This is a genomic window from Streptomyces sp. NPDC012474, from assembly GCF_042955185.1.
Lineage (GTDB): Bacteria > Actinomycetota > Actinomycetes > Streptomycetales > Streptomycetaceae > Streptomyces > Streptomyces cahuitamycinicus.
This window is the reverse complement of record NZ_JBIBEP010000012.1, coordinates 169,332-280,047: the sequence shown is the minus strand read 5'-3', so window position 1 is coordinate 280,047 and position 110,716 is coordinate 169,332. Positions and strand designations below refer to the sequence as shown.

109 protein-coding genes, 3 pseudogenes and 2 riboswitches (1 of these 114 running past the window's edge) are annotated in these 110,716 nt (G+C 72.0%); of the genes and pseudogenes, 64 read left to right on the top strand and 48 right to left on the bottom strand.

What is annotated here, in order from left to right; translation table 11 throughout:
• The 10 genes from ACFY9S_RS25955 to ACFY9S_RS25910 all read left to right on the top strand — a co-directional run.
• Window positions 1-438, top strand: the 3' portion of a protein-coding gene (locus ACFY9S_RS25955; protein ID WP_031143178.1) for a CDP-alcohol phosphatidyltransferase family protein. It extends 171 nt beyond the left edge of the window; 438 of the gene's 609 nt are visible here — the last part of the coding sequence; its start codon lies off the left edge, out of view; it ends in the stop codon at window positions 436-438.
• Window positions 439-552: 114 nt separating this feature from the next.
• Window positions 553-3,048 carry a sugar phosphate nucleotidyltransferase gene (locus tag ACFY9S_RS25950; RefSeq protein ID WP_391132399.1) on the top strand — a complete coding sequence of 832 codons (2,496 nt, stop codon included), beginning with the start codon at window positions 553-555 and terminating at the stop codon, window positions 3,046-3,048.
• Between the two features lie 167 nt (window positions 3,049-3,215).
• Window positions 3,216-4,061, top strand: coding sequence for a DUF881 domain-containing protein (locus tag ACFY9S_RS25945; protein ID WP_391132397.1), 846 nt, complete (start codon window positions 3,216-3,218; stop codon window positions 4,059-4,061).
• The gene (locus tag ACFY9S_RS25940; protein WP_003988855.1) at window positions 4,058-4,390 is read left to right on the top strand and encodes a small basic family protein; all 333 of its coding nucleotides are present in this window, start codon (window positions 4,058-4,060) and stop codon (window positions 4,388-4,390) included. Before ACFY9S_RS25945 ends, ACFY9S_RS25940 begins: the two co-directional genes overlap by 4 nt.
• Before the next feature lie 5 nt (window positions 4,391-4,395).
• A complete protein-coding gene (locus ACFY9S_RS25935; protein WP_391132395.1) occupies window positions 4,396-5,313 on the top strand; it encodes a DUF881 domain-containing protein in 918 nt (305 codons plus the stop codon).
• A gap of 61 nt (window positions 5,314-5,374) precedes the next feature.
• A complete protein-coding gene (locus ACFY9S_RS25930; RefSeq protein WP_391132393.1) occupies window positions 5,375-6,328 on the top strand; it encodes an FHA domain-containing protein in 954 nt (317 codons plus the stop codon).
• A gap of 67 nt (window positions 6,329-6,395) precedes the next feature.
• Entirely contained in the window at window positions 6,396-7,133 is a 738-nt protein-coding gene (locus ACFY9S_RS25925; RefSeq protein ID WP_391132391.1) for a MerR family transcriptional regulator, read from the top strand.
• Window positions 7,134-7,215: 82 nt separating this feature from the next.
• Window positions 7,216-7,689 carry a bifunctional nuclease family protein gene (locus tag ACFY9S_RS25920; RefSeq protein ID WP_003988851.1) on the top strand — a complete coding sequence of 158 codons (474 nt, stop codon included), beginning with the start codon at window positions 7,216-7,218 and terminating at the stop codon, window positions 7,687-7,689.
• Window positions 7,690-7,983: 294 nt separating this feature from the next.
• Window positions 7,984-8,667, top strand: coding sequence for a MerR family transcriptional regulator (locus ACFY9S_RS25915; protein WP_107457211.1), 684 nt, complete (start codon window positions 7,984-7,986; stop codon window positions 8,665-8,667).
• 135 nt (window positions 8,668-8,802) lie between these two features.
• Window positions 8,803-10,257, top strand: a complete 1,455-nt coding sequence (locus ACFY9S_RS25910) for a DNA polymerase IV (RefSeq protein WP_391132389.1) — start codon at window positions 8,803-8,805, stop codon at window positions 10,255-10,257.
• On the opposite strand, the gene ACFY9S_RS25905 is transcribed toward ACFY9S_RS25910, so the two are convergent.
• Window positions 10,176-10,550, bottom strand: a complete 375-nt coding sequence (locus tag ACFY9S_RS25905) for a PRC-barrel domain-containing protein (protein ID WP_189593721.1) — start codon at window positions 10,548-10,550, stop codon at window positions 10,176-10,178. The genes ACFY9S_RS25910 and ACFY9S_RS25905 overlap by 82 nt on opposite strands.
• A 113-nt stretch (window positions 10,551-10,663) precedes the next feature.
• Window positions 10,664-10,759, top strand: a riboswitch (glycine riboswitch).
• Window positions 10,760-10,934: 175 nt separating this feature from the next.
• Here ACFY9S_RS25905 and gcvP point away from each other — a divergent pair.
• A complete protein-coding gene (gene gcvP / locus ACFY9S_RS25900) occupies window positions 10,935-13,820 on the top strand; it encodes an aminomethyl-transferring glycine dehydrogenase (RefSeq protein WP_391132387.1) in 2,886 nt (961 codons plus the stop codon).
• A gap of 64 nt (window positions 13,821-13,884) precedes the next feature.
• Here gcvP and ACFY9S_RS25895 read toward each other — a convergent pair whose 3' ends face one another.
• The 3 genes from ACFY9S_RS25895 to ACFY9S_RS25885 form a co-directional block, all read right to left on the bottom strand.
• A complete protein-coding gene (locus tag ACFY9S_RS25895) occupies window positions 13,885-14,304 on the bottom strand; it encodes a TOBE domain-containing protein (RefSeq protein ID WP_391132386.1) in 420 nt (139 codons plus the stop codon).
• A gap of 158 nt (window positions 14,305-14,462) precedes the next feature.
• Window positions 14,463-14,858 (bottom strand): TOBE domain-containing protein, encoded by a 396-nt coding sequence (locus ACFY9S_RS25890; RefSeq protein ID WP_391132384.1) that lies wholly within the window; start codon window positions 14,856-14,858, stop codon window positions 14,463-14,465.
• A 112-nt stretch (window positions 14,859-14,970) separates the two neighbouring features.
• Window positions 14,971-16,950: an amino acid transporter gene (locus ACFY9S_RS25885; RefSeq protein ID WP_391132382.1), complete on the bottom strand. Its 1,980-nt coding sequence runs from the start codon at window positions 16,948-16,950 to the stop codon at window positions 14,971-14,973.
• A gap of 422 nt (window positions 16,951-17,372) precedes the next feature.
• Here ACFY9S_RS25885 and ACFY9S_RS25880 point away from each other — a divergent pair, with 422 nt between their 5' ends.
• The 4 genes from ACFY9S_RS25880 (at window position 17,373) to ACFY9S_RS25865 (ending at window position 21,616) form a co-directional block, all read left to right on the top strand.
• On the top strand, window positions 17,373-18,665 hold the full coding sequence (locus ACFY9S_RS25880; RefSeq protein WP_391132380.1) for an extracellular solute-binding protein: 1,293 nt from the start codon (window positions 17,373-17,375) through the stop codon (window positions 18,663-18,665).
• A 6-nt stretch (window positions 18,666-18,671) separates the two neighbouring features.
• Window positions 18,672-19,673: a carbohydrate ABC transporter permease gene (locus ACFY9S_RS25875; protein WP_102909894.1), complete on the top strand. Its 1,002-nt coding sequence runs from the start codon at window positions 18,672-18,674 to the stop codon at window positions 19,671-19,673.
• A gap of 74 nt (window positions 19,674-19,747) precedes the next feature.
• Window positions 19,748-20,512 carry an ABC transporter permease subunit gene (locus ACFY9S_RS25870; protein WP_391132422.1) on the top strand — a complete coding sequence of 255 codons (765 nt, stop codon included), beginning with the start codon at window positions 19,748-19,750 and terminating at the stop codon, window positions 20,510-20,512.
• A gap of 54 nt (window positions 20,513-20,566) precedes the next feature.
• Complete coding sequence (locus ACFY9S_RS25865) at window positions 20,567-21,616, top strand: endo-1,4-beta-xylanase (RefSeq protein ID WP_391132378.1); 1,050 nt, start codon at window positions 20,567-20,569, stop codon at window positions 21,614-21,616.
• Between the two features lie 60 nt (window positions 21,617-21,676).
• On the opposite strand, the gene ACFY9S_RS25860 is transcribed toward ACFY9S_RS25865, so the two are convergent.
• The 3 genes from ACFY9S_RS25860 to ACFY9S_RS25850 all read right to left on the bottom strand — a co-directional run bounded on the left by ACFY9S_RS25860 (window position 21,677) and on the right by ACFY9S_RS25850 (window position 24,135).
• Window positions 21,677-22,702 carry a substrate-binding domain-containing protein gene (locus ACFY9S_RS25860; protein ID WP_391132376.1) on the bottom strand — a complete coding sequence of 342 codons (1,026 nt, stop codon included), beginning with the start codon at window positions 22,700-22,702 and terminating at the stop codon, window positions 21,677-21,679.
• Window positions 22,703-22,910: 208 nt separating this feature from the next.
• On the bottom strand, window positions 22,911-23,114 hold the full coding sequence (locus ACFY9S_RS25855; RefSeq protein ID WP_391132374.1) for a DUF5999 family protein: 204 nt from the start codon (window positions 23,112-23,114) through the stop codon (window positions 22,911-22,913).
• A gap of 436 nt (window positions 23,115-23,550) precedes the next feature.
• Window positions 23,551-24,135, bottom strand: a complete 585-nt coding sequence (locus ACFY9S_RS25850; RefSeq protein WP_391132373.1) for a hypothetical protein — start codon at window positions 24,133-24,135, stop codon at window positions 23,551-23,553.
• Between the two features lie 544 nt (window positions 24,136-24,679).
• On the opposite strand from ACFY9S_RS25850, the gene ACFY9S_RS25845 reads away from it, so the two are divergent.
• Window positions 24,680-26,197: a glutamate-cysteine ligase family protein gene (locus tag ACFY9S_RS25845; protein ID WP_391132371.1), complete on the top strand. Its 1,518-nt coding sequence runs from the start codon at window positions 24,680-24,682 to the stop codon at window positions 26,195-26,197.
• A 129-nt stretch (window positions 26,198-26,326) separates the two neighbouring features.
• Window positions 26,327-27,067, top strand: a complete 741-nt coding sequence (locus tag ACFY9S_RS25840; protein ID WP_391132420.1) for a type II CAAX prenyl endopeptidase Rce1 family protein — start codon at window positions 26,327-26,329, stop codon at window positions 27,065-27,067.
• Window positions 27,068-27,117: 50 nt separating this feature from the next.
• Here ACFY9S_RS25840 and ACFY9S_RS25835 read toward each other — a convergent pair whose 3' ends face one another.
• Both ACFY9S_RS25835 and ACFY9S_RS25830 read right to left on the bottom strand, forming a co-directional pair.
• Window positions 27,118-27,936 (bottom strand): PhzF family phenazine biosynthesis isomerase, encoded by an 819-nt coding sequence (locus ACFY9S_RS25835; protein ID WP_391132369.1) that lies wholly within the window; start codon window positions 27,934-27,936, stop codon window positions 27,118-27,120.
• A gap of 347 nt (window positions 27,937-28,283) precedes the next feature.
• The gene (locus ACFY9S_RS25830; protein ID WP_391132367.1) at window positions 28,284-28,649 is read right to left on the bottom strand and encodes a nuclear transport factor 2 family protein; all 366 of its coding nucleotides are present in this window, start codon (window positions 28,647-28,649) and stop codon (window positions 28,284-28,286) included.
• A 70-nt stretch (window positions 28,650-28,719) separates the two neighbouring features.
• Here ACFY9S_RS25830 and ACFY9S_RS25825 point away from each other — a divergent pair, with 70 nt between their 5' ends.
• The 3 genes from ACFY9S_RS25825 (at window position 28,720) to ACFY9S_RS25815 (ending at window position 31,468) form a co-directional block, all read left to right on the top strand.
• The gene (locus ACFY9S_RS25825) at window positions 28,720-29,595 is read left to right on the top strand and encodes a LysR substrate-binding domain-containing protein (protein ID WP_391132365.1); all 876 of its coding nucleotides are present in this window, start codon (window positions 28,720-28,722) and stop codon (window positions 29,593-29,595) included.
• Between the two features lie 62 nt (window positions 29,596-29,657).
• Complete coding sequence (locus ACFY9S_RS25820) at window positions 29,658-30,542, top strand: IS982 family transposase (protein ID WP_391132364.1); 885 nt, start codon at window positions 29,658-29,660, stop codon at window positions 30,540-30,542.
• A gap of 299 nt (window positions 30,543-30,841) precedes the next feature.
• Complete coding sequence (locus ACFY9S_RS25815; protein ID WP_391132362.1) at window positions 30,842-31,468, top strand: helix-turn-helix transcriptional regulator; 627 nt, start codon at window positions 30,842-30,844, stop codon at window positions 31,466-31,468.
• 60 nt (window positions 31,469-31,528) lie between these two features.
• On the opposite strand, the gene ACFY9S_RS25810 is transcribed toward ACFY9S_RS25815, so the two are convergent.
• Window positions 31,529-31,957, bottom strand: coding sequence for an SRPBCC family protein (locus tag ACFY9S_RS25810; RefSeq protein WP_391132360.1), 429 nt, complete (start codon window positions 31,955-31,957; stop codon window positions 31,529-31,531).
• Between the two features lie 224 nt (window positions 31,958-32,181).
• On the opposite strand from ACFY9S_RS25810, the gene ACFY9S_RS25805 reads away from it, so the two are divergent.
• The 3 genes from ACFY9S_RS25805 (at window position 32,182) to ACFY9S_RS25795 (ending at window position 35,002) form a co-directional block, all read left to right on the top strand.
• Window positions 32,182-32,730, top strand: coding sequence for a Clp protease N-terminal domain-containing protein (locus ACFY9S_RS25805; RefSeq protein WP_391132358.1), 549 nt, complete (start codon window positions 32,182-32,184; stop codon window positions 32,728-32,730).
• Window positions 32,731-32,820: 90 nt separating this feature from the next.
• Window positions 32,821-33,825: an EamA family transporter gene (locus ACFY9S_RS25800; RefSeq protein ID WP_391132356.1), complete on the top strand. Its 1,005-nt coding sequence runs from the start codon at window positions 32,821-32,823 to the stop codon at window positions 33,823-33,825.
• Between the two features lie 226 nt (window positions 33,826-34,051).
• Window positions 34,052-35,002 (top strand): EamA family transporter, encoded by a 951-nt coding sequence (locus tag ACFY9S_RS25795; RefSeq protein WP_391132354.1) that lies wholly within the window; start codon window positions 34,052-34,054, stop codon window positions 35,000-35,002.
• A 124-nt stretch (window positions 35,003-35,126) separates the two neighbouring features.
• Here the strand turns inward: ACFY9S_RS25795 and ACFY9S_RS25790 are convergent, their stop codons facing one another.
• On the bottom strand, window positions 35,127-35,759 hold the full coding sequence (locus ACFY9S_RS25790) for an FMN-binding negative transcriptional regulator (protein ID WP_391132352.1): 633 nt from the start codon (window positions 35,757-35,759) through the stop codon (window positions 35,127-35,129).
• Window positions 35,759-36,445 carry a pyridoxamine 5'-phosphate oxidase family protein gene (locus ACFY9S_RS25785; RefSeq protein WP_391132350.1) on the bottom strand — a complete coding sequence of 229 codons (687 nt, stop codon included), beginning with the start codon at window positions 36,443-36,445 and terminating at the stop codon, window positions 35,759-35,761. The genes ACFY9S_RS25790 and ACFY9S_RS25785 overlap by 1 nt, the downstream gene beginning before the upstream one ends.
• Window positions 36,446-36,480: 35 nt before the next feature.
• Here ACFY9S_RS25785 and ACFY9S_RS25780 point away from each other — a divergent pair, with 35 nt between their 5' ends.
• A complete protein-coding gene (locus tag ACFY9S_RS25780) occupies window positions 36,481-37,812 on the top strand; it encodes an aminotransferase class I/II-fold pyridoxal phosphate-dependent enzyme (RefSeq protein ID WP_391132348.1) in 1,332 nt (443 codons plus the stop codon).
• A 376-nt stretch (window positions 37,813-38,188) separates the two neighbouring features.
• On the opposite strand, the gene ACFY9S_RS25775 is transcribed toward ACFY9S_RS25780, so the two are convergent.
• Window positions 38,189-39,142, bottom strand: coding sequence for an EamA family transporter (locus tag ACFY9S_RS25775; protein WP_391132346.1), 954 nt, complete (start codon window positions 39,140-39,142; stop codon window positions 38,189-38,191).
• Window positions 39,143-39,217: 75 nt separating this feature from the next.
• Between ACFY9S_RS25775 and ACFY9S_RS25770 the strand changes: the two genes are divergently transcribed.
• Window positions 39,218-40,120 (top strand): LysR substrate-binding domain-containing protein, encoded by a 903-nt coding sequence (locus tag ACFY9S_RS25770; protein WP_391132344.1) that lies wholly within the window; start codon window positions 39,218-39,220, stop codon window positions 40,118-40,120.
• 15 nt (window positions 40,121-40,135) lie between these two features.
• On the opposite strand, the gene ACFY9S_RS25765 is transcribed toward ACFY9S_RS25770, so the two are convergent.
• Window positions 40,136-40,606 carry a pyridoxamine 5'-phosphate oxidase family protein gene (locus tag ACFY9S_RS25765; RefSeq protein WP_391132342.1) on the bottom strand — a complete coding sequence of 157 codons (471 nt, stop codon included), beginning with the start codon at window positions 40,604-40,606 and terminating at the stop codon, window positions 40,136-40,138.
• A gap of 134 nt (window positions 40,607-40,740) precedes the next feature.
• On the opposite strand from ACFY9S_RS25765, the gene ACFY9S_RS25760 reads away from it, so the two are divergent.
• Window positions 40,741-41,391: an isochorismatase family protein gene (locus tag ACFY9S_RS25760; protein WP_391132340.1), complete on the top strand. Its 651-nt coding sequence runs from the start codon at window positions 40,741-40,743 to the stop codon at window positions 41,389-41,391.
• Here the strand turns inward: ACFY9S_RS25760 and ACFY9S_RS25755 are convergent.
• The 3 genes from ACFY9S_RS25755 to ACFY9S_RS25745 form a co-directional block, all read right to left on the bottom strand.
• Complete coding sequence (locus ACFY9S_RS25755; protein ID WP_102908832.1) at window positions 41,378-41,866, bottom strand: Rieske (2Fe-2S) protein; 489 nt, start codon at window positions 41,864-41,866, stop codon at window positions 41,378-41,380. The genes ACFY9S_RS25760 and ACFY9S_RS25755 overlap by 14 nt on opposite strands.
• 398 nt (window positions 41,867-42,264) lie before the next feature.
• On the bottom strand, window positions 42,265-42,813 hold the full coding sequence (locus ACFY9S_RS25750; RefSeq protein WP_391132338.1) for an NUDIX domain-containing protein: 549 nt from the start codon (window positions 42,811-42,813) through the stop codon (window positions 42,265-42,267).
• Window positions 42,814-42,875: 62 nt separating this feature from the next.
• Window positions 42,876-44,816 (bottom strand): ATP-binding cassette domain-containing protein, encoded by a 1,941-nt coding sequence (locus tag ACFY9S_RS25745; protein ID WP_391132336.1) that lies wholly within the window; start codon window positions 44,814-44,816, stop codon window positions 42,876-42,878.
• Between the two features lie 498 nt (window positions 44,817-45,314).
• On the opposite strand from ACFY9S_RS25745, the gene ACFY9S_RS25740 reads away from it, so the two are divergent.
• Window positions 45,315-46,070, top strand: coding sequence for a HipA family kinase (locus ACFY9S_RS25740; RefSeq protein WP_391132334.1), 756 nt, complete (start codon window positions 45,315-45,317; stop codon window positions 46,068-46,070).
• Entirely contained in the window at window positions 46,067-46,480 is a 414-nt protein-coding gene (locus ACFY9S_RS25735; protein ID WP_391132332.1) for a DUF3037 domain-containing protein, read from the top strand. Before ACFY9S_RS25740 ends, ACFY9S_RS25735 begins: the two co-directional genes overlap by 4 nt.
• 19 nt (window positions 46,481-46,499) lie before the next feature.
• Here the strand turns inward: ACFY9S_RS25735 and ACFY9S_RS25730 are convergent, their stop codons facing one another.
• Window positions 46,500-46,991, bottom strand: a complete 492-nt coding sequence (locus ACFY9S_RS25730) for an excalibur calcium-binding protein (RefSeq protein ID WP_391132330.1) — start codon at window positions 46,989-46,991, stop codon at window positions 46,500-46,502.
• 230 nt (window positions 46,992-47,221) lie between these two features.
• On the opposite strand from ACFY9S_RS25730, the gene fabG reads away from it, so the two are divergent.
• The 5 genes from fabG (at window position 47,222) to ACFY9S_RS25705 (ending at window position 51,935) form a co-directional block, all read left to right on the top strand.
• The gene (gene fabG, locus ACFY9S_RS25725) at window positions 47,222-47,983 is read left to right on the top strand and encodes a 3-oxoacyl-ACP reductase FabG (RefSeq protein WP_031143260.1); all 762 of its coding nucleotides are present in this window, start codon (window positions 47,222-47,224) and stop codon (window positions 47,981-47,983) included.
• Window positions 47,984-47,995: 12 nt separating this feature from the next.
• The gene (locus ACFY9S_RS25720; RefSeq protein ID WP_391132328.1) at window positions 47,996-48,754 is read left to right on the top strand and encodes a glucose 1-dehydrogenase; all 759 of its coding nucleotides are present in this window, start codon (window positions 47,996-47,998) and stop codon (window positions 48,752-48,754) included.
• Between the two features lie 200 nt (window positions 48,755-48,954).
• The gene (locus ACFY9S_RS25715) at window positions 48,955-50,541 is read left to right on the top strand and encodes an ABC transporter substrate-binding protein (RefSeq protein WP_391132326.1); all 1,587 of its coding nucleotides are present in this window, start codon (window positions 48,955-48,957) and stop codon (window positions 50,539-50,541) included.
• 91 nt (window positions 50,542-50,632) lie between these two features.
• The gene (locus ACFY9S_RS25710) at window positions 50,633-51,316 is read left to right on the top strand and encodes a uracil-DNA glycosylase (RefSeq protein ID WP_391132324.1); all 684 of its coding nucleotides are present in this window, start codon (window positions 50,633-50,635) and stop codon (window positions 51,314-51,316) included.
• 118 nt (window positions 51,317-51,434) lie between these two features.
• A complete protein-coding gene (locus ACFY9S_RS25705) occupies window positions 51,435-51,935 on the top strand; it encodes a hypothetical protein (RefSeq protein WP_391132322.1) in 501 nt (166 codons plus the stop codon).
• Window positions 51,936-51,998: 63 nt separating this feature from the next.
• Here the strand turns inward: ACFY9S_RS25705 and ACFY9S_RS25700 are convergent, their stop codons facing one another.
• The 3 genes from ACFY9S_RS25700 to ACFY9S_RS25690 all read right to left on the bottom strand — a co-directional run bounded on the left by ACFY9S_RS25700 (window position 51,999) and on the right by ACFY9S_RS25690 (window position 53,780).
• Window positions 51,999-52,520: a hypothetical protein gene (locus ACFY9S_RS25700; protein ID WP_391132320.1), complete on the bottom strand. Its 522-nt coding sequence runs from the start codon at window positions 52,518-52,520 to the stop codon at window positions 51,999-52,001.
• 113 nt (window positions 52,521-52,633) lie between these two features.
• Complete coding sequence (locus tag ACFY9S_RS25695; RefSeq protein WP_391132318.1) at window positions 52,634-53,146, bottom strand: DUF664 domain-containing protein; 513 nt, start codon at window positions 53,144-53,146, stop codon at window positions 52,634-52,636.
• 43 nt (window positions 53,147-53,189) lie between these two features.
• Window positions 53,190-53,780, bottom strand: a complete 591-nt coding sequence (locus ACFY9S_RS25690) for a TetR/AcrR family transcriptional regulator (RefSeq protein ID WP_391132317.1) — start codon at window positions 53,778-53,780, stop codon at window positions 53,190-53,192.
• An 81-nt stretch (window positions 53,781-53,861) separates the two neighbouring features.
• Between ACFY9S_RS25690 and ACFY9S_RS25685 the strand changes: the two genes are divergently transcribed.
• Complete coding sequence (locus tag ACFY9S_RS25685; RefSeq protein WP_102908823.1) at window positions 53,862-55,046, top strand: FAD-dependent monooxygenase; 1,185 nt, start codon at window positions 53,862-53,864, stop codon at window positions 55,044-55,046.
• A 13-nt stretch (window positions 55,047-55,059) separates the two neighbouring features.
• Window positions 55,060-55,965, top strand: coding sequence for a Gfo/Idh/MocA family oxidoreductase (locus tag ACFY9S_RS25680; RefSeq protein WP_391132314.1), 906 nt, complete (start codon window positions 55,060-55,062; stop codon window positions 55,963-55,965).
• On the opposite strand, the gene lnt is transcribed toward ACFY9S_RS25680, so the two are convergent.
• Window positions 55,889-57,454 carry an apolipoprotein N-acyltransferase gene (gene lnt / locus ACFY9S_RS25675; protein ID WP_391132312.1) on the bottom strand — a complete coding sequence of 522 codons (1,566 nt, stop codon included), beginning with the start codon at window positions 57,452-57,454 and terminating at the stop codon, window positions 55,889-55,891. The two genes, ACFY9S_RS25680 and lnt, sit on opposite strands and share 77 nt — an antisense overlap.
• Window positions 57,455-57,502: 48 nt before the next feature.
• Window positions 57,503-57,748: a nuclear transport factor 2 family protein gene (locus tag ACFY9S_RS25670; protein WP_391132311.1), complete on the bottom strand. Its 246-nt coding sequence runs from the start codon at window positions 57,746-57,748 to the stop codon at window positions 57,503-57,505.
• Window positions 57,749-57,790: 42 nt separating this feature from the next.
• Here ACFY9S_RS25670 and ACFY9S_RS25665 point away from each other — a divergent pair, with 42 nt between their 5' ends.
• Window positions 57,791-58,393, top strand: coding sequence for a DUF4291 family protein (locus tag ACFY9S_RS25665; RefSeq protein ID WP_391132309.1), 603 nt, complete (start codon window positions 57,791-57,793; stop codon window positions 58,391-58,393).
• Between the two features lie 61 nt (window positions 58,394-58,454).
• Here ACFY9S_RS25665 and ACFY9S_RS25660 read toward each other — a convergent pair whose 3' ends face one another.
• The 4 genes and pseudogenes from ACFY9S_RS25660 to ACFY9S_RS25645 form a co-directional block, all read right to left on the bottom strand.
• On the bottom strand, window positions 58,455-58,634 hold the full coding sequence (locus ACFY9S_RS25660) for a hypothetical protein (RefSeq protein WP_391132307.1): 180 nt from the start codon (window positions 58,632-58,634) through the stop codon (window positions 58,455-58,457).
• A gap of 97 nt (window positions 58,635-58,731) precedes the next feature.
• A complete protein-coding gene (locus ACFY9S_RS25655) occupies window positions 58,732-59,607 on the bottom strand; it encodes an undecaprenyl-diphosphate phosphatase (protein WP_391132305.1) in 876 nt (291 codons plus the stop codon).
• 159 nt (window positions 59,608-59,766) lie between these two features.
• Window positions 59,767-60,140, bottom strand: a pseudogene (locus ACFY9S_RS25650) (winged helix-turn-helix transcriptional regulator); the annotation flags it as partial.
• A 15-nt stretch (window positions 60,141-60,155) separates the two neighbouring features.
• Entirely contained in the window at window positions 60,156-60,947 is a 792-nt protein-coding gene (locus tag ACFY9S_RS25645) for a VTT domain-containing protein (RefSeq protein WP_391132303.1), read from the bottom strand.
• Between the two features lie 353 nt (window positions 60,948-61,300).
• On the opposite strand from ACFY9S_RS25645, the gene tuf reads away from it, so the two are divergent.
• From tuf to ACFY9S_RS25630, 3 genes are all read left to right on the top strand, one after another.
• Window positions 61,301-62,470 (top strand): elongation factor Tu, encoded by a 1,170-nt coding sequence (gene tuf / locus ACFY9S_RS25640; protein ID WP_391132301.1) that lies wholly within the window; start codon window positions 61,301-61,303, stop codon window positions 62,468-62,470.
• 85 nt (window positions 62,471-62,555) lie between these two features.
• The gene (locus ACFY9S_RS25635) at window positions 62,556-63,401 is read left to right on the top strand and encodes a fused MFS/spermidine synthase (RefSeq protein WP_391132299.1); all 846 of its coding nucleotides are present in this window, start codon (window positions 62,556-62,558) and stop codon (window positions 63,399-63,401) included.
• Between the two features lie 366 nt (window positions 63,402-63,767).
• Window positions 63,768-64,097, top strand: a complete 330-nt coding sequence (locus ACFY9S_RS25630; protein WP_391132297.1) for a hypothetical protein — start codon at window positions 63,768-63,770, stop codon at window positions 64,095-64,097.
• 69 nt (window positions 64,098-64,166) lie between these two features.
• On the opposite strand, the gene ACFY9S_RS25625 is transcribed toward ACFY9S_RS25630, so the two are convergent.
• The gene (locus tag ACFY9S_RS25625) at window positions 64,167-65,180 is read right to left on the bottom strand and encodes a hypothetical protein (RefSeq protein ID WP_391132296.1); all 1,014 of its coding nucleotides are present in this window, start codon (window positions 65,178-65,180) and stop codon (window positions 64,167-64,169) included.
• 174 nt (window positions 65,181-65,354) lie between these two features.
• Here ACFY9S_RS25625 and ACFY9S_RS25620 point away from each other — a divergent pair, with 174 nt between their 5' ends.
• From ACFY9S_RS25620 to ACFY9S_RS25605, 4 genes are all read left to right on the top strand, one after another.
• A complete protein-coding gene (locus tag ACFY9S_RS25620; protein ID WP_391132418.1) occupies window positions 65,355-65,792 on the top strand; it encodes a DUF4442 domain-containing protein in 438 nt (145 codons plus the stop codon).
• Window positions 65,793-66,225: 433 nt separating this feature from the next.
• Window positions 66,226-68,097, top strand: coding sequence for a ricin-type beta-trefoil lectin domain protein (locus ACFY9S_RS25615; RefSeq protein WP_391132294.1), 1,872 nt, complete (start codon window positions 66,226-66,228; stop codon window positions 68,095-68,097).
• A gap of 412 nt (window positions 68,098-68,509) precedes the next feature.
• Window positions 68,510-70,906 (top strand): phosphoketolase, encoded by a 2,397-nt coding sequence (locus ACFY9S_RS25610; RefSeq protein ID WP_391132292.1) that lies wholly within the window; start codon window positions 68,510-68,512, stop codon window positions 70,904-70,906.
• 71 nt (window positions 70,907-70,977) lie between these two features.
• Window positions 70,978-71,601 carry a VTT domain-containing protein gene (locus ACFY9S_RS25605; RefSeq protein ID WP_391132290.1) on the top strand — a complete coding sequence of 208 codons (624 nt, stop codon included), beginning with the start codon at window positions 70,978-70,980 and terminating at the stop codon, window positions 71,599-71,601.
• A gap of 14 nt (window positions 71,602-71,615) precedes the next feature.
• Here the strand turns inward: ACFY9S_RS25605 and ACFY9S_RS25600 are convergent, their stop codons facing one another.
• Entirely contained in the window at window positions 71,616-72,143 is a 528-nt protein-coding gene (locus tag ACFY9S_RS25600) for a DapH/DapD/GlmU-related protein (protein WP_391132288.1), read from the bottom strand.
• Between the two features lie 110 nt (window positions 72,144-72,253).
• Here ACFY9S_RS25600 and ACFY9S_RS25595 point away from each other — a divergent pair, with 110 nt between their 5' ends.
• Entirely contained in the window at window positions 72,254-73,018 is a 765-nt protein-coding gene (locus ACFY9S_RS25595) for a DapH/DapD/GlmU-related protein (RefSeq protein ID WP_391132286.1), read from the top strand.
• Window positions 73,019-73,027: 9 nt separating this feature from the next.
• Here ACFY9S_RS25595 and ACFY9S_RS25590 read toward each other — a convergent pair whose 3' ends face one another.
• The gene (locus ACFY9S_RS25590) at window positions 73,028-73,885 is read right to left on the bottom strand and encodes an EamA family transporter (protein ID WP_391132284.1); all 858 of its coding nucleotides are present in this window, start codon (window positions 73,883-73,885) and stop codon (window positions 73,028-73,030) included.
• Between the two features lie 97 nt (window positions 73,886-73,982).
• On the opposite strand from ACFY9S_RS25590, the gene ACFY9S_RS25585 reads away from it, so the two are divergent.
• Both ACFY9S_RS25585 and ACFY9S_RS25580 read left to right on the top strand, forming a co-directional pair.
• Window positions 73,983-74,555 carry a cupin domain-containing protein gene (locus tag ACFY9S_RS25585; protein ID WP_391132282.1) on the top strand — a complete coding sequence of 191 codons (573 nt, stop codon included), beginning with the start codon at window positions 73,983-73,985 and terminating at the stop codon, window positions 74,553-74,555.
• A gap of 43 nt (window positions 74,556-74,598) precedes the next feature.
• Window positions 74,599-75,156: a YbaK/EbsC family protein gene (locus tag ACFY9S_RS25580; protein WP_391132280.1), complete on the top strand. Its 558-nt coding sequence runs from the start codon at window positions 74,599-74,601 to the stop codon at window positions 75,154-75,156.
• Between the two features lies 1 nt (window position 75,157).
• Here ACFY9S_RS25580 and ACFY9S_RS25575 read toward each other — a convergent pair whose 3' ends face one another.
• Window positions 75,158-76,222 carry a cation diffusion facilitator family transporter gene (locus ACFY9S_RS25575; protein WP_391132278.1) on the bottom strand — a complete coding sequence of 355 codons (1,065 nt, stop codon included), beginning with the start codon at window positions 76,220-76,222 and terminating at the stop codon, window positions 75,158-75,160.
• A 63-nt stretch (window positions 76,223-76,285) separates the two neighbouring features.
• On the opposite strand from ACFY9S_RS25575, the gene ACFY9S_RS25570 reads away from it, so the two are divergent.
• Window positions 76,286-76,645 (top strand): metalloregulator ArsR/SmtB family transcription factor, encoded by a 360-nt coding sequence (locus ACFY9S_RS25570; RefSeq protein ID WP_391132276.1) that lies wholly within the window; start codon window positions 76,286-76,288, stop codon window positions 76,643-76,645.
• 1 nt (window position 76,646) lies between these two features.
• Here ACFY9S_RS25570 and ACFY9S_RS25565 read toward each other — a convergent pair.
• The 3 genes and pseudogenes from ACFY9S_RS25565 to ACFY9S_RS25555 form a co-directional block, all read right to left on the bottom strand.
• Window positions 76,647-77,869, bottom strand: a pseudogene (locus tag ACFY9S_RS25565) (4-hydroxybenzoate 3-monooxygenase).
• 22 nt (window positions 77,870-77,891) lie between these two features.
• Entirely contained in the window at window positions 77,892-78,014 is a 123-nt protein-coding gene (locus ACFY9S_RS25560) for a hypothetical protein (RefSeq protein ID WP_391132274.1), read from the bottom strand.
• Window positions 78,015-78,277: 263 nt separating this feature from the next.
• Window positions 78,278-78,706, bottom strand: coding sequence for a CoA-binding protein (locus ACFY9S_RS25555; protein ID WP_391132272.1), 429 nt, complete (start codon window positions 78,704-78,706; stop codon window positions 78,278-78,280).
• 80 nt (window positions 78,707-78,786) lie between these two features.
• Window positions 78,787-78,977: riboswitch (cobalamin riboswitch) on the top strand.
• 69 nt (window positions 78,978-79,046) lie between these two features.
• Between ACFY9S_RS25555 and ACFY9S_RS25550 the strand changes: the two genes are divergently transcribed.
• The 9 genes from ACFY9S_RS25550 (at window position 79,047) to ACFY9S_RS25510 (ending at window position 88,869) form a co-directional block, all read left to right on the top strand.
• Entirely contained in the window at window positions 79,047-80,063 is a 1,017-nt protein-coding gene (locus ACFY9S_RS25550) for an ABC transporter substrate-binding protein (RefSeq protein ID WP_391132271.1), read from the top strand.
• Window positions 80,060-81,112 (top strand): iron chelate uptake ABC transporter family permease subunit, encoded by a 1,053-nt coding sequence (locus ACFY9S_RS25545; protein ID WP_391132270.1) that lies wholly within the window; start codon window positions 80,060-80,062, stop codon window positions 81,110-81,112. Before ACFY9S_RS25550 ends, ACFY9S_RS25545 begins: the two co-directional genes overlap by 4 nt.
• Entirely contained in the window at window positions 81,109-81,906 is a 798-nt protein-coding gene (locus ACFY9S_RS25540) for an ATP-binding cassette domain-containing protein (RefSeq protein ID WP_391132268.1), read from the top strand. The genes ACFY9S_RS25545 and ACFY9S_RS25540 overlap by 4 nt, the downstream gene beginning before the upstream one ends.
• A 60-nt stretch (window positions 81,907-81,966) precedes the next feature.
• Window positions 81,967-82,722, top strand: a complete 756-nt coding sequence (locus ACFY9S_RS25535; RefSeq protein WP_391132416.1) for a hypothetical protein — start codon at window positions 81,967-81,969, stop codon at window positions 82,720-82,722.
• Entirely contained in the window at window positions 82,719-83,261 is a 543-nt protein-coding gene (locus ACFY9S_RS25530) for a histidine phosphatase family protein (protein WP_391132266.1), read from the top strand. The genes ACFY9S_RS25535 and ACFY9S_RS25530 overlap by 4 nt, the downstream gene beginning before the upstream one ends.
• A gap of 123 nt (window positions 83,262-83,384) precedes the next feature.
• The gene (locus ACFY9S_RS25525) at window positions 83,385-83,669 is read left to right on the top strand and encodes a hypothetical protein (RefSeq protein ID WP_391132264.1); all 285 of its coding nucleotides are present in this window, start codon (window positions 83,385-83,387) and stop codon (window positions 83,667-83,669) included.
• A 69-nt stretch (window positions 83,670-83,738) separates the two neighbouring features.
• Window positions 83,739-84,365 carry a YigZ family protein gene (locus ACFY9S_RS25520; protein ID WP_391132262.1) on the top strand — a complete coding sequence of 209 codons (627 nt, stop codon included), beginning with the start codon at window positions 83,739-83,741 and terminating at the stop codon, window positions 84,363-84,365.
• A 350-nt stretch (window positions 84,366-84,715) separates the two neighbouring features.
• A complete protein-coding gene (locus ACFY9S_RS25515; protein ID WP_391132260.1) occupies window positions 84,716-85,879 on the top strand; it encodes an exonuclease SbcCD subunit D C-terminal domain-containing protein in 1,164 nt (387 codons plus the stop codon).
• On the top strand, window positions 85,876-88,869 hold the full coding sequence (locus tag ACFY9S_RS25510; protein ID WP_391132259.1) for an AAA family ATPase: 2,994 nt from the start codon (window positions 85,876-85,878) through the stop codon (window positions 88,867-88,869). Before ACFY9S_RS25515 ends, ACFY9S_RS25510 begins: the two co-directional genes overlap by 4 nt.
• A gap of 2 nt (window positions 88,870-88,871) precedes the next feature.
• Here ACFY9S_RS25510 and ACFY9S_RS25505 read toward each other — a convergent pair.
• Window positions 88,872-88,961, bottom strand: a pseudogene (locus ACFY9S_RS25505) (Lrp/AsnC family transcriptional regulator); the annotation flags it as partial.
• Between the two features lie 147 nt (window positions 88,962-89,108).
• Between ACFY9S_RS25505 and ACFY9S_RS25500 the strand changes: the two are divergent.
• Together ACFY9S_RS25500 and ACFY9S_RS25495 are read left to right on the top strand one after the other, a co-directional pair.
• Window positions 89,109-89,627 (top strand): Imm21 family immunity protein, encoded by a 519-nt coding sequence (locus tag ACFY9S_RS25500; protein WP_391132257.1) that lies wholly within the window; start codon window positions 89,109-89,111, stop codon window positions 89,625-89,627.
• Between the two features lie 61 nt (window positions 89,628-89,688).
• A complete protein-coding gene (locus ACFY9S_RS25495) occupies window positions 89,689-90,522 on the top strand; it encodes an SDR family oxidoreductase (protein WP_391132255.1) in 834 nt (277 codons plus the stop codon).
• A 263-nt stretch (window positions 90,523-90,785) separates the two neighbouring features.
• Here the strand turns inward: ACFY9S_RS25495 and ACFY9S_RS25490 are convergent, their stop codons facing one another.
• Window positions 90,786-92,483, bottom strand: coding sequence for a DUF885 family protein (locus ACFY9S_RS25490; RefSeq protein WP_391132253.1), 1,698 nt, complete (start codon window positions 92,481-92,483; stop codon window positions 90,786-90,788).
• A 31-nt stretch (window positions 92,484-92,514) separates the two neighbouring features.
• A complete protein-coding gene (locus ACFY9S_RS25485; RefSeq protein ID WP_031137002.1) occupies window positions 92,515-93,006 on the bottom strand; it encodes an Lrp/AsnC family transcriptional regulator in 492 nt (163 codons plus the stop codon).
• Window positions 93,007-93,072: 66 nt separating this feature from the next.
• Here ACFY9S_RS25485 and ACFY9S_RS25480 point away from each other — a divergent pair, with 66 nt between their 5' ends.
• Window positions 93,073-94,290: a PLP-dependent transferase gene (locus ACFY9S_RS25480; RefSeq protein ID WP_391132251.1), complete on the top strand. Its 1,218-nt coding sequence runs from the start codon at window positions 93,073-93,075 to the stop codon at window positions 94,288-94,290.
• 9 nt (window positions 94,291-94,299) lie between these two features.
• Here the strand turns inward: ACFY9S_RS25480 and ACFY9S_RS25475 are convergent, their stop codons facing one another.
• The 5 genes from ACFY9S_RS25475 to ACFY9S_RS25455 form a co-directional block, all read right to left on the bottom strand.
• Window positions 94,300-95,556 carry a GNAT family N-acetyltransferase gene (locus ACFY9S_RS25475; RefSeq protein ID WP_391132249.1) on the bottom strand — a complete coding sequence of 419 codons (1,257 nt, stop codon included), beginning with the start codon at window positions 95,554-95,556 and terminating at the stop codon, window positions 94,300-94,302.
• A gap of 109 nt (window positions 95,557-95,665) precedes the next feature.
• Window positions 95,666-97,228: an alkaline phosphatase D family protein gene (locus ACFY9S_RS25470; protein WP_391132247.1), complete on the bottom strand. Its 1,563-nt coding sequence runs from the start codon at window positions 97,226-97,228 to the stop codon at window positions 95,666-95,668.
• Window positions 97,229-97,356: 128 nt separating this feature from the next.
• Entirely contained in the window at window positions 97,357-98,799 is a 1,443-nt protein-coding gene (locus ACFY9S_RS25465; protein WP_391132245.1) for an aminotransferase class I/II-fold pyridoxal phosphate-dependent enzyme, read from the bottom strand.
• A 43-nt stretch (window positions 98,800-98,842) separates the two neighbouring features.
• Entirely contained in the window at window positions 98,843-99,673 is an 831-nt protein-coding gene (locus ACFY9S_RS25460; RefSeq protein WP_391132243.1) for an alpha/beta fold hydrolase, read from the bottom strand.
• A gap of 107 nt (window positions 99,674-99,780) precedes the next feature.
• Window positions 99,781-100,434 carry an NAD(P)-binding domain-containing protein gene (locus ACFY9S_RS25455; protein WP_391132241.1) on the bottom strand — a complete coding sequence of 218 codons (654 nt, stop codon included), beginning with the start codon at window positions 100,432-100,434 and terminating at the stop codon, window positions 99,781-99,783.
• A 110-nt stretch (window positions 100,435-100,544) separates the two neighbouring features.
• Here ACFY9S_RS25455 and ACFY9S_RS25450 point away from each other — a divergent pair, with 110 nt between their 5' ends.
• Together ACFY9S_RS25450 and ACFY9S_RS25445 are read left to right on the top strand one after the other, a co-directional pair.
• Entirely contained in the window at window positions 100,545-101,429 is an 885-nt protein-coding gene (locus tag ACFY9S_RS25450) for an RNA polymerase sigma-70 factor (protein ID WP_391132239.1), read from the top strand.
• A 168-nt stretch (window positions 101,430-101,597) separates the two neighbouring features.
• Window positions 101,598-102,359 (top strand): UTRA domain-containing protein, encoded by a 762-nt coding sequence (locus ACFY9S_RS25445; RefSeq protein ID WP_391132237.1) that lies wholly within the window; start codon window positions 101,598-101,600, stop codon window positions 102,357-102,359.
• 98 nt (window positions 102,360-102,457) lie between these two features.
• Here the strand turns inward: ACFY9S_RS25445 and ACFY9S_RS25440 are convergent, their stop codons facing one another.
• The 3 genes from ACFY9S_RS25440 to ACFY9S_RS25430 form a co-directional block, all read right to left on the bottom strand.
• Window positions 102,458-103,606, bottom strand: coding sequence for an ROK family protein (locus tag ACFY9S_RS25440; RefSeq protein WP_391132235.1), 1,149 nt, complete (start codon window positions 103,604-103,606; stop codon window positions 102,458-102,460).
• Between the two features lie 87 nt (window positions 103,607-103,693).
• A complete protein-coding gene (locus tag ACFY9S_RS25435; protein ID WP_102911078.1) occupies window positions 103,694-104,356 on the bottom strand; it encodes a response regulator transcription factor in 663 nt (220 codons plus the stop codon).
• A 14-nt stretch (window positions 104,357-104,370) separates the two neighbouring features.
• Complete coding sequence (locus tag ACFY9S_RS25430) at window positions 104,371-105,543, bottom strand: histidine kinase (RefSeq protein ID WP_391132414.1); 1,173 nt, start codon at window positions 105,541-105,543, stop codon at window positions 104,371-104,373.
• A gap of 108 nt (window positions 105,544-105,651) precedes the next feature.
• On the opposite strand from ACFY9S_RS25430, the gene ACFY9S_RS25425 reads away from it, so the two are divergent.
• The 3 genes from ACFY9S_RS25425 to ACFY9S_RS25415 are packed head-to-tail and all read left to right on the top strand — an operon-like array spanning window position 105,652 to window position 107,790.
• Window positions 105,652-106,572, top strand: coding sequence for an ATP-binding cassette domain-containing protein (locus tag ACFY9S_RS25425; RefSeq protein WP_391132233.1), 921 nt, complete (start codon window positions 105,652-105,654; stop codon window positions 106,570-106,572).
• A gap of 2 nt (window positions 106,573-106,574) precedes the next feature.
• Window positions 106,575-107,303: an ABC transporter permease gene (locus ACFY9S_RS25420; protein ID WP_391132231.1), complete on the top strand. Its 729-nt coding sequence runs from the start codon at window positions 106,575-106,577 to the stop codon at window positions 107,301-107,303.
• 55 nt (window positions 107,304-107,358) lie between these two features.
• Entirely contained in the window at window positions 107,359-107,790 is a 432-nt protein-coding gene (locus ACFY9S_RS25415; protein ID WP_391132230.1) for a hypothetical protein, read from the top strand.
• Between the two features lie 4 nt (window positions 107,791-107,794).
• Here the strand turns inward: ACFY9S_RS25415 and mug are convergent, their stop codons facing one another.
• The 3 genes from mug to ACFY9S_RS25400 all read right to left on the bottom strand — a co-directional run bounded on the left by mug (window position 107,795) and on the right by ACFY9S_RS25400 (window position 110,669).
• Window positions 107,795-108,340 carry a G/U mismatch-specific DNA glycosylase gene (mug, locus tag ACFY9S_RS25410; protein WP_391132228.1) on the bottom strand — a complete coding sequence of 182 codons (546 nt, stop codon included), beginning with the start codon at window positions 108,338-108,340 and terminating at the stop codon, window positions 107,795-107,797.
• 14 nt (window positions 108,341-108,354) lie between these two features.
• Window positions 108,355-109,797, bottom strand: coding sequence for an adenylosuccinate lyase (gene purB, locus ACFY9S_RS25405; RefSeq protein WP_391132226.1), 1,443 nt, complete (start codon window positions 109,795-109,797; stop codon window positions 108,355-108,357).
• Window positions 109,798-109,889: 92 nt separating this feature from the next.
• A complete protein-coding gene (locus ACFY9S_RS25400; RefSeq protein ID WP_391132224.1) occupies window positions 109,890-110,669 on the bottom strand; it encodes an SGNH/GDSL hydrolase family protein in 780 nt (259 codons plus the stop codon).
• Between the last annotated feature and the right edge of the window lie 47 nt (window positions 110,670-110,716).

Sequence of the window (110,716 nt, the reverse complement as noted above, 5' to 3'; positions counted from 1 at the left end):
GTCAGCGACTACCTGGACGGCAAGCTCGCGCGGCGCTGGAACCAGATCAGCAGCCTCGGCCGGCTCCTCGATCCCGCAGCCGATCGGCTCTACATTCTCTCCACCCTGGTCGGCCTCACCTGGCGCGAGATTCTGCCTCTCTGGTTGACGGCTGCACTTCTGGCGCGAGAGCTGGTTCTGCTGGTCATGGTGGGCATCCTCCGCCGGCACGGCTATCCCCCGCCCCAGGTGAACTTCCTGGGCAAGGCCGCGACCTTCAACCTGATGTACGCCTTCCCCCTGCTTCTGCTCAGCGACGGAAGCGGCTGGATCTCGTCACTGGCTGCCATTTTCGGATGGGCGTTCGCCGGATGGGGTACAACGCTGTACTGGTGGGCAGGAGTCCTCTACGTGGTACAAGTCCGCCGCCTGGTTCGTGCGGACGCCATGACCGATTGAACTCCCGGATGGTCCTGCCGCCGTAGCGGAGCGATGGCCCGTACTGGATATGTGCGGGACAATCCTGGCGGGGGAAGTCGGCCAGATCGTCTCTTCGAGGAGGACGCTTCCGACATGAAGGCCGTCGTGATGGCCGGAGGCGAAGGCACGCGCCTTCGCCCTATGACCTCAAGCATGCCCAAGCCGCTCCTGCCGGTGGCCAACCGGCCGATCATGGAGCATGTTCTGCGGCTGCTCAAAAGGCATGGGCTCAACGAAACAGTCGTGACCGTCCAGTTCTTGGCGTCGCTCGTCAAAAACTACTTCGGTGACGGCGAAGAGCTCGGTATGGAGCTCACGTATGCCAATGAGGAGAAGCCACTCGGTACCGCTGGAAGCGTCAAGAACGCAGAGGAAGCGCTGAAGGACGATGCCTTCCTCGTCATCTCCGGCGATGCTCTGACGGATTTCGACCTCACCGAGCTCATCAATTTCCACAAGGAGAAGGGCGCGCTGGTCACGGTCTGTCTGACGCGTGTGCCCAACCCGCTGGAATTCGGTATCACGATCGTCGACGAAGAAGGCAAGGTGGAGCGCTTCCTGGAGAAGCCCACCTGGGGTCAGGTCTTCTCCGACACCGTGAACACCGGCATCTACGTGATGGAGCCCGAGGTCTTCGACTATGTCGAGCCCGACGTGCCCGTCGACTGGTCCGGCGATGTCTTCCCGCAACTCATGAAGGAAGGCAAGCCCATCTACGGCTACATCGCCGAGGGCTACTGGGAGGACGTCGGCACTCACGAGAGCTATGTGAAGGCCCAGGCCGATGTCCTGGAGGGCAAGGTCGACGTGGACGTCGACGGATTCGAGATCTCCCCGGGCGTATGGGTCGCCGAGGGGGCGGAGGTCCATCCCGACGCCGTCCTCCGTGGGCCCATCTACATCGGTGACTACGCCAAGGTCGAGGCGGGCTCCGAGATTCGTGAGCACACCGTCGTGGGCTCCAACGTGGTCGTCAAAAGCGGTGCGTTCCTGCACAAGGCCGTCGTCCACGACAACGTCTACGTGGGGCCGCACAGCAACCTGCGTGGCTGCGTTGTCGGCAAGAACACCGACATCATGCGCGCGGCACGGATCGAGGACGGCGCCGTCATCGGTGATGAGTGCCTGATCGGTGAGGAATCGATCGTTCAGGGCAATGTGCGGGTCTATCCCTTCAAGACCATCGAGGCCGGCGCCTTCGTCAACACCTCGGTGATCTGGGAGTCCAGGGGCCAGGCGCATCTCTTCGGCGCCCGCGGTGTGTCCGGCATCCTGAACGTGGAGATCACGCCGGAACTGGCGGTCCGCCTCGCAGGCGCGTACGCGACGACGCTGAAGAAGGGCTCGACCGTCACCACGGCCCGGGACCACTCCCGTGGCGCCCGTGCGCTCAAGCGGGCGGTGATCTCCGCGCTGCAGGCCAGCGCGATCGACGTGCGGGACCTGGAGAACGTCCCGTTGCCGGTTGCCCGGCAGCAGACCGCGCGGGGCAGCGCCGGCGGCATCATGATCCGCACCACGCCAGGGGTGCCGGACTCGGTCGACATCATGTTCTTCGACGGGCAGGGCGCCGACCTGTCGCAGGGCAGCCAGCGGAAGCTGGACCGGGTGTTCGCGCGACAGGAATACCGCCGGGCCTTCCCGGGGGAGATCGGTGACCTGCACTTCCCGGCCAGTGTCTTCGACTCGTACACCGGGTCGCTGCTGCGGAACGTCGACACGACCGGGATCGCGGACTCCGGGCTGAAGGTCGTCGTGGACGCGTCCAACGGAAGCGCGGGACTCGTCCTGCCGAGCCTGCTCGGCAAGCTCGGGGTGGACTCGCTGACGATCAACCCCGGCCTCGACGAGTCCAGGCCCACGGAGACGGCCGACATGCGGCGGTCGGGGATGGTGCGTCTCGGGGAGATCGTGGCGTCCTCGGGGGCCGCGTTCGGCGTGCGATTCGACCCCGTGGGTGAGCGGCTGTCGCTCGTCGACGAGAAGGGGCGGATCATCGAGGACGACCGGGCGCTGCTCGTGATGCTGGACCTCGTCGCCGCCGAGCGGCGCAGCGGCCGGGTCGCGCTGCCGGTGACCACGACCCGGATCGCCGAGCAGGTGGCGGCGTACCACGGGACGCAGGTCGAGTGGACGACCACCTCTCCCGACGACCTCACGCGCGTGGGCGGTGAGGAAGGGACGATCTTCGGTGGTGACGGCAAGGGCGGATTCATCGTCCCCGAATTCAGCAGCGTGTACGACGCCACCGCGGCGTTCGTGCGACTCATCGGGCTTGTGGGGCGGACGCAGCTCACGCTCAGCCAGATCGACGCGCGGATCCCGCGGGCGCACGTCCTGAAGCGGGATCTGGCGACCCCGTGGGCCGTCAAGGGGCTCGTGATGCGGCGGGTCGTCGAAGCGGCCGGAGATCGCTTCGTGGACACCACCGACGGTGTGCGCGTGGTGGAGACCGACGGGCGCTGGGTGATGGTCCTGCCCGACCCTGCCGAGGCCGTGACCCACCTGTGGGCAGAGGGGCCGGACGACGCGTCCGCGCAGGCCCTGCTGGACGAATGGTCGGCTGTCGTGGACAGCGCCGGCCGGTAGGACGGGCTGTACGCGTGCGTGCCGGACAGGTGTCCCCAACGGGGCCTGTCCGGCACGCCGGTGGGGCCGTTCGGAGGTAGTGCTCGCGACGTGCGACGATGTGCGGCATGCCGCAGCAACCCCCCATTCGGAGCACACCCACGCGGCCCCGGCGCCCGGATGCGTCCATGTCGTTGCTGACCAACGTCATGGACCACAGCCTCGACGAAGGGTATGCCGAGGCCGCAGCGCGCAAGAAGGCCGCGGGAGACGGCGGCATGCCGAAGACGCTCCGGGCGAAGCTGGGGCTCGCCGCCGGACTGGTGCTCGCGGCCCTCGTCGTCACCCTCGGAGCGGCGCAGGCGCGGGTCGCGGCTCCGGTCGTAGCCAAGGAGCGGGAAGAGCTCGTCGACCGCATCGACCGGGAGACCGAGGCGGCGGACAAGCTGGAGGACTCCGTCGACGAGCTGCGCGCGGACGTGAGCGCACGGCAGCGCGAGGCGCTGAAGAACAGCGGCGGCAGCGCGGACTCCGACCTGACGGGCATCCTGTCGGGCGCGGTCGCGGTGCACGGCCCCGGCGTGAAGCTCGTGGTGAACGACGCCAAGCAAGCCGCCACGGGCGGCGACGCCGACCCGCGGGAGACCTCCGGGTTCTCCGACACCGGCCGGGTGCGGGACCGGGACATGCAGCGCGTGGTGAACGGGCTGTGGGAGTCGGGTGCCGAGGCCGTCTCGATCAACGGGCAGCGGCTGACGGCGCTGTCCGCGATCAGGGCCGCCGGGGACGCCATACTGGTCGACAACAAGCCGCTGGTCCCGCCGTACACGGTGCTGGCGGTCGGGGACGGGCAGCGGCTGAGCACGCGGTTCCAGAACAGCGCGGACGGGTTGTATCTGAACGCGCTGCAGGAGAGCTACGGCATCAGGACAGGCATCTCCGTGGAGGACGACCTCCGGCTGCCTGCCGCGCCGAGTGTGACCGTACGTACAGCACAGCCGAGCATTGAGAAGAGTGAGAAGGGCACATCGTGATCGCCGTACTGGGCCTCGTCGTGGGAGTCGTGGCCGGCCTGTTGGTCCGGCCTGAGGTTCCGGCGGTGGTCGAGCCTTATCTGCCGATCGCTGTCGTGGCGGCGCTCGATGCCGTCTTCGGCGGCCTGCGGGCCATGCTCGACGGCATCTTCGACGACAAGGTCTTCGTGGTGTCGTTCCTGTCGAACGTCGTCGTGGCCGCGTTGATCGTGTTTCTGGGCGACAAGCTCGGCGTGGGCGCCCAGCTGTCCACCGGTGTGGTGGTCGTCCTCGGCATCCGGATCTTCTCCAACGCCGCGGCGATCCGCCGGCACGTGTTCAGGGCGTGAGGCCGATGAGCGATCACGAAGAGAAGACGGCCGAGGACCGGGGCGACACGCGCGACGGTGACGGCGGGTCCGGGAACAGGCTGCGCGAGGAGCTGCCTCAGGAGGTGCCCGCGGCGCCGCCTGCCGCCGAGGCCGAGGAGGCGCCGAAGGAGCCGGAGCCCGAGCAGGTACCGGAACCGCAGCCGGACCCCGGGCCGCGGCTGACCGGTCGGCAGCGGCTGGTGCAGGGGCTGTGGCCGCCGCGTGTCACCCGGGCCCAACTCATCGTCGCGGTGCTTTTGTTCGGTCTGGGATTCGGGCTGGCCGTGCAGGTGGCCTCGAACAGTGACAGCGACAGCGCCCTGCGGGGCGCGCGGCAGGAAGATCTTGTCCGCATCCTGGATGAACTGGATGACCGTACTCAGCGTCTCGAGGACGAGAAGCGGGGGCTCGAGCAGCAGCGCGACGAGCTGGAGAACAGCTCCGACCAGGCCGAGGAGGCCAGGAAGCAGACGATCGAGAAGGAGAGGCAACTCGGCATCCTGGCGGGCACCGTGGCCGCACAGGGGCCCGGCATCACCATGACGGTCGTGGACACGAAGGGAACGGTCGAGGCGGACATGCTGCTCGACGCGATCCAGGAGCTGCGTGCCGCGGGCGCGGAGGCGATTCAGGTCAACGGTGTCCGCGTCGTCGCCGGCACCTATTTCGCGGACTCCGGCAAAGGCGTGAGCGTCGACGGGAACAAGATCAACGCGCCCTATCGTTTCAAGGTCATCGGCAAGCCGCAGGACCTGGAGCCGGCGCTCAACATCCCCGGAGGCGTGGTGCAGACTCTCGAGAAGGAACAGGCCACCGTCACGATCGAGCGGTCCACCGACATCGTGGTGGACGCCTTGCGAGCAGCGAAGCGGCCTGACTACGCTCGGTCGTCCTCCCAGTGAACCGGGGGTGCATGGGCGGCATCGGGCGAGGGCATGAGGTTGCGGGGGGTCGGCGCACCGAATGGGCGGTGCGTGGTGGAAACTGTCTGGTGCAGACGGACGTTGTCAGGATGTCCGGGTCGGCCAGAGTGTTCAGTCAGGGTTCGTCCTGCCCCACGGGCGGGTCTGTTTCGGTCAAGGGGAATCGCCCGTGAAGTTGTTTGCGAAGTTGTTCGGCAAGAGCGCGCGAGAGGGCAGCGACAATGCGACCGCCCGCCATCGCGCACAGCCTGACGCGGAAGGCCAGCGGCCGCTGTTCAGGGACCAGGTCGGCGGCCCTGGCGGCGATGTTTCCGGTGGTCAGGGCGCGCCGTCGGTTGACCCTGCGCAGCCCGGCGGCATAGGTTTCGGGCAACCGTCAACCTCAAGTGCGGGTGGAGGGTTCTCCGACCCGTATGCGTCCAACGCCCCCGGTGGGCAGCCGCGGCAGGAGGATCCGATGTCGGCCCTGGTGTGTACGAGGTGCGGTAACCGCAACGCGGAGAACAGCCGTTTCTGCTCCAACTGCGGCGCGCCGCTGCGGGCGGGGGCGACGCCGGAGCGTCCGTCCGAGACGACCTCCACGATCTCCATCTCCGGTCTCGAGGCCTACGACAGCGAGACCACCGGCCAGACGCCGATGCCGACCCTGTCCCCGGAGGCTCAGGCCGCCGTCGACGCGCTGCCGCTGGGTTCGGCGCTCCTGGTCGTGCGCCGCGGGCCGAATTCGGGCAGCCGCTTCCTGCTGGACGGCGATCTGACCACGGCCGGCCGGCATCCGCAGAGCGACATCTTCCTGGACGACGTGACGGTGTCCCGGCGTCACGTTGAGTTCCGCCGCGGTCAGGACGGTTCGTTCACGGTGGCCGACGTGGGCAGCCTGAACGGCACGTACGTGAACCGCGAGCGCATCGACCAGGTCGCTCTGAACAACGGCGACGAGGTACAGATCGGCAAGTACCGGCTGGTCTTCCACGCCAGCCAGCGGGGCTACTGACCGGGCTCCGTCCGGACAGACCCCAGCGAGGAGACCCCAGCGAGGGTCCATCCGTCAGGGAAGGTCCATGCTGCAAAAACCGAGCGGCGGTGCCGGGAACGGCGCCGCCGCCACGGACAGTGGGCTGATGAGCATCGGCGCGGTGCTGAACGCGCTGCGCGACGAGTTTCCCGAAGTGACCATCTCCAAGATCCGTTTCCTGGAGTCGGAAGGGCTCATCGAGCCGCAGCGAACCCCGTCGGGGTACCGCAAGTTCAGCGCCCATGACGTCGAGCGCCTCGGGCACGTCCTGAGGATGCAGCGGGATCACTACCTGCCCCTGAAGGTGATCCGGGAGCACCTGGAGGCCATGGAGCGCGGTGAGGCCTTGCCGCTGCCGGTCGTGGGCCGTCAGCGGGACGGAGAGGCCGCTCCGGAACCGCCCGAGGGTCCCGCAGCGGCCAGGATCGGGCGAGCGGAACTGCTCGCCGCCGCGGGCGTCGACGAGCAGGAGCTCAAGGAGTGGGAGTCCTACGGTCTGCTCACCCCACTGGAGGACGGGGCCTATGACGCCGAGGCGGTCACCGTCGCCCTGCTCGTCATCGAGCTCGGGCGGTTCGGGATCGAGCCCCGGCACCTGCGGGTGATGAAGGCCGCCGCCGACCGTGAGGCCGGGCTCGTGGACCAGGTGGTGGCCCCCTTGAGAAGGCACCGGAACCCGCAGACCAGGGCTCATGCCGAGGCCCGCGCCAAGGAGCTGGCCGGGCTCACGGTGAAGCTGCACGCCGCGCTGGTGCGCACGGCGCTCGGCCTGCGGCTGCCCTGAGGAGGGCGCGCACAGGGCCGGATCAGGCGCCCGATACCGGCCCGACTACCCAAACGTCCCGAGCACGGCCTAGGGTTGCTGTGTGAACGAGCTCGATGTCGTAGGTGTCCGGGTCGAAATGCCCTCCAACCAACCGATCGTGCTGCTGCGTGAAGTGGGAGGCGACCGTTACCTCCCCATCTGGATCGGGCCGGGGGAGGCGACAGCGATCGCCTTCGCCCAGCAGGGCATGGCTCCCGCGCGGCCGCTGACTCACGACCTGTTCAAGGACGTGCTGGAAGCCGTCGGCCAGGAGCTCACGGAAGTGCGCATCACGGACCTGCGTGAGGGCGTCTTCTACGCGGAGCTGGTCTTCGCCAGCGGCGTCGAGGTGAGCGCCCGCCCGTCCGACGCCATAGCGCTCGCGCTGCGCACCGGGACACCGATCTACGGAAGTGACACGGTGCTCGACGACGCCGGCATCGCGATCCCGGACGAGCAGGAGGACGAGGTGGAGAAGTTCCGCGAGTTCCTCGACCAGATCTCCCCGGAGGACTTCGGCAGCAGCAGCCAGTGAGCGCCTCGGGATCGGCAGCGGTCTGAGAAGGGGTGTGGGCGGCCCGGCTGACGATGCGGTCCGTGGTGGGGCCGCCCGCCGTATGTGTGACGGGTGAAATGCCCGCATGTGCCGGTGGCGAGTGAGAGCGTCATGCGGCTCGCGCCGAGCACATTCGGCTAGCCTTTCCCCGCGGTGGGGCACGGGAAACCACTCTCAGGGTGATTATCACTCGGCGTGGCGAGTGTGGCGATCGTTGACGCACCCCTGGTGACTGCCTACCGTCGAGAAGGCAGGTCAAGGACGGAGGTCGGCGTGAGAAGCAGCGGCGACGGTACGGCTGGGGGCGGCCCCGAGCGCAGTCTCAGGGCGAGCGGTCCGTACCCTCCCCCCGGCTCACGGCCCCTCCCGGGCGGTGGATGCCCTCAGCCCGGAGGCGCGGCCGAGCACGCTCCGCAGCGACCGACAGCGGTCCCGAGCAGCGGAGGGACGACGTCCATGGCGTCCGAGCAGATCGGCTATCGCGGCCCCACGGCCTGTGCGGCCGCCGGTATCACCTACCGGCAGTTGGACTACTGGGCCCGTACGGGGCTCGTCGAGCCGAGCGTGCGCCCCGCCCACGGATCCGGGACGCAGCGGCTGTACAGCTTCCGGGACGTGGTCGTCCTGAAGATCGTCAAGCGATTCCTCGACACCGGGGTGTCCTTGCAGAACATCCGGACGGCCGTCCACCACCTCAGGGAACGCGGTTTCAGCGACCTGGAGCGCATGACGCTGATGAGCGACGGCGCGACGGTCTACGAGTGCACCTCGCCCGACGAAGTCCATGCCCTGCTCCAAGGCGGCCAGGGTGTGTTCGGGATCGCCGTGGGCGTGGTGTGGCGGGACGTCGAGAGCGCGCTGTCCCAGCTGCACGGCGAGCGGATCGACACCGGCGAGACTCTGGTCGGACCGAATCCGGCGGACGAGCTGGCGCGTCGGCGGAACCGGGCCGTCTGAGCCGTCCGGCAGCGAAGGACCGCACGCGGCCGCAGTAGGCGGGACGTTTCCGCACCGGAGCGTAAGCGGTTTCCCTCGGGGCGTTCCGGGCGGTCGTGCGGGGCGTTGTCAGTGGCGTAGGGCAGCATCGGAGTTGTGAGAACCGCGCCCACGATCCTGCATCTCGACATGGATGCCTTCTTCGCCTCGGTGGAGCAGGCGTCCAAGCCGAGTCTGCGCGGGAAGGCCGTGGTGGTGGGAGGGCTCGGGCCGCGAGGCGTGGTGGCGACCGCGTCGTACGAGGCCCGGGTTTTCGGGGTTCATTCGGCGATGCCCATGGGGCAGGCCCGGCGGCTCGCGCCGAACGCCGCCTATCTCGTGCCGCGCTTCGACTTCTACCGGTCGATCAGCGAGCGGGTGATGGAGCTGCTGCGGGCGTTGTCGCCGCTGGTGGAGCCGCTGAGCCTGGACGAGGCGTTCGTGGACCTGGAGGCCGGGGACGTGGCCTGGGACGAGCCATCGGCGCGGCTGGCCGGGATGAAGCTGCGCGCGGACATACGGGCCGCCACGGGGCTCACGGGGTCGGTGGGGCTCGCAGCCTCCAAGATGCTCGCGAAGATCGCCTCGGAGGAGGCCAAGCCCGACGGGCTGGTGGTGATCGAGCCGGGGACGGAGCGGGCCATGCTCGGGCCGATGTCGGTGCGGACGCTGCCGGGGGTGGGCCCGGCCACGGGGGATCATCTGAGGCGGGCCGGGATCACCACGGTCGAGGAGATCGTCGAGGCGGGCGAGGACGAACTGGTCCGGCTGCTGGGGAAGGCGCACGGGCACGGTCTCCACGCCATGGCGCTGGCGCGGGACGACCGGCCCGTGGTGGCGGAGCGTGAGACGAAGTCGGTGTCGGTCGAGGACACCTACGACATCGACATCCACGACCGGACGCGAGTCGGGCTGGAGGTGCAGCGGCTCGCGGAGCGGTGCGTGCGCCGGTTGCGCGGGGCAGGGCTGTCCGGGCGGACGATCGTGCTGAAGGTGCGGCGCTACGACTTCTCGACGCTCACCCGCTCCGAGACGCTGCGCGGGCCCACGGACGACCCGGCGGTGATCCGTGAGGCGGCGGCCAGATTGCTGGACTCGGTCGACACGACCGGCGGGGTGCGGCTCCTCGGAGTGGGCGTCAGCGGGCTCGCCGACTACACACAGGAGGACCTGTTCGCCCAGGCGGCGGGGGAGCGGGCGGTCGCGGAGGGCCCGGTCGAGGAGCACGCCGTGGCGCCGGCCGAGGAGCAGCCGTCCCTCGCCGAGCGGCGTTGGCCCGCCGGGCACGACGTGCGGCACGCCGAGTTCGGTCACGGATGGGTGCAGGGCAGCGGCCTGGGGCGGGTCACCGTGCGGTTCGAGACGCCCTCCTCGGAGCCCGGGCGCGTGCGGACCTTCCGGGTCGACGACCCGGATCTGGTGGCGGCGGATCCGCTGCCGTTGGTGTTACGAGGGACCGACGGGGGAGTGGAAGCGCCCGGGGAGGAGTCTCATGCCGTCTCGTCGGTGCCCGCCAGCTTGCCGAAGTCGCGGTCCGGCAGCGGGGGCGGGGCGGCGACGTCGAGACCGTAGTGGTGGTAGAGCTGCAGTTCCTGCTCGGGGGAGAGGTGGCGGCCCACCCCGAAGTCGGGGGCGTCCTTGATCAGGGCGCGTTCGAAGGGGACGTGCAGGGCGCCCTCGATCAGTTCGCTGGGCTCCAGGGGGACGAATGCGTCCCTGCTGAACAGGCCGGTCCGTATGGCCGCCCACTCCGGCTCGCCGGTGGCGTCGTCGAGGTAGACCTCGTCGATGGTGCCGATCCTGGTCCCGTTGCGGTCGAACGCCTTGCGGCCGATCAGGTTGCGCGGATCGATATCGGTTCGCACGGGACCTCCACATGGTCGCACCTCATCCGTAAACACTACAAAACGGTACAAGCGGGGATGCGGCCACTCGAAGGTTCGTGCGTTGACCTCGCTGGTACGCTGGCAGCGGCTGTTGACCCCGTGCGGGAGAGTCCTCCAGACACCATCGGAGGCGCCGAAGGAGCAAATCCTCCCCGGAATCTCTCAGGCTCACGTACCGCACGGACGAGGTCACTCTGGAAAGCAGAGCGGGTGTCGACGGCTTCCGCTCTCACCGACGGTGAAAACCGGAGGCCTTCGGGCGATCCGGTGAAGCTCTCAGGTTGAGATGACAGAGGGGGAGGCCGTCCGGGTACCCGTGCCGTGGTGCCCCTCGAAGGTCGTGTCGACCAGGAGGCCTCCGTAATGACCGCCCACCGCATTCCGCTCTCCGAGCTCGAAGAGGCAGTCCCCTTCGAGCAGCGCCACATCGGCCCCGACCACGAGGCCTGCGCCAAGATGCTCGCCCAGGTCGGCTACGGCTCGCTGGACGAGCTCACCGCCGCCGCTGTCCCGGCCGTGATCAAGAGCGCCGAGGCACTGGACCTGCCGGGCGCCCGCAGCGAGGCCGAGGTGATCGCCGAGCTGCGCTCCCTCGCCGACCGCAACGAGGTCCTCGGTTCCATGATCGGCCTCGGCTACTACGGCACGTTCACGCCGCCGGTGATCATGCGCAACGTCATGGAGAACCCGTCCTGGTACACGGCCTACACGCCGTACCAGCCGGAGATCTCGCAGGGCCGGCTCGAGGCGCTGCTCAACTTCCAGACGATGGTCGCCGAGCTGACCGGACTGCCGACCTCCGGCGCCTCCCTGCTCGACGAGGGCACCGCGGCCGCCGAGGCCATGGCGCTGTCGCGGCGTCTGGGCAAGAACAAGAAGGGCCTGTTCCTGGTCGACGCGGACACGCTTCCGCAGACCATCGCCGTGATCCGGACCCGCGCCGAGCCCACGGGCGTCGAGGTCGTCGTCGCGGACCTCGGCCAGGGCATCCCCGCCGCCCTCGCCGAGCGTGACATCAACGGTGTGCTGATCCAGTACCCGGGCGCCTCCGGTGCCGTGCGGGACATCAAGCCGGTCATCGACCAGGCGCACGGGCTCGGGGCGCTCGTCACCGTCGCCGCCGACCTGCTGGCGCTGGCGCTGCTGAAGTCGCCCGGCGAGCTCGGGGCGGACATCGCCGTCGGGACGACGCAGCGCTTCGGCGTGCCCATGGGCTTCGGCGGGCCGCACGCCGGCTACATGGCGGTCCAGGGCAAGATGGCGCGCAGCCTGCCCGGGCGGCTCGTCGGCGTGTCCGTGGACGCCGACGGCAACAAGGCCTACCGGCTGGCCCTGCAGACGCGTGAACAGCACATCCGCCGTGAGAAGGCCACCAGCAACATCTGCACCGCCCAGGTGCTGCTCGCCGTCATGGCCGGCATGTACGCCGTCTACCACGGGCCCGAGGGCCTGAAGGGCATCGCCCGGCGCACCCACCGGTACGCCACGGTCCTCGCCGCCGGACTCGCGAACGGCGGGGTCGAGATCGTGCACGGCTCCTACTTCGACACCCTGACCGTGCGCGTCGAGGGCCGGGCCGCCGAGGTCGTGGCCGCCGCGCGGGGCAACGGGGTCAACCTGCGGCTCGTGGACGCCGACCACGTCTCGATCGCCTGCGACGAGACCACGACGCGGGCCCAGCTGCGTGCCGTATGGGCCGCTTTCGGGGTCGAGGGCGTCGTCGAGGCACTGGACGCGGCCACCGAGGACGGGCTTCCGGGCGCGCTCCTGCGCACCGACGACTACCTGACGCACCCCGTCTTCCACCAGCACCGCTCCGAGACCGCCATGCTGCGCTACCTGCGCCGGCTGGCCGACCGCGACTACGCGCTCGACCGGGGCATGATCCCGCTGGGCTCCTGCACCATGAAGCTCAACGCCACCACCGAGATGGAGCCGGTCACCTGGCCCGAGTTCGGGCAGCTGCACCCCTTCGCGCCCGCCGAGCAGGCCGGGGGCTACCTCACCCTCATCCACGAGCTGGAGGACCGGCTCGCCGAGGTCACCGGCTACGACAAGGTGTCCCTCCAGCCGAACGCCGGGTCGCAGGGCGAGCTGGCCGGACTGCTCGCCGTCCGCGGCTACCACCGGGCCAACGGGGACGAGCAGCGCACCGTGTGCCTGATCCCGTCGTCCGCCCACGGCACCAATGCCGCCAGCGCGGTGATGGCGGGCATGAAGGTCGTGGTCGTGAAGACCGCCGAGGACGGCGAGATCGACGTCGAGGATCTGCGGGCGAAGATCGAGCAGTACCGCGACGAGCTGGCCGTGCTGATGATCACCTACCCGTCCACCCACGGGGTGTTCGAGGAGCACGTGGCCGACATCTGCGCCCAGGTGCACGAGGCGGGCGGCCAGGTCTACGTCGACGGGGCCAACCTCAACGCTCTCGTCGGGCTCGCCAAGCCGGGGCACTTCGGCGGGGACGTCTCGCACCTGAACCTGCACAAGACCTTCTGCATCCCGCACGGCGGCGGCGGTCCCGGCGTCGGCCCGGTCGCGGTGCGCGAGCACCTCGCGCCCTACCTGCCGAACCACCCGCTGCAGCCCGAGGCGGGCCCCGAGACGGGCGTCGGGCCCATCTCGGCGGCGCCGTGGGGCTCGGCCGGCATCCTGCCGATCTCGTGGGCGTACGTCCGGCTCATGGGCGGCGAGGGGCTGAAGCGGGCCACGCAGGTGGCCGTGCTCAGCGCCAACTACATCGCCAAGCGGCTGGAGCCGCACTACCCGGTGCTCTACACCGGTCCCGGCGGGCTCGTCGCCCACGAGTGCATCATCGACCTGCGGCCGCTGACCAAGGCGACCGGCGTGAGCGTCGACGATGTCGCCAAGCGGCTGATCGACTACGGCTTCCACGCGCCGACCATGTCGTTCCCGGTGGCCGGGACGCTGATGATCGAGCCGACCGAGTCGGAGGACCTGGCCGAGCTGGACCGGTTCTGCGAGGCGATGATCGCCATTCGCGCGGAGATCGAGAAGGTCGGCTCCGGTGAGTGGCCCGCTGAGGACAACCCGCTGCGCGGCGCCCCGCACACCGCCGGTGCGCTCGCAGGTCGGTGGGAGCACGCCTACAGCCGTGAGGAGGCCGTCTTCCCCGCCGGGGTGTCGACCGCCGACAAGTACTGGCCGCCGGTGCGCCGCATCGACCAGGCCTTCGGTGACCGGAACCTGGTGTGCTCCTGCCCGCCGCTGGACGCGTACGAGGACTGATCGGCCGACCGGTCACGGGGAGGGGCTCCGCGGAGCGGGGCCCCTCTCGCCGTTCCCCGGCGCGTCACGCGGTGGCGAGTGACACCTCGGTCGCCTTGATCAGGGCGACGACGGGGATACCGGGTGACAGGGCCAGGTCGTGCGCCGCGTCCCCGGTGATCGCGGCGGTCAGTTCGCCGCCCTCGACCGTGACGCGGACCGACACCATCGCGGCGCCGGCCGCGATGTCCGTGACCGTCCCGGGGAGCTGGTTGCGGATCGACAGGCCCTCGATCGGCGCGGTGGCCAGGGAGACCTCCGTCGACTTCATCAGGGCGCGCACGGCGGCGCCCGGTGCGAGACGCAGTTCTTCCGCGGCCTCGCGGGTGATCGCCGCGGTGAGGTCCTGGCCGCCGGTGAGGCGGACCCTGACCGTCGCCATGGCCTCGCCAGGGGTGACGGCGGTGACGGTGCCGGGGAGCTGGTTGCGGATGCTCAGGCGCATGGGTGCACGGTAGACCGGCGGGAGCGTGCTGCCGGGTATGCGGAGGTCCGCGTCGCCCGCGCTGCCACCCGGAACCGGTGTCGGGGTGTCCGCGCCGGACCGGCGCGCGCCCGAGCCGGCAGGCGCGGGTCCGCGTCGCCCAGCGCTGTCACCCCGGCTCAGACACGGTCGATGTGGACGTTCGTCGACTTCACGCGGGCCGTCGCCTCCATGCCGATCTCCAGGCCCAGTTCCTCCACCGCCTCGCGGGTGAGCAGGGAGACGAGCCGGTGCGGGCCGGCCTGGATCTCGACCTGGGCGGCGACGTCGCCGAGTTTGATCGCCGTGACGATGCCCGGGAACGCGTTGCGGGCCGAGGTGTACGGCGTGTCCTCCTCCGGGGAGCCTGACCGGGCGAGTTCGACCGAGAACGCGGCCAGGTCCCGCCCGTCGATGAGCCGTCGCCCGGTCTCGTCGCGGTGGGTGGTGATGCGGCCCGCGTCCGCCCAGCGGCGGGCGGTGTCCGGGCTCACGCCGAGCAGCCGTGCTGCCTGGCCGATCGTGTAGGACTGCATGCCGGTCACGATAGGCGCGGGGGAAGGGAACGACGGATGCGGGGCCGGTCGTTGGGTGTAACGCGATACAGCGTTGGTCTGGGATTCGGCAGGAGGAGTGCGACGGCCCGACTCAGCCCACGTGCACCCTCGGCCGCCGCTTGCGGTCCGGCTCCGCCTCGCGCAGGACCTCGCGGGTCACCGGGGCGACCTCGCCCTGGCCGAACAGGAAGAAGCGCAGGAAGTTGGCGAAGGGCCCGCCCTCGGTCCACTCGAAGTAGATGTGCGGGGTGCGGCCCGTCGAGTCGCGGACGCACAGCAGCAGCGCGGCCAGGGCGTTGGGTACGGAGGACGACTCCAGGGTCAGCACCCGGTAGCGTCCGTGCAGCACCTCGCCGCGTACGGTCAGGCCCGCCTCGAACTCGGACGGGTCGGTGACCGTCACCTCGACGAAGACGAAGTCCTCCTGGCCCGGCACGTCGTTGTCCTGCCGGATCTGTTCGATCTTGTCCCGGTACTCGGCGCTGTCGCGCATGTCCGGCTCGTTGGCGATGAACCGCATCCGGCGGCTGGCCATGTCCCGGACGAAACGTTCCGCCATGCCGTCCAGCGTCACGCTGGTCACGCGGAGCTCGAACGCCCGGGCCAGCCGTGACAGCAGGGAGACCAGGATGATGCCGGCGATGAAGCAGGCGCCGATCTTCACGCCGTCCGGGCGCTCGATCACGTTGAGCACGGTCGTGTACAGGAACACCGCGGAGATCACCGCGAAGGTGATCGTCCAGTTCCGCTGCCGGGCCTTGCGGGCGGCGATGGTCACCGCGATCGCGGCGGAGCTGATGAGCACCAGCACGCCGGTGGCGTAGGCGCCGCCCTGGGCGTTGACGTCGGCGTCGAAGACCCAGGTGACCAGGAAGGCGATCAGCGTGAAGACGATGACCATGGGCCGCACGGCGCGGGCCCAGTGCGGGGCCATGCCGTAGCGGGGCAGATAGCGCGGCATCAGGTTGAGCAGGCCGGCCATCGCGGATGCGCCGGCGAACCACAGGATGGCGATCGTCGAGGCGTCGTAGACGGTGCCGAAGGTGTTGCCCAGGTAGTCGTGCGCCAGGTACGCGAGTGCACGGCCGTTGGCCCGGCCGCCCGCCTCGAACTCCTTCTCCGGGATGAGGAGGGTGGTGATGAAGCTGGTGGTGATCAGGAAGACGCTCATGATCAGCGCGGCGGCGGTGAGCAGCTTCTTCGTGTCGCGGATGCGGCCGGTCGGCCGGGCCTCGGTGTCGTCCGGTTCGCCCTTGACGTGCGGCATCACGGCGACGCCCGTCTCGAACCCGGAGAGGCCGAGCGCCAGTTTCGGGAAGACGAGCAGGGCGACGCCGATCATGGCGAAGACATTGCTGTGCTGGGTGGTGAGGGCGCTCGACCAGTCGGTGACCACATGGCCCGCGGTGGCGACGTGGTAGAGGCCGACGACCACCACGATCACGTTCAGCGCGAGGTAGGCGCCGACGAGGGCGACCGCGATGCCGATCGCCTCCAGGAAGCCCTTGAGGAACACCGCGCCGAGCAGAGCCACCAGGGCCAGGGTGATCAGCAGCTGCCTGTCGTGCAGGACGCCGGTCAGATGCGGGTTCTCCACGAGGTGGGTGGAGGCGTCGGCGGCCGACAGGGTGATGGTGATGAGGAAGTCGGTGGCGGCGAAACCCAGCAGGGCCAGCACGAACAGCTTGCCCTGCCAGAACGACAGCAGCGTCTCCAGCATCGCGATCGAGCCCTCGCCGTGAGGGCTCTCCTCGGCCACGCGGCGGTAGACGGGCAGGGCTCCGGCCAGCGTGACGACGACGAGGACGATGGTCGCGATCGGTGACAGCAGACCCGCGGCGAGGGCCGCGATGCCCGGCTGGTAGCCGAGGGTCGAGAAGTAGTCGACGCCGGTCAGGCACATCACCCGCCACCAGGGCCGGCCCCGGTGCGGGGGCTCCGGCTCGGCGTGGGGCCCGGTGTGGCCGCCGGCCCTGCCCATGTCGGACAGGCCCTCCAGTATCCAGGTGCGCAGACGGCTCGGTGAAGTGGGCTCCGGTCGGCTCGGTGCCGGGTGCTCGGTGGTGGCCATCGACATGCTCCCGATGTGGGCTCGGCGGGGTTCCGGCCATCACAGGACGGCGCGATCAGCGTAAGCGGAGGGTGATGCCGTGGCCCGTGAATGAGGGGGCTGTGTGCGTCAAGCTTCCGTTAAGACTGGCGGCCGGGGCGGGCGTGGATGCGAAAGCACGAGCTGGGAGCGGGTGGGACGGTCCCGGCGGCGGCGGGAGCGGGTTCTGTCGCCCGCCCTCGACCGGACACTCTGTGTGATCGCGGCCCGGTCGACTTCGTAACGTTCGTCTGTCAAGTCGAATGTTTCGCCATTCCATCAGGTCCAGCGCCTGACGTGAGATTCAGCGTGTACAAGGGGTTGCCACCGTTTACCCGCTGTCTCTAGGGTGCGGCAGCAGCGAACCTTTCTGGAACTACTTCGAAACTTTCGAGGAGCGCATGATGGGCGACCCCGCACTGTCCCGCCGCGGCTTCCTGGCGGCCTCCGCCGCGGCCGGTATGGGGATGACGGCACTGACCGCATGCGGCGGGGACTCGAACGGAGGGTCGTCCGGGACGACCACGATCGAATGGTGGAACATCTCCACCACCGAGCCGTCCAAAACCGTCTGGGCCGCCCTCGCCCGGAAGTTCGAGGCGCAGAACCCCAAGGTCAAGATCAAGATCGTTCAGATGGAGAACGACGCCTACAAGTCGAAGATGACGGCCCTGACCGCCTCCGGGAAGCTGCCCGACATCTTCCACACCTGGGGCGGCGGCGTGCTGAAGCAGCAGGTCGACGCCGGGCTCGTCGAGAACCTCACGGACCGGACCAAGCCGTGGGGCGACGCCCTGCTGCCGGTCGCCAGGGAGCCGTACCTGATCGACGAGCAGGCCTACGGCATACCGTTCGACATAGGCATGATCGGCTTCTGGTACAACAAGGCGCTCTTCGAGAAGGCCGGCATCGCCGAACCCCCCACCACCTGGGACGGCTTCCTCGACGCCGTACGCAAGCTCAAGACCGCCAAGGTCACCCCGCTGGCACTGGCCGGCAAGGAGAAGTGGCCCGGCATGTACTACTGGGCCTACCTGGCGATGCGCACCGCCGGCGCGGAAGCCCTTCAGAAGGCCTACGACGACAAGGACTTCACCGGCGCCCCGTTCGTCGAGGCGGGCGAACACCTGGAGGAACTGGTCGGCCTTCAGCCGTTCCAGAAGGGCCACCTCGGAGCCTCCTACTCCTCACCCACCGGCCAGGCCGCCACCGTCGGCAACGGCAAGGCGGCGATGGAGCTCATGGGCCAGTGGGCGCCCACCGTGCAGGCCGACGCCGGCAAGGGGCTCGGCAAGGACCTCGGCTTCTTCCCGTTCCCCGCGGTCGAGGGCGGCAAGGGCACCATCACCGAGGTGTTCGGCGGAGGCGGCGGCCACGCCCTGCGCCGGGGTGCCCCGCAGGAGGCCGTCGACTTCCTCAAGTTCTTCGCGTCCGAGGCGACCGACCTGGAACTGGTCAAGAAGACCGGCGTCCTGCCCGTGGTCCCCGCGGCCGAGAGCGCCATCGCCGACCCCAACATCAAGGCCGTACAGGCGCAGTTGAAGGCGGCCACCGGTTTCCAGCTCTACCTCGACCAGGCGTACGCGCCCGCCGTCGGCCAGGAGGTCAACGACAGTGTGGCCGCGCTCATCGCCGGCTCCAAGTCGCCCGGGCAGGTCGCCCAGTCGATCACGAAGACCGCGAAGGAAGAGCAGTAGCCGGCGATGACCTCAACGTTCCTGCCGGACAAACGGACCGGCCCCGGCGCCGGTTCCCCGCCCCCGGCCGCTGAACGGCGGCCCCCGGGGCGGGCCCGGCGACGCGCGCTGCACTGGCTCACGGCGGCCGGTTTCCAACTCCCCGCCCTGGTGCTGTTCATGGGGCTCGTGCTGCTGCCGATGCTGTTCGCCCTGTACGCCGCGTTCTTCCGCTGGGGCGGCTTCGGCATGCCCTCCGACTACATCGGCGGCGAGAACTTCACCCGGCTCTTCCAGGACGAGGTCTTCCTCGGCGACCTGTGGCGCTGCCTGGTGCTGGTGGTGCTGTCGCTCGCGATCCAGCTGCCGTTCGCGCTCGCCATGGCCGTGCTGCTCAACCAGCGGATGCGCGGCCGGGCCGTGTACCGGATGCTGTTCTTCGCCCCCTACGTCCTGTCCGAGGCCATCACCGGAATCCTCTTCGGCATGATCTTCGCCCCGGACGACGGCTTCGCCGACCAGGTCCTCGGCAAGGTCGGTCTCGAAGGCCTGGGTGGGGAATGGTTCGCGGATCCGTCCACCGTCATGGCGACCGTCTTCCTGGTCATGACCTGGAAGTACTTCGGCTTCCACATGATGCTCTACCTCGCCGGGCTCCAGGCGGTGCCCCGGGAACTGACAGAGGCGGCGCTCATCGACGGGGCGAGTGCCTGGCAGCGGTTCCGCAACGTGACGCTGCCGCTGCTCGCGCCCACCCTGCGTATCAGCGTCTTCCTGTCGGTCATCGGGGCCATCCAGCTCTTCGACCTGGTCTGGGTCACCACCGCGGGCGGACCGGACCACCACTCCGAGACCATGGCCGTGACCATGTTCCAGTACGGCTTCAAGCGCTACCAGGTCGGCTACGCCAGCGCGATCAGCGTGGTCATGTTCGGCATCAGCCTCGTCTTCGCCCTCGCCTACCAGCGGTTCGTGCTCCGCCGGGATCTCGAAGGGGCCACCACGACCATGCGGGGGGACGGAAAGTGACCGCCAGTCAGAAGACCCGTGGGGGCCGCAGGACCTGGGGCCTGCACCTCGTCCTGACCGTCGTGGGCGCGGTCATGGCCGTCCCCCTGCTCTACGCCGTGCTCTCCGGATTCAAGTCCACCGACGAGCTCTCCCGCAACCCGGTCGGTCTGCCCGAGTCGTGGGTGACCTCCAACTACACCCAGATTCTCGGCTCGGGGGACTTCTGGCGGCTGATCGGCAACAGCACGCTGATCGCGGTGGGCACGACCGTTCTGATCGTCGCGGTCTCCGCCCTGTCGGCGTTCTCCTTCGCGCGGTTCGCCTTCCGGGGCCGGGAGGCGCTGTTCACACTGTTCACCATGGGGCTGATGTTCCCCTTCGCGGTGGCGGCCCTGCCGCTGTTCCTGCTGCTGCGCTCCCTGGAACTGCTGGACAATCCCCTCGGCGTGATCCTCCCGCAGGCCGCCTTCGGACTCCCCATGACGATCATCATCCTGCGGGGCTTCTTCCGGCAGATCCCCGGCGAGCTGGAGGAGGCGGCCACACTCGACGGGTGCAGCTCGTTCGGCTTCTTCTGGCGGGTACTGCTGCCCATGGCCCGGCCCGCGCTCGGCACCGTCTCCGTGCTGGCCGTCGTCACCAGCTGGAACAACTTCTTCCTGCCGCTGCTGGTGTTCACCGACGCGCAGTGGTGGACGCTGCCGATCGGCGTCCAGCAGTTCCAGGGGCAGTACTCCGCCGAGTACGCCAAGGTCTTCGCCTATCTGGTGCTGGCCATGGTGCCCGCACTCGCCTTCTACTCGGTCGCCGAGCGTCAGCTCGTCGGCGGCCTCACCGCCGGCGCCACCAAGGGCTGACGCGTTCCGCCAACGTACGGCTCTACCCACCCGTCTGTCGTGAGGAGTCGCACCATGCGCACCACCCGTCTGAGACTCGCCGGCGCCGTCGCCGCGTTCCTGGTCGCCGCCGGCATCACAGCCGGCACCCCCGCCCAGGCGGGTCACCAGCAGCCCACCCTCGCCGACCTCGCCCAGCGACACGGCCGCTACTTCGGCAGTGCCACCGACAACCCCGAGCTCGTGGACGGGCCGTACAAGGCCCTGCTCGGCAGCGAGTTCGACCAGATCACACCCGGCAACGGCATGAAGTGGTACGCGACCGAGCCCCAGCAGGGTGTGTTCGACTTCTCCAAGGGCGACGAGATCGTGAACCTCGCCCGGGCCAACCGGCAGAAGGTGCGCGGCCACACCCTGGTCTGGCACAGCCAGCTGCCCGGGTGGCTCACGGGGAGGGAGTGGACGGCCCCGGAGCTGAGGGCCGTTCTGAAGAAGCACGTCCAAGCGGAGGTACGGCACTACCGGGGCAAGGTGTTCGCCTGGGACGTCGTCAACGAGGCGTTCAACGAGGACGGCACGTACCGGGAGTCGGTCTTCTACAAGACGCTCGGCCCCGGCTACATCGCCGACGCTCTGCGCTGGGCGCACCAGGCCGATCCGCGGGTCAAGCTGTACCTCAACGACTACAACATCGAGGGGATAGGCCCGAAGAGCGACGCCTACTACAAGCTGGCCAAGGAATTGAAGGCCAAGGGCGTCCCGCTGCACGGCATCGGCCTCCAGGCCCATCTCGCCCTGCAGTACGGCTATCCGACCACTCTGGAGGACAACCTCCGCCGCTTCTCCCGGCTCGGTCTCGACACCTCGCTGACCGAGGTCGACATCCGCATGCAGCTGCCCGCGACCGAGGAGAAGCTGGCCGAGCAGGCCGAGTGGTACGCCGACCTGACCGCGGCGTGCCTGGCGGTACGCCGGTGTGTCGGCATCACTCTGTGGGACTACACCGACAAGTACTCCTGGATCCCGGCGGTCTTCCCGGGCGAGGGCGCGGCCCTGCCGTGGGACGAGGAACTGCGGCGGAAGCCGGCGTACTTCGCGCTGCGTGAGGCGCTCGGGGGGAGGTAGCGGGGGCGGACGGCGCCCTGCCCGACAGGGGGTGGCGGGGCGCCGTTTCTCGTGCCGAGGTCAGGCCAAAGGTGCGGTGCTCGCCCTTACCACCAGGTCGGTGCCCAGTTCCACCCGCGGTGAGTCCGGCTGCTCGTCGCGGGTCAGCCGGAGCACCGTGCGCACGGCCAGTTTGCCCATGTCGGCAAGGGGCTGGCGGACCGTCGTCAGCGGCGGAGCCGACCAGCGGACTTCCGGAAGGTCGTCGAAGCCGACCACGCTCATGTCCTGCGGCACCCGCAGCCCGCGCCGGCGCAGCGCCTCGATCGCGCCGAGTGCCATCTGGTCGCTGGCCGCGAACAGGGCGGTCGGCGGCTCGGGGAGGTCGAGCAGGGCGGCGCAGGCGGTGAATCCGGACTCGGGGCGGAAGTCGCCGGGGACGACGAGGGACGCGTCCGGCGTGATGCCGGCGCCCTCCAGGGCCGCGCGGTAGCCGTCCAGACGGGCCCGGGAGCACAGCAGGCGGGGCGGGCCGGCGATCAGGCCGATCCGGCGGTGGCCGAGGGACAGCAGGTGTTCGGTGGCCGCCATGCCGCCCGACCAGTTCGCCGCGCCGATCGTGGGGGCGTCGAGGGCGGGGGAGCCCGCAGGGTCGACGACCACCAGGGGCACGCCGAGGATCCGCAGCTCCTCGTGCAGCGTGGAATCCAGGGCTGACGTCACGAGGATGACGCCGTCGGAGGCGCGGGCCCTCAGGTTGCGCATCCACTCGCGGGCGTCGCCCGAGCGCCCGTGGATGGCCGACACCACCGTGCCCACCCCGGCGGCGTGCGCGACCTCCTCGACCCCGCGGATGATCTCCACGGCCCAGGGGCTGTCGAGATCGTTGAAGACCAGGTCGAGCAGGGCGGCACGGGCGCCCGGGGCCGCGGGACGCCTGCGGTAACCGTGGCGGCGCAGGAGGTCCTCGACCCGGGCCCGGGTCTGCGGCGACACGTCGGACCGGCCGTTGACGACCCGGGACACGGTCGGTACGGACACGCCGGCCTGCCGGGCGATCTCCGTGATCGTGACCTTGCCCTCGGCGTCGGCCCCACGTGCTCCCACTTGCCCACCTCCATCGACGGGTGACGGCGAAACTTCCAGGAGTCTTCCGGAAAACGGGCGTCCGTGGGAAGGCGTACGAGGCGGGAACGGCACGTCGCGGGGGGTGACGGTGAGTGACGACCCCCGGACATGCATCGGGGCCGGTTCGCAGGGGTTCTGCGGCCGGCCCCTCATGTGTGCCGACGGGACGTCGCCCCGCCGAGCGGCCTCAGGCGGCCGTCACCACCTGGCCGGCCAGCGGACGGTGCGGGGCGATGGCCCGGCCGTCCGGCAGGAGCTCACCGGTGTCCTCGAAGAGCACCACGCCGTTGCACAGCAGGCTCCATCCCTGCTCCGGGTGGTGCGCCACGAGGCGGGCGGATTCCCGGTCGGCGGATTCTGCTGAAGGGCACTGGGTCTGGTGCTGGCACATGGGTGGGATCTTTCGCTGGGTCGAGATGGACGATGGGACTGAGTCGGCTGTCGTGTCTGTTCCGCGGCTAGAAGTGTCGTTCATGGCCGCCCCCCGTTGTGATAAGTCGTCGGAACCCAGTGTTGCCCCACGGGCGTCGATCCGCAGGGATTTCGCGGCACCGCTTCTCACAGGTTCATGACGCATCACCCGCGCGGACGGTTCATCCCAACTGCACTGTCCCTTCGGGTGGTTCGCAGTGGCCGAATGGGGCTAGTCCGCTCGGGTCGGCGACCATTCCGGCTCGTACGAGCCGTTGGGTGCTCGGACGAGCGATCGCGTGAGCGGAAAAGCGATCGGGTGGGCGGCCAGGCGGGGCGAATAGGCGGCGGGCGGGGAAATGAACGACCCCGCCGCCGGAATTCGGCGACGGGGTGCGAGGGGACCGCGCGGCGCTTCAGGCGGGTGAGCCGAGCAGTCTGGTGGGAGTGACCCGGTGGGTCAGCACCGGGAGGAGGTCGGCGACGCGGTGCGGGCGATGGGCCGCGATGCCGGGAGGTGCGGGCGCCAGCGGGACGAGCAGGTCGGTGGCGGCGGGGTGGCCGGCGGCACCGTCCGCGGTGCAGTCCTCGTGCAGCCAGAGCGTCAGCATGTACAGGCCGGGCACCGACAGCAGGCGGGGCTGGTAAGGCTGCGGCATCGTCTCCGCCTGGCGCAGGGCGCGCTCGGTGGAGGTGATGTACGGGCCCTCGAAGAAGTGGGAGAAGGCCCAGCCGTCGGGAGTCAGCATGGTCTCCGCCGCGGCCACGGCGCGGTCGCCGCAGCGGATCAGGAAGCGCCACCCGGCCAGCCGGGTCGCGGACACGCCCTCGGCCGTCACATGGTCGAGGACGTGCACGGGCAGGGGGAGCTCGGGTGTGGCGGGCCCCTGGGTGCCGAGCAGGGAGGGCGTTCGGGCTTCGCGGACCGCGGTGGGTGAGGAGAGCGCAGTGAGGACGGAGCGAAGTGCGGGCGCGGGAGCCGGAGGGACATGCAGCGGCATGGTGGGTCGCCTCTCATTCAAAGGCACGGTGGCGCGAGGGCGGGGGCGGACGGCGCTGTCAGCTCACGAGGGTCAGAGAGGCGGGGGCCGGGGTCATGAGAGCAAGAGGGGGGTGGGGTCCGCGTCGCCTGCGACGGCAGGACCCATCGACCGTGGGCGCCAACCTTCTGCTTTGCGGAGTTTATACGACACGGGTTCAGACTGTGTTTCGTCTAGCCGTTTCCGGTGAGTAGAACAAGGGTACATTCGGTCGGCGATACGCGAGAATTATCCTGATTTCAGGTGGGGGTGCACCGTGGTGACCTCGGCGAATGCCCGCGAGCCGGTCGGCCCATTCTCGTCGGCGTTTTTCACGAGTTCCTGGGCCCCGAAACCTGTCCGGTGCGTCATGCCGAGTGAATGTGCCACCGGTCACTCGGGACCAGCGTAACGGCCGACGGGTCCGTCCGGGACGTTATCGATCGCTTCCGCTGGGCATCCTCCACCTGACCGGGACCCCGGCGGCCCTGGATCCTGGCACGCAATACCGAGGAAGGACGCTTCGATGGGGGAGAAGGTCGCGGCAGGCCGGTTCGACCTGTCCGATCGCCAGCGCTACCGTGACAAGCTGCGTCAGTGCCTGACGGGCTTGGAGCGACTCCTGGCGGAGAAGCGGTTCGACCGTCCCAGGAACCTCATGGGGCTGGAGATCGAGCTGAATCTCGCGGGCGCCGACGGCATGCCGAAAATGTTGAACGGACAAGTCCTCGAGCGCATCGCGAGCCGCGATTTCCAAACAGAACTCGCCATGTTCAATCTGGAAGTCAACATTCCTCCACATCGGCTGGGGGGCCGGGTATTCGACCGCCTCGCGGAGGAACTCCGCACGTCGCTGGCATATGCCGACCGGAAAGCCGGCGAGGTGGACGCGGGTATTGTGATGATCGGTATTCTGCCGACTCTCGACCGTGACGACCTGGTGTCGTCGAACCTCTCCGACGTCGATCGGTACACCCTCCTCAACGACCAGATCGTGGCCGCCCGCGGCGAGGAGTTCACCCTGGACATCGACGGCGTGGAGCACCTCAGCTGCACCTCGAAGTCCATCGCGCCGGAGGCCGCCTGCACCTCCGTGCAACTGCACCTTCAGGTGACCCCGGCCCGCTTCGCCGACGTGTGGAACGCGGCCCAGGCGGTCGCCGCCGCGCAGATCGCCGTCGGCGCCAACTCGCCCTTCCTCTTCGGCCGGGAGCTGTGGCGCGAGTCGCGGCCCCCGCTGTTCCAGCAGTCCACCGACACCCGCCCGCCCGAGCTCCAGGCCCAGGGCGTCCGGCCGCGCACCTGGTTCGGGGAGCGCTGGGTCTCCTCGGCGTACGACCTCTTCGAGGAGAACCTGCGCTACTACCCGGCCCTGCTGCCGATCTGCGACGACGAGGACCCGCTGAAGGTGCTCGACCAGGGCGGCACGCCGTCACTCGCCGAACTCGTCCTGCACAACGGCACGATCTACCGCTGGAACCGACCGGTCTACGGCATCGCCGACGGCGTACCGCACCTGCGCGTGGAGAACCGCGTCCTGCCGGCCGGGCCCACGGTCATCGACGTCATCGCCAACGCGGCCTTCTTCTACGGGGTCGTCCGGGCTCTCGCCGAGGAGTCCCGGCCGGTCTGGGCCCGTCTGCCGTTCGAGGCGGCCGCCGCCAACTTCGACGCCGCGTGCAAGGACGGCATCGACGCCCGCTTCACCTGGCCCCGGCGCGGCCGCTACAGCGGCACCACCCAGGTCGACGCGGTGAGTCTCGTCCGCGACGAACTGCTGCCCCTCGCCGAGGCGGGACTGGACGCCTGGGGAGTCGAGCCGGCCGACCGCGATCTGTACCTGGGTGTGATCGAGGAGCGGTGCCGGCGCAGGGTGAACGGGGCGAGCTGGCAGGCCGCCACGTTCCACAAGGCACTGGACGCGGGTCTCTCCCGGGACGACGCCCTGGCCGCCACGACCCGGCGGTACCGCGAGCTGATGCACAAGGGCGACCCGGTCCACACCTGGCCGGTGGGACTGCCGGAGCCGGTGTCGCCGGACTGACCGCCGCCGTCGGGGTGACGTCCCGCTGCCGCCATACTGATCCGAGACGTCGGTGAAGTGGAGGCAGGTGTGCAGGCGGAGGAGAGCCCCGTGGGCGGTTCCATTCCCGAGCAGGGGCTCTCACGGCGGATGCTCCGCAACGAGACGCTGCTGGTCCTCGCGCTGTCACTGGGCGCGAGCGGAGTGTCCGCGCTGATCAGCTTCATCGGGTCGGTCACCAAGCCGGGCGGCCTCAAGGACCAGGCGGCCACGATGAACGCCTCGGCCGCGCCCGGCCGGCCCTGGCTCGACCTCGCCTGGCAGCTCTTCGGCATCACCACGGCGCTCGTCCCCGTCGCGCTCGTCGCGCACTTCCTGCTGCGCGAGGGCGCGGGCCTGCGCACGATCGGCTTCGACCGCACCCGGCCGTGGTTCGACCTCGGTCGCGGTGCGGCGATCGCGGCGGTCATCGGCAGCACCGGCATCGCCTTCTACCTCGCGGCCCGTGGACTCGGCTTCAACCTCACGGTGGTGCCCGAGGCGCTGCCGGCGGTGTGGTGGAAGTACCCCGTGCTGATCCTCGCGGCGATCCAGAACGCGGTGCTGGAGGAGGTGATCGTCGTCGGCTACCTGCTGCGGCGCTTGGACCGGCTGGGCTGGACCCCGGCGGCCGCGCTGGCCGGCAGCGCCGTTCTGCGCGGCTCATACCACCTCTACCAGGGCATCGGCGGATTCATCGGGAACATGGTCATGGGCGTCGTCTTCGTCTGGCTCTACCGCCGCTGGGGCCGTGTCGGCCCGCTCGTGGTGGCCCATTCGCTGCTCGACATCGGGGCGTTCGTCGGGTACGCGCTGCTGGCGGGCAAGGTGGGCTGGCTGCCGACGGCGTGACACGGCGTAAAGGGGGCGTACGACGTTTCGTACGCCCCCTTTTCCGTGTCTCAGGCCAGCAGGTCGCCCTCGATGACGGTGACCGCCCTGCCGGTCAGCAGGGTGCGGTCGCCGCGCAGCTCCGTGCGGACCCGGCCGGAGCGGGATGAGGCCTGGAGCCCCGTGAGGCCGGCGCGGCCCAGGCGCTCGGACCAGAACGGGGCGAGGGCGGTGTGGGCGCTGCCGGTCACCGGATCCTCGTCGATGCCGACGTTCGGGAAGAAGCAGCGCGAGACGAAGTCGTAGCCCCGGGCGGGATCCTCGGCGCGGGCCGTGGCGATGACGCCGCGCTCGGAGTGGGCGGCGAGGGCCTTCAGGTCGGGGGCGAGGCCGTGCACCGTCTTCTCGTCGGCGACCTCGACGAGCAGGTCGCCCACGTTCGGGCCGGTGTCGAGGATCGTGAGCGGTGTGGTGCCCAGCGCCTCGGCCAGGCCGCCGGGCGGGTCGACGCGGGTGAGCGGGGCAGTCGGGAAGTCCAGTGTCACGGAGCCGTCCGCGGCGGGCGTGGCGACGAGGACGCCGCTTCGGGTGGCGAACCGTACCGGGCCCTCGTGGGCCCCGGTCGTGTGCAGCACATGGGCGGTGGCGAGGGTCGCGTGGCCGCACATCGCGACCTCGGTGGCCGGCGTGAACCAGCGCAGGGCCCAGTCCGCCCCGGCGCCCTCGGGGAGCGGGTGGGCGAAGGCCGTCTCGGCGTGGTTGACCTCCAAGGCGACGTTCTGCAGCCAGGTGTCGTCCGGGAAGGCGTGCGCGCCGGTCAGGAGCAGGACCCCGGCCGGGTTGCCGGAGAAGGGGCGGTCGGTGAAGGCGTCGACGATTCGGATCCTCATGCCCCGACGCTAGGGCGCCCAGGAAGCCGCAGGCCAAGGCCAATTCGCACCTGCCGGCCCGGTTCTCCCGGCGTCGCTGACCTGTCTCAGCGGTGCCGGCCAGCATCGCTGGTGCTCATATCTCTGCGGGCAACGAGCCCGCCGCGGAGTCGACCCAGTTCCCCACAGGATCCGGACCTGCGAACACTGTCAGGAACCCATCGAGAGGGATGAATCCGGAAGGGCCCGTCGGCGGTGCTCCAGGAGCTGTCGCGAGAAGGCCCAACGGCGCCGACACAAGGCCACGGCCGCCAGAAGCCAGGGCCCGTGTCGAGTCTTGATCAACGTGGCGCCCGGGGCTTCCTCGTTCAGTTCCGTGCCTCGAATCCCGCCAGGAGCGCCCGGGGGTCGAAGGTCACCCGGATCCGGGTGACCTTCCCGTCCTCCACATGCATCCAGTTCGCCGTCGGAGTAGGCGGCGCAACGCTTGTGCACAGGTCAAACCAGGTGATCACTTCACCACCTTCCGCCACCCGCACCTTCACGTCGATCTTCTCCAGCACCTGACCAAGCCCCTTCAGCCCAGCGAGCGCCTCCTCTACCCCCGACGCCGTTCCCAGCGCTCCGACGAAGTCGACATTCTCCGCCAGCACCCCCCGCAAGGCATCGAAGTCGCCCGCCTCCCAGGCGGTGAAGTAGGTCTCGGCAAGCTCTCGCGCGGTCCTCGTCGTCATGCCTCCATCCTTCAATCACCCGATCCATTCGTCCAACAGATGGATCAGATCGCATCTATCATCATTGGGTATGGAGATGCACCAGCTGCGCTACTTCGCCGCGATCGTGGACGAGGGGACGTTCACCGCTGCCGCCCATCGCCTGCACGTCAGCCAGTCCGGCATCAGCACACAAGTGGCCAAGCTGGAGCTGGAACTGGGCCAACAACTGCTCGACCGCTCCGGCCGTCAAATCCGCCTCACTCCGGCCGGCGAGGCCGTTCTCCCCCTTGCGAAAAACGCCCTCGCCACTGTCGATGCCATCAAGCACGCCGCCGCCGAGTTCGCCGATGCCGTCCGCGGCCGCGTCCGTCTCGGCATGATCATGGGCTGCTCGATCCCGGCCTTCCTCGACACCATCGCCGACCTCGGCCACACCCACCCCGGCATCGAGGTCAGCCTTCACGAGGGCTACTCCGATGATCTCCAGGCCCAGGTCCTCGCCGGCTCTCTCGATTTCGCCCTGATCGGCTACGCGAGCGGCGTCGCCCCTGGCCTGGAGGCGAGCATCGTCATCGACGAGCCGATCACCGCAGCCGTCCCTGCCGGACACCCCCTCGACCGGCCGGAACTGCGCCTCGGCGACCTACGGGGCGAGAAGATTCTCTGCCTTTCCCCAGGCACCGGCATCCGCGCCGCCTACGAGGACTCCTGCCGCAGGATCGGTCTCGGCCCACGCGTGGACATCGACGCCAGTTCTCCGGTCACCCTGCTCCGCCTCGCTGAGCGCGGCGCGGGCGTTGCCGTCCTCAGCGCGTCCTCCACACAAGGCGCCGACCTGCGGACCATCCCGCTCACCGACGCCACCACGCACGCCCGGCTCGGACTCATCATCCGCCGAGGTCAGCACTCCCCAGCCGTGCAGCTCCTGCGATCCAGACTCCTCGCCGCGCTGCAAGCCGGCTAGATGAATGAGTCCGATGTTTGTGCTGGCCGCGACCATGGCGAAGGGCGCCCGTTGGCTCGTGTGTGACTACCAGCCTGGACGCCCTTCTTGCGGCACTGTACGTGTTCATCGACGACCATGTGGCCCCCCGTCGCCGGATCGGGCGACCCCCGAAACTGACGGACGCCGAACTGCTGTGCCTCGCAGTCGCCCAGGTACTGCTCGGCTTCCCCTCGGCCCGGCACTGGATCCGCTTCGCCCACGCCCGACTGGGACACCTCTGTCGCTACCTGCCCCAGCAGTCCGCCTACGACAAGTGCCTCAACGCCGCCGGACCGCTGATCAGCCATGTGATCGAAGCCCTGGCCAGGCAGGTGCCAACCTGGAACGACAACCTGCGGCTGATCGACTCCACTCCGCTGCCCTGCGCCGCCTCCCGCGAGACCGTCAAACGCTCCGACCTGGCCGACCACGCCGGATACGGCTACTGCCGCAGCCACTCCCGCTTCTTCTGGGGCTTCCGGCTCTACCTCCTCACCACGGCCGAGGGCATGCCCGTGTCCTGGTGCCTGGCCAACCCGAAGCTGGGCGAGCGGGAGGTGATGACCGCGCTGCTGGAACGCGACCACCGCCTCGTCCGCAGCGGTCAGGTGATTCTGGCGGACAAGGGCTTCGCCGGGTGGGAGTTCGAGGCGTTCCTCACCGAGCGCCTGGGTGTCCATCTGGTGCGGCCGGACCGGAAGGACGAGCCAGTCCGGCACGGCCGCCTGGCCCGCGTCCGCCAGTGGATCGAGGCGGTCTTCGACACCCTCAAAGGCCAGCTCAGCCTGGAACAACACGGAGGCAGAACCCCGGCCGGAGTCTTCGCCCGCACCGGACAACGACTGCTCGCCCTGGCCGCCGGCATCTGGCACAACTGGACCACCGGCGCCAGGAGCAAACGATCTCTCATCGCCTACGACCACTGAGAACATCGGACTCATTCATCTAGCTAGGGGTCTCTGGCAAATCTTCCGGGCCGGTCGTCGGTGTTCACATGCATGTGCTCAAGCAGGTGCGGATCGGCCTGCCCGGCATTTGTCGGTCGGCAGGTTCACCGGGGAGGCAGTCCTGCCTTGCCGCGCCAGGGTCGGCGTCGTGCGGTTCGGCCGGCCAGCCGGTCAGGCGTGCAGCTGCGGCCCAGAAGGCAGGGCCTTGTCCGTCGAGCGTTACCGATATATCGTTGAGGCATCGCGACAGATCAACGATGGAATGGAGAGTGGTTGCGATGCGTACCCACGGATTTGAGCGTGGACATGGACAGGGCGGCCCGCATCACGGTCGGGGCGGCTTCGAAGGGCTGCGTGCGGCCTTCGGTCCGTTCGGGCCGGGCGGCCCCGGCTGGGGCGGGCCCGGCGGCCCGGGCTTCGGTCCCGGCCCCTGGGGTGGACGAGGGCGCGGGGGACCGAGGGGGAGGGCGCGTCGCGGCGACGTGCGCGCCTCGATCCTGGCCCTGCTGAAGGACCGGCCGATGCACGGCTACGAGATGATCCAGGAGATCGCCGAGCGCAGCGGCGGGGCGTGGAAGCCCAGCCCCGGCTCGGTGTACCCCACCCTCCAGCTGCTGGAGGACGAGGGGCTGATCGCCAGTGCGTCCGAGGGTGGCAAGAAGCTGTTCTCGCTCACCGAAGCGGGCCGCGAGGCCGCCGAGGAGGGGCCCGAGGCGCCCTGGGAGGAGGCCTCGCGCGGGGTCGACTGGGAGGCCCTCGGCGAGGTCCGCCAGGCCGGCTTCGGTCTGATGGAGGCCTTCGGCCAGGTCTGGAAGACGGGCAGCAAGGAGCAGCGGGAGAAGGCGCTGGGCGTCATCAACGAAGCCCGCAAGAAGCTGTACCTCATCCTCGCCGACGAGGACTGAACGTCATAGCAGGACGAGCGCCCCCGGAACGGTCCGGGGGCGCTTCGGCATGCCGGGGCGTCAGGCCACCAGCCCGTCCAGCCTGCGCAGCGACTCGTGCAGGGCCGCCGTGGCCGAATCCCTGAGCTTGCCCGCCATCAGGGACACCGTCGCGCCCGTGAACTCGCCGTCGACGCGGACCGTCGTGGTGTCGCCTTCGGGCGTGAGGGTGTAGCGCGTCGCCACCGTCACGGCCATCGGACCCTTGCCGCGGATGGCGAGCACGCGCGCCGGTTCCAGCTCCTCGACGGTCCACGCCACCTCGGCCGGAAAGTTCATGAGCCGCATGTTCTCCTGGAAGGTCGTCCCCACGGCCAGGGGCTCCGGGCCGCCCGACGGGAAACTCGTGTGGGTCGCGTTCCACTCGCCGTAGGCGGACCAGTCCGTGAGCCTCGCCCACACCGTTTCGGCCGGTGCCCCGATGCGTGCCTCCGCGCTGACTTCGGCCATGCGACCACCTCTTCGTGTCGGGGCTGGGTGTCGCGGAACGTAGCCGTGGCGGTCGCAATGTTCAATACTGACGAACTGTCAGCCCTGTCGAGGTCTTCCTCCGGATCTGCCTGATCTCCTCCCCAAGGAGGAGATTGCGGCCGGTGGAGTCCACTTCCCGTGGGACGCGGAAATGCTTCCCACCGAGGATGACCCGGGCGCGCGGGGCTGATGGGGTAGAGGGTGTGCACTCCCGAACCCCCCGGCAGGCGGCCCATGAGCACGGTATCCGGCGCGCGGACGACGATGCCGGGCTCAGCGACGAGCTGGCGTCGGTGGTCGCCGGTGCGCGGCGCCGGGCCGTCCGGGACGGGGACCGGCAGATCGACACCGCCCATCTCCTCCACTCGCTGCTGGAGTCCGACCCCGATGCGCGTGCCGTCTTCGGCGAGGGGCCGCAGATCGCTCGGCTGCTCGGCTATCTCGTCCAGCGCAGCATCGGTTACGGCCTGCGCTGGCAGAGCGGTGTCGAGAACTCCGGTGCCGTCCCCGTGGTGACGGGGACGGCGGGCTTCTCGCCGCTCGCCACCGGGTGCATGGAGGACGCCTGCGAACGCGCCGCCGGGCGGGGCGGGCCGGCCCGTGGCACCGACCTGCTCGCGGCGATCGTCGCCGACCCGCAGGCGCGCGCGGTCGAGGTGCTCGAACGGGCCGGCATCGACCCGCGCCAGGTGTCCGGCCGGCTCGGCGACCGGTTCGGCCGCACCGAGGAGTGCGGCGAAGCCACGCTCTGAGCGGCGGCCCTCCCGAGGGGCGGCCCCCCCCGTCCAGGCTGTGAGACAGGTGTCATAGGAGGTGACGCTCCTGTCGCGGCCTGCCATCATGTGCCGGTGCGTACCACTGACAGCAGAGTGAGCGGGCGCGGCAGGGGTGTGGGGCTCGGTCTCGCGCTCCTGTCCGCGGTGGCCTTCGGCGGATCCGGTGTCGCGGCCAAGCCGCTGATCGAGGCCGGCCTGGATCCGCTGCACGTGGTGTGGCTGCGCGTGGCCGGTGCCGCCCTGGTCATGCTGCCGCTCGCCGTACGCCATCGCGCGCTCGTGCGGCGGCGGCCCGGACTGCTCGCCGGGTTCGGTCTGCTCGCCGTCGCCGGTGTCCAGGCCTGCTACTTCGCGGCGCTCTCCCGGATCCCCGTCGGGGTGGCGCTGCTCATCGAGTACCTGGCGCCCGCGCTCGTGCTCGGCTGGGTGCGGTTCGTGCAGAAACGGCCCGTGACGCGTGCCGCGGCCGTCGGCGTCGTACTCGCGGTCGGCGGGCTCGCCTGTGTCGTCGAGGTGTGGTCGGGCCTCGGCTTCGACGCCCTGGGGCTGCTGCTCGCGCTCGGGGCGGCGTGCTGTCAGGTCGGCTACTTCGTCCTGTCCGACCAGGGCAGCGACGCGGGGGACGAGGCGCCCGACCCGCTGGGTGTCATCGCCTACGGTCTGCTCGTCGGCGCGGCCGTGCTGACCGTCGTCGCCCGCCCCTGGACCATGGACTGGTCAGTGCTCCAGGGCACCGCGAGCATGGACGGCAGGCCCGTCGCCGCCGTCGTCCTGCTGGCCTGGATCGTCCTCGTCGCCACCGTCGTCGCCTATGTCACCGGTGTGGTCTCCGTCCGCCGGCTCTCCCCGCAGGTCGCGGGCGTCGTGGCCTGCCTCGAAGCGGTCATCGCCACCGTCCTGGCCTGGGTCCTGCTCGGCGAGCACCTCTCGGCACCGCAGATCGCCGGTGGGGCGATCGTGCTGGCGGGCGCGTTCATCGCGCAGTCGTCGACGCCCTCGAAGGGCTCCGGGCAGCCGGTGGCGAGCGGCGGCCCGGAAAGGGAGTTGTCCCGGCGCGGAACAAGCGCCTAGGGTGCCGATCATGCCTTCGAACGCACTCGTCCTTCCGCCTCCGGCCGCCTGAGGCGGGCCCTCCGGAAACCGCGCCCGGCGACTCGCCGCGGCGCACAACGGTGCTGCCCGCAGACGAAGTCCGTGGACCCCTGATCCCGAATGATCCGGGGTTCTTCCCGAACTTCCGCGCACCTGCCGCCGCTCGCCGCGTGCGGCATGCCGTGCGCGTCTGCGGAGAGAACGCGTGTCGAACACTGCCATCGGCCTGCCCGTCGGGCGAGGCCTCCTCTATCTGATCGTCGCCGGTGTCGCCTGGGGCACCGCGGGCGCGGCCGCCTCCTTGGTCTACCGGGCCAGCGATATGGGGCCCGTCGCCCTTTCCTTCTGGCGCTGCGCCGCCGGTCTCGTCCTGCTGCTCGCCGTCCGCCTGCTGCGGACCCGCGCTGCGGCCCCCGTGCGTGAACCGCTCGGCCGCCGGGCCCTGCGGACCGGGGTCACCGGGCTCGGGCTCGCCGTCTTCCAGACCGCGTACTTCGCGGCCGTCTCCGCCACCGGCCTCGCGGTGGCCACCGTCGTCACCCTGGGCGCGGGGCCCGTCCTCATCGCGCTCGGCGCCCGGCTGACCCTGGCCGAGCGTCTGGGACGGGGCGGTGCCGGCGCCGTCGTGGGCGCCCTCGCCGGGCTCGCGGTCCTCGTCCTCGGCGGCGGGGGTACGACCGTACGCCCCGGGGGTGTGCTGCTCGCGCTGTTGTCGGCGGCCGCGTACAGCGCGATGACCCTGCTCACCCGCCTGTGGGGCCGCGACGGCGCGGGGGACGTCACCCGGACGACCACCGGGGCCTTCACCGTCACGAGTCTGTGCCTGCTGCCCTTCGCCCTCGCGGAGGGACTGCTGCCGCACACCCAGGAGCCCGGCCGGCTCCTGCTCCTGCTGCTCTACGTCGCCGCCGTCCCCACCGCCCTCGCCTACGGCCTCTACTTCGCGGGCGCGGCCGTCGTGCGGTCCGCCACCGTCTCGGTGATCATGCTGCTCGAACCGGTGAGCGCGGCGGTGCTCGCCGTCGTCGTGCTCGGCGAGCACCTCACGGCGGCGACGCTGGCCGGAACCCTGCTGATGCTCGGTTCGGTGGCGGCCCTCGCGGTGGGGGAGGTGCGAGGCGCCCGGACGCGCGAGGAGCCGGTGACGGTCGTGTGAGCCGGTGACGGCCGTTCTAAGCGGGACCGTCGTGTGAGGCGGTGACCGGCCGTGTGAGGCGGGACCGTCGTGTGAGGCGGTGACGGCCGTGTGAGGCGGGACCGTCTGAGGCGGGCCTCGCGGCCTAGGCCTCCTGTCTGCGCAGGAGATGGTCGCGAGCCCTCGCGTCACCCGGGCCGCCGCGGGCCGCGAGGCCGGCGGCGATCCGGTCCCGGACTTCGGCCGGCTTGTGGTTGGCGTACTTGAACTTCGCCCGTACGTCCGTCACTTCGAGGCGCAGGCCGCGAATGCCGGCGAGCATCCTGCCGTACGGGGCCTCACCCGCCGCCGCCCGTGCGGAGCCGCCCCGCGGCTGGAAGTGGTCGACCTGGCGGTTGAGCAGCGCGGCCTTCTCCGCCGGGTCGTCCACGACCCGGGCGCGACAGCGGAGCTGTACGGCCGTGTAGAGGCTCGTCGGGGTGCCGTGCTCGGGCGGGACGTCCGGGGCGGCCTGCCAGGGCCCGGGTACGAACACGTAGTCGTCGACCACGCTCAGCAGGACATCCGGGCCGGCCTCCAGCGCGGACCAGAGCGGGTTGGGGCGGGCGAGATGGGAGACGACCTCGCGGCGCCCGGCGTCGTAGGCGAAGTGCAGCGGCTGGACGTGGGGTGGTTCGCCCGGCAGGCCGTTGACGGCGAGCTGGCCGAAGTCGTGACCGGCCAGCCACTGTTGCCACTCGGCGTCGTCGCGGGGCGCGTCCCAGGGGTGGATCAGCATCACAGGGCCGCGAGGTAGCCGGGCAGTTCGGTGCCGGGCGCCAGGCCGGGGTCGGAGACCGGGGTGCCGTATGTGGGACGCACCGGGACGACACCGGCCCAGTGGGGGAGGGCCAGGTCCTCCGGTTCGTCGTTCACGCCGCCGGTGCGCAGCTTCGCGGAGACCTCGTCCAGGTCCAGGCGGCTCACGGCGGTGGCGGCGAGCTCCTTCTTGTTGGCGGGGCGCGAGTCGGCGGAGCGGCCGGGCACGACGTGGTCGACCAGCGCGTCCAGGGCCTGCCGCTTCTCCTCGGGGTCCGTCACGTCGTGCGCGACGCCGTGCACCACGACGGAGCGGTAGTTGATCGAGTGGTGGAAGGCCGAGCGGGCCAGGACCAGACCGTCGACGCGTGTGACCGTCAGGCAGACCGGAAGGCCCGGGTCGGCCTGTCCGGCCGCCCGCAGCGGACGCGAGCCGGTGGAGCCGTGCACGTACAGCCGCTCGCCGGCCCGCGCGTACAGCGTGGGCAGCACGACCGGCGCCCCGTCGCGGACGAATCCGAGGTGGCAGACGTAGGCCTCGTCGAGTATCGCGTGCACCAGGTCCTTGTCGTACGAGGCCCGGTCCGGGGAGCGGGTGGGGACGGTGCGGTCGGTCGGGGTGTAGCCGGTGTCGGGCTGTGACGGCGTCTGCGCGGTCCCCTGCATGGCGCTCTCCATTGCACTAGTGCATACTTGACTTTGTGCTAGGAGAGTATCGGATCAGTGGGCGTCGCGCAGTGGACATTTCCGCGAGCATCGAGCGCGCGGTAGGGGCCGGTCAGCTGCGGCCGGGCCAACTCCTGCCTCCCATGCGGGAGTTGGCGGAACAGCTGGGGGTGAATCCCAATACGGTCGCGGCCGCGTACCGGACCCTGCGCGAGCGGGGGGTCATCGAGACCGCGGGCCGGCGGGGCAGCCGGGTGCGGCCCGCGCCGGCGACGACCGGGCGGGAGCACTTCAGGGTGGACGTCCCCGAGGGCGTGCGGGACGTCGCGCAGGGCAATCCGGACCCGGCGCTGCTGCCGCCGCTCGCGGGCGCGTTCGCGGCGGCGGCCGCCGAGGGCGACCGGGCGCCCGTGCTCTACGGGGACACCGCCGTGGAGCCGGAGCTGGCCCGGATCGCGCGGGCCGGCTTCGACGCCGACGGGGTGCCGGAGGGACCGGTCGCGGTGGTCTCCGGGGCGCTGGACGGCGTGGAGCGGGTGCTGGCGGCTCACCTCAAGCCGGGCGACACCGTCGCCGTCGAGGACCCCGGCTGGGGCCGCACCCTCGATCTCGTGCCGGCGCTCGGCCTGCGGACCGTCCCCGTGGGCGTCGACGACGAGGGGCCCCGCGCGGAGGATGTGCGCCGGGCGCTGGAGGCCGGGGCGCGCGCTCTCATCGTGACGGACCGGGCGCAGAACCCGACCGGCGCTGCGGTGAGCGCGCCGCGCGCGCGTGCCCTGCGCGCCGTGCTCCTGGAGCACCCGGAGGTCCTGCTGATCGAGGACGACCACGGGCACGGCATCGTCGACGTGCCCCTGCACCCGTTGGCCGGAGTCACCCGGCACTGGGCGTTCGTCCGCTCGGCGGCCAAGGCCTACGGCCCCGACCTGCGTCTCGCGCTGCTCACCGGTGACGCCCTCACCGTGGACCGGGTCCGTGGACGGCACCGGCTCGGCCCGGGCTGGGTCAGCCGCCTGATGCAGCGGGCCCTGGTGCGGCTGTGGGCCGACGGCGCGGTGGACACGGTCGAGGTGGCCGCGTCGTACGGGAGGCGGCGGGACGCGCTGATCGGCGCGCTCGCACGGCGCGGCGTCGTGGCGCACGGGGCAAGCGGCATGAACGTGTGGGTGCCCGTGCCGGACGAGACCGGCGCCGTCGCCCGGCTGCTGCACGCCGGCTGGGCCGTGGCCCCCGGAGCCCGCTTCCGGCTGGCCGCGCCGCCCGGCATCCGCATCACCGTCTCGACGCTCGCCGGGGACGAGACCGAGACGCTGGCCGACGCGATCGCCTCGGCAGTCGGGCCCGCCCCCGCACGGAGCTACGACTGAGGCACGGCCTCAGGCGCACGGCGGAGGCCGGGCCGGCGGCGGGCCTCCGCGCGGAGCTGGGAGGGGGACACGGCTGCCGGGCCTCGGGTCGACGCGCAGCTACGGCTGTTGGCGCAGGCCGGGGCTTTGGGGCCGCGTGCGGTGAGGGCTGAACACAGCCGGGGGCTTCCGGCTTCCGTGGAGCCGGGGCGGAGACTCCGACCGGGGCTCGGGGCTCGGGGCTCGGGGCTCGGGGCTCGGGGCCCGCAAGGGGAGACGACTGAGACGCGGCGCAGGCCCCTGGCCCGTGCGCGGTCACGGCCGGGACGCCGCCCGGCCGTTGAGCCCTGCAGAGCTGAAACCGAGGCAGTCGGCCCAGACGTTGGGCCCCGCGGAGCTACGGCCGAGATGTCCGGCGGGGCTTCGGTCGGAGCTGTGTGAGTGCCGCTCCCGTCAGCACGATCACCGCGCCGACCGGGGTCGACCACGTGAGCGTCTCGCCGAGAAGAGCCACGCCGGCGGCCGTGGCGATGACCGGGATGAAGTACGTGACCATCTGGGCGGTCGTCGGGCCGACCTCGGCGACCAGGCCGTACTGGAGGAGCACGGCCAGGCCCGTGCCCAGGGCGCCCAGGGCGGCGATCGCCAGCAGCGGTCCGACGGACACGCGGGTGGGCAGGGTCGTGAACAGCGGGGTGACCACCGCCAGCTGGACCGACGCGAGCAGCAACTGGGCACCGGTCATCGACAGGTGGGAGTCGCCGGTGCCTGCCAGGGTGCGGCGGACGTAGATCCAGCCGATCGGGTAGCTGAGGGAGCCGAGCAGGGCCAGTGCCGTCCCGGTGACGTCCAAGCCGTGGAAGCCCTGCCAGGCACCCAGCACCGTGAGCACCCCCAGGAAGCCGAGGCCGAGCCCGGCGACCCGCACCCGGGTCGGACGGTCCTCCGACAGGGCGATCAGCGACAGCGCCATGCCCCACAGCGGTGAGGTCGCGTTGCAGATGCCCGCCAGCGTGGACGGGATGGTCAGCTCGGCGTACGCGAACAGCGAGAACGGCAGGGCGTTGAGCAGGAACGCGGCGACCGTCAGATGCCCCCAGACCCTGACCCCGCGCGGCAGTCGCTCGCGGCGCACCGCCATCGCGGCGGCCAGCACCGCCGTGCCGAACAGCAGCCGGCCGAGCGTCACCTGAAACGGCGCGTACGCCCCGGTGCCCACCTTGATGAGGAGGAAGCTGAAGCCCCAGATCAAGGACAGGGCGGCGAACCGCAGACGCCAGTCGAAGCGGCGGCGGACCGGTGCGGACGGGGCGCCGGAGACCCGGCCGGGCGATGTGGTGACAGTGCTCATGGCAGCCACGATCTGGCAGGAAGACCTCGTAGCACAATCGAGATTTCGCACCCGGTACTGCGTAGCATCGCTTATATGTTGAATCTGGAGCGTCTGCGCACCCTCGATGCCCTCGCCCGGCACGGCTCGGTCAGCGGCGCGGCCGAGGGGCTGCACATCACCACGTCCGCCGTCTCGCAGCAGCTCTCCAAGCTGGAACGAGAGGTCGGGCAGCAGCTCCTCGCCAAGAACGGGCGCGGCGTGCGGCTCACCGACGCGGGCCGGCTGCTCGCCGAGCACGCCGCACGCATCCTGTCCCAGGTCGAACTCGCCCAGTCGGACCTGGAGGCGCAGCGCGGACAGGTCGTGGGCGAGCTCAGGCTGTCGGCGTTCCCGACGGCCGCGCGGGGGCTGTTCCCCCACGCACTGGCCGCGCTGCGCGAGCAGCACCCCGCGCTCCGGCTGCGCTCCTGCGAGCTCGAACCGGAGCTCGGCATCGCCGGAGTCGTGCGCGGCGACCTCGACCTCGCCGTGGTGCTCGACTGGTACAACAAGCCGATGGCGCTGCCCGACGGGCTGGTCAAGGCGTCGATCCTGGACGACCCGGCCGAGGTCGCCATGCCGGTTGACCACCGGCTCGCGGCGCGCGAGGAGGTGGACCTCGCCGAGTTCGCCGACGACGAGTGGATCACCTGGGGCGAGGGCGAGTTCTGCCACGAGTGGCTGATGTTCACCCTGCGCTCCAAGGGTGTCGAGCCGATCGTCGGCCACCGCGCCGCCGAGAACCACACGCAGCTGGCGCTGGTCGCCGCAGGGCTCGGGGTGTGCATCGCCCCGGTGCTCGGCCGTCGTCCCGTGCCCGCCGGGGTCGTGACCGTGCCCCTCCGACAGCGGGTCCGGCGGCACGTGTACGTCGTCTGGCGCGCGGACGCGGACCGCCGCCCCTCGATCCGGGCGGCGGTGCGGGCCCTGCGGGCGGCGGGGGAGAGCGTCGGCTGAGCGTCCGGGGGAGAGCTACTGCCCGGCCAGTTTGCGGAAGTCCCAGGAGACGATCTTCTCCGGCGTCAGCCTGATCCAGGCGTGCCGGCCGTCGTGCGGCATCTCCTCCAGGCCGAAGTTCTTCCGCGTGAACAGCGTCTCCGGGACGTCGAGTTCGGCGCGCAGCTCGCCCGTGCGCGGGATCTCGCCCACGAACTCGACCGTGCCGGACAGCTCGACGCCACGCAGTTCGTCGTACTCCTCCCCGGTGTCGACCACGATCGCCACCCGCGGGTCGCGCCGCAGGTCGGTCCAGCGCTTGCTGCGCACGACCGAGTACAGCCACATCGACGCGCCGTCCCAGGCGTACCACAGCGTGCTCACGTGCGGTGCGCCACCGGCCGACACCGTGGCGACCCGGCAGGTGCGCTGGGTGGTCAGGAAGTCGTCCAGCTCGCCCGGCGTCATCATGATCTTCCGGCCTCTGCGCTGCTGTGTGACGGTCATGCGCCCCCTCTTTCTCCCACGTCGTGCCAGAGGAGAGATCCTCTGACATCACGTCAGAAAAGGATGGGTTCTCTTCCGTCCGTGCGCAATGGTGGTTACGCTCGCCCGCCCAGCCGCCGGCGACAGGGGGAACCGTGCCCTCGTACGAAGCGCTCAGCGAACTCCTCGAACCGGGCACCACCGTGCTGCTCACCGTCGAGTGCCAGGAGGGCGTCGTCGGGGCGGACAGCGCACTGCCCGAACTCGCCGAGGAAGCACGCGCCGGCGGTGCCCTCGGCAATGTCGCCCGTCTGGTGGCGGCCGCCCACGAAGGGGGCGTTCAGGTCGTGCACGCCATCGCCGAGCGCCGCCCCGACGGCCGCGGTGCCGGCCGCAACGCCCGCCTCTTCCGCGCCGTCGCACGCCTGCCCGTCCAGCAGTGGACCGGCACCCCGGCGGTACGGGTGGCGGCTCCGATCGAGGTCGCCGAGGAGGACCTCGTCGTACGGCGGCTGCACGGGCTGTCACCCCTGCAGGGCACCGACGTCGACCCGCTGCTGCGCAACCTCGGCTGCCGCACACTGATCGTCACCGGGGTCTCCGCCAACGTGGCCGTGCCCAACGCGGTGTTCGACGCCGTGAACCGCGGTTACACCGTCGTCGTCCCGGCGGACGCCATCGCGGGGGTGCCTTCCGACTACACCCCCGCGATGATCCGCCACACCCTCGCGCTGGTCGCCACGGTCGCGACCACGGACGAGGTGCTGGCGTGCCTGGAACGTCCCGGTGGAATCAGGCGAGCGTGATGGAGTCTCCGTTCACCGTCACCTGTTTCGCCTCCAGCGGCTTGACCGCGGGGCCCTTCTTCACACTGCCGTCGAGGACGGAGAACTGACTGCCGTGGCAGGCACAGGAGATGACGTCGTCCTTGAGGTCCACCATCGGACAGTTCTGGTGGGTGCAGATCGTCGAGAAGGCCTTGTAGTCGCCCGCGGCCGGCTGCGAGACCACCACCTTCTCGTCCTTGAAGATCTTGCCGCTGCCCTCGGGGATGTCAGTGGTCTTCGCGAGCGCCGCACCACCGGCTCCCGCTTCGGCGGACGAGCCGCCCCCTTCGTTCGTCGCGCCGCCGCCGGCGGCGCCTTGTTCGGTGGACGGGTCGGACGCCTTGTCGTCCGACCCGCACGCCGTCAGCGCCACGGTGAGCCCCGCCGCGCCAACCGCCGCCACGACGGCGCGGCGGCTCGGTCCCGACATCGGCTGAACTGATTCGCTGGTCATGCTGACGTTCCTTCCGGGGGGTTCGTGATCTGCCGTGAGGTACGGCCCTTGCGGACCGGCTGTTCAGACCATGCCGAAATCCTGACCTGTTCGCGGAACGACGCGGGTAAAGCGGAGCTGTCGGTTGGCTGTCGGGTTCCGGCCCGGTGCCGCGAGGCCGTCGCCGCGGCCGCCGGGTGACGCGGGACGAGTGGACCACGCAACGGGACCAGCCCAGTGGGGAGGCCGCGTTGAGGTCGGCGAGCAAGACTTCGTGCAGTGCGTTCGCGCTCATTCCTGCCGCCGTCCCTGAAGAACCGGCCCCCGAACCCGGCGTCAGCCGGACCGGCTTGTGCCCGAAGAAGTGAACTGCTGCACTTCCTCGGGCGGGAGGTCCGGGTGCGGGGACGCGGCCGTGCTCATGCCCAGCCCGTTTCGGAGTAGAGGCGGCCGGCGCGGATGCCCTCGATGGCAACCCGGGTGTAGGGGACGAGATCGTCGGGGAGCGCGGCGGGGTCCCAGAACGTCCACTGGGTGCACTTGTCCGGCTCGCGCAGTTCCGGCTCGCCGGTCCAGGTGCGAGCCCGGAAGAACAGGCCCATGCGGGGCCGGTCCCCGGCGCGGTCGATGTGGTGGACGACGTGGACGAGTTCGACGTCCTGGCGCCAGACATGCAGGCCGGCTTCCTCTCGCGCCTCCCTGATCAGGCAGGTGATGGCGCTCTCCTGCTCGCAGTGGCCGGCCAGGACGTGCCAGGTGGACGGCGCGAACGCGGAGTCGGGGTGGCGCAGCCCGAGCAACACCGTCCCGTCGGGCCGCTCCAGATAGAGGTGGACGCCGATGACGTTGAGGACCGTGCCGTGCGGCGAAGCTGGACGACGCTCCTCGTGCGAGGAGGGCTCGTACGGCGCTGCGGGCAGATCGGCCCGCGGTGAGACGTGATCCGAAGGGGAGACGGGAGAGGTCACGTATCTCTGCCTTTCCGAGACGGTGTACGGGCGAGTGGGCAGCGCGGAACGGCGAGGGGTGATCAGGGGGTGTCGCCGCTCATCCGGCGCTGCAGCTCCCACAGGGTCCGGAAGAGACCTGGCTCCTGGGTGAGCTGGGCGTAGGTGCCCTCCTGGACGATGCGCCCTTGGTCCAGGACAACGATCCGGTCGGCGACGGCCACGTTGGTGAGCCGGTGCGTGATCAGCAGGATGGCGCGGTCCTTGGCCAGTTCGCGCAGGCCGGCGAAGATCCGGTGCTCCGCGCGGGCGTCGAGGGCGGCCGTGGGTTCATCCATCACCAGCAGCGCCGCCTGCCGGTGGAACGCGCGGGTGAGGACCAGGCGCTGCCACTGCCCGCCGGAGAGCTGCTGTCCACCGAACCACTCGCTGGTCAGCAGGGTGTTCAGGCCGGAGCGCAGGCCCGGCAGCATCTCCGCGGCGCCGGACGCCTCGCATGCGGCGAGCAGGGCCGCGTCGCTGGTGTCGCCCTGCCCGAACGTGATGTTGTCGCGCATCGTCAGCGGCAGGTACGTGAACTTCTGCGGCACCAGCGCGACGTGCTCCCACGACCCCCACGGGTCCAGGTCCGCGGTGGAGGCGTGGTCCCAGGCCACGTCGCCCTCGGTGGGCAGCAGCAGCCCGCACAGCAGGCGCGAGAGGGTCGTCTTGCCGGAGCCGTTCTCCCCGACCAGCGCCACGATCTCCCCGCGCCGCACGTGCAGGGAGACGTTGCTCAGGCTGTCCTTCGGAGCGCCGTCGTAGCGGTAGGTGACGTCGCGGACCTCGAAACGCTCCGGGGCCGCGGTCACGGGCGCGATGCCGCGGGAGTCGGTCATGGCCTGGCCGTGGGCGTTGTCGAGGAAGTTCTGCCAGTCCTGCACGTACCAGCCCGTGCGCACCAGGCGTGCCCCGCCGTTGATGATGCCGCGCACCGAGCCGGTGGCGGTCTGGAGGGCGAAGACGGCGCCGCCACCGGCCGCCAGGCTGATCCGCCCGGAGGCCAGGAGCCACAGCAGCGCCGCCCACACCGCGGTCGAGGCGACCCCGCCGGCCACTGCTCCGGCCAGCCCCATCCAGGCACCGGTGTTCGCGGCCTTGCGTTCGGCCGCGTTGACCGAGTCGGCCAGCCGCCGGTACCGGCCGATCAGGAAGGGCCCGGCCAGGCAGGCGCGCATCTCCTCACTGGACTCCTGATAGGCCATGTGCCAGCGCAGCTTGCCCAGCATCCTGCGCCGCCCGGAGGTCTCCAGCCCGGCCAGGTAGATCACGCGCGCGGAGCGCACGTAGGCGGCGGCCTGCGGCAGGCACGCAAGGAAGAGAAGGGGAAGGAGCAGGGGGTGCAGGACGGTCAGGACGGTGGCGCCGGCCGCGAGCGTGGCGGTCGCCGCGAGAACGTCCTGCGCTTCTTCGACGAGGTCGGGCGTGACCTGGGCGCCGCGGTCGGCGATGTCGTAGGCGTCGTTGTAGCCGGGCTTGTTGTTGGCGGCCAGTTCCGCGCCGAGCGCGGCCTCGATCATCGTCAGCTCCGCCGCCCGGCCGAGCACCGGGCGCAGACGGCCGGTCAGCCAGACGACGATGATCCCCAGCAGCGCGCGCAGGCCCGCGGCGGCGGCGATCACGGCCAGCTGCGGGGCGGCCTCCCACAGCCGCTCGGTGATGTCGCCCGAGGAGATCAGCGCGGTGATCGTGCCCGTGACGGCCAGGAGGCCGAGGGCCGCGAGGACGCCGGTTGCGATCTGGCACACCAGCAGGCCGATGGTCGCGCCGCGGTCCACCCGCCAGGCCATCTGCACCGAGCGCCGCACCAGCGAGGGCAGGCGCCGCGCCATGGTGCGGGAGGTCAGCAGGGAGCCGGCCTGGAGCCTCGACTCGTCGCGGTAGAGGTATTCCTCCTCTCGAACACCGGCCTCCTGCGCTTCGTCGTCCGGCGCGGTCCCCTTTGGCGGTTGCGGCGGCTGGTCCTGCGTAATGGCCGAGGTCATGGTTCCCCCTGGGACGGTCGCTGCGGCAGAGTCGTGAGGTCTAACGACACGGCTGCGATATCGAACACACGTCATTCGGTCGTGCTGGGGAGCCCGCAATTTCCTGCGTGAGGGAACCCCGCGGGCGCGGGATCCCTGGTCTGGCTTGGAGCGGCTGCGGGCAGGAAATGGCCGAAACGCCGACACCGCCAAACAGCGGGGGCAGCACGGCGGGCCATCCCCCGTAGTCCCCTCCTGGCCGACAAAGAAGATCTGTCGTGACCCTGGCGCGGTGGCTCGGGCACTCTTCGTCCGCGATCACCCTCGGTTACTATGCTCAATTCAGCCGGAGGCTGGTAGCAAGGGACGCACCGCCATCTACGGACTGCGTGGAGGGCGAGAGTCGGCGGGCAGGCCGAACTGCCCAGATTCTCCCCGAGCTTGTAGGCGGATGGTTGCTGCTACCCCTTCCAAGTTCGCCGTGAAATGCAAGATTGAAGAGATGGGTAGCCTGAAAAAGTGCTTAAAGAGGTCGCTGTGACCCGCTACATCGCGCCGCTGCGCGAGGGCGGTTCGCTGCCCGGCCTGGTCGAGGCCGACGACTCCGGCACCTACGTCCTGAAGTTCACCGGCGCGGGGCAGGGCCGCAAGACACTGGTCGCCGAGGTCGTCTGTGGCGAACTCGCCCGTCGGCTCGGGCTGCGGATGCCGCGCCTGGTCACCGTCGAGCTCGACCCGGAGCTGGGCCTGGGCGAACCGGACGAGCAGGTGCAGAGTCTGCTGAGGTCCAGCGGCGGCACCAACCTCGGCATGGACTTCCTCTCCGGCGCGCTCGGGTTCGATCCGCTCGCGTTCCCGGTGAGCCCTGAGGAGGCCGGCCGGGTGGTCTGGTTCGACGCGCTGATCAACAACGTCGACCGGTCCTGGCGCAACCCCAACCTGCTGAGGTGGCGGGGCGAGCTGTGGCTCGTCGACCACGGCGCGACGATGATCTGGCACCACAACTGGCCCGGCGTGGACGCCTCCGCCGACCGCCCGTACGACGCCTCCGACCATGCGCTGGCGTCCTTCTCACCCGATGTCGCCTCCGCCGCCGCCGAGTTGGCGCCCCTGGTGACAGGGGAACTCCTCGCCGACGTCACCCAGCAGATCCCGGACGCCTGGCTCACGGACGAACCCGGCTTCGCCGCGCCGGACGACCTGAGGCAGGCCTACGCGCGCCCGCTGCTCGCCCGGGCCGCCGTCATCCACGACCGTATCCAGGGGCTGAAGTGAACGACCGGCACATCATCAGGGGAGGACCGCGGGACCGCCACGTCTACGAGTACGCCGTCCTGCGCGTGGTCCCACGCGTGGAACGCGGCGAGTACGTCAACGCCGGGATCCTCGTGTACTGCCGTGCCGAGGCGTACGTCGGTGCCCGCACCCACCTCGACGAGACCCGCCTGCTGGCCCTGGACCCCCGGACCGACGTGGCCGGGGTCCGAGCCGCTCTGCGCGCCGTCGAAAGCCTCTGCGCGGGCGGCTCCGCGGCCGGCCAGGCGGCGTCCGACGACCCGGGCCGCCGCTTCCGCTGGCTCGTCGCCCCCCGCTCCACGATCGTCCAGCCCGGCCCCGTGCACACCGGCCTGACCACGGACCCGGCAGCGGAGACCGACCGGTTGCTGGACCTGCTGGTGCGGTGACGGACGCCGCGCCGGACCGTCAGTGCCGGCGGCGCCTCACCAGGCAGCCGGCCGCGAGGACGGCACCCGCCGCGAAGGTCAGGCCGATCCCCGTCTCCCAGTCGCTCGGCCCCGAGGACACCGCGCCCCCGGCCCCGCCCCGCACGCCGCGGGAAGGGGCGGCTGCGGTCGCCGTGGCGACGAGGCCGGACCGGATCGCGGAACCGGACGGGCTCGCGGACGGGGAGGGGCTCGCGGAGCGGGAGGGGCTCGCGGAGGCGGACGGCCGGACGGGGGAGATGACGCCCGAGCCGACGCGGGGCAACGCCTCGCACGCGATGCCGTCGTCCGGGCCCTGGTCCTCGTCGAGTCGGTGGGGGTCGCCCGGATCCGCCTCGAAGGCGGCCTGCGCGTCCTCCTGGAAGGCGAAATCACGGCAGTCCAGGTCCTGCCGGGCATGAGCGGGGTCGGCCAGCGGCACGATCGCGGTGATCGCGAACAGCGTGCCTATGGCACCGGTGCGACGGCGCATGGAGCGCCTCCCTTCCGGCCACGGGTGGCTCGCGCTCCGACGCTAGGCGCCCAGAGGTGCGGCGGCGCGTGTCCGTAGGCCGATCGGGTGTCCCGCGAGGTGCCGTGGGGCAGGGTGGGCCCGGGTGATGGATCACATGCCGCCCCCGGCCGTTGACACCGCGTGCCAGGGCTTCTAGCGTCACACCCACTGAAGGTACTAAGCGGTCGCTCACCTGAGGAGTAGCAGTCATGTCCACCACTGAGCAGCGGGTTGCCGTCGTGACCGGTGCCGCGCGCGGCATCGGTGCCGCCACCGCCGTACGACTGGCCGCCGAGGGCCGCGCGGTCGCCGTGCTCGACCTCGACGAGGCGGCCTGCAAGGACACCGTCGAGAAGATCACCGCAGCGGGTGGCAAGGCCCTCGCGGTCGGATGCGACGTCTCGGACGAGGCGCAGGTCGAGGCGGCCGTCGCACGGATCGCCGAGGAGCTCGGCGCGCCGACGATCCTGGTCAACAACGCGGGCGTGCTGCGCGACAACCTGCTGTTCAAGATGAGCGTCTCCGACTGGGACACCGTCATGAACGTGCACCTGCGTGGCGCCTTCCTGATGTCCAAGGCCTGCCAGAAGCACATGGTGGACGCGGGCTTCGGCCGGATCGTCAACCTGTCGTCGTCGTCCGCGCTGGGCAACCGCGGCCAGGTGAACTACTCGGCCGCCAAGGCGGGCCTGCAGGGCTTCACCAAGACCCTCGCCAAGGAACTCGGCAAGTTCGGCGTCACCGCCAACTCCGTCGCCCCCGGCTTCATCGCCACCGAGATGACCAAGGCCACCGCCGACCGCGTCGGCATGGGCTTCGAGGACTTCAAGGCCGCCGCCGCCACCCAGATCCCGGTGGCCCGGGTCGGCGAGCCGGAGGACATCGCCAACGCCATCGCCTTCTTCACCGGCGAGGCGGCCGGGTTCGTCTCCGGCCAGGTGCTGTACGTGGCCGGCGGACCGCTCGACTAAGGGACGAAGAACATGACTTCCGTGGAACTCTCCGGCAAGGCCGCCCTCGTCACGGGCGCCAGCCGCGGCATCGGCTACGGCGTCGCCGAGGCACTGGTCGCGCGCGGTGACCGCGTGTGCATCACCGGCCGCAACGAGGACGCCCTCAAGGAGGCCGTCGAGCGGCTCGGCACCGACCGCGCGGTCTACGTGGCGGGCAAGGCGCACGACGAGGCCCACCAGGCCGTCGCCGTCGAACGGACGATGGAGGCCTTCGGCCGCGTCGACTACCTGGTCAACAACGCGGGCACCAACCCGGTGTTCGGACCGATCGCCGACCTCGACCTGAACGTCGCCCGCAAGGTCTTCGAGACCAACGTCGTCTCGGCGCTGGGCTTCGCACAGCGGACCTGGCACGCCTGGCAGAAGGACAACGGCGGCGCGATCGTCAACATCGCCTCCGTCGCGGGCCTGTCACCCTCGCCCTTCATCGGCGCGTACGGCGTCAGCAAGGCCGCGATGATCAACCTGACCGTGCAGCTCGCGCACGAGTTCGCCCCCAGGGTGCGCGTCAACGCGATCGCCCCGGCCGTCGTGAAGACCAAGTTCGCCCAGGCCCTGTACGAGGGCCGCGAGGAGGAGGCCGCCGCGGCCTACCCCCTGGGCCGGCTCGGCGTGCCGTCCGACATCGGGGGCGCGGCGGCGTTCCTCACCTCCGAGCAGTCCGACTGGGTCACCGGTCAGACGCTCGTCGTGGACGGCGGCATCTTCCTCAACGCCGGAACGGGCTGACCGCGGAGCGCGCCCACGGTCCCGGCACGGGCGTCCGTCGACACCGACGGCGCCCGTGCCGTCGTAAAGACACGGCAAAAGACGATGACAACGTCGTCAAAGGTTTATCGATCAAGAGGTCATGGACGGGGAGGGTCACGGGGCGCGCCTCTGCGGTATGGTCTGCCGACCCTTGGTATGGCAGATCGAGGAGCGTGCGCGTGTTCAAGCGGAACCGGTGCCTGTGGCGGGTGGCGGCCATCGCGTCCATATCGTCCCTGCTCGCCGGGTGCGGTGTGCTGTCGTCCGACACCCCGGAGGACGAAGGACCGATCGTCCTGGGCACCACCAGTGCCCCCAGCACGCTCGACCCCGCCGCGTCGTGGGACAGCTCCTGGGAGCTGTTCCGCAACATCTACCAGACGCTGCTGAGCTATCCGACGGGCGCGAGCGAGCCCCAGCCGGACGCCGCCGAGCAGTGCGGCTTCAGCGACTCCTCGAACCAGGTCTACCGCTGTGAGCTGCGCGAAGGCCTGAAGTTCTCCAACGGCGACGCGCTCGACGCCCAGGCCGTGAAGCACTCGTTCGACCGGATCCGCAAGATCAACGTCAACGGCGGCCCCGCCGGTCTGCTGGGCAGCCTGGAGCGGGTCCAGGCGCCGAACGACCGTGAGGTGATCTTCCACCTCAACAAGCCGGACGCCACCTTCCCGTTCGTGCTCGCCACCCCCGCCATGTCGATCGTGTCCCCGGAGGCCTATCCGCGGGACAGCCTGCGCAAGGGCGCCGACGTGGTCGGCTCCGGGCCGTACACCCTCGACTCGTACACCGACGGCAAGGAGGCCGTCCTCGTCCGCAACGACACCTACACGGGCTACGCGGAGCGCCGGAACGACGCGGTGACCGTCCGCTACTTCCAGGACTCCGGCACCATGGTGAAGGCCCTGCGGGACGAGGAGATCGACGTGACCTACCGCGGCCTGGCCGCCGGAGACGTCGTCGACCTCCAGAGCAAGTCCTCCAAGGACGAGGAGATCCAGCTCGTCGAGGGCACGGGCACCGACATCAACTACCTGGTGTTCAACCCCAAGGACTCCTGGGCGAACAAGAAGGCCGTGCGCCAGGCCATCGCGCAGGTCGTCGACCGGGCGGCGATCGCCCACAAGGTCTACAAGGACACCGTCGACCCGCTGTACTCCATGGTTCCCAAGGGCCTCACGGGCCACACCACGGGATTCTTCGACGACTACGGCGACCCGGACGTCGCCAAGGCCCGCAAGATCCTCACCGAGGCGGGCATCAACCAGCGCGTCCCGCTCACCTTCTGGTACACCAGCGACCGTTACGGCTCCGAGACCGCCGGGGAGTTCAAGGAGCTGGAGCGTCAGCTGGAGGCCTCCGGCCTGTTCACGATCACCCTGAAGAGCCGTCCCTGGAAGACGTACGTCGAGGGCTACCAGAAGGGCGAGTACCCGGTGTTCGGGCGCGGCTGGTTCCCCGACTTCCCGGACGCCGAGAACTTCATCGCGCCGTTCGTCGGCGACCAGAACGCCCTCGGCACGCCCTACCCGGCCCCCGAGATCACCGGCGAGCTGCTGCCCCGGTCGCGCCGGGAGAGCGACCGCGCGAACGTGGAGAAGGAGTTCGAGGAGGCCCAGCGGATCCTCGTGGACGACGCGCGGCTGCTGCCGCTGTGGCAGGGCCGGCAGTACGTGGCCGCCAGCCGGGACATCTCGGGCGCGGAGCGGGCCATGGACCCGTCGACGATCATGATGTTGTGGGAGCTGCGCCGCAAGACCGCCTGGTAGGCGGTCGGCTCCGGTCTCTCCCGGGCGCGTTGTCAGTGGTCGCCGGTAGGTTCGTGGCCTGGAAGTGACCGCACATCGTGAGGACGTTGACGTGACCGACATCGCCATGCTGCCCGAGTCCTGGCGCGGGGTTCTGGGCGACGAGCTGCAGCAGCCCTGGTTCAAGGAGCTGACGGAGTTCGTCGAGGAGGAGCGGGCGAAGGGTCCCGTCCATCCGCCGCGCGAGGAGGTCTTCGCCGCGCTGGACGCCACGCCGTACGAGGGCGTCAAGGTCCTGATCCTCGGTCAGGACCCGTACCACGGCGAGGGGCAGGGGCACGGGCTGTGCTTCTCGGTCCGGCCAGGGGTGCGGGTCCCGCCGTCCCTGCGCAACATCTACAAGGAGATGCACCAGGAGCTGGGCACGCCGATCCCGGACAACGGCTATCTCATGCCGTGGGCCGAGCAGGGTGTGCTGCTGCTCAACGCGGTGCTCACGGTCCGCGGCGGCGAGGCCAACTCGCACAAGGGCCGGGGCTGGGAGAAGTTCACCGACGCCGTGATCAGGGCCGTGGCCGAGCGTCCCGACCCGGCGGTCTTCGTGCTGTGGGGCAATTACGCCCAGAAGAAGCTCCCGCTGATCGACGAGTCCCGGCATGCCGTGATCAAGGGTGCGCATCCCTCGCCCCTGTCCGCGAAGAAGTTCTTCGGCTCGCGGCCCTTCACGCAGATCAACGAGGCGGTGGCGGCGCAGGGGCACACCCCGATCGACTGGACGATCCCGGACCTGGGCTGACGCACGCCTGCCGTACGCCCGTGCCGTCCGGGCCCGGCGCCCGGAGCCGCCTGAGCCGGATCGCCCCCGCCTGCGGTTACCGTCGGCGGGAACAGTCGGCGAGTGCGCGGAGGGCGTCGTGGCGGAGCGACAGGAGCAGACGGCGCCCGATGCCGTGCTGACGCGGATCGGGCAGGTCGTCATGCTGCACCACGCGGGGGACCGGGAGGAGGCCCGGCACCGGTACCTGGGCCTGTGGGCGGAGATCGGCGAGCACGGCGACCCGCTGCACCGCTGTACCCTCGCCCACTACCTGGCAGACACCCAGGACGACCCGGCGGACGAACTGGCCTGGGACCTGCGTGCCCTGACGGCGGCCGAGGAGGCCGGAAAGGAGGCCGTCGCGGTGCCCGCGGTGATCGCGATCTACCCCTCCCTGCATCTGAACCTGGCGGACGACTACCTCGGACTCGGCCGTCGCGACGCCGCCCGCACGCACCTGCGGTGGGCCCGTGAAGCCGCCGCCGCCCTCGCCGACGACAGCTACGGCGAGGGCGTGTGGGCGGCCATCGACCGGCTGGAGCTCCGGCTGGGGGAGGGCGGCGCGGGGACCTGGTCGCCGCCGCGGCAGCGGCCTTGAGGCCCTGGTCGGCACGCTCGGCGATCCGGCCTGCGCGGTCACCGGACCACGTGTCAACGCCTGTCAACGCCCGTACGCGTCACGGCAGATCGTCGCCTCCGGGCTGTCCGCCCGCCATCCCCCGTAGCGCCTGCCCAGCGCGCAGACGTCCGCGTTGCCGTTCGGGACGCTCTTCTCCACGTCCTGCCGTACCGACTCCGACACGTCGGGAAGGCCGGCGTGCGACCGTTGGGGGCCGCGCCGAGCGGGCTCGGGGAGTTCCGGACGGGCGGGGCGCGGACGGACGTCGCGATGACCGGGCTGCGGCGTCCCCGGTTCCGGCGCGCCCGCCGGGGGTGCGGCCGGGCCGGTCGCCGAGGCGGCAGGCTCCGGTCGGCGGGACGCCTCTTCGATGAGCTGCAGGGCCTCACGGGCCGGCGCCTGCACGATCTGGGTCTCCGCCTCGTCCTCCCGCTCCGGCGCCGACGGCAGGGACGGTGCCGCCGAGGGGCCCGGCGCGGGGGGGCGCGGGACCGTCGTACAGCCGGAGAGGGCCGAGACCGCCACGGTCAGCAGGAGCGTCGCTGTGGTCGTCGTTCGATGCACCCGCGCAACTCTGGTGCGTCCGGCCCTCGGTGAGGCCGCGGACCTGGCACAGGATGCCCCGCACGGGTGATCTCGCGCCCCGTACGGAGGGCGCGGGTGCGACGGAGGTGACGTCACTCGCCGGTCGCGCCGTCGATGCGCTCGCGGATCAGGTCGGCGTGGCCGTTGTGCCGCGCGTACTCCTCGATCATGTGCGTGTAGATCCAGCGCAGGTTGAAGCGTTCGCCGGTGCGCCGGTGTTTGCCCTCGGAGATGTCGTCGAGGCCGAAGCGGGCGGCGTTGCGCCGGGCGGTCTCGATCTCGGACTGCCAGGTGGCGTACGCCTCCTCCCACGTGTCGGACTGGGAGAGATGGAACTCGCCGTCCGGATCCTCCTCGGTGCAGTAGAGCCGGCCGACGTCCTCGGCCGCGAGTACCTTGCGGAACCAGCCCCGCTCCACCTCCGCCATGTGCCGCACCAGGCCCATCAGGCTCAGCTCCGACGGCTCCACCGCGGCGGTGCGGAGCTGGGCGTCGGTCAGGCCTTCGCACTTCCAGGCGAGGGTCTGGCGGTGGTAGTCCAGCCAGCCCTCCAGCATCGTGCGCTCGTCGGCGGTGGTGGCGGGCTCTCGGCGTTCGTTCGTCATGGACACATCCTTTCCGAGCCGCCCCTTCCGCACCACAAGATTTTCAGCCCCCGAGCATGCCCTCCAGCAGTTCCCGCAGCCCGGCCCGCACCTCCTCCAGGCTCGGCGCCTCGGCGCCGAACGACCCTGCCACGCAGCTGAACATCAGCCCGTCCGCCCAGGCGATCAGCGACAGGGTGTGCCGGGCCGGGTCGGTCGAGCCCAAGCCGCCGACCAGGGCGGCGAGCTGGTCCCGGAAGCGGGCGCCCGTGGCGTCGAAGAAGGCCCGCAGCTCGGGGCGGCGCGTCGCCTCCAAGGCCAGTTCGTAGCGGGCGAGCGTGAGCGCGCGGTGGTCCGTCAGGGCCCGGTGGGCCGCCAGGGCCAGCGCGTCCGCCACGGAGCGGGCCCCGGCCTCGGGGTCCGGCATCTCGTGCAGGGCCAGGACCCGGGCCTCGCGGTCGGCCAGGCGCCGCACCGCCAGCTCCAGCAGGGCCTGCCGGGTGCGCGCGAGGTTCGAGGTGGAGCCCTGGGGGAGTCGGGCCGCCTCGTCGACCGCCCGGTGCGTGAGGCCGCGCATGCCGCGCTCGGCGAGCAGGGCGAGGGCGGTGTCGGCGACCAGGTCGGAGCGGGAGGGGCCGGCGGTGCGTACGGACATGGGCTCACGCTACCCGTTCGACTACACGTGTAGTAACGTCGATGGTGTCACTACAGATGTAGTCGGAGTCGAGGAGGGGCCATGACACAGCTCGGGCATGCCGTCGTGATCGGTGGCGGCATCGGGGGTCTGACGGCGGCGGTCGCCCTGCACATGCGTGGCCTGCGGGTCACGGTGCTGGAGCGCGCCCCCTCGCTGGAGCCGGTCGGCGCGGCGATCTCCCTCGCGCCCAACTCCCTGCGCGCGCTGGACGTCATCGGCCTCGGCGACGAGATCCGCGACCTCGCCGTCTGGTCCGGGGACGGCGGCCTGCGGACCCCCTCCGGGCGGTGGCTCTCGCGGTCCTCCGCCGACGCCGCCGCCGAGCGCTTCGGCGGCCCGCTCGTGCTGCTGCACCGTGCCACCCTCATCGCGAGCCTGGCCTCCCGGCTCCCCCCGGGCACCATCCGCACGGACGCCGCCGCGGCCCTCGCCGACAGCGGCGGCACCGACCGGCCCGCCCGGGTCAGCAGCAACGGCAAGGTGCTGGAGGCCGACCTGGTGGTGGGGGCGGACGGCATCCGCTCCGCCGTACGCCACGCGCTCTTCCCCGCCCACCCCGGGGCCGTGTACTCCGGCTTCACCACCTGGCGGGTCGTGATCCCGGTGCCCGGTGCCGAGTTCGCCTCCCACGAGACCTGGGGCAGGGGCCGCATCTGGGGCACGCACCCGCTCAAGGACGGCCGCGTCTACGCCTACGCCGCCGCGGTCACGCCCGCCGGGGGACAGGCGCCCGACGAGAGGGCCGAGCTGCTGAGCCGCTACGGCGACTGGCACGACCCGATCCCCGCCGTGCTCGCCGCCGCCCGGCCCGAGGACGTCCTGCGCCACGACGTCCACCACATCGCCGAACCCCTGCCCGCCTACCACCACGGCCGGGTCGCCCTGGTCGGCGACGCCGCGCACGCCATGCCCCCGACCCTCGGCCAGGGCGGCAACCAGGCCATCGAGGACGCGATCGTCCTCGCGCACCACCGCGACGACCTGCCCGCCTACACCGCCGCCCGGCTGCCCCGCACGACCGCCGTCGCACGCCGGGCCGTGCGGGTCGCCCGCCTCAACCTCATGACGAACCGCGCCGGGATCGCCGTACGCGACACCGCCGTGGCCACGCTGTCGAAGGCCGGGCCCGCCCTGGTCCTGCGCGGCTTCGACGGCATCGCCGACTGGCGGCCGCCGCAGAGGGACGCCGTATGCTCCGAGCAGACCCCGGCAGGCAACCGTTAGAGGAGATCACCCCGTGAAGGTCGGCTGCATCGGACTCGGCGACATCGCGCAGAAGGCCTACCTTCCGGTCCTCGCCTTCCAGCCCGGGGTGGAACTGCACCTGCAGACCCGCACGCCCGCCACGCTCGACCGGGTCGCCGAGAACCTGCGCGTCCCGCCGGAGCGGCGGCACACCACCCTCGACTCCCTGATCGCGGCGGACCTCGACGCGGCGTTCGTGCACGCGCCCACGCTCGTGCACCCGGAGATCGTGACGCGGCTGCTGCAGGCGGGCGTACCGACATACGTCGACAAGCCGCTCGCCTACGCACTCGACGACTCCGCGCGGCTGGTGGCGCTCGCCGAGGAGCGGGGCGTGAGTCTCGCCGTCGGCTTCAACCGGCGTCACGCCCCCGGCTACACGCAGTGCGCGGACCATCCGCGCGAGCTGATCCTGATGCAGAAGAACCGCGTCGGGCTGCCGGAGGACCCCCGCGCGATGATCCTCGACGACTTCATCCACGTCGTCGACACCCTCCGGTTCCTGGTGCCCGGCGAGATCGACGACGTGACCGTGCGCGCCCGCGTCCAGGACGGGCTGCTGCACCACTTGGTGCTCCAGCTCGCCGGGGACGGCTTCACCGCGCTCGGCGTGATGAACCGGCTCAGCGGTTCCGCCGAGGAGGTCCTCGAAGTGTCCGGGCAGGACACCAAGCGCCAGGTGGTCAACCTCGCCGAGGTCGTCGACCACAAGGGCCAGCCGACCGTGCGGCGGCGCGGGGACTGGGTGCCGGTGGCCCGGCAGCGCGGGATCGAGCAGGCGGTGCTCGCCTTCCTCGACGCGGTGCGGACGGGCAAGGTGCTCAGCGCGCGGGACGCGCTGGAGACCCATGACCTGTGCGAGCGGGTGGTGCGAGCGGTTCAGGAGCGGACCGCCTGAGCCGCACCGTCCGTACGCCCTCGCCGACGGCCCACAGGGCGAGGAGCAGCATCGCCGCGTGCACCGTCCAGTCGCCGTGGCGGACATAGGGCGTGGTGCCGTGGGCGAGGGGGATGTCGTACATCTGCGCGGCGGAGGCTTCCGTACCGAGCCATGATCCGACGCGCCGCCCGTCCGGGCCGTACACGGCGGAGACGCCCGTCAGGGTCGCGTGCACCATGGGGCGGCCGGTCTCGGCGGCTCGCAGTGCGGCGAGCGACGCGTGCTGCTCGGGTGCCCAGCTGTGCTGGAACGTCGACGTGGACGACTGGCCGATCAGCACGTCGACGCCCTCCCGGGTGAGGTGGCGGGTCATGTCGGGGAAGGCGGTCTCGAAGCACACCAGCGGGCCGACGCGCAGATCGTCCCCGACGTTCATCACGACCGGCTGCGAGCCGCGCCTGCGGTCCTCGCCCGCGGCCTTGCCGACCGAGGTGACCCAGCCGAGCAGGGACCGGGCCGGGATGTACTCGCCGAAGGGCACGAGCCGCATCTTGTCGTAGCGTTCGCCGGTCAGGCCGTCGGGTCCGACCAGGATCGAACTCTTGTAGATGCCGGGCTTGTCGGAACGCCGGGCGTCCACGTTGACCAGGGTGTCGGCGCCCGTCGCGCGGGAGAGGTCCGCGAGCCGCCGGGCGAGGCCGGGCCGGTCGTCGAGGTCGAAGCCGACGCTGCTCTCGCCCCAGACGACCAGGTCGGCGTCCTGGCCGGCGAGCCGACGGGTGAGCTGCTCCTCGCGGGCGAACCGGGCGTCCGGGCCGGCGACGACACCCGGCTGCACGACCGCGATCCTGACCTGGCCGTCGACGGCGGGGCGGGGTGAGAACGCCCAGGCGGCGGAGGTGGCGGCGGCCGTGGCGACGAGACCGGCCACGGCGGGCACCCGGGCCCGGCGGACCGCGACGAGGACGGCGACCGCGACGTTGACGGCCACGAGCAGGTAGCTGAGCAGCCACACCCCGCCGACCGAGGCGAGTCGCAGCGCGGGCTCGGCCTGCCACTGACTGCTGCCGAGCACGCCCCAGGGGCCGCCGAGCCCCTGCCAGGAGCGGACCAGCTCGACGGCCAGCCAGCCCGACGGCAGGACCAGGAGCGCGACCGTGACCCGCCCGAGGGAGGGCAGGCCTCCCAGGAGACGGCGCACCAGCCAGCCCCACGGGGCCCACAGGGCACCCAGGAGGGCGGCGAGGACGAGCGTGAACACGTGCAGGCTCGGCAGCAGCCAGTGGTGCATGGCCAGCATGAAGCCGAGGCCGCCGCACCAGCCGTCGTACGCGGCCCGCTTGCCGGTCGGCGCGGTGCGCAGCAGCAGGAGCCAGGGGACCAGGGCGACGTAGGCGCACCACCACAGGGACGGCGCGGGGAAGGCGAGGACAGGGAGGGCGCCCGCTACCGCCGCGGCGGCCGAGCGGCGCCAGGGGGAGGCGAGCCAGTGGCCGAGCGTCTTCATAGGCGCCTCCTACCCGCGGGTGCCTCCAGTGTGCGCCTTGCGGACGATCTAGAACACAGGGCGCCGGGCCAGTTGACCACAGGCGCCGTCCGCGGCTCGGGAAAGGCGCCGCCACTTCTCCCGCACGACGACCTCGCTCAGCCGCCAGCCGTCGTCCGTGCGCAGCGCCGCGACGGCGTACCGGCCGCCGCACACGAAGTCGGGAGCGGGCCCCGCGGTGGCCATGGGAGTGACGTAGTCGGCCTGCATCTCGGCCGTGTCGCCGGTGTCCTGCTCCCGGATCCCGAAGCGCATATTCGGTGGCCGCCGAGGGCTACGGGGGCCAGCCTGTCCTCCGTGAACGATCGACACGAGCCGAGATTCCGGGTGCGGGCACTCCACACCGAGTCCACGATCACCGTCTACCAGGCCTACCGCCCGGATATCGGCGGCCCCGCCGCCCGACTGGGCCGCTTCCCGCCGTCCTGGAAGCGGGAGCGCATGACCTGGATCAAGCCGTCGTTCCTGTGGATGATGTACCGCTGCGGCTGGGGCACCAAGGAGGGCCAGGAGACGGTCCTGGCGATCGAGATCGACCGCGAGGGCTTCCTCTGGGCGCTGCGCAACGCCTGCCTGTCCCACCACGTCCCCGCCCTGCACGGCGACCGGGCTTCCTGGAAGCGGCAGTTGAGGCAGGCGCCCGCGCGGGTGCAGTGGGATCCGGAGCGGGACCTGCACCTCAACCCGCTGCCGCACCGGTCGCTGCAGCTGGGGCTCGCGGGGGAGGCCGCCGCGCGGTACGCGGACGAGTGGATCGTGGCGATGGAGGACGTCACACCCCTCGCCAGGGAGATCCACGGGCTGGTGCGGGCGGGACAACAGAACGCCGCTGCGGGGCTGTTACCCGGTGAGCGGCCCTTCGCCCTCGACGACGAGGTGCTTCGGCGGCTGTGTGCCTAGAGAGGATCCGGGGAGAACGGAGGACGGGAGAACGGAGGACGGGAGAAGGGAGGCGGGCCGCTCAGGCCGCCGTGACGACGCAGCCTCGGATCGCGGCAGCCCACTCGACGACGAGGAGCTCGTACTCCGCGCGCTCCTCGGCCGACAGGGTGCCGCCCGTGCGCTGCCACAGCGCACGGATCTCGTCGTTGACCTCGGCAGCGGGCCGCACGGAACCAGGGGTCACGAAATCGGGGGACATGCGGACAAGCCTAGGCGCAGCCACTGACAGCCCGCTACCGGACGGCTACCCGATCCCTATGTGGTTGGTCACGAGACCGGCGTCACACAGGCCCGGGTCAGCCCGCCGACTCGGCCGCGTGGGGGCTCAGTGCACCCATGCTGACCAGCACGATGATGACGATGCCGAGGACGATGCGGTAGTAGACGAAGGGCATGAAGCTCCTGGTCGAGATGAACTTCATGAACCATGCGATCACGGCGTACCCCACCCCGAAGGCGATCACCGTGGCGAAGATCGTCGGGCCCCACGAGACATGGCCGCCCTCGGTGGCGTCCTTCAGCTCGAACACGCCGGACGCCAGCACCGCGGGGATGGCGAGGAGGAAGGAGTAGCGGGCCGCGGCCTCGCGCTTGTAGCCCATGAACAGGCCGCCGCTGATGGTGGCGCCGGAGCGCGAGACGCCCGGGACGAGCGCCATGGCCTGGCAGACGCCGTAGATCAGGCCGTCACGGACGCCCAGGTCCTCGAGGGCCTTGCGCTGCTTGGGCGCGCGGTGCTTGCCGCCGTTCTCGTCGCGGGCCGCGAGCCGGTCGGCGACGCCCAGGACGATGCCCATGCCGATCAGCATCGTCGCGGTGATCCGCAGATCGCGGAACGGTCCCTCGATCTGGTCCTTCAGCGTCACGCCGAGCACACCGATCGGGATCGAGCCGACGATGACCAGCCAGCCCATCCGGGCGTCGGGGTCGCCGCGCAGCGTCTTGTCGGTGAGCGAGCGGGTCCACGCCGAGATGATCCGTCCGATGTCCTTGCGGAAGTAGATCAGCACGGCTGCCTCGGTACCGATCTGCGTGATCGCCGTGAAGGCCGCGCCCGGGTCCTCCCAGCCCGAGAAGGCCGCGGTCAGCCGCAGGTGGGCGCTGGAGGAGACGGGAAGGAACTCGGTCAGCCCCTGGACGAGTCCGAGGATGAGTGATTCGAACCAAGACATGAGGTAACGGAGTCCAAGTGCCGATCGTGGGACGGACGACGGGCGCACCGGGCCGCCGTCGCGAGGAACGGGGTATCAGGTGTGCCGAGGGGGAAGCGTAGCGCCCCTGGAAGGCCGCCAGGACACAGGGGTTTGGCTGCCGCCCCCGACCAGCGGCGATCAGGCCGCGGTGGGGCCGGTCACCGTCCAGCCGGGTGTCTGGGGGCGGCCCGTGAGGTTCTCGTGGCGCACCTCGCCGCCGCACGCCCGGCAGGTGACGGCCGGGGTGAGGGTCCGGCCGCAGGAGTGTCCAGGAGCATCGGGCGGTCGCCGTCCGGCCGGAGGTGGCGGTCGCCCCACGCCACGAGCGTCACCGGTACCGGCTCCAGTCCCGCCCGGGTCGGCAGGTACTCGAAGCGCTGCGGGCGCTCGCTGTAAAGGTGCTTGGCCAGGATCCCGGCGTCGACGAGCCGACGCAGCCGGGTGGCCAGGATGTCGCGCGGGGCGCCGGTATTGCGGACCAGCTGGTCGAACCGGCCGTTGCCCAGGCAGACGGGCGTGACAGTGCCTCAGAGGCGGCGCAGCCGGTGCCGCTTGCGCCAGGCCACCACCACGCCCGCCAGAGCCGGCAGGGCGATGCACGCCATGGCGATCAGGAAGGCGGGAGAGGTCGGGGTGGAGGCGCGGGCGCCGGCGACGGCGTAGGCGGCGGTGTTCGGGATCGACCCGAGGCCCGTGGCCAGCAGGAACGGCAGCAGGCCCATGCGGGACACGGAGGCGCAGTAGTTCGATGCCCAGAACGGCACCCCCGGGAACAGGCGCACCATCAGCATCGAACGGAAGCCGTGCCGGCTGAGCTGGCCGTCCGCGGCCTTCAGCCAGCGCCCCCGCAGCAGCGGGCGCAGGGCGTCCTGGCCCAGCGCCCGGCCCAGGCAGAAGGCGATCCCGGCACCGAGCACGGTGCCCGCCAGCGCCACGCCGAGGCCGAGCTGCGAACCGAACAGGGCGCCCGCCGCCAGGTTCAGCAGCGGCCTCGGCACGAACGCCACGGTGCACACGCCGTACGCCACCGCGAACACCGCCGCTGCCGCGGCACCACCGAGCTGCGGCGGCCAGCCCTCCGTCAGCAGCCGCTGCGGCTCGAACAGCAGCACGCCGCAGGCGCCCGCGGCGAGCAGCACGACGAGCAGGGACAGCCGCGACCACGGGGACAGCAGAACTCTCGTGCAACGGGCGGCGAAACGGGTCGGTACGGCGGGCGAGGCGTTCGTTGCCGGGGGAACGGCGACGGCGAGCTCCGCGGTGGTGGCCCGGGGAGAGGCCGTGGCGGTGCCCCCAGAGCGGGTGGTGGCATCGAGCATCCGGTGACACTAACCGACAAATGTGTGTGATCGCCGTATGGTTCGTCTCACGAGCGTCACAGACCGGTGTGTGCAGCCGGGGGCGCAGCCTTGTGCGCAGGGCACCTAAAACCATTCGACGTGCGGTAATGCGTCGGCAATGATCTGACTCATGTTCCGGCACGCCTTCACCCTCGCAGCATCCGTGGTCACGGATGCCCCGAAGGCTGCCGTCGCCGATCTCCCGGCCGTTACGGACGGCGCCCGAAGCTGACCCTCTCCGGTTCGTCCGGCGGACCCCGCAAGGGGAGGGTCGGGCAGGTCCTCGGGGTCCCACTTCGTTCTTCGCTGATCAGACGCTTCGAGGTACAGCCATGTCCAAGACGGCCTACGTCCGTACGAAACCGCATCTCAACATCGGCACGATGGGTCATGTCGACCACGGCAAGACCACGTTGACGGCCGCCATCACCAAGGTCCTCGCCGATCGCGGCAGCGGCGCGTTCGTGCCGTTCGACCGGATCGACCGGGCGCCCGAGGAGGCGGCGCGCGGCATCACCATCAACATCGCGCACGTCGAGTACGAGACCGACACCCGGCACTACGCGCACGTCGACATGCCGGGCCACGCCGACTACGTCAAGAACATGGTCACCGGCGCCGCCCAGCTCGACGGGGCGATCCTCGTCGTGTCCGCGCTCGACGGGATCATGCCGCAGACCGCCGAACACGTCCTGCTCGCCCGGCAGGTGGGCGTCGACCACATCGTGGTCGCCCTCAACAAGGCCGACGCGGGCGACGAGGAGCTGACCGACCTGGTCGAGCTGGAGGTCCGCGACCTGCTCACCGCCCACGGCTACGGCGGCGACTCCGTACCCGTCGTACGCGTCTCGGGACTGAAGGCGCTGGAGGGGGACCCGCGCTGGACCGCGTCGATCGAGGCGCTGCTCGACGCGGTGGACACCTATGTGCCGATGCCGGAGCGGTACGTGGATGCTCCCTTCCTGCTGTCGGTGGAGAACGTGCTGACCATCACCGGGCGGGGGACCGTGGTGACCGGGGCGGTCGAGCGGGGTGCGGTGCGGGTCGGTGACCGGGTCGAGGTGCTCGGGGCCGCCGTGGAGACGGTGGTCACGGGCCTGGAGACCTTCGGCAAGCCGATGGAGGAGGCGCAGGCCGGGGACAACGTGGCCATGCTGCTGCGGGGGGTCCCGCGGGACGCCGTCCGGCGGGGGCACGTCGTCGCCGCCCCGGGGAGTGTCGTGCCCAGTCGCCGGTTCACCGCGCAGGTGTATGTGCTGTCAGCGCGCGAGGGCGGGCGTACGACGGCTGTCTCCAGCGGGTACCGGCCGCAGTTCTACATCCGCACGGCGGACGTGGTCGGGGACGTCGACCTGGGTGACGTGGCTGTGGCTCGGCCTGGTGACACGGTCGTGATGACCGTGGAGCTGGGGCGGGAGGTGCCGTTGGAGCCGGGGCTCGGGTTCGCCATCCGTGAGGGTGGGCGGACGGTGGGGGCCGGGACCGTGACCGAGGTGGGTTGAGTGGTGGGGGGCTGCGGGCCGCCGTGGGCTGGCCGCGCAGTTCCCCGCGCCCCTGGGCTGCGTCGACCCATCGCACAATGGAGGGGTGAAGGACGCCATTCCCGTGACCCGGACCACCGATCACGGCACCGCCAAGCTGATGCCCGACGTCGATCGGGAGAGGGCTTGGCTGCTCACCGTCGACGGGGCGCCGCAGTCCTACGTCGATCTCGACGAGCCCGCGCATCTGGAGTTCGAGTACGCGCGGCGGCTCGGCCACGTGCTGGATGTCGTGGCCGAGCCGGGGCGGGCGCTGGACGTGGCGCATCTCGGAGGCGGGGCGCTCACGCTGCCACGGTACGTGGCCGTGACCCGGCCGGGCTCGCGGCAGGACGTCGTCGAGGCCGACCGGGGGCTGCTGGAGCTGGTGTCCGGGCACCTGCCGCTGCCGGACGGCGCGGACATCGCCCTGCACGCGGCGGACGCACGGGTCTGGCTGGAGAACGCTCCCGCTGCCTCGGCGGACGTTCTCGTCGCGGACGTCTTCAGCGGGTCGCGGGTGCCGGCACACCTCACCTCCGTCGCCTACGTCCGTGAGACCGCGCGGGTGCTGGGGGCACACGGGGTCTATCTCGCCAACCTCCCCGACGCCGCGCCCTTCGCCTTCCTGCGGTCGCAACTCGCCACCCTGGCCACCGCTTTCGAGGAGCTCGTGCTGATCGCCGAGCCGGGGGTGCTGCGGGGACGGCGGTTCGGGAACGCCGTGCTCGTCGCCGGGCATCAGCCGGTCGACGTCGCGGCCCTGGCCCGGCTCACCGCCGCCGACGCCTTCCCGGCCCGGGTCGAACACGGCGCCGGGCTACGGGAGTTCATCGGCGATGCGCGACCGGTGGAGGACGCGGATGCCGTGCCGTCACCCGTGCCCCCGGACGGGGCGTTCGGCATCGGCTGACACCCGCTCGGCGTCGCGCCGGCCAGTGGCGTGGTCCGGCGGGGCGGTTGGGAGGCGCGCTTGGGATGCGCGGTTCCGCGGCGCAGTGCGGTGGCGCGGTTCCGCGGCGCAGTGCGGTGGCGCGTTTCGGTGGCGCGTTCGGTGGTCCGGGACGCAGAGCACGGCCGCCGAAACCAGCCCGACAGCACCGGCCGCGGCACAGGGGACCGACGTCGAGGACGCCGACAACGCCTCGGCGAGCATCAGGTCCGACGCGTCCGCAGCAAGCGGAAGAGCGGGAAGTGCCGTCCTGCCAAACAGTTTGCGCGACGTAACGGCCACCGCTAAGTTGATCTTGATTTGACCTTGAAACGGGGAAGGAAAACAATGCGCAAGCGTTCTGCGACGCTACTGGCCTCGGCGGCACTCATCGGTGCCACGCTGCCCCTCATGGGTGCCGGCTCCGCCTCGGCGGCCGCCTTCAAGTGCCGGCCGGCGTCCCACGACTACGTGGTCGCCAAGGAGAAGGTCCCGGTCCGCGCCAGCTTCTCGGCGAACGCCAGGGTCGTCGACTACGTCTACAAGAACAACAAGGTGCACGCCTACTGGGACTGCACCAACTCCTCCGGCAACCCCTGGGTCTGCATCGGCAGCTGCCGTGTGGACGACGAGTCCATCTCGGGGCGCTGGGTCTACCGCGGGAATCTGAAGGGCTGACCCCCCTCGCGATGCTTCGATGAGCCGGGCCCGCCCCCGTCGCAGGGGCGGGCCCGTTCCGTTTCCGGGTCAGCCGCCGGTCGGCTCGCCGTGCAGCCGGACCGTGCTGAGGATCTTCATGACGGTCTTCTCGGGCACCTCGCCCTTGACGCCCTTGGCACCGAAGAAGCTCCACGCGACGAAGTCGCCGGCGGAGTTCTTGAACCCGAACGTGACCGCCTTGCCGTCGCTCGCGCACTTGCCCTTGTCGGGTGTGTCCTCCGAGTGCGCCCAGGCGACGCTGCCCTTCACGCCCGAGGCGGTGGTGTAGGGCTTGGCCTTGTCGTCGGCCTTGACGCTCTTCTTGTCCGGCTGCGTGTAGCCGCCGTACACCCAGAAGGCCACCTGGTTGACCGCGACCTCGTCGGTGTCCTTGGCGCCGTCGGCGCCCTTGGTGCCCGCCCCGGCCAGCGACTCGGTCTCGGTCCTGCCGTCCTTGTCGTCGTCGCTCGTGCACCACTCGGACTTGTAGAACGCCGGCGCCGACATGGTGATCAGCGGCTTGCCGTCGTCGGACTTCTCGTCCTCGAAGAAGACGTACGAGGTCGGGGATGCCACGTCCCAGTCCGCCGGGACGTCGAAGGCCGTGCCCCACTTGGGGTTGATGACGACCTTCCAGCCCTTGACCGTGGGCTGCGCCGCCTCGCCGCCGCGGGGGTTGTCGCCGGTGGCGGTGGCGCCCGGCTCCTCGGCAGGCGGGCTCGACGCGGCCTTGTCCTTCTTGCCGTTCTTGCCGCCGTCCGCCGTGTCGTCCTTGTCGCCGCCCAGTACCAGGAAGCCGGTGACACCCGCCGCGACGACCACCGCCGTGGCGGCGATGATCGCGACCAGCTTCGTCCGGTTGCCGCCGCCACCGCCCTGCGGGGGCTGCGGAGCGCCGGCCGGCGCGGGGGTGTCCCACTGCGGCTGCTGCCCATAGGGGTTGGGCTGCTGCTGGTACCCCGGCTGCTGGTAGGGATTCGGCTGCTGGTACCCCGGCTGCTGGTACGGGTTGTTCGCCTGCGGGTTCTGCTCGCCCCCGGGCGGCTGCTGTCCTGGCCACATGAGCAGTCACCCTAGCCGCGCTCCGGACACGATTCGGTCACTGCCCGTGTACGGAGACGTAGCAACCCGGGGAGCGGGCGGTGAGGATGTCGTGCGGACGGGTGCGGCGGTCGTCACACGGCCTGGTCAGCCCTCTCTACTCGTGAGTAACATGCGGCCATGAGCGCAGACCAGATGTCCATCGGCGAGATGCTCGCCGCCACGGTGCCCATGGCCCGGACCCTGAATCTCGAATTCCTCGAGACCTCGCCGGAGCGGGCGGTGGTGTCGCTGCCGGACCAGGCCGAGTACCACAACCACGTGGGCGGCCCGCACGCCGGTGCGATGTTCACGCTCGGTGAGTCCGCGAGCGGGGCGATCGTGCTGGCCGCGTTCGGGGGCCAGCTGTCGCGCGCCGTGCCGCTCGCCGTCAGCGCCGAGATCTCCTACAGGAAGCTGGCGATGGGCGCCGTCACCGCCACGGCCACTCTCGGCCGCCCGGCCGCCGAGGTCGTCGCCCAGCTGGACGCCGGTGAGCGCCCCGAGTTCCCGGTGGCCATCGCCCTTCAGCGGGCGGATGGTGCCGTGACCGGCGAGATGACCGTGGTGTGGACCCTGCGGCCCAACGGCTGACCACGCTGTCGCGGTGCGGGGGCCCCGGCCGGGTGCCGGGGCTTTCGCATGTCAGGCCACCATGCCCCGGTGCCCGGGGCGCCGCGCCGCCCGGCTCCCCCGGGGCTGGATGAGGGCACGCCGTGGAGTTGGAGATTTCGTGTGCCAATCGCCTTTGCGTGCACACAACTCGGGACCATCGGCGCCCCGTTTTTCGAAAGCCGGTACGGATACCGCCGGTAACCTTTCTGGAATTCCCGCGTTTTGAACTCGGGTCATCGAACTCCTTGTTACCAGTGAGTCGCATGTGCGAAAGTGAGCCACCTCACAGCGAGTGAGCCACCTCACGGCCGAGTCCGCAGCTGACGCGGCATAGGTATGCACCAATCACGCACCTGCTTTCCGACGGACGCGCAATTCGCCTGCCGTTCTGCGGCTGGAAGGAAATGGTTCCGTGCAATCCCCCAACCCCCCACGCCCGCCGTACCCGCCACGCCCCGGAGCCGGAGCGGGGGCCGCGGAGTCCGACCGCAATCTTCTCGCCCGGGTCGGTGAACCCGCCGAAGCGCCGCGCGCCGTCGCGCTGTTGCTGGCGCGCCACTGGCGCTCGGTCTACGAATACGCCGTGATCTGCCTGGCGTCCTCGGAGGATTCCGCGGCGATGGCGGCAGCCGCCGCCTTCCGCGAGGAGCTGGCCCGGCCGGGCGGTGGCGCCCTGCGTCCGCGGCTGCTCAGGGCGGTCCGGGAGACGGTCGGGAAGTGGGCCGCGGACGACGGCCTTTCCGGAGTTCTGCCGGAACTCCGCAAAACCGTCGGCGCCCGCGGCCTGCGCGCCGCCCGCTCCGGCACACCCGAAAGGCGACGCCTCGCGGAGCGCGCTTTCCGCGGCCTTCCGGGTGCTTCCCAATGCCTGCTGTGGCACACGGAGGTCGAGGCCGAGCCCATATCCGTACCGGCCGGTCTGCTGGGAGTGGACGCCGCTACCGCTTCGTCCGCCCTGCTGCAGGCGCGCGAGGAATTCCGGTCGGGATGCGTACGGGCGCACCGGGAACTCGCACCGACGCAGGAATGCCGCTACTACAACCGCCTGCTGGACGTTCCCATGCGCCGTGGCGGGGCCCTGCTGCCGGATGTGCAGCGGCATCTCATGGCATGCCGCTACTGCCGTCACGCCGCCGAACAACTCAGCCACTTCGAGAGCGGTTTGGAAGACCTGCTCGTGGAGACGGTGCTCGGCTGGGGCGCCCGCCGCTACCTCGCGTCACGGCCGGGCCGCGACGAGGGCCGGTGCGCGCTGCCCGCCGGCGGGCGGCACCGCCTCCGGCCCCGGGCCGAACCGGCGACGACCGGCCGGCCCGGGTCGCCGAGGAGGCGCACCAAGGCACTGGCCGCCGCGGTCGGGGTGACCTCCCTCGTGCTGTTGGCGACCCTGCTCACCGCCCGCGGCTGGACGGAGGAGAGCGGCAGCCCCGGCCCACAGGTCACCTGGGGGGCGGTCAGTGGCCACTCCGTCGACCCGGACGGCGCGGGCTCCGCTGCCGTGGGCCCGGACCCCACGGCGGCATCGTCCGAGGAGCCATCGTCCGCCGCTGCCCCGTCGGCCGCCTCCGCCGGCGGCTCCGTCGAAGTGGCCCGGGGGCGCCTGCGCAACCTCGACGCCGGCCTGTGCCTCGACGTCCGGGGCGGCAGGGCCCGGGCCGACGCCCGCATCGTGCTGACCGCCTGCTCCGAGGGCGGGTCCCAGCAGTGGTCGTACCAGGAGGACGGCGTCCTGCGCAGCGGCGCCGACCCGACCCTGTGCGTCGGTTCCGACCCCGCCGGGGGCTCGGTCGTCCTGGCAGGCTGCCTGGTGCACGCCGGAGTCGTCCGCTACGACCTGACCGTGCGCGGCGAACTCCTGCCGCGCGGCGGCAGGGGGCTGGCCGTCGCCCCCGGCAAGGGCCGGGACGTGATCGTCACCGGTCGCGACGGCTCCACGGCGCAACGCTGGACGGTGGAACCGCCGGATGCCCCCAGGGGTCCGGGGGAGTCCCGGCGGAAGCGGGCCGAGGACACTCCGCTCGAGAGCCGCGAGAACCGCGAGGAGCCGGGGCAGCGGCCGTACGGCGATGCCCCGCCCGGGCAGCGGCCCGAACCGCCGCGCGGCGATTCCGGGGAACCGCCCCAGGAGCGGTACGAGACGCGGTTCGCGCCCGTGGACTGCTGCGAGGAAGCCGAACCCGCGACCGCCGAGGCCGGTACGCGGCCCGGCTCCGACGTCCTCGGTCCCGTGACCGCCACCGTGACCGACGCCGTGACGGCGCTTCACTCCGCCGCCCTGCCGTAGACCGGACCGGGGCCGCCCGCCCGGGCGACCCCGGGGGCCAGAGGTTCACCCGCCCCTCCCCGTGGTGCCGGACGGAGCGTCAAGCGGTCCTCCTGGCGCCGGGTGCGTCCATGGCCGACACCGTGCCCCGCATCGCCCGGCGGTCCGCACCGCGTCTGCTCGGCGGGGCGATCGCCCTGCCCGCGGGGCCGACGTCTGCACCACGCGACGGGCCCGCGGCGTCGACGAGTCCGCCCGGGCGCCCCCGGGACGTCGCCCTGACCACCTGCGGGGGCGCCGTCGAGGGGCAGACCGCATGTGATCCGCGGCCGACACCGGCGGTGCGACCCGGATGGCCGAGAGGCGCCTGGCATCGAACCGGAACAGACTGGTACTCCTCCTGAGGCCGCCCGCAGAACCCAGGGAGTCACTCATGCCCGAGTCCCCACGCCAGGACAGCAGGACCGACAGTCGTACCGCACCGACCGACGAGGAACTGCGCACGCTGGACGCCCACTGGCGGGCCGCCAACTACCTGGCGGCCGGGCAGATCTACCTGCTGGGCAACCCCCTGCTCACCGAGCCGTTGCGGCCCGAGCACATCAAGCCGCGGCTGCTGGGCCACTGGGGCACCTCACCCGGGCTGAACCTCGTCCACACCCACCTCAACCGCGTGATCAAAGCGCGCGATCTGGACGCCCTGTGCATCTGGGGCCCGGGCCACGGCGGCCCGTCGGTCCTCGCCAACTCGTGGCTGGAGGGCAGCTACAGCGAGAAGTACCCGGACGCCTCCCGGGACGCGCAGGGCATGGAACTGCTCATGCGGCAGTTCTCCTTCCCCGGCGGCGTGCCCAGCCACGTCGCCCCGGAGGTGCCCGGCTCGATCCACGAGGGCGGCGAACTCGGCTACTCCCTCGCCCACGCCTACGGCGCCGCCCTCGACCACCCGGGCCTGCTGGTCGCCTGCGTGATCGGCGACGGCGAGGCGGAGACCGGCCCGCTGGCCGGTTCCTGGCACGCCAACAAGTTCCTCGACCCCGTCCATGACGGCGCCGTCCTGCCGATCCTGCACCTCAACGGCTACAAGATCGCCAACCCGACCGTGCTGTCCCGCCTCCCGCAGGCCGAGCTCGACGCGCTCCTGCGCGGCTACGGCCACGAGCCGATCCACGTCACCGGCGACGATCCGGCCACCGTCCACCGCGCGATGGCCCAGGCGATGGACACCGCGCTGGACCGCATCGCCGAGGCCCAGCGCGCCGCCCGCGAGGAGGGCGTTACACAGCGCCCGCACTGGCCGGTGATCGTGCTGCGCACACCGAAGGGCTGGACCGGCCCGGCCGAGGTCGACGGCGAGCCGGTCGAGGGGACCTGGCGTTCCCACCAGGTGCCGTTGGCCGGTGTCCGTGACAACCCGGACCACCTGCGACAACTGGAGGCCTGGCTGCGCTCCTATCGCCCCGAGGAGCTCTTCGACGCCGAGGGTCGGCCGGTCCCGGACGTCCTGGCCTGCGTCCCCGAGGGCGGCAGGCGGCTCGGCGCCACCCCGTACGCCAACGGCGGGCTGCTGGTCCGCGATCTGCCGGTCCCGTCCCTGGACGAGTTCGCCGTGCCCGTCGACAAGCCGGGCACCACCCTGCACGAGCCCACGCGCGTCCTCGGCGACCTCCTCGCCCGGGTCATGCGGGACACCGCCGACCGCCGTGACTTCCGCCTGGTCGGACCGGACGAGACCGCCTCCAACCGGCTCCAGGCCGTCTTCGACGCCAGCGGCAAGGCCTGGCAGGCCGAGACCCTCGACGTCGACGAGCACCTGGACCGGCACGGCCGGGTGATGGAGATCCTCTCCGAGCACCTCTGCCAGGGCTGGCTGGAGGGCTATCTGCTCACCGGCCGGCACGGGCTGTTCTCCTGCTACGAGGCGTTCGTGCACATCGTCGACTCGATGGTCAACCAGCACATCAAATGGCTGCGCACCTCCCGGCGACTGCCGTGGCGCGCCCCCATCGCCTCCCTCAACTACCTGCTGACCTCCCATGTGTGGCGGCAGGACCACAACGGCTTCTCCCACCAGGACCCCGGCTTCGTCGACCACGTCCTCAACAAGAGCCCCGAGGTCGTCCGGGTCTACCTGCCGCCGGACGCCAACACCCTGCTGTCGGTGGCCGACCACACTTTGCGCAGCCGCGACTACGTCAACGTGATCGTGGCGGGCAAGCAGCCCTGCTTCGACTGGCTGTCGATCGAGGAGGCCCGGGTCCACTGCGCCCGCGGCGCCGGCATCTGGGAGTGGGCGGGCACCGAGGACGGCACCGAGCCCGACGTCGTGCTGGCCTGCGCCGGTGACGTCCCGACCCAGGAGACGCTGGCCGCGGCGCACCTGCTCCGCCGGTACCTGCCCGAGCTGTCCGTCCGGGTCGTCAACGTCGTCGACCTCGCCCGGCTGCTGCCCCGGGGGGAGCACCCGCACGGCATGAGCGACTTCGAGTACGACGGCCTGTTCACCACCGACAAGCCGGTGATCTTCGCCTACCACGGCTATCCGTGGCTGATCCACCGCCTCGCCTACCGCCGCACCGGCCACCCCCACCTGCACGTGCGCGGCTACAAGGAGGCCGGCACCACGACCACGCCGTTCGACATGGTCGTCCGCAACGACCTCGACCGCTACCGCCTGGTCATGGACGTCGTCGACCGCGTCCCGGGCCTCGCGGTGCGCGCCACGGCCGTACGCCAGCGGATGGCCGACGCCCGCACCCGGCACCACGCGTGGATCCGTGAGCACGGCACCGACCTGCCCGAGGTCGCCGAGTGGACCTGGAACGCCTGAGCCACGGGGGACGTCCTGCCACCCGGTAGGCTTCCCGTGCTCACAGGGAAGCACAGGGAAAGGATCCGGCGTTGCACGTCCAGGAGTGGCTCGAAACCGTACCCGCGGTGGCCGTCTACGCACTGGTGGGAGTGGTCATCGGCCTGGAGAGCCTGGGCATCCCGCTGCCGGGCGAGATCATCCTGGTCTCCTCCGCGCTGCTCGCCTCCCAGCACGGCGACATCGACCCCGTCGTCCTCGGCGCCAGCGCCACGGCCGGTGCGATCATCGGCGACTCGATCGGCTACGCCATCGGCCGCAAGGGCGGGCGGCCCCTTCTTGCCTGGCTGGGCAACAAGTTCCCCAAGCACTTCAGTGAGGGCCACATCGCCGCCGCCGAGCGCTCCTTCGAGAAGTGGGGCATGTGGGCCGTCTTCTTCGGCCGCTTCGTCGCCCTGCTCCGCATCTTCGCCGGGCCCCTCGCCGGGGTGCTCCGCATGCCGTACTGGAAGTTCGCCATCGCCAACGTCCTCGGCGGCATCCTCTGGGCCGGCGGCACGACGGCGGTCATCTACTACGTCGGTATCGTCGCGGAGTCCTGGCTGAAGCGCTTCTCGTGGCTCGGCCTGGTCGCGGCGGTCCTGGTCGGTGTCACGTCCATGCTGGTGCTCAAGCGCAAGGCGAAGAAGGCACAGCCGGTGCCCGCCGCGCAGTAGAGGGGGCTTTCCTCCTACGCGTGCACCTCGCGGTGCGCCGCGGCCAGCTCGGCGTACATCGTGCCGTTGAGCGTGACGCCCTGCCGCTCCTCCTCCGACAGCTCCCGCCGGACCTTCGCGGGCACCCCCGCCACCAGCGAACCGGGTGGCACGACCATGCCCTGTGGCACCAGCGCCTGCGCGGCGACGAGCGACCCGGCCCCGATCACCGCGCCGTTCAGGACCGTCGCACCCATCCCGATCAGACAGTCGTCCTCGACCGTCGCCCCGTGCACCACCGCGTTGTGTCCGATGCTCACCCGCTCACCGACGCTCACGGGAAACCCCGGGTCGGCGTGGAGCGTGCAGTTGTCCTGGACGTTGCTGCTCGCCCCGACGGAGATCGCCTCGACGTCGCCGCGCACCACGGCCCCGTACCAGACGCTCGCCCCCGCGCCCAGGGTCACGCCCCCGATCACGGACGCCGTCGGCGCCACGAACGCCGTCTCGTCGATCTCCGGCTCCCTGCCGCCGATCCCCGTGATCATCGCGCGCTGACCCATGTCCGCCTCCCAGCGTCGTAGACAACGCGCAAACCGTACGCCACCCGGTGGGGCGAAGATCACAGGCAGCCGACGCCGCGGGCGGAGCTACCGCTGAGTACGGTGAGCTCGTGCCGAAGCGCAAGAACACGTTCTCATCCTGGCGGCGGGGCCTCACGCAGCGCGCCGTCCACGCGGGCTGGGCCTGGGTGCAGCGCACGGGCTCCGTCACCGCCGAGCACCCCGGCCGCTACCGGTTCGGCACGATGGGAACAGGTACCAGACTCGCCTTCCCGCTCGGCACGGTCTTCGGCGAGCCCTGGATCCACCTCGGCTCCTACTGCATCATCGGCGAGCAGGTCACCCTCACCGCGGGCCTGATGCCCGACCTCGACCTCGGCCCGGACCCGATCCTGCGCATCGGCGACGGCGTCGTTCTGGGCCGCGGCAGTCACGTCATCGCCGACACGACGGTCACCATCGGCAGCGACTGCTACTTCGGACCGTACGTCTACGTCACGTCCACGAACCACTCCTACGACGACCCGCACCAGCCGATCGGCAAGCAGTGGCCGCGGATGGAGCCGGTGGAGATCGGGCCCGGCTGCTGGATCGGCACCGGAGCGGTGATTCTGCCGGGCGCCCGGATCGGGCGGAACGTGGTGGTGGCCGCGGGCGCGGTCGTGCGGGGCGCGGTGCCCGACCACTCCGTGGTGGCGGGCGCACCGGCCCGCGTCGTACGGCGCTGGACCCCCTCCGACGGCTGGCAGCCACCGCTGCGCACCCCGGCGCCGGTGCCGATACCGGACGGCGTCACCCCCGAGCAGCTCCGCGCGCTGTCGGACCTGGACGAGGAGGCGGCGGCCGGACTCGCGGAGCTGGAGCCCGGTTCCTGAACGGTCCGTTCAGCCCGACGCCAGCAGCACCGTCCCCACCAGGGCCAGCCCCGCCCCGGCGGCCTGCACCGCCCGCAGCCGTTCGCGCAGGACCCCCCGCGCGGCCACGGCCGTCACCACCGGGTACAGGGAGGCCAGCACGGCGGCGACCGTCACCGGGCCGTGCTGCGCGGCGATCGAGTACGTGCCGTTCGCGGCGACGTCCGCGAGGCCGACGAAGGCGAGGGCGGGCAGCGTGCGCCACGGGAAGCCGTCCGCCGGGAGGGCGGGCCCACCGCGTCGCACCGACACGAACAGCGCGAGCCCGCCCGCGGCGACGTTCGTCACCCGCTGGACGAACAGGGCGAGGAACAGGCCGGTCAGCGTCGTCGACGCCTCGGCGATCAGCGCCATCACAGCGCCGAAGCCGAACGCCGCGAGCAGGGTCAGGGCGATGGCCTGGCGCTGGACGGGGGCGCCGCGGAACTGGGGGCCGCCGGCGAGGCAGACACCTGCGACGGCGACCAGGATGCCGACGAACTGCAGTAGGCCCGGACGCTCGCCCAGCATGAGACCCACCCCGACCGGCACGGCCACACCGATCGACCCCAGCGGCGAGACCACGCCCATCGGGCCCAGCGCGAGCGCCTTGTAGAAGGCGAGCATCGCCACCGGTCCGACCAGCCCGGCCGCGACGGCGAACCACAGCTGCGGCCCCGTCTCGCTCCAGCCGCCGGTCGCCACCACGAGGGCGCCGAGCACCACCACGGCGATCGACTGCGAGACCACGACCACCGTGAGCGCCGGTGTGCGCCGGGTCAGCAGACCGCCGCCGAAATCGGCCAGTCCCCACAACAGGCTGGTGGCCAGGGCGAAGAGCGCTGTCATGGGACGGATACCTCGCAGTACAGTTCAGTGCACGATCAGGTCAACCACACCATAGTGCAGTCGGCTGTACTGTGTCATACAAAATATTGGACGGAACGTGTCGGACCTCGACCTGCTGACCCAGTCCCTGGCGCGGAGCGTCAAGCACTGGCGCGCGGTGCGCGGCTTCACCCTGGACGTGCTCGCCGCCCGGGCGGGCGTCAGCCGCGGCATGCTCATCCAGATCGAGCAGGCCCGCACCAACCCCAGCCTCGGAACCGTCGTCAAGATCGGCGACGCACTCGGCGTCAGCATCACGACCCTGCTCGACTACGAGCAGGGCCCGAACGTGCGGATCATCCCGGCCGACCAGGCCGTGCGGCTCTGGCACACCGAGGCCGGCAGCTACAACCGGCTCCTCGCGGGCACCGAGGCGCCCGGCCCGCTGGAGATGTGGGACTGGCGGCTCGTGCCCGGCGAGAGCAGCCCGTCGGACCCCCACCCCGCCGGCACGACCGAACTGCTGCACGTCACGGCGGGCGAACTGACCCTCACCGTGGACGGCGTCGAGCACCGGGTGCCCGCGGGCTCCAGTGTCCACTTCGAGGCCAACGTCCCGCACACGTACGGCAACACCGGCGACGAGCCCATGGAGATGGTCATGGCCGTCTCGGTGCCGCCCGTGACCTGACACTCCCGGACCACCGCCGGTGCGCTGTTGTTAGCGTGCGGCCATGCGCGCACCCATCGGACACTTCGACAACGCCCGGCCGGCCCCCGCCTGCCTCGCCGAGCTCACCGCCCCGGTCGCCGACGCCGTACGCCACTGGCGGGGCAGCGTCCCGGCCGAGCAGATCGTCTACGTCGACACCGACCCGGAGTGGGCCGACACCGCCACCTTCGTGGAGCACTACGGGCGGGACCTGCTGGAGCGGTCGGCGAACTGCGTGGTCGTCGCGGGCAAGCGGGGCGGCGAGTCCACGCTCGCCGCGTGCGTCGTGCTGTCCACCACCCGGGTCGACGTCAACGGCGTGGTGCGTCGGCAACTCGGTGCCCGCAAGGCCTCCTTCGCCCCGATGGACACGGCCACCGGTGAGACCGGCATGGAGTACGGCGGCATCACCCCGCTCGGGCTGCCGGACGGCTGGCCCGTCCTGGTGGACGCGGCCGTCGTCGACCTGCCGTACGTGCTCGTCGGCAGTGGCCGGCGGCGCGGCAAGCTGCTGGTGCCGGGCAAGGCGTTCGCGGAACTGCCGCATGCCGCGGTGCTGGAGGGGCTGGGGATCTCCTGAGCTACGCCGCGATGTGGTGGGCCAGGGGGAGATGGGGGTCGCTCTCGCCCGGCGCCGGTTCCGGATCCGCGTGCACCAGGGCCGCGGTCAGGCGCGGTACCGCGTGCAGCAGCGCGTGCTCGGCGTCCACGGCGATGCGGTGGGCTTCGCGCACCGTCGCGTCACCGTCCACCACGACCGCCACCTCGGCGCGCAGCCGGTGACCGATCCAGCGCAGCCGCAGCTCACCCACCCCGCGCACCCCGGGCACCTCGGTCAGGGCCCGCTCGGCCCGGTCGACCAGCACCGGGTCGACGGCGTCGAGTACCCGGCGGAACACCTCCCGGGCCGCGTCCCGCAGTACCAGGACGATCGCCGCGGTGATCAGGAGCCCGACGACCGGGTCCGCCAGTTGCCATCCGAGGGCGGAGCCTCCGGCGCCCAGCAGTACGGCCAGCGAGGTGAAGCCGTCGGTACGGGCGTGCAGCCCGTCGGCGACCAGCGCGGCCGAGCCGATGGAGCGGCCGACGCGGATGCGGTAGCGGGCCACCCACTCGTTGCCCGCGAAGCCGACGAGGGCGGCCACGGCGACCACCGGCACGTGCGCGACCGGGCGTGGATCCAGCAGCCGGTCCACAGCCGTCCAGCCGGCGAAGGCCGCGGACGCCGCGATCGTCAGCACGATCACCAGACCGGCCAGGTCCTCGGCCCGGCCGTAGCCATAGGTGAAACGGCGCGTGGCCGCGCGCCGGCCCAGCACGAAGGCGATCCCGAGCGGGACGGCGGTCAGCGCGTCCGCGGTGTTGTGCACCGTGTCCCCGAGCAGCGCCACCGACCCGGAGACGGCCACCACGGCCGCCTGGGCCAGCGCCGTCACACCGAGGACGGCGAGCGAGACCCAGAGTGCCCGCATCCCGCGGGCCGACGACTCCAGGGCGGAGTCGACCTTGTCGGCCGTCTCGTGGGAGTGCGGGGCGAGGAGGTGGGTCATCCGGTGGCGCAGGCCGCGCGGGCGCCCGTGGCCGTGCCCGTCGTCGTGCCCATGGGTGTGGCCATGAGAGTGGGAGTGCTCGTGCCGGTCGCTCACGTGGATCCCCTTCCGGTGCGCGCGAGAGTGGACGTACCCGTCCCGGGGCGCCATTATGTGCGTATGAGCGCACGCATGCACCTCTCATCTGCGCATGATGCGCATCCGCGCAGCCCCGGCGAGGAGCAGTTCGCCCTCGCGGCGGAGCTCCTCGGCCTGCTGGGCGACCGCACCCGGCTCGCCCTGCTGCACGCGCTGACCGGGGGAGAGGCCGACGTCACGACCCTCACCGAGGCGTGCGGGGCTGCCCGGCCGGCCGTCAGCCAGCACCTGGCGCGACTGCGTCTCGCGGGCCTGGTGAGCACCCGCAAGGAGGGCCGCCGGGTGATCTACGCCCTGCGCGACGGTCATCTGCGCCGGCTCGTCGACGAGGCGCTGAACGTGGCCGACCACCGCCTCCGCGACCGTCCCCCGCACGACTGAGTCAGTACCGCGCGGCCGTCCCCAGATACTGCTCGGCGAAGGCGGCCGCCGCCGCGGGCGAGGTGAACAGGCGGCGCAGCCGGGCGACGGTGGTTCCCGCGCGGAACGGGTCGCCCGCCGCCGTGCCGTGGTACACCTCGGACAGCCACTGCGAGAACTCCTGGTAGTCCCACACCCGCCGCAGGCACGCCTCCGCATAGCCGTCGAGGCCGCTGCCGTCCCCGGTGGTCAGCCGCGCGACCAGGGCGTCACCGAGCAGGAAGGCGTCGTGCAGGGCGAGGTTCATGCCCTTGGCGGCGATGGGGGCGACCAGATGGGCCGCGTCGCCGGCGAGCAGGAGCCGGCCGTGCACCATCGGCTCGACCACGTAGTCGTGCATCTCCAGGACGCGCTTCTCGATCAGCCGCCCCTCGGTCAGCGGCGGCGCACCGGCCGCCCCGAGCCGCTGCCGGAGCTCCGACCAGACACGCTCGTGCGGCCAGTTCTCCGGAGCGTCACCCGGCGGGCACTGCAGGTAGTAGCGGGTCACCTCCGGGCTGCGGGGCATCTGGCCGGCGAAGCCGCGCGCGTGGCAGCCGAACAGCACGCAGTCGGCGGACGGCGGCGCCTCGGCGAGCAGGGCCAGCCAGCCGATGCCGTAGTCGTGGCGCGCGATCCGGACCCGCTCGGGCGGGAGCGACGCCCGGCTCACCCCGCGCGCCCCGTCGCAGCCGGCGACGAAGTCGCAGTGCACTTCCTGGCGTTCACCCGTCTCGGGGCAGGTGTACGACACCCGTGGCCGGTCGGTGTCGAGGTCGTGGATCCGCACGTCACGGACCCCGAAGCGGATGTGCCCGCCCCGGACGTCGGCGTACTCGCGCACCAGGTCCGTCACCAGCAACGGCTGCGGGTAGACGAAGTGGTGACTGCCCGTCAGCCGGCCGTAGGGGAACCGGAAGCGCTCCCCGTCGAAGCGGAACTCGCACGCGGTGTGCAGCTCCGCGCGGTCCAGCAGGTGCGGGCGAGGCCCCGCTTCTCCAGGCCGCGTACGGCCCATTCCTCGATGACCCCGGCCCGCGGCCGCTGTTCGACGACATCGCGGGTCTCCGTCTCCAGCACCAGGCAGTGCACGGACGCGGCCCGCAGGATGTTGCCGACGGTCAGGCCCGCGGGACCGGCACCCACGACGACGACCGGAAAGCGTTGTGGCGCGCCGGAGTTGGCCGGCGGAACGGGGCGGGTCATGCGCACATTATGGAGGCCGGCCTCAGTGGACGGGCACCTCCTCGACGGGCACCTCCTCGATGCTCCGCTCGATCTCCCCGGCCGGCGAGGCCGAGGCCCGCGCCCAGTAGTAGACCGCCAGCGAGAACACCGTGACGACCAGCATGTCCCACCACAGTCCGAGGTGCCCCTGGCCGCCGAAGCCGCCCTGCCAGGCCCGAGCCGATGATGGAACCGACCGACGCCCACATGAGCCCGATCAGCCCGACATCCCGGCGCAGGCCGTCTCTTTCCATGGATACGGGGCCTCTCGAAGACGAACTCGGGGAGTCCGGGGAGCAAGAGGCCTCAGGTTAGGAATCGGCCGGCCGGTCGCAGGAGACGAGTTGTGCACCCTTGACCCGGTGCGGGTGTTTCCTGGGGAACGCTTCAGGATTCCTGTACGCGGTGATGAGACAGCCGTGGGATCTCGATCGCCGGGCAGCGGTCCATCACCATCTCCAGGCCCGCCGCGCGGGTCCGGTCGTACGCCGCCTCGTCGATGACACCCAGCTGGAACCAGACGCCCTTCGCGCCCTTGGTGACCGCCTCGTCCGCGACGGCCCCGGCGAGGTCGCTGTTCACGAACACGTCGACGACGTCCACGTCGAAGGGGATGTCCGCCAGGCTCGCGTACCCCTTCTCCCCGTGCACCGTCTCCGCCTTCGGATGCACCGGCACGACGCGCTTGCCGAAGCGCTGGAGCACGGCGGCCACACCGTACGCCGCCCGCTGCCGGTTCGACGACAGGCCCACCACGGCCCAGGTGTCGCCCAGCTCGGTGAGGATCCTGCGGACCGTTGCCTCGTCGCCGTACACCGGCGGCCTCCTCGAGAGTCGTGGACGAGCTGCTCTCCGGGCAACAACGCGGGACGCGCGGTGATTCCCCGGGACCTCCGTGATAACTTGCCGAGGCCAGTCGAACCCATGTACGTGGGTCAGGGAATCCGGTGTGAATCCGGAACTGACGCGCAGCGGTGAGGGGGACGGGCGGGGCCTCGGCCACTGGACTCCCTCGCGGACGTCCGGGAAGGCGCCCCGATCCGGATGAACCCGAGTCCGAAGACCTGCTGGCGGCCCCCGCGGCCGCGTGCGGCGGGGGAGCACCGTACGACCGGGCTCCGCGAATGGGCCCTCGACGCCTGAGGACTGGTTTTCCGTGCCCCTCGCCCGACCCGCCCGTGCCGCCGTCCTGCTCGCGGCCGGCTCCCTGCTCCTGACCGGCTGCGGCGGCACCGCGTCCACCGACGCCAAGCCTGCCGTCACCCTCACCAACTGCGGGCACGAGGTCCGTGTCGCGGCCCCGCCGCAGCACGCCGTGTCCCTCAACCAGGGCACCACCGAGATCCTGCTCTCCCTCGGCCTGGCCGACCGCCTCGTGGGCACGGCCACCTGGACCGACCCCGTGATGAAGGGGTTGGGGAAGGCCGAAGCCGAGGTGCCGCGCATCGCCGACAACACCCCGTCCTTCGAGCGCGTCCTGGACACCGAACCCGACTTCGTCGCCGCGTCCTTCGTCTCCACCCTCGGCAAGGGCGGCGTCGCCACCCGCGAGCAGTTCGAGAAGCTCGGCGTGCCCACCTACGTCTCCCCGTCCGACTGTGCCGGCAAGGACAACTCGGGCGGCGGCGACGGCGCACGCGACAAGGCCCTGGGCATCGACACCGTCTACGGCGAGGTACGGGACCTCGCGACCGTGTTCGGGGTGCAGGAACGCGGCGACACGCTCGTGGCCTCCCTCCGTCAGCGCATGCAAAAGGCCACGGCGGGCGCCGACGCCTCCGACGTCACCCTCCTCTACTGGTTCGCGAACTCCGAGTCGCCCTACATGGCGGGCTGTTGCGGAGCGCCCGGCATCATCACCCGCGCCCTCGGTGCGAAGAACGTCTTCGACGACACGCACGAGGAGTGGCCGCAGATCAACTGGGAGACGGTCGCCGACCGCGACCCCGACGTCCTCGTCATCGGCGATCTGACCCGCAGGTCCCAGACCGCCGAGTCCGCCGCGCGGAAGATCGCCTTCCTGGAGTCCAATCCGGTCACCAGGAACATGGACGCCGTCCGGCACAAGCGGTACGTGCTGCTCAGCGGACAGGCCATGAACCCGACCATCCGCACGGTCGAGGGCGTGGAGCGGGTGGCCGCCGGGCTGCGCCGGTTCGGGCTGGTGAAGTGACCGCCGGGAGTGTGCCGGGTGCCGGGGCCCGGCCCCGGCGGGGGAACGGGCTCGCTCTGGGCGCGGCCGGGGCGATCGCGCTCGTCGCCTCCCTCGCCGTGGCCATCACCATCGGTCCCGCCGACATCAGGGTCGCCGACGTGTGGTCCGTCGTGGCGGCCCGCCTCGGCCTCGGCGACCCGGAGCTGACGCCGATCCGGGACGGGATCGTCTGGCAGCTGCGGCTGCCCCGCACCCTGCTCGCGGCCGTGTGCGGAGCCGGTCTCGCCGTCTGCGGGGCGGTGATGCAGTCGCTGCTGCGCAACCCGCTCGCCGACCCCTTCGTGCTCGGGGTGTCCTCGGGCGCCTCCACCGGAGCGGTCCTGGTGGTCGTGCTCGGCGCGGGCGGCGGTGCCCTCTCGGTGTCCGCGGGCGCGTTCCTCGGCGCCCTGCTGTCGTTCGCGCTGGTGCTGCTGCTCAGCCACACCCTCGGCGGTACCACCGACCGGGTCGTCCTCGCGGGTGTCGCCGCCATGCAGCTCTTCTCGGCCCTCACCTCGTTCGTCGTGATGACCTCCGCCGATGCCGAGACGACCCGCGGCGTGCTGTTCTGGCTCCTCGGATCACTCGGCGGCGTCGGCTGGACCGACGTGTGGCTGTGCCTGGCCGTGCTGGCCGTGGCGCTGGTGGTGTGCCTGTCCCACGCCCGCACCCTCGACGCCTTCGCCTTCGGGCAGGACGCGGCGGCCGCGCTCGGGGTGTCCGTCGCCCGCACCCGCCTGGTGCTGCTGTGTGTCACGGCCCTGCTCACGGCCGCGCTGGTCAGCTCGGCCGGCGCGATCGGCTTCGTGGGACTGGTCCTGCCGCACGCCGCCCGGGCACTGACCGGCCCGGGGCACGCGCGGCTGCTGCCGGTCACCGCCCTCGCGGGAGCGGTGTTCCTGGTGTGGGTGGACACCCTCGCCCGGACGGTCCTCGAACCACAGGAGGTTCCGGTGGGGGTCGTGACGTCGCTGATCGGGGTGCCGGCGTTCGTGGCGGTGCTGTACCGGACGAGGAGGGCACGGTGAGCTGCGCGGACGCCCCGGCGGGAACCGGGCTGCGGGCCGACCGGGTCAGCCGCCGTGCCGACGGGCATCTCATCCTGGACGGCGTCGCCCTCGCGCCGGAGACCGGCTCCACGGTCGGCGTCCTCGGCCCCAACGGCTCCGGCAAATCCACCCTGCTGCGGCTGCTGGCCGGGCTGCTCACACCGACCTGCGGAGTCGTCACCCTCGACGGCACACCGCTGGGCGATCTGCCCCGCCGTACGGTCGCGCGCCGCCTCGCCGTCGTCGAGCAGCAGTCGGACACCCAGGTCGAGCTGACGGTCGAGGACGTGGTGCGGCTCGGCCGCGTCCCGCACCGCCGCGCCTGGACGCCCGCCGCCGCCGACGACGAGCGGGCGGTGCGTGCCGCCCTGGAACGCACGGGTCTCGACGAACGTTCCGGCCGGCTCTGGCACACCCTCTCGGGCGGTGAACGCCAGCGGGTGCAGATCGCCCGCGCGCTCGCCCAGGAACCCCGCGAGCTCCTCCTCGACGAGCCCACCAACCACCTCGACATCCACCACCAGCTCGACCTGCTCACCCTGGTCACGGGCCTGCCGGTCACCACCGTCGTCGCCCTGCACGACCTCAACCTCGCGGCGACGTACTGTGATCGGATCGTCGTGCTGTGCGCGGGGCGGGTCGTGGCGGAAGGCGCCCCGGAGGACGTCCTCACGGCGGAGCTCATCGCCGAGGTGTACCGGGTGCGGGCCGCCGTCAGCCGCGGAGGGCCCGGGGGCCGGCCCCATGTGCGGTTCCTGGGCACGCTGGGCTGAGAGGAGAGGCCGGGCACGACAGGGGGGCGATTACGCCACGGTGGCCGGAAAACACCGAACCTGCCTGCGTGTGGCCGCCCACCCGCCTACGCTCGCCTCGTGCTGCGCATCATCGACGCCCGGACCGGCGAGCCGGTCGACGCCGCCCCGGCCCGCCGGGGCCTGACCCGTGTCGCGGTGCACGCGTCCGGCTCCGACACGACGAACCTGCGGGTGCTGCTCGTCGGAGACCTGCTCGTCAGGACCCTGGAGCTCGGCGGGACACCGGTGTGGGCGCTGCTGACCGGCGGCCGCCGGCAGGCGGAGCTGCGCGCGGGCGCCGCGGCGCTCGGCATCCGCCCCTTCGAGGACAGCCCCGACGTCGGCGCCGGTCTGGGCGAGGCCCAGGTCGTCCATGTCACCGCCAGGGGCGGACAGACGCCCGACGGGGTGCGGATCGCCGTCGCGCCCGTGGAGCCGGATCCGCCCGGCCACTGCGACCCGGCCGCCCTGCGCCTCGCCCTGATCACCCGTCACCACAGCGCCCCGGTCCGGCTGGACGCGGCCGGGCTCGACGATGCCGGCGCCACCCTCGCCCGCTGGCGCGGTGCGGTCGCCCGCTGGGCACGGCAGCCCTCACGGCCGGTCCCCGACGCCGTGCGGGGGCGGCTGCGCGCCGCCTGGGAGGACGACCTGGACGTTCCCGGCGTGCTGGACGTCCTGCGTCACGTCGAGACCGAGCCGGACCTGGCCGACGGCGCCCGGTTCGAGACCTACGCCTACGCCGACCGGCTCCTCGGCCTGGAACTGACCCGCGATCTGGGAGCTCCGTCATGATCGAACGCGCCGGAGCAAGGCCGCTGCGCCGCCTGGTCGTGCTGCGGCACGCCAAGTCCGCCTGGCCCGCGGACATCGCCGACCACGAACGCCCCCTCGCCCCGCGCGGTCGCCGGGACGCCCCCGCGGCCGGGCGGGCACTGGCCGACGCCGACCTCCTGCCGGACCTGGCGCTGTGCTCCACCGCCGTCCGCGCCCGCGGGACCTGGGACCTGGCCGCCGCCCAGTGGGGCACACCCCCGCCGGTCCGCCACGACCGGCGGCTGTACGCCGCCGGCCCGGCCGGCCTGCTGGCCGTCGTCCACGAGGTGCCGGCCGAGGTGGAGACGCTGCTGCTGATCGGGCACAACCCCGGGCTGGAGGAACTGGTCCTGGCCCTCGCCGGTGACGGCCTCGACGACACCCTGGAGCAGGTCAGTACGAAGTTCCCCACCTCGGCGATCGCCGTGCTGGCCTGGCGCGGCACCGCCTGGCGGGCCCTCGCCCCCGACACCGCACTGCTCACGTCCGTGACCGTGCCCCGGGGCACGAAGAAGTAGCCCGGGCCCCGCGCCGGCATGCGTCCTTTCCAGTGATTGCGCCGGGTCCGCGCTGCGCGCACGTGCCGTGACGGGTACGCCGTCCGCGAGGAACGGCCGTGCCGACCCAGGAGGAGAACAGTCATGCATGCGGTGATGCGGCGGTACGAAGGGGTGACCGACCCGGCTGAGGCGGGACGCCGGGTGAACGAGGAGTTTCTGCCGCTCCTCCGCCAGGTCCCGGGGTTCGTGGCCTACTACTGGATCGACGCCGGCGGCGGTGTGATGGTGTCGGCCGGTGTCTTCCAGGACCGGGCCGGCGCCGAGGAGTCGACGGAGAGGGCGGGGGGGTTCGTACGGGACCGGCTCGCCGAGCTGCTGCCCAACCCGCCCCAGGTCACGGCCGGCGAGGTCGTGGCCCACTCGTAGCGGACGTCCCGGCGGCTCCGGCCGGCCACCCCGCCGGGCGGCCTGCGGCCACGCGACTAGGCTGGCCGGATGCAGGACGAATACCGCACGGTCACCGGTGCCGGCGTGCACGAGACCGAGGTCAACCGCTCCCGCTTCCTGTGCGCCCTCGCCCCGGCCGCCACCGAGCAGGAGGCGCAAGCCTTCATCGCCACGGTCCGCAAGGAGCACGCCGACGCCTCCCACAACTGCTGGGCCTATGTGATCGGCGCCGACGCCTCCGTCCAGAAGGCGAGCGACGACGGCGAGCCGGGCGGCACCGCAGGCGTCCCCATGCTCCAGATGCTGCTGCGCCGCGACATGAGGTACGTCGTCGCCGTCGTCACCCGCTACTTCGGCGGGGCCAAGCTCGGCGCCGGCGGGCTCATCCGCGCGTACGGCGGAGCGGTCGGCGAGGCACTGGACACCATCGGCACCCGCACCCGCCGCCGGTTCCGGCTGGCCACGGTCACCGTCGACCACCAGCGGGCCGGCAAGCTGGAGAACGACCTGCGCTCCACCGGGCGCGAAGTCCGCGACGTGCGCTACGGGGAGGCGGTCACGATCGGGATCGCCCTCCCGGACGCCGACGTGGACGCCTTCCGGTCATGGCTCGCCGACGCCACCGCCGGGACGGCCGGCTTCGAAACGGGCGGGGAGGCGTACGGGGACGCCTGACGGTTCCCCTCCCGAACCGCCCCGCCGTCGCCGACGGGGCAGCGGCCGGCGCAGGTCCGGTCCTCGGCGTCCGCCGCTTTCGGCATCGCAGGCAATGGCCTTTCGGCATCGCGCGCAATGGCCTTTCGCTATCGCCCGCAATGGCCTTACGCGGCAGCGCGCGGAGTGGCCTGCTTCACAGCACAGTTGGGACATACCCCCTGAATTGTCGTCGGGTGGGCGTGGCAGTCCGAGGTTCGTGGTGGACCGGGGCCCACACGCGCTAGCGTGGTGGGTCTGACAGCGGGCGGGACCGGCTCGTGCCGGTGGAGAGCGACAGCAGGGGGAGACATGCGGGCCGGGGCGGCGTCTTGAGGCTGCTGCACACCTCCGACTGGCATCTCGGCCGGGCCTTCCACCGGGTGAACATGCTCGGTGCCCAGGCCGAGTTCATCGGCCACCTCGTCACGACCGTGCGGGAGCGGGCCGTGGACGCGGTGGTCGTGTCGGGAGACGTGTACGACCGTGCCGTGCCGCCGCTCGCCGCGGTCGAGCTGTTCGACGACGCCCTGCACCGCCTCGCCGCTCTCGGCGTGCCCACGGTGATGATCTCCGGGAACCACGACTCGGCCCGCCGGCTGGGCGTCGGCGCCGGGCTGATCGGGCGGGCCGGCATCCATCTGCGGACCGAGCCGTCGGCGGCCGGCACCCCCGTGGTGCTGGCCGACGCCGACGGGGAGGTCGCCTTCTACGGGCTGCCCTACCTCGAGCCGGCCCTGGTGAAGGACGAGTTCGGTGTGGAGAAGGCCGGACACGAGACCGTGCTCGACGCCGCCATGGACCGGGTCCGCGCCGACCTCGCCGCCCGCCCGGCCGGCACCCGCTCCGTCGTCCTCGCGCACGCCTTCGTCACCGGCGGCGAACCCAGCGACAGCGAGCGGGACATCACCGTCGGCGGCGTCGCCGCGGTACCGGCCGGGGTGTTCGACGGCGTCGACTACGTGGCGCTCGGGCATCTGCACGGCTGCCAGACCCTCACCGACCGCGTCCGCTACTCCGGCTCCCCGCTGCCCTACTCCTTCTCCGAGGCCGCCCACCGCAAGAGCATGTGGCTCGTCGACCTGGCCGCGGACGGCTCCGTCGACGCCGAGCGCGTCGACTGCCCGGTGCCCCGCGCCCTGGCCCGGATCCGCGGCACACTGGAAGACCTGCTCGCCGACCCGGAACTGACCCGGCACGAGGAGGCGTGGGTCGAGGCGACCCTCACCGATCCCATTCGTCCGGCCGACCCGATGGCCCGGCTCGCCGCCCGCTTCCCGCACACGCTCAGCCTCGTCTTCGACCCCGACCGCGACGAGGACGAGTCCGAGGTGTCGTACGCCCGGCGTCTCGCCGGCCGCAGCGACCAGGAGATCGCCGAGGACTTCGTCGCCCACGTGCGCGGCGCCGGCCCCGACGCGCGCGAACAGGGCGTGCTGCGGGACGCGTTCGACGCCGTACGGGCCGACGAGACCGTCCGGGAGGTGGCCCGGTGAGGCTCCACCGGCTCACGGTCACCGCCTTCGGGCCCTTCGGAGGCACCCAGACCGTCGACTTCGACGACCTGTCGAGCGCCGGGCTGTTCCTGCTGCACGGCCCCACCGGCGCGGGCAAGACATCCGTCCTCGACGCCGTCTGCTACGCCCTCTACGGCTCGGTACCGGGCGCCCGGCAGGGCGCCGGGCAGGGCACGACCCTGCGCAGCGACCACGCCACCCCCACGACCCGCACCGAGGTCACCCTCGACCTCACCGTCGCCGGGCGGCGCCTGCAGGTCACCCGCCAGCCGCCCTGGGAGCGCCCCAAGAAGCGCGGCACCGGCACGACCCTGGACAAGGCCCAGACGTGGCTGCGCGAGTACGACGCGACGGCAGGGGCCTGGAAGGACCTCAGCCGCTCCCACCAGGAGATCGGTGAGGAGATCACCCAGCTCCTCGGCATGAGCCGGGAGCAGTTCTGCCAGGTCGTGCTGCTGCCGCAGGGCGACTTCGCCCGGTTCCTGCGCGCCGACGCCGAGGCCCGCGGCAAGCTGCTGGGCCGCCTGTTCGACACCCGCCGCTTCGCCGACGTCGAGAAGCGCCTGGCCGAGCGCCGCCGCGCCACCGAGGCCCAGGTACGGGACGGGGACGCGGAGCTGCTGGCCGACGCCCACCGCATGCAGCAGGCCGCGGGCGACGCCATGGAGCTGCCCGGCCACGCCCCGGGCGAACCAGGGCTCGCCGATGCCGTCCTGAGCGCGGCCGCCGTCGCCCGCAGCACCGCCCGCGAGCAGCTCACCGTCGCCGCCTGCACGCTCACCGCCGCCGAGTCCGCGCAGGCCGCCGCCGGCCGCGCCCTGGACGACGCCCGCGAACTGGACCGGCTCCAGCGGCGGTTCGCCCAGGCACGGGAACGAGCGGCGAGTCTGGAGCAGGGAGCCGAGGCCTACCGGGAGGCGCAGGCGCTCATGGAGCGGGCCCGCAAGGCCGAAGCCGTCGCCCCCGCCCTGGACCTGCGGGAATCCTCCGAAGCCGAACACCGCCGGGCAGCCGCCGCCGAGGCACGCGCGCGTGCCCTGCTGCCGGAGACCTTCGCCGACGCGGGTGCGGCCGGACTCGCCTCCGCCGCCCGCCGGACCGCCGAGGAACTGGGCGGCCTCGACTCGGCCCGCCGCGCCGAGCGGCGACTGGCCGAACTCCTCGACGAGCGCGCCGGCCTGGACCGCCAGGAGCACGCCGACGCCGACCTCCTGCAGGAGGCGGAGGCCTGGCTCGACGGCTGGGAGGAGACGCGCACCGCCCTCCAGACGCGAGTCGACTCCGCCCAGAAGGACGCCGCCCTCGCCGAGCAGCTCGCCGTACTGCGCGAGCCCGCGCGCCAGCGGCTGCGGGCGGCCCGCCTGCGCGACCAGCTCGCCCACGACACCGACCAGGCGGTCGAACGGGCCCGCACCGCGCAGGAAGGGACACTACGGGCCAAGCAGCACTGGCTCGACCTCAAGGAACAGCGCCTGAACGGCATCGCCGCCGAACTGGCCGCGAACCTCACCGACGGCGAACCCTGCGCCGTCTGCGGCGCCACCGAGCACCCCGCCCCCGCCCGCAAGGACGCCGGGCACGTCGACCGCGAGGCGGAGGAACACGCCCTCACCGCCTACCAGCGCGCCGACGAACAGCACACCGAGGACGAGCGGCGCCTCGGGGCCGTACGGGAGGCACTGGCCGCCGCCACCGCGGAGGCCGGTGACACGCCCACCGGTCAACTCGCCCGGGAAGTCGAGGAGCTGGAGGAGCGGTACGCGCGGGCCCGCAGCGCGGCAGCCGAGCTGCACGCCGCGCAGGAGCGCCTGCGACAGGCCGGGCACGAACGCGAACGGCGCCTCGCCGCCCGGCAGGAGGCCGCCGTACGCACCGCGTCCCGGGTCGGCCACCGGGAGCGGCTGGACCGCGAACGGGCCACTCTGGAGGAGGAGCTGGACCGGGTACGGGGCTCCCTGGACAGTGTCGCCGCTCGTGCGGCACAGCTGGAGCGGCGAACCGCGCTGCTCACGGAGGCCGCCGACGCCGCCCGGGCCGCCGAGGACAGCGCCCGGCGGCTCAAGGACGCCGACGCCCGGCTCGCCGACGCCGCCTTCCGTGCCGGCTTCGAGACGCCGCAGGCCGCGTCCGCCGCCCTCCTCGGCAACGCCGCCCACCGTGAGCTGCAACACCGCCTGGACGCCTGGCAGCACGAGGAGGCCGCCGTCCGGGCCGTCCTCACCGAGGCCGACACGGCCGCCGCGGCCCGCGAGCCGCGGGCCGACCCGGACGCGGCGCAGCGGACGGCCGACGAGGCGGACCGGCGGCTGCGCCACGCCGCCTCCGCCCACGACGCCGCCCGCCGCCGCTGTACGGAACTCGACCGGCTGTCCGCCCGGGCGACCGCCTCCGTGCGCCGGCTGGCGCCGCTGCGCGAGGAGTACGACCGTGTCGCCCGGATGGCCGGTCTGGCCGCCGGCACCTCGGCGGACAACGAACGCCGGATGCGCCTGGAGTCGTACGTCCTCGCGGCCCGGCTGGAGCAGGTCGCCGCCGCCGCGACCGTACGGCTGCGCCGCATGTCGTCCGGCCGCTACACCCTCGTCCACTCGGACGACCGCACCGGACGCGGCCGCAGCGGGCTCGGACTGCACGTCGTGGACGCCTGGACCGGCCGCGAACGCGACACGGCGACCCTGTCGGGCGGCGAGACGTTCTTCGCCTCACTGGCCCTGGCCCTCGGCCTCGCGGACGTCGTCACGGACGAGGCCGGCGGGGTGCGGCTGGACACCCTCTTCATCGACGAGGGCTTCGGCAGCCTCGACGACCAGACCCTCGACGAGGTCCTCGACGTCCTCGACTCCCTGCGCGAACGCGACCGCAGCGTAGGCATCGTCAGCCATGTGCCCGACCTGCGGCGGCGGATCCACGCCCAGCTGGAGGTCGTCAAGGGCCGGTCCGGATCGGCACTGCGGCAGCGCGGCGTCTGAGGTCAGCGGCCCAGGGGGCGCCGGGGGAGGGGCGAGGAGCACACCACGCTCGTCGTCACCGAGCCCAGCTCCCCGGTCTTCCCCGACACCTCGGGCGCGCGAGGGCCTGGCGTTCGAGACGTGGCGGGGCCGCGAGCGCCGGGCCCGCGGACTCGCCGACGGCGCCCGTGGACACCGGTGACTGCGGCTGCCGAACCCCCGATCCTTTGCCGCGAGTTGACCCTGTAGGTTCTTGCGCCATGGTGCGATACGCGGAGCCGGGCGCAGTGGAATGGGTGGAGTCGGGCGGCGGGCCGCTGATAGCGGTACCCGAGACCGTCCTGCCGTTCTGGGCGGGCGCCGACGGCGAGGAGACGGCCTCGGACTACGACCGGGCCTGCGAGGTGGACGGCCACGTCGGCCTCCTCCCGGTCGGCGACTGCACCGCCCTGGTCCTGGGTGACGAGCCCGCCTCGACCGCCTATCTGCCCGAACACGGCATGTTCGTCCGCTGGTGCGCCGGCGACTCGGAGGACGAGCTGCTGGCGAGCGTCCCGCCGGCCGTCGACGGCGCGGAGTGGGAGCCGGAGGTGCACTGGGAGGTGCCGGGCACGGTCCTCCTGTTCGACGCGGCCTGGCCCGGGTCACAGCCGTCGGGGTCCGAGCACGTGCGGGTGGCCCTGGAACCGGGCCGGTACGCCGTGCGCGCGGCGAGGGTCCAGCCCGGCCCGGAGACCTGGCTCGGCCTGGTCCAGCTCCGGCTGCTCGCGCGGAGGTGACCCGGCGTCACCGACGGGAAAACCGCGTGCGCCGGGCGGCCGGCCCGATCACGATGAACCCATGCCACGTCTTCCCCTCCCCACCCCTGAGGAACTGCGCCGCGACCCCCTGCCCCTGCGCGGCCGTACCGCGCTGGTCACCGGAGCCAGCCGCCGCGGCGGCATCGGGCACGCCGTGGCCCGCCGCCTGGCCGCCCACGGCGCGAGCGTCTATCTGCACCACCATCTCCCGCACGACGCCGGCCGGCCCTGGGGCGCCGACCGCCCCGAGGACGTCCTAGCGTCCGTGCGCGCCGCAGCCGGCGACCCCGGCGCCCGGATCGTCGCGGGCCCCGGCGACCTGGCCGACCCGGACGTGCCCGCCGAACTCGTCACCAGGGCCGCCGAAGCCCTCGGCGGACGCCTCGACATCCTCGTCGCCAACCAAGCACAGAGCGGGTTCGACGGCTCCCTGGACGAGACCGGCGCGGAGATGCTCGACCGGCACTGGGCGGTCGACACCCGCGCGGTCCTGCTGCTCATCCAGGCCCATGCCCGGTTGCGGCCCCCCGGCCCCGGAGGCCGGGTGGTGATGATGACCTCCGGCCAGGACATCGCGGGCGGCATGCCGGGCGAGATCGCCTACGCCCTCCAGAAGGGCGCCCTCGCTTCGATCACCCGCTCCCTGTCGACCACGCTCGTCGAGCAGGGCATCACGGTCAACACCGTCAACCCCGGCCCCGTGGACACGGACTACCTGACCGGCGAGGACTATGAGGCGGTCGCCGCCCGCTTCCCCTCGGGGCGGTGGGGCATGCCCGACGACCCGGCCCGCCTCATCGCCTGGCTCGCGACCGACGAGGCGGGCTGGATCACCGGGGAGGTCATCAGCTCCGAGGGCGGATTCCGGCACTGATCACAGGGCCGACGAGCTGACTGCAGGGCTGACGATCCGACCGCAGGGCTGACGAGCTGTTAGGGGTCCTTTCACTATGAGCGTCCGATCAGGTCGCGTGGTCTGGTGCCGTGCATCGCAAGGCGCCGGAGCGGCCTCGATGGGGGTCCCCCCTGTTCGAGCGAAGCCGAGAGCTTGGGGGAGGAGCCACGTGGACGTTTCGGCAACGCGGCGAGGTGCGGTGCCAGGCCGCGCGACCCGGACGGGCATAGTGAAAGGACCCCTTACAGGGCGGACAGCTCGTCCACCAGATCGTCCAGTCCCAGCGATCCCTGCGACAGCGCGGCCATGTGCCATGCCTTCGGGTCGAAGGAGTCGCCGTGGCGGGCGCGGGCGTTCTCGCGGCCCAGGAGCCAGGCCCGTTCGCCGAGCTTGTAGCCGATGGCCTGGCCCGGCATGGACAGGTAGCGGGTCAGCTCGCTCTCCACGAAGTCCGCGGGCCGGCTGCTGTGCGAGCCGAAGAACTCCTGTGCCAGCCCGGCCGTCCAGCGCTCTCCGGGGTGGAAGGGCGAGTCGTCCGGGATCGTCAGCTCCAGGTGCATGCCGATGTCGATGATGACGCGCACGGCCCGCATCATCTGCGCGTCCAGGTAGCCGAGGCGGCGCTCCGGGTCGGTCAGGAAGCCCAGTTCGTCCATGAGCCGCTCCGCGTACAGCGCCCAGCCCTCGGCGTTGGCGCTCACCATGCCGACGCTCGCCTGGTAGCGGGAGAGGTTCTCCGCCACGTGCTTCCACTGGGCCAGCTGGAGGTGGTGGCCGGGCACGCCCTCGTGGTACCAGGTCGACACCAGGTCGTAGACCGGGAAGCGCGTCTCGCCCATGGTGGGCAGCCAGGTGCAGCCGGGGCGCGAGAAGTCGTCCGAGGGGGGCGTGTAGTAGGGGGCCGCGGCGCTGCCCGGAGGGGCGATGCGGGACTCCACCCGGCGCACCCGCTCGGCCAGGTCGAAGTGGGTGCCGTCGAGCGCGTCCATCGCCTCGTCCATGAGGCTCTGCAGCCAGTCGCGGACCTCGTCGACGCCCTCGATGTGCGTGCCCTGCTCGTCGAGGTGGGCCAGCGCCTCCCACGGGGTGCCGGTGCCGGCGCCGGGCAGGATCTTCTCGGCCTCGGTCTTCATCTCGCCGAGGAGGCGGTGGTACTCGGACCAGCCGTAGGCGTACGCCTCGTCCAGGTCGAGGTCCGTGCCGTTGAAGTAGCGCACCCAGCGCGCGTACCGCTCCCGGCCCACCACGTCCGGCGCGCCCTCGATCGCCGGGGCGTACTCGTCCCGCATCCAGTCGCGCAGCCGGGCGACGGCCTCGGTGGCCGAGCGGGCGGCGGCGTCCAGTTCGGACCGCAGGGCCTCGGGTCCTGCGGCCGCGTACTGCTCGAACCAGCCGTGGCCCTCGCCGTCCGCGTCGGCCCACTCGCCCAGCTGCCGCACGAACGTGGCCGTGGCGCGGGGCCCGCCGTACAGCTTCCGCTCCAGACCGAGCGCCAGGGACTCCCGGTAGCCCTCCAGCGCCGCAGGCACCGCGCGCAGCCGCTCGGCGATCGCCGTCCAGTCCTCCTCCGACTGCGCCGGCGTCACGGTGAACACCTGCCGCACCGCGTGGGCGATCGAGCTCAGGTTGCTGACGGAACGCAGGCTCTCGTCGGCCTCGTGCACCGCGAGTTCGGCACCCAGCCGCTCGCGCAGCAGCCGCGCGCACCGGCGCTCGATGTCACGGTCCGCGCCGGGCAGCCGCTCGGCCTCGTCCAGCCGGGCCAGCGTCCGGCGCGCCAGCTCCGCGAGTGCCTCCTGGCCCGCGGGCGAGGTGTCGGGCAGCCTGCTCGAACTCTCCTTGTCGCCGAGGAAGGTGCCGGTGATCGGGTCGAGGGCGACGAGCTCGTCGACGTACGCGTCGGCGACCTCACGGGGCAGCTGGCTCTTGATCTCAGACATGCGGCCATCCTCGTACGACGGACCGCACACGTCACGCGGATTGAGCCGAGGGCGAAGGCGGCAGCAGCGGCCCGCACTCCCACTGCTGGAAGATCAGCCGGGTCTCCACCCGCGCCACCTCCCGCCGCGACGTGAACCCGTCCAGCACCAGCCGCTGCAGATCGGCCATGTCGGCGACCGCGACATGGACCAGATAGTCGTCCGGGCCGGTCAGGTGAAACACCGTCCGCGACTCCGGCAGGGCCCGGATCCGTTCCACGAACGGCCCCACCAGCTCCCGCCGATGCGGCCTGACCTGCACCGACAGCAGGGCCTCAAGTCCTCGTCCCAGCTTGGCCGGATCCAGCTCCAGCCGGTGCCCGAGGATCACGCCCGAGCGGCGCAGCCGCGTCACCCGGTCCAGACACGTCGACGGCGCCACCCCGACCTGCGCGGCGAGATCCCGGTACGTCGCCCGGGCGTCGTTCTGCAACAGCCGCAGCAGATGGAGATCCACCGGATCCAGTACGACAGATTCAGCCATCGGCCGAACGTAGCACGGGGTTCTCGCGCTGCTGCCCGGCCGATGTTCACCCTTTCCATCATGGACATGGACACAACGAGTACGCGCGCCCACGACGGCGTCCGCACCGCACCGCGAGCCCTCGCCACCGAGGCCGTGCACGCCGGGCGTGACGACCTCGCCCGCCAGGGGCTGCACGCCCCGCCGATCGACCTGTCCACCACCTACCCGTCGTACGACAGCCGCGGCGAGGCGGCCCGCATCGACGCGTTCGCCACCACCGGTGCCGAGCCGGACGGCCCGCCCGTCTACGGGCGGCTGGGCAACCCGACCGTCGCCCGCTTCGAGACGGCCCTGGCCCGTCTCGAAGGGACCGAGGCGGCGGTGGCGTTCGCCAGCGGCATGGCGGCGCTGAGCGCCGTCCTCCTCGTCCGCGGCTCGATGGGCCTGCGCCACGTCGTCGCCGTACGCCCCCTCTACGGCTGCAGCGACCACCTGCTGACCGCCGGGCTGCTGGGCTCGGAGGTGACCTGGACCGACCCCGCCGGCGTCGCCGGCGCGCTGCGCCCGGACACCGGCCTGGTCATCGTCGAGTCCCCGGCCAACCCCACCCTCGCCGAGGTCGACCTGCGGGCCGTCGCGCACGCCTGCGGCTCGGTGCCTCTGCTCGTGGACAACACCTTCGCCACCCCCGTCCTCCAGCGCCCCGCCGAGCACGGCGCGCGGCTGGTGCTGCACAGCGCCACCAAGTACCTCGGCGGTCACGGCGACGTGCTCGCGGGCGTGGTCGCCTGCGACGAGGAGTTCGCGGGCCGGCTGCGCCAGGTGCGCTTCGCCACGGGCGGCGTCCTGCACCCGTTGGCCGGCTACCTGCTGCTGCGCGGTCTGTCCACGCTCCCCGTCCGGGTCCGGGCGGCCTCCGCCACGGCGGCCGAACTGGCCCACCGCCTCGCCGCCGACCCGCGGGTGGCCCGTGTGCACTACCCGCGCATCGGCGGCGCGATGGTCGCCTTCGAGGTGTACGACGACCCGCACGAGGTCATCGCGGGCGTCCGCCTGATCACCCCGGCGGTGAGCCTCGGCAGCGTGGACACCCTGATCCAGCATCCGGCCTCCATCAGCCACCGCATCGTCGACGCGGACGACCGCAAGCGGGCCGGGGTGAGCGACCGGCTCCTGCGCATGTCGGTGGGCCTGGAGGACGTCGAGGACCTGTGGTCGGATCTCGACCAGGCGCTGGGGCGCCCCGACAGGGGCGCGGGGAACTGCGCGACAAGCCACAGCGAACCCGCGCCCGCCCACTGACGAACGCCCCTACGGCGCGGAGGCGCTCCCGAGTTCCTCCGCACTCGTCACGACCGCCTCACCCAGCCTCGCCGTGATGACCAGCGTCCCCTCCTCGACCTGGTAGTCGAGAGGCAGCCCCAGCCCTCGCATGGCGGCGACCATCCCCGTGTTGGACGCCTGCGTCACGGCGTACACGCTGGAGCACCCCGCCTCGACGGCCATGGCCACCAGCCGCGACAGCAACTCCGCCCCGACGCCCCGCCGCTGCCACGCGTCCTCGACGAGCAGCGCGACCTCCGTCTCGTCCCCGTCCCACAGGAGGTGACCGAGCCCGACGATCCGCCCCGAGGCCGTCTGCACGGCGAGGGTGCGGCCGTAGCGCGGACTGAGCAGGTGGCCGAGGTACCGGTCGGCGTCACGGACGGGCCCGTGATAGCGCAGCTCCAGGGTGCGGGCCGAGCACCGCTCGTGCATCGCCCTGGCCGCTTCGAGGTCACGTGTGTCGGCCCGCCGCACGGTGATGTCGCTGCCCTCGGCGAGCGTGAGCAGGTCCCGTCCGTGCGGCAGGCGCGGTCCGAGCCGGGCGTCCAGTTCCACCAGCGCCCTGGCCCGGGCGAACTCGGTCGGGGTGAACGGCAGGTACGGCCGTTCCACGATGATCACTCCGCCTTCCGGGGCGCGCAGCCGCATCACCGTGCCGTCGAGGGCGCCCTCCACCGCAAGGCCGCCCGGCGCCCGGCCGCCACCGGCCGGAGCCGGCCGGGACCGGATCGTGCACCGGCCCAGCAACTGCCGCAGGGCCAGTGGCAGTTCCGCCGAGTCCAGGGCCGTGCGGGCGGCGAGTCCGAGAACCCGGGTCGGCGCGTCCACGAGGTCGTGGGAGTCGGCCCGCTCGATCCAGGTGTCGGCGCCGCCGGCCGATTCGACGGCCGTGGTGATCGCGGACACCGGCAGGGTGGCAGGGCCTCGCAGCAGGAACTCGTCGACCGTGCCCTCGGCCAGCGGGTGCGTCTGCAGGCTGAGGATGTCGACGCGCTGCCCGGCCAGGGCGCTGCACAGGGCCGCCAGTGACCCCGGCTCGTCCTGGACGGTGGTCCGCATCCGCCACAGGGTGTTCGCCCCCGGCACCGGTTCCGGTGCCGGGGACCCGGTATCACCCGTCGGCGGCGCGTGTTCCTGGCGTCGTGTCCGCCAGGCGTGGAACGCCGCCGTGACCCGCCGCAAGGAGGTGGCGGGGCGGCAGTTGTCTTCGGGCTGCGTCTGCTGAGTCACTTCTCGCGTCATGCACCCACTGTGACGGAACGGTGTTGCGTGATCGCGAACGCACTGTGACCGGCGGGTAAAGAGGGCAGTTTGCCCTCTTGGTCCACGCTTCAAACGTCGCGCTGTGTGTCTACTGGCCGACCAGGCCCGGCTGGAGGGTCTGCGTGAAGAGCACGGTGCCGTCCTGCTCCCGCAGACGGACCGTCAGCTCGCCGCTGGGGCCGTCGATGTCGACCTCGCCGAAGAACTGGAAGCCGTCGGCGGGGGAGACGTTGGCGGTAGTCGGCGCCTTCACGAACACGCGGTCCGGGCCGAAGGTGCCGTCGAGCGCGTTGGCGGGGAAGGCGCCGGCGTTGAGGGGGCCCGAGACGAACTCCCAGAACGGCTCGAAGTCGGTGAAGGCGGCCTTCGACGGCAGGTAGTGCTGCGCCGAGGTGTGGTGCACATCGGCCGTCAGCCACACCGTGCCCGTGATCCGCCGGTGCTTGACGAACCGCAGCAGTTCGGCGATCTGCAGCTCGCGGCCGAGCGGCTTGCCGGGGTCGCCCTGGGCGACGGCCTCGATGTTCGTCCCGTCCGGCACGACGAGGCCGATCGGCATGTCGGAGGCGATCACCTTCCACACCGCCCGGGAACGGGACAGCTCGCGCTCGAGCCATTCCAGTTGCTCCCGGCCGAGGATGCCCTGCGGGTCGGTGGGCTGGTCGCCGGGCGAGTTCGCGTTGCGGTAGGTGCGCATGTCCAGGACGAACACGTCCAGCAGCGGGCCGTGGTGCTGCACGCGGTGGACCCGGCCGCCGGGGCGGCGCAGCGTGGAGGTCGGGACGTACTCGGAGAACGCCCGGCGGGCGCGTGCGGCGAGTACGTCGACGCGCTTCTCGGTGTAGCGGGAGTCGGTGAGGATCTCGCCCGGGTACCAGTTGTTGGTGACCTCGTGGTCGTCCCACTGGACGATGGAGGGGACGCGGGCGTTGAAGGCACGCAGCTTCTCGTCCAGCAGGTTGTAGCGGAAGTTGCCGCGGAACTCCGCGAGGGTCTCGGCGACCTTCGCCTTCTCCTCGGTCGTGATGTTCCGCCACGTGCGGCCGTCGGGCAGGGCCACGCTCTCGGTGATCGGGCCGTCGGCGTAGATGGTGTCGCCGCTGCAGAGGAAGAAGTCCGGGTCGAGGGCGCCCATGGCGTCGTAGATGCGGTAGCCGCCGAACTCCGGGTTGATGCCCCAGCCCTGTCCGGCCAGGTCGCCCGACCAGACGAACCGCACACCGTCGCGGCGCTTGGCGGACGCGGTGCGGAAGGTGCCGGTGACCGGCTCGCCGGTGCGGCGCGGGTCGTCCGGGTCGGCGAGCAGCACGCGGTAGTGGATCTGCTCTCCGGACGGCAGGCCGCGCAGCCGGGTCGTGCCGGTGAAGTCGGTGCCCGGACCCAGCAGCGGGCCGTTTCGGCGGTGCGGGTCGCGGAACGACTCCGTTGCCGACGTCTCGACGATCATCCGGGCCGGCCGGTCGGAGCGCACCCACACCAGCCCGGAGTCGCAGGTCACGTCTCCCGCCTGCACCCCCCATCCCGCCGTCGGGCGCCCGGAGCGTGCGAACGCGGGTGCCGCGCCGAGCGCGGTGGGCAGGGACAGGGCAGCCGACGCGGCGAGCGAGCCACGCAGGACGCTACGGCGCCCGGGCAACGGACGGTGTGACATGGATACGCCTCCAGGGACGGGATCCGGCCAAGTGTGCAGAGCCACACCTACCTGCACGCCGCAGCGCACACACGAACCCCAAGTGAACAACTGACCGCAGGGTGAGGGAACCCCGCTGACCGGTCGGATCACCCGCTCGCGGCCTCGGCCATCAGGCGTAGACCCGCGGCGATCCGGGCGGGCGGCACATGGGCGTAGCCCAGGACGAGCCGGACCTCTCCGGCTCCCTCGGGCTCGGTCGGCGTGTGGGCGAAGGCCGACAGCGGACGCACCGCCACTCCCGCCGCGGCCACTCGCGCGAGGAACCGCTCCTCGGGCCCGTACCGCCGCGGCAGCGTGGCGATCACGTGGAGGCCGGCGGCGATCCCGGACACCTTCGAGCCGGGGAAGTGCGTGTCCAGGGCGGCGACCAGCGCGTCGCGCCGGTCGCGGTAGGCGCGCTGGCAGCGGCGCAGCTGACGGTCGTAGTCGCCGCGCTCCAGGAAGCGGGCGAACAAGGCCTGGTCGAGGGAGGGGTGGCCGAGATCCATGGTGCGCTTGCGTTCGACGACCTCCTGCGCCCAGGACTCCGGCACCAGCATCCAGCCCAGCCGCAGGCCCGGAGCCAGGGACTTGCTGACGGAGCCCGTGTAGGCCACGTGGTCCGGATCGAGGCCCTGGAGCGCGCCGACGGGTGCACGGTCGTAGCGGAAGTCGCCGTCGTAGTCGTCCTCCAGGACGATGCCGTCCACCGACCGCGCCCAGTCCAGCAGCTCGGCGCGACGCCGGGCCGAGTAGGCGATGCCGGTGGGGAACTGGTGGGCCGGAGTCGTCACCACTGCCCGGACGCCGGAGGCTCGCAGCGGCTCCAGGGCGACTCCCTCGTCGTCCACCGGCAGCGGCACGACGGTGACCCCTGCCGACGCGTACAGCGCGTCGTGCTGCGGACTGCCCGGGTCCTCCACGCCGACCGTGCGCACCCCGCGCGCGTGCAGTACGAAACCGAGCAGGGTGGTCGCCTGGGCCACCCCCGACACGACGACGATCCGCTCCGGGTCGGCCACCACGCCCCGCCGCCGGGCGAGCAGTTCGGCCAGCGCGGTGCGCAGCCGCGGCAGCCCGCGCGGGTCGGGGTAGCCCAGCTCCTGGTGCGGCAGATCCGCCAGTACGCCGCGATGCGCGGCGGCCCACGCGGCGCGCGGGAACAGCGCCAGGTCCGGCGTCCCGGGCACGAAGTCGGCACGGGCGCCGGGTGAGCGCGGAGCGAGATCGTGCGCCCGCGGCTGAGCCGCCCGGACGGCCGCCCCCACCCAGGTCCCCGAACCCCGGCCGCTGCGCAGGTACCCTTCGGCCGTCAGCTGCTCGTAGGCCTCCGTGACCAGCCCCCGCGACACCCCGAGGTCCGCCGCGAGATCCCGGCTCGACGGCAGCCGGGTGCCCGGCGCGAGCCGGCCCGAGCGGACCGCCTCGCGCAGCGCCGCCTGCAGGGAACGGCCACGGGTGCGTGCCGGAGCCGAAGCGGCGGGCAGCAGCAGCTCCCAGGCGGCGGACGCCGTACCTTCGCCCGGGTCGCCGCTCCGCGTTGGCGTCATGAGGCAGAACCTTAGGGGAGCTTCTGCCGCCCCCGGGGGCCGGTCAGCGGCTGCCGTCGAGGACCACCCGGGCCACCAGCGCCGGGTCGTCGTTCATCGGGACGTGGCCGCAGCCGGGCAGCCTCACCAGCCGGGCCCCGGGGATGACGCCCTTGGCGCGCACGCCCTGACGCGGGATGAGCAGCCGGTCCCGGTTGCCCCACGCGACGGTGACCGGCGTGCCCACGATGTCGTCGGTGAACCGCACGGTCCGGCCGGAGCGCAGCGTCTCGGAGAACCCCTGCGCCCGGGCCAGCGCGAGCGTCTCGGCGACCACGGCCTCGGGTGAACGGCGGCCCGGGCGGGCGTAGATGGTGCTCGTCAGCAGGGTGCGGCCGATGGCCGGGCGGGCCAGCCGCTCGACCACGGGAGGCGGCATCCGGCGGGCTATCTGCCGCATGGCCGTCAGCACCGTGAAGGCGTAACGGCGCTCGGCCTCGTTCCAGAACCCGGCCGGGGACAGGGCGGTGACGGAACGCACGAGCCGCGCCCGGGCCAGATCCAGCGCCAGCAGGCCGCCCAGCGAGTTGCCCGCCACGTGCGGCCGTTCGATCTCCAGCGCACCGAAGAGCGCGATCAGGACCGTGCTCATCGTGGGCAGGTCGTGCGCCATGCCGCCCGGGAGCGCCGGCGACTCGCCGCAGCCGGGCAGGTCCACGGCGATCACGTCGCGCTCGGCCGCCAACGCGGGGATCACCGGGTCCCACACCTGACGGTGGTGGCCGATACCGTGCAGGAGCAGGAGCGGCTCGCCGCTGCCCCGGCGCGTGTAGGACAGGGTCACGCTCTGCTCGCCCCGCGCGGAGGCGACTTCGAAGGAGACGGTGGCGGACATGGGGTGCTCCTCGGCTGTACTCGCTGACGGACGCTGTAGACAGCTTGTCAGCAATTGCTACCCGCCGGTAGCCCCAGAGTGCCGCCGCCTTCACGGCGCCGGGCCGCTCAACGGGCCCGCCGCACCTCCAGGTTGAACTCGCCGTGCCCGAACTTCCGGAACAGGCCGGCCCACAGGGGCAGCCACATCTCCACGGCCCGGGCCGCCCGGATCCCGCCGAGGTCGAGCACGCGCCCCGCAGGCCAGCCGAACTCCCCGAGCAGCGCCGTCACCTGCTCCTTGGCGCCCGGGTCGTCCCCGCAGACGAAGACGTTGTGCTCGCCCGGCACGCTCGCCGGCTCCACCATCACCCGGCAGTTGACCGTGTTCAGCGACTTCACCACGCGCGCGTGCGGAAACGCCCGCTGGATCTGCTCACCCACGCTGTCCGACTCGACGGGGGAAAGCCGCAGCTCGCCTTCCTCGACCGCCAGCGGGTTGGACACGTCCACGAGGAGCTTCCCGTCGACGTTCTCCGCCCCGGCCGCCTCCAGCGCGGCGAGCGCCACCCGCCCGCCGACCGCGTTCACCACCACCTCCCCGAACTCCGCCGCCTCCGCGAACGTCCCCACGCCCCCGCCCGGGCCGACGGCGGCGGCCCACTGCACGGCGGCCGTGTTGTCCCGCGTGCGCGAGCCGAGCCGCACCTCGTGCCCCAGCTCCACCAGCCGTCCGCCGAGCGTGCGCCCGACCTGTCCCGTGCCCAGCACCGCGTACCGCATCGCCACCTCCCGGAACCGCGCCGCCGATCACCGGCGCCCTGTCGGCCATTCTGTCCGGGAAGTGATGATTCCGCCTGGACAGGGCCGCACCGGTGGGCTGGGATGGAGCCGTGACCACCGAGACCGCGACCGACCTCTTCGAAGCGCACCGCCCCGTCCTGCTGGGCGTCGCCTACCGCATGCTCGGCCGGGTGGCCGACGCGGAGGACGTGGTCCAGGAGGCCTGGCTGCGCTGGTCCGGCAGCTCCCGCGCGGACGTGCGCGAACCGCGCGGCTACCTCGTACGGATCACCACCCGCCTCGCCATCGACCGGCTGCGCCAGATCAAGGCCCGCGGCGAGACGTACGTCGGTCCCTGGCTGCCCGAGCCGTACGTCACCGACTTCGGCGGCACCGTGCCGGACACCACCGAGCGGGCCGTCCTCGCCGACTCCGTCTCCCTCGCCGTCCTCGTCGTGCTGGAGTCGCTGTCACCGCTGGAGCGGGCCGTGTTCGTGCTGCGCGAGGCCTTCGGCTTCCCGCACGCCGACATCGCCGCGATGCTCGACCGCGGCGAACCGGCGGTGCGCCAACTGGCCGGGCGGGCCCGCAAGCACGTCGAGGAACGGCGCCCGCGCTACGACGTCGACCCCGCCCAGCGCCGCGACCTCACCGAGCGGTTCCTCGCCGCCGCGGCCGACGGCGACCTCGAAGGCCTCATGGCGCTGCTCGCCCCGGACGTCCGGCTCGTCGGCGACAGCGGCGGAAAGTCGCGGGCGCCGCTGCGGGTCCTGCGCAGCGCCGACAAGGTGGGCCGGTTCCTCACCGGCGCCGCGCGGAAGGGTCTCCTGGGCCTGACCACGCGCTTCCTGGAGGTCAACGGCGGCCCGGCCGTGCTGATCCTGTCCGGAGGCGAACCCGACTCCGTCCTCCAGCTCGACGTGGCCGACGGCCGCGTGCAGTCGGTCTACGTCATCCGCAACCCCGACAAGCTCCGGTCCCTGGCCGCCGCCTAAACGTCCTGCGGGTCCGGTCCCAGGCCCCGTACGACCGACCCGTGAACGTTCCCGGCCATTGGTCTTGACCAAGGATCAGGGCCGCCTTATGGTCGCAGAGAAGTGCAACAACCTTTAATAAACAAGGGCGCTGAAACGCCGCCGACCACGGCGATTGCGGAGGACAGGGTGGGGACCACGCAGCTGGAATCGGTGCAGGAACCGAAGTACTGGCATCTCAAGACGGTGCTCAGTGCAGCGCTCGACTCGGAGTTCTCGGTGGGGGAGATCCTGCCGAACGAGCGCGACCTCGCGGCCCGCTTCGGGGTCGCCCGGGCGACGCTCCGCCAGGCCCTGGAGCAGCTCGAACTCGAAGGCAGGCTGCAGCGCCGCCGCGGCGTCGGCACGACCGTCGCGCCGCCCCGCATGGGCGTCTCCCTCGGCACCGGCCCGCACACCTGGCCGGGCGGCTCCGAGGACGCCTGGCAGCCCGTCGACTGCACGGCGGCCGTGCCGCCGCCGGCCGTCGCCGACGCGCTGGAGACCGGCCGCGAGGAGCCCGTGCACATCGTGCGGCGCTCCCGGGTCTCGCACGGCCGGCCCGTGGCCGCGGAGCTGCTGTACATCCCGCAGCCCTCGGTGCCCGAGCTCTCCGGTATCGACGCCCCGTCCGGAGCGGCACACGCGCGTGCGGTGCTGCGGGAGCTGCAGCGGCTGGAGCCGGAGCGGCAGGAGAACGCGGTGGAGCTCGGCTCCGCCGGGGCCGACGAGGCGAAGGAGCTGGACCGGCTGCCCGGGGCGCCGGTGCTGGTGGTGACGACGCGGTTCGTCGCCAGGGGGCGTGCGGCGGCGTTGTCGGTGGCGACGTACCGCGCTGACACGTGCCGCCTCACCTTCGGTGACTCGGGGGGCGTGGAGATCCACGACGGACATCAGCGGCAGGCGTCCTGACCTTCGCGCCGCGGGGGTGTGGTGAATCGGGGGCCGGGCGTTCGTTGTGGCTGATCGCGCCCACGCGGCGGAGCCGCATGCCGACACAGCCCCGCGCCCTAAAGGGGGCGTTGCTCCACCGCGAAGAGCTGTTCCTCCACGTGGTCAAGGGCCAGGCGCAGGGCTCCCGTTGCCACGGCCGCGTCTCCCAGGCTGGAGACGGTCACCTCCGGGGGACGCAGACAGTAGCGGGCGAGTTCCTGGCGGAGGGGGCCCAGGACGCCGTCCAGGCCCGCTGCCCAGCCGCCGATGACGACCAGCTCCGGGTCCAGGGCGAGGACGAGCGCGGCCACGTCGTGGACCAGGCGCTGGATGAAGCGGTCGACGGCGGCGCGGGCCTGCCGGTCACCCTCGCGGGCCCGCGCGAAGACCCCGGCGACCGCCTGCTCGTCCAGCGGGTGCAGGGGCTCGTCCGTGGTGGACAGGAGAGTCTCGGGCGTCACCTCCCGGCCCAGCAGATGCAGCGCACCGATCTCGCCGGCCGCTCCGCCGTACCCCCGGTGCAGCCGGCCCCCGATCAGCGAACCGGCACCCGGGCTCAGCCCGGCCAGCACGAACACCACGTCGTCCGACGCGGTGGCCGCGCCCTTCCAGTGCTCGGCGACGACGGCCGCGTTGGCGTCGTTCTCGACCAGCACCGGGCACTTGAACGACCGGCTCAGCCGCTCGCCCAGCCGCAGCCCCGTCCACCCCGGCAGCGCCGTGCCCAGCCGCACCGTGCCGTCGGCCTCCACGATCCCGGGCGTGGCCACGCCCACGGCCCGCAGCGAGCCGCGCGCGACCCCGGCCCGCCGCAGCGACTCGGCGACGGCCCCGCGCAGGCGCTCCAGCCGCTCGTCGGCCTCCGCCGTCTCGGGGACCTCCTTGGATTGCGCGCCGATCACCCGGCCGTCCAGGTCGGACAACAGCGCGGCCACCCGATGCGCCCCGATCTCGAGACCGAGCAGATGACCGGCCTCCGCCCGGAACCGGAACCGCCGTGCCGGACGCCCCTGCCGCCGGGCAGCGCCCTCCTCGGCCGCCTTCTCCACGACGAGCCCGGCCTCGATGAGCCCCTCGACGACGCCCTCCACCGTCGGCCGGGACAGCCCCGTCACCCGGGTGATCTCGGTCAGCGTCGCGCAGTCCGTGGCGCGCAGCGCGTGCAGCACCACCGCGGAGTTGATCCTTCGCAGCAGCGAGGGATCCCCGCCGGTCAGCCGCCCCACCGTCCGTCCTCCCAGGTCGTGCCCGTGTTGGCCGGATCGTACTTCGACGCGGCACACCCCGGCGAGGGGCAGGCACCGGCCCGGTGATCAGCCGGGCGCCACGAACCCCGACTCGTACGCCGCGATCACCGCCTGGGTGCGGTCCCGTGCCCCCAACTTCGCCAGCACCGCGCTGACATGCGACTTCACGGTCTCGGTCCCCACGACCAGCCCGGCGGCGATCTCCGCGTTCGACAGGCCCCGCGCCATCAGCCGCAGCACCTCGGACTCGCGTTCGGTCAGCTGGGCCCGCTCCAGCAGGGCCCGCGCCGCTCGGTTCCCGCCGGTGTCGCCGTACTCGGCGGCGAGCTGCCGCACCGAGGCCGGGAAGAGCAGCGACTCGCCCTCGGCGATCAGCCGCACCGCGTGCACGATCTCGGCGGGTCGGGCCCGCTTGAGCAGGAACCCGTCGGCTCCCGCCCGCAGCGCCTCGTACACGTACTCGTCGTTCTCGAACGTCGTCACCACGAGGATCCGCGGTGGATCGTCGACCGTCCGCAGCAGCGCCCGGGTGGCCTCGATACCGTCCAGCAGCGGCATCCGTACGTCCATGGCGACGACGTCCGGCCGCAGCCGCCGCACGAGTGGGATCACCGCCGCCCCGTCCGCGGCCTCCCCCACGACCTCGATGTCGGGCTGCGCCTCCAGCACGGCCCGCAGGCCCGCGCGCACCAGGGGTTCGTCGTCGACGAGGAGAACGGTGACCGGCATCGGGCCAGCGTAGATCAACTCAGCGGCAGTTCGGCGTGGACCTGCCAGTCGCCCTCGTCGGGCCCGGTCCGGGCCAGCCCGCCGAGCAGGGCCGCGCGTTCGCGTATCCCGCGCAAGCCGCTGCCGCGCCCGGAGCCGGGGGCCCCGGCCGGCAGCGGATTGCGGATCGCGAGGACGAGGGTGCCGTCGGCGACACACACGCGGACGCGGACCGGGACCGCCCCCGCATGCCGCAGCACGTTGGTCAGCGCTTCCTGGAGGATGCGGTAGCCCTCCCGGGACACCGGCCCGGGCACCGTCTCCACCGGGCCGGTCACCTCGGCGTCGACCTTCGCCCCGGAGGCCCGGGCCGACTCCAGCAGGCGGTCGGCGTCCGCGAGGGTCGGTCTGCCGCTCACCGGTTTTCCCGACTCGCGCAGGACGCCGAGCACCCGCTCCAGGTCCTCCAGAGCGGCCCGGCCGGTCTCCTCGATGGCGTCCAGGGCCCGGTCGGTGAAGGCTGGATCGCCCGCCGCCCGGGCCGCCCCCGCCTGCACGACGGCGACCGTGAGCGCGTGCCCGATGGAATCGTGCAACTCGCGGGCGATGCGCGTGCGTTCCAGGAGCTGTTCCGTGCGCTCCTCCAGTGCGGCGAGCCGCTCGGCGGGTGAAGGGCCGAGCAGGCGCAGGGCGAGCGCCGTGACGAGGTGCCCCGAACCGACCACGACCGCGGCGGCCAGGACCAGTGGCAGGGGCGCGAGCAGGGCGTGCCACCAGTGGTGGCCCGTGACGACGACGAGCCAGGTACCGCCGGCACGCTCGCCACCGAGTGCCGTCGACACCAGGTCCACGCCGAGGAGGAGAAGCTGGACGGCGAGGTGCGACACCAGGGCGCCGAGGAACAGCCTGGTCTGGAGCCACACCACCATCCGGCCGCGATCACCCCAGGTGGCCGAGGGGGCGACGACGATCTCCGGGCTCTCGCCACCCTCCCGATGGCCGATCAGCAGCAGCCTCGCCTGGAACCCCTCCACGATCCGCATGGCGGGGACCAGGCCCGCGAGCCCCAGCAGCACGGTCGCCGTGGCCACCGTCCACCACGCCTCGTCGATGAACAGCCACAGGGACGGCCACACGATGGCCATGGAGAGATGCAGCCACCGCGTGTACGTCACAGCCCGTGTGAAGGGGCGCAGCATGCGGACCATGGCGTCATCGTGCCAGCCGGCACCGACAGCGAGCCTCCCCCGCAGGGGGGAGACGATCTCCACCGCCGGGGGAGGACCGCACTCCGGTCCGGCCGTCACGCTGCTGTCATGACCAGCATCAACGTCCAGGACCTCACCAAGGAGTTCGGCGGCCGGCGGGCCGTGGACCGGCTCACCTTCCGCGTGCAGCCCGGCCGCGTCACCGGCTTCCTCGGCCCGAACGGCGCCGGAAAGTCCACCACCATGCGGCTGGTGCTCGGCCTCGACCGGCCGACCGCCGGTTCCGCCACGATCGGCGGCCGGCCCTACCCGGCGCTCCGCGAACCCCTGCGCCATGTGGGCGCCCTGCTCGACGCACAGGCCGCGCACGGCTCGCGCACCGCCCGTGACCACCTCCGCGTCCTGGCCGCGAGCAACCGCATCCCGGACCGGCGGATCGACGAGGTGCTGGAGGAGACGGGCCTGGCCTCGGTGGCCCGGCGCCGCGTGCGGACGTACTCCCTGGGCATGCGCCAGCGGCTCGGCATCGCAGCCGCCCTGCTGGGCGACCCCGAGGTGGTCATGCTGGACGAGCCGTCCAACGGCCTCGACCCCGAAGGCATCGTGTGGATCCGGCGGTTGCTGCAACGGCTCGCGGGGGAGGGGCGAACGGTCCTGGTCTCCAGCCATCTGATGAACGAGACCGCGTCCTTCGCGGACCACCTCGTCGTCCTCGGCCGGGGCCGACTGCTGGCCGACACCCCGATGCGGGACTTCATCCACGCGCGCGTGCAACCGCGAGTCCGGATCCGCACGAGCGACCCCGCCGCCCTGCGCGGTGCCCTGGCCCGGCACGGCCACGAGGCCGAGGAGCACGCGGACGGTCACTGGACCGTGCACCACGCACGCGTGGACGACATCGGCCGTGTCACGTCCGCCGCGGGTGTACCGGTTCTGGAACTCGCGGCCGAGGAGGGCACCTTGGAGCAGGCCTACTTCGACCTCACGGCCACCGAGACCGAGTTCACCGCACAGCCCCAGGAGGCCTGACCATGGAATTCACGCCCGTACTGCGCTCCGAGTGGCTGAAGATCCGCACGCTGCGCTCGCTCACGGCGGTGTTGCCGGCGCTGTTCGCCGCCACCGTCGCGTTCTCCGCGATCGCCGGTGTCTCCGATGCCTCGGACCCGGGGTTCGATCCGCTGTTCGCGGCCCTGTCCGGCGTCATCCCGGGACAGATCGCGGCCATCTCGTTCGGGGCCATGGCCGTGTCGTCGGAGTTTCACCAGGGCGCGCTCCGGCTCTCGCTGGCCGCGGTCCCCCGGCGCGGCCGGTGGTTCGCGGCCAAGGCGGCCGTCATCGCCGTGCCGGCGCTCCTCGCGGGGCTGGTGACGGCCCTCGCCGCCCTCCTTGTGGGGCGGGCCGGGCTCGGCTCGGCGGCCGACACGCTCAGCACCGGTGAGCAGGTGCGCGGTGTCGTGGGCTGCGGCGTCTACCTCATGCTGATGGCCCTGTTCGCCGCCGGGCTGGCCGCCCTGCTGCGCAGCGGCGTGGCCACCCTGTCGTTGTTGATCCCGTTCATCCTCGTCGTGTCGTTCGTGATCGGTGACGCCACGGGCACCGTCGCGGACTTCCTGCCCGACAAAGCGGGGCAGTTGGTCCTGCGGGAGTCGTACGGCGGGGCGTCGCTCGGACCGTGGTCGGGGCTCGCGGTGACCGCGCTGTGGACGGCCGCCGCCCTGCTGGCCGGAGCCTGGAGCGTGCGGCGCAGGGACGCCTGACGGCGAGCCGGTTGATGCCCCGCCAAGTGTCAGTGGGGGCGGGTTTACTGGACCCATGAACATCGCACAGCACATCGCGCTCATCGACGAGCTGTGCTACCGCCCCTTTCCGGCGGAGCACGGCCCGTCGGACGTCGGCGTCTCGGGGCCCGGCCACCACATCGCGGTGTTAGAGGCCGCGACCGATGACGACCCGGCGGTCCGGGCGGTGACGATCGACCAGTACGAGAAGGACCGGGACGCCCTCTACGAGCTCCTCGCCTCCCGCTGGGGCGACACGCCTCCGTACAACCTCCACACCGTCCTGCTGCGCACCGAGCGGGAGGAGATACCCCGGCCGTGGGCCGAGTTGAGCGCCTGCGCGGGCATCGCCCACCTGTGGGAGGTGGAGGGCACCGGCCGCTGGGTGGCCGTGGCGGTCGCGGACCGGGACGCCTCGCGGGAGGTCCGACTACTGGCCCTGGTCACGGAGACCGACCCGCCGTAGGAGATCAGGCCCCGGCGGCTTCCCGCAACCGTCCGAACTCCTCCGCCATCGTCTCGGCCGTCCAGTGCGCGTTCAGCCCGCTCGGGTTGGGCAGCACCCACACGCGCGTGTCCCCGATCGTCCGCGACTGCGGCCCCACCCGCGCCGTGCGGTCGTCGAACGCGGCACGGTACGCGGTCACCCCCACGACGGCCAGCCAGCGCGGCCGCAGCAGCTCCACCTTCGCCGCGAGCAGCCGCCCACCCTCCCGGTACTCCTCGGCGCTCAGCTCGTCGGCCCGGGCCGAGGGCCGCGCCACGACGTTGGTGATGCCGAGCCCGTACGCGAGCAACTCCTGCTGCTCGGACGGCTTCAGCAGCCGCGGAGTGAACCCGGACCGGTGCAGCACCGGCCAGAAGCGGTTTCCGGGGCGGGCGAAGTGATGGCCCGTCGCGGCCGTCATCAGGCCGGGGTTGATGCCGCAGAACAGGACGTGCAGCCCCTCCGCGACCACGTCGGGCACGACGCGGTCACGGGCGGCCTCCAGTTCCTCGGGCGTGAAACGCGCCATCGGAGGGCGGCGGGTCAGAGGATGGCCCCGGGCGTGTAACCCGCGGCCTGGGGGTTCTGCTTGACGATCTCCTCGACCCGGGCGACGACGGTGGCGACCTGGTCGCCCGCGGCGCCGGTGAAGGACAGCTTGTCGGCCATCAGCGCGTCCAGCCGGCCCCGGTCCAGCGGGATGCGCGCGTCGGCGGCCAGCTTGTCGAGCAGTTCGTTGCGCTCGGCGCCCTGCTCGCGCATGGCGAGCGCGGAGGCGACGGCGTTCTCCTTGATCGCCTCGTGCGCGAGCTCCCGGCCGACCCCGGCGCGCACGGCGCCCATCAGCACCTTGGTGGTGGCGAGGAACGGCAGGTAGCGGTCCAGCTCGCGGGCAACGACCGCCGGGAACGCGCCGAACTCGTCGAGCACCGTCAGGAACGTCTCCAGCAGACCGTCCAGCGCGAAGAACGCGTCGGGCAGGGCGACCCGGCGCACCACCGAGCAGGACACGTCGCCCTCGTTCCACTGGTCACCCGTCAGCTCGCCGGTCATCGAGGCGTAGCCGCGCAGGATCACCATCAGTCCGTTGACGCGCTCGCAGGAGCGGGTGTTCATCTTGTGCGGCATCGCCGAGGAGCCGACCTGGCCGGGCTTGAAGCCCTCGGTGACCAGTTCGTGCCCTGCCATCAGCCGGATCGTCTTCGCCAGCGACGACGGGGCCGCCGCCAGCTGCACCAGCGCCGTCACCACCTCGTAGTCCAGTGAGCGCGGGTAGACCTGGCCGACCGAGGTGAACGCCTGCGAGAAGCCGAGGTGCCCGGCGATCCGCTGCTCCAGGTCCGCGAGCTTCGCGGCGTCCCCGCCCAGCAGGTCCAGCATGTCCTGCGCGGTGCCGACCGGGCCCTTGATGCCGCGCAGCGGGTAGCGGCCCAGCAGCTCCTCGATGCGGCCGTGGGCGACGAGCATTTCGTCGGCGGCGGTGGCGAAGCGCTTGCCGAGGGTGGTGGCCTGCGCGGCGACGTTGTGCGAGCGGCCGGCCATGACCAGCTCGCCGTACTCGCCGGCGAGCTTGCCGAGCCGGGCCAGGACGGCGACGGTGCGGTCGCGCATCAGCTCCAGCGAGAGGCGGATCTGCAGCTGCTCGACGTTCTCGGTCAGGTCGCGCGAGGTCATGCCCTTGTGCACGTGCTCGTGCCCGGCGAGGTCGTTGAACTCCTCGATCCGCGCCTTCACGTCGTGCCGCGTGACCTTCTCGCGCTCGGCGATGGAGGCCAGGTCGACGGTGTCGAGGACGCGCTCGTAGTCGGCGAGCGCCGCGTCCGGCACCTCGATCCCGAGGTCCTTCTGGGCGCGCAGCACGGCGAGCCAGAGCTGCCGCTCCAGCTTCACCTTCTGCTCGGGCGACCAGAGCGTGGCGAGCTCGGCGGAGGCGTAGCGTCCGGCGAGGACGTTGGGGATGCGGGGCTTGGCGGGAGCGGAAGTCACGTGACCGGATTCTACTGGCGATTCGTGCAGGCCAGCGCCGCGGGTGTCTTTGTCGGAACCTACGACGCCGTCATGGACGCGCCCACCTGCGGCTACGCCAGGTCTTCGTACGGCAGCAGCTCCGGCCGCTTGGGCGGGAGGCCGTCGCCGGAGGAGCGGCCCGTCAGACGGCGGCCTATCCACGGCAGCAGGTGCTGCCGGGCGAAGCGTGCGTCCCCCACGCGCCGCATGACCCAGCCCGGCGGCAGCGTCGCCGGCAACGGAGTGTGCCAGTCGGCGTCCTCGGGGTCATGGCCCAGCGTCTGCCACACCGCCTCCGCGACCCGGCGGTGACCCTCGGCCGTCAGGTGCAGACGGTCCACGTCCCACATCCGCGGGTCGCTCAGGGACGGCGCGCCGTACAGGTCGACGACGATCGCGCCGTGCCGGGCGGCCAGCTCGTCGACACAGGCGAACAGCTCCTCCATGCGCGACCGGAACCGCTCCAGGACGGGGCCCTGCCGGCCCGGGCTGCGCATCAGCACGAGCTGACGGCACGCGGGGGCCAGCTTCTCCACGGCCTCCTCCAGGAGCGCGCGCACCCGGCCCATGTCGCACTTGGGCCGCAGGGTGTCGTTGAGGCCGCCGACCAGGGTGATCACGTCGGCTCCCATGGCCGCCGCGACGTCGACCTGCTCGTCGACGATCTGCTGGATCAGCTTGCCGCGCACCGCGAGGTTGGCGTACCGGAAGCCGGGCGTACGGGCCGCCATCCGCGCGGCGAGCAGGTCCGCCCAGCCTCGGTAGGTGCCGTCGGGCAGGAGGTCCGACATGCCCTCGGTGAAGGAGTCGCCGACCGCGACCAGGCTGCTGTAGGTGGGGTTCGTCTGCATGGCGACGGAAATGGTATCCCGTGCACATACCCGTCAGTCGGTCGGTC

Bases quoted from the DNA above. Each gene is read 5' to 3' on its own strand.
- ACFY9S_RS25600 (WP_391132288.1), bottom strand. From the start codon at position 72,143: ATGGGTCAGCGCGCGATGATCACGGGGATCGGCGGCAGGGAGCCGGAG.
- ACFY9S_RS25890 (WP_391132384.1), bottom strand. From the start codon at position 14,858: ATGCAGTCCTACACGATCGGCCAGGCAGCACGGCTGCTCGGCGTGAGC.
- ACFY9S_RS25455 (WP_391132241.1), bottom strand. From the start codon at position 100,434: ATGCGGTACGCGGTGCTGGGCACGGGACAGGTCGGGCGCACGCTCGGC.
- ACFY9S_RS25880 (WP_391132380.1), top strand. From the start codon at position 17,373: ATGGGCGACCCCGCACTGTCCCGCCGCGGCTTCCTGGCGGCCTCCGCC.
- ACFY9S_RS25420 (WP_391132231.1), top strand. From the start codon at position 106,575: ATGGAATTCACGCCCGTACTGCGCTCCGAGTGGCTGAAGATCCGCACG.
- ACFY9S_RS25500 (WP_391132257.1), top strand. From the start codon at position 89,109: ATGGTGCGATACGCGGAGCCGGGCGCAGTGGAATGGGTGGAGTCGGGC.
- ACFY9S_RS25875 (WP_102909894.1), top strand. From the start codon at position 18,672: ATGACCTCAACGTTCCTGCCGGACAAACGGACCGGCCCCGGCGCCGGT.
- ACFY9S_RS25470 (WP_391132247.1), bottom strand. From the start codon at position 97,228: ATGTCACACCGTCCGTTGCCCGGGCGCCGTAGCGTCCTGCGTGGCTCG.
- ACFY9S_RS25590 (WP_391132284.1), bottom strand. From the start codon at position 73,885: ATGACAGCGCTCTTCGCCCTGGCCACCAGCCTGTTGTGGGGACTGGCC.
- ACFY9S_RS25610 (WP_391132292.1), top strand. From the start codon at position 68,510: ATGCCCGAGTCCCCACGCCAGGACAGCAGGACCGACAGTCGTACCGCA.
- ACFY9S_RS25580 (WP_391132280.1), top strand. From the start codon at position 74,599: ATGCGCGCACCCATCGGACACTTCGACAACGCCCGGCCGGCCCCCGCC.
- ACFY9S_RS25670 (WP_391132311.1), bottom strand. From the start codon at position 57,748: ATGCGCTTCGGGATCCGGGAGCAGGACACCGGCGACACGGCCGAGATG.
- ACFY9S_RS25870 (WP_391132422.1), top strand. From the start codon at position 19,748: ATGGCCGTCCCCCTGCTCTACGCCGTGCTCTCCGGATTCAAGTCCACC.
- ACFY9S_RS25815 (WP_391132362.1), top strand. From the start codon at position 30,842: ATGCGTACCCACGGATTTGAGCGTGGACATGGACAGGGCGGCCCGCAT.
- ACFY9S_RS25835 (WP_391132369.1), bottom strand. From the start codon at position 27,936: ATGAGGATCCGAATCGTCGACGCCTTCACCGACCGCCCCTTCTCCGGC.
- ACFY9S_RS25865 (WP_391132378.1), top strand. From the start codon at position 20,567: ATGCGCACCACCCGTCTGAGACTCGCCGGCGCCGTCGCCGCGTTCCTG.
- ACFY9S_RS25570 (WP_391132276.1), top strand. From the start codon at position 76,286: ATGAGCGCACGCATGCACCTCTCATCTGCGCATGATGCGCATCCGCGC.
- fabG (WP_031143260.1), top strand. From the start codon at position 47,222: ATGTCCACCACTGAGCAGCGGGTTGCCGTCGTGACCGGTGCCGCGCGC.
- tuf (WP_391132301.1), top strand. From the start codon at position 61,301: ATGTCCAAGACGGCCTACGTCCGTACGAAACCGCATCTCAACATCGGC.
- ACFY9S_RS25720 (WP_391132328.1), top strand. From the start codon at position 47,996: ATGACTTCCGTGGAACTCTCCGGCAAGGCCGCCCTCGTCACGGGCGCC.
- ACFY9S_RS25850 (WP_391132373.1), bottom strand. From the start codon at position 24,135: ATGCCGCTGCATGTCCCTCCGGCTCCCGCGCCCGCACTTCGCTCCGTC.
- ACFY9S_RS25775 (WP_391132346.1), bottom strand. From the start codon at position 39,142: ATGAGCACTGTCACCACATCGCCCGGCCGGGTCTCCGGCGCCCCGTCC.
- ACFY9S_RS25475 (WP_391132249.1), bottom strand. From the start codon at position 95,556: ATGACGCGAGAAGTGACTCAGCAGACGCAGCCCGAAGACAACTGCCGC.
- ACFY9S_RS25485 (WP_031137002.1), bottom strand. From the start codon at position 93,006: ATGGCTGAATCTGTCGTACTGGATCCGGTGGATCTCCATCTGCTGCGG.
- ACFY9S_RS25885 (WP_391132382.1), bottom strand. From the start codon at position 16,950: ATGGCCACCACCGAGCACCCGGCACCGAGCCGACCGGAGCCCACTTCA.
- ACFY9S_RS25660 (WP_391132307.1), bottom strand. From the start codon at position 58,634: ATGTCCCCCGATTTCGTGACCCCTGGTTCCGTGCGGCCCGCTGCCGAG.
- ACFY9S_RS25490 (WP_391132253.1), bottom strand. From the start codon at position 92,483: ATGTCTGAGATCAAGAGCCAGCTGCCCCGTGAGGTCGCCGACGCGTAC.
- ACFY9S_RS25695 (WP_391132318.1), bottom strand. From the start codon at position 53,146: ATGACGAACGAACGCCGAGAGCCCGCCACCACCGCCGACGAGCGCACG.
- ACFY9S_RS25895 (WP_391132386.1), bottom strand. From the start codon at position 14,304: ATGCGCCTGAGCATCCGCAACCAGCTCCCCGGCACCGTCACCGCCGTC.
- ACFY9S_RS25825 (WP_391132365.1), top strand. From the start codon at position 28,720: ATGGAGATGCACCAGCTGCGCTACTTCGCCGCGATCGTGGACGAGGGG.
- ACFY9S_RS25690 (WP_391132317.1), bottom strand. From the start codon at position 53,780: ATGTCCGTACGCACCGCCGGCCCCTCCCGCTCCGACCTGGTCGCCGAC.
- ACFY9S_RS25430 (WP_391132414.1), bottom strand. From the start codon at position 105,543: ATGGTCCGCATGCTGCGCCCCTTCACACGGGCTGTGACGTACACGCGG.
- ACFY9S_RS25525 (WP_391132264.1), top strand. From the start codon at position 83,385: ATGCATGCGGTGATGCGGCGGTACGAAGGGGTGACCGACCCGGCTGAG.
- ACFY9S_RS25765 (WP_391132342.1), bottom strand. From the start codon at position 40,606: ATGACCGTCACACAGCAGCGCAGAGGCCGGAAGATCATGATGACGCCG.
- ACFY9S_RS25645 (WP_391132303.1), bottom strand. From the start codon at position 60,947: ATGCTCGATGCCACCACCCGCTCTGGGGGCACCGCCACGGCCTCTCCC.
- ACFY9S_RS25730 (WP_391132330.1), bottom strand. From the start codon at position 46,991: ATGCGCCGTCGCACCGGTGCCATAGGCACGCTGTTCGCGATCACCGCG.
- ACFY9S_RS25785 (WP_391132350.1), bottom strand. From the start codon at position 36,445: ATGCAGGGGACCGCGCAGACGCCGTCACAGCCCGACACCGGCTACACC.
- ACFY9S_RS25685 (WP_102908823.1), top strand. From the start codon at position 53,862: ATGACACAGCTCGGGCATGCCGTCGTGATCGGTGGCGGCATCGGGGGT.
- ACFY9S_RS25520 (WP_391132262.1), top strand. From the start codon at position 83,739: ATGCAGGACGAATACCGCACGGTCACCGGTGCCGGCGTGCACGAGACC.
- ACFY9S_RS25845 (WP_391132371.1), top strand. From the start codon at position 24,680: ATGGGGGAGAAGGTCGCGGCAGGCCGGTTCGACCTGTCCGATCGCCAG.
- ACFY9S_RS25415 (WP_391132230.1), top strand. From the start codon at position 107,359: ATGAACATCGCACAGCACATCGCGCTCATCGACGAGCTGTGCTACCGC.
- ACFY9S_RS25770 (WP_391132344.1), top strand. From the start codon at position 39,218: ATGTTGAATCTGGAGCGTCTGCGCACCCTCGATGCCCTCGCCCGGCAC.
- ACFY9S_RS25930 (WP_391132393.1), top strand. From the start codon at position 5,375: ATGGGCGGTGCGTGGTGGAAACTGTCTGGTGCAGACGGACGTTGTCAG.
- ACFY9S_RS25630 (WP_391132297.1), top strand. From the start codon at position 63,768: ATGCGCAAGCGTTCTGCGACGCTACTGGCCTCGGCGGCACTCATCGGT.
- ACFY9S_RS25945 (WP_391132397.1), top strand. From the start codon at position 3,216: ATGTCGTTGCTGACCAACGTCATGGACCACAGCCTCGACGAAGGGTAT.
- ACFY9S_RS25810 (WP_391132360.1), bottom strand. From the start codon at position 31,957: ATGGCCGAAGTCAGCGCGGAGGCACGCATCGGGGCACCGGCCGAAACG.
- ACFY9S_RS25480 (WP_391132251.1), top strand. From the start codon at position 93,073: ATGGACACAACGAGTACGCGCGCCCACGACGGCGTCCGCACCGCACCG.
- ACFY9S_RS25460 (WP_391132243.1), bottom strand. From the start codon at position 99,673: ATGTCCGCCACCGTCTCCTTCGAAGTCGCCTCCGCGCGGGGCGAGCAG.
- ACFY9S_RS25830 (WP_391132367.1), bottom strand. From the start codon at position 28,649: ATGACGACGAGGACCGCGCGAGAGCTTGCCGAGACCTACTTCACCGCC.
- ACFY9S_RS25935 (WP_391132395.1), top strand. From the start codon at position 4,396: ATGAGCGATCACGAAGAGAAGACGGCCGAGGACCGGGGCGACACGCGC.
- ACFY9S_RS25435 (WP_102911078.1), bottom strand. From the start codon at position 104,356: ATGCCGGTCACCGTTCTCCTCGTCGACGACGAACCCCTGGTGCGCGCG.
- ACFY9S_RS25655 (WP_391132305.1), bottom strand. From the start codon at position 59,607: ATGTCTTGGTTCGAATCACTCATCCTCGGACTCGTCCAGGGGCTGACC.
- ACFY9S_RS25400 (WP_391132224.1), bottom strand. From the start codon at position 110,669: ATGCAGACGAACCCCACCTACAGCAGCCTGGTCGCGGTCGGCGACTCC.
- lnt (WP_391132312.1), bottom strand. From the start codon at position 57,454: ATGAAGACGCTCGGCCACTGGCTCGCCTCCCCCTGGCGCCGCTCGGCC.
- ACFY9S_RS25755 (WP_102908832.1), bottom strand. From the start codon at position 41,866: ATGACCAGCGAATCAGTTCAGCCGATGTCGGGACCGAGCCGCCGCGCC.
- ACFY9S_RS25840 (WP_391132420.1), top strand. From the start codon at position 26,327: ATGCTCCGCAACGAGACGCTGCTGGTCCTCGCGCTGTCACTGGGCGCG.
- ACFY9S_RS25855 (WP_391132374.1), bottom strand. From the start codon at position 23,114: ATGTGCCAGCACCAGACCCAGTGCCCTTCAGCAGAATCCGCCGACCGG.
- ACFY9S_RS25465 (WP_391132245.1), bottom strand. From the start codon at position 98,799: ATGACGCCAACGCGGAGCGGCGACCCGGGCGAAGGTACGGCGTCCGCC.
- ACFY9S_RS25950 (WP_391132399.1), top strand. From the start codon at position 553: ATGAAGGCCGTCGTGATGGCCGGAGGCGAAGGCACGCGCCTTCGCCCT.
- ACFY9S_RS25925 (WP_391132391.1), top strand. From the start codon at position 6,396: ATGCTGCAAAAACCGAGCGGCGGTGCCGGGAACGGCGCCGCCGCCACG.
- ACFY9S_RS25425 (WP_391132233.1), top strand. From the start codon at position 105,652: ATGACCAGCATCAACGTCCAGGACCTCACCAAGGAGTTCGGCGGCCGG.
- ACFY9S_RS25790 (WP_391132352.1), bottom strand. From the start codon at position 35,759: ATGCTGATCCACCCCTGGGACGCGCCCCGCGACGACGCCGAGTGGCAA.
- gcvP (WP_391132387.1), top strand. From the start codon at position 10,935: ATGACCGCCCACCGCATTCCGCTCTCCGAGCTCGAAGAGGCAGTCCCC.
- ACFY9S_RS25745 (WP_391132336.1), bottom strand. From the start codon at position 44,816: ATGACCTCGGCCATTACGCAGGACCAGCCGCCGCAACCGCCAAAGGGG.
- mug (WP_391132228.1), bottom strand. From the start codon at position 108,340: ATGGCGCGTTTCACGCCCGAGGAACTGGAGGCCGCCCGTGACCGCGTC.
- ACFY9S_RS25530 (WP_391132266.1), top strand. From the start codon at position 82,719: ATGATCGAACGCGCCGGAGCAAGGCCGCTGCGCCGCCTGGTCGTGCTG.
- ACFY9S_RS25495 (WP_391132255.1), top strand. From the start codon at position 89,689: ATGCCACGTCTTCCCCTCCCCACCCCTGAGGAACTGCGCCGCGACCCC.
- ACFY9S_RS25620 (WP_391132418.1), top strand. From the start codon at position 65,355: ATGTCCATCGGCGAGATGCTCGCCGCCACGGTGCCCATGGCCCGGACC.
- ACFY9S_RS25625 (WP_391132296.1), bottom strand. From the start codon at position 65,180: ATGTGGCCAGGACAGCAGCCGCCCGGGGGCGAGCAGAACCCGCAGGCG.
- ACFY9S_RS25560 (WP_391132274.1), bottom strand. From the start codon at position 78,014: ATGCTGGTCGTCACGGTGTTCTCGCTGGCGGTCTACTACTGGGCGCGG.